This window comes from Streptomyces sp. NBC_01341 (genome assembly GCF_035946055.1).
Taxonomy (GTDB): Bacteria; Actinomycetota; Actinomycetes; order Streptomycetales; family Streptomycetaceae; genus Streptomyces.
The window spans coordinates 4,514,594-4,629,936 of sequence record NZ_CP108364.1 but is presented as its reverse complement, the minus strand read 5'-3'; the positions used below and the strand labels follow the sequence as shown (position 1 = coordinate 4,629,936).

General features: G+C 70.9%; 86 protein-coding genes, 1 tRNA gene, 1 other RNA gene and 2 pseudogenes (1 of these 90 cut by a window edge). 27 read left to right on the top strand and 63 right to left on the bottom strand.

The window, feature by feature from the left end; genetic code table 11:
* Nucleotides 1-72: 72 nt before the first annotated feature.
* The 3 genes from OG206_RS20435 to clpS all read right to left on the bottom strand — a co-directional run bounded on the left by OG206_RS20435 (nucleotide 73) and on the right by clpS (nucleotide 2,750).
* Nucleotides 73-1,503 (bottom strand): amino acid permease, encoded by a 1,431-nt coding sequence (locus tag OG206_RS20435; RefSeq protein WP_327118128.1) that lies wholly within the window; start codon nucleotides 1,501-1,503, stop codon nucleotides 73-75.
* Between the two features lie 303 nt (nucleotides 1,504-1,806).
* Nucleotides 1,807-2,394, bottom strand: coding sequence for a DUF2017 domain-containing protein (locus OG206_RS20430; protein ID WP_327118126.1), 588 nt, complete (start codon nucleotides 2,392-2,394; stop codon nucleotides 1,807-1,809).
* Nucleotides 2,395-2,441: 47 nt separating this feature from the next.
* Nucleotides 2,442-2,750: an ATP-dependent Clp protease adapter ClpS gene (gene clpS, locus OG206_RS20425; RefSeq protein ID WP_031100168.1), complete on the bottom strand. Its 309-nt coding sequence runs from the start codon at nucleotides 2,748-2,750 to the stop codon at nucleotides 2,442-2,444.
* Between the two features lie 88 nt (nucleotides 2,751-2,838).
* Between clpS and OG206_RS20420 the strand changes: the two genes are divergently transcribed.
* Together OG206_RS20420 and OG206_RS20415 are read left to right on the top strand one after the other, a co-directional pair.
* Complete coding sequence (locus tag OG206_RS20420) at nucleotides 2,839-4,167, top strand: nicotinate phosphoribosyltransferase (RefSeq protein WP_327118122.1); 1,329 nt, start codon at nucleotides 2,839-2,841, stop codon at nucleotides 4,165-4,167.
* A gap of 233 nt (nucleotides 4,168-4,400) precedes the next feature.
* Nucleotides 4,401-4,985 carry an isochorismatase family protein gene (locus OG206_RS20415; protein WP_327118120.1) on the top strand — a complete coding sequence of 195 codons (585 nt, stop codon included), beginning with the start codon at nucleotides 4,401-4,403 and terminating at the stop codon, nucleotides 4,983-4,985.
* A gap of 52 nt (nucleotides 4,986-5,037) precedes the next feature.
* Here OG206_RS20415 and OG206_RS20410 read toward each other — a convergent pair whose 3' ends face one another.
* On the bottom strand, nucleotides 5,038-5,382 hold the full coding sequence (locus OG206_RS20410) for a hypothetical protein (RefSeq protein WP_327118118.1): 345 nt from the start codon (nucleotides 5,380-5,382) through the stop codon (nucleotides 5,038-5,040).
* A gap of 122 nt (nucleotides 5,383-5,504) precedes the next feature.
* Nucleotides 5,505-7,904 (bottom strand): immune inhibitor A domain-containing protein, encoded by a 2,400-nt coding sequence (locus OG206_RS20405; protein ID WP_327118116.1) that lies wholly within the window; start codon nucleotides 7,902-7,904, stop codon nucleotides 5,505-5,507.
* A gap of 379 nt (nucleotides 7,905-8,283) precedes the next feature.
* Here OG206_RS20405 and OG206_RS20400 point away from each other — a divergent pair, with 379 nt between their 5' ends.
* Complete coding sequence (locus OG206_RS20400; protein WP_327118114.1) at nucleotides 8,284-8,583, top strand: hypothetical protein; 300 nt, start codon at nucleotides 8,284-8,286, stop codon at nucleotides 8,581-8,583.
* 10 nt (nucleotides 8,584-8,593) lie between these two features.
* On the opposite strand, the gene OG206_RS20395 is transcribed toward OG206_RS20400, so the two are convergent.
* Nucleotides 8,594-9,244 carry an RDD family protein gene (locus OG206_RS20395; RefSeq protein WP_327118112.1) on the bottom strand — a complete coding sequence of 217 codons (651 nt, stop codon included), beginning with the start codon at nucleotides 9,242-9,244 and terminating at the stop codon, nucleotides 8,594-8,596.
* Nucleotides 9,245-9,333: 89 nt separating this feature from the next.
* Nucleotides 9,334-10,845, bottom strand: coding sequence for an RDD family protein (locus OG206_RS20390; RefSeq protein ID WP_327118110.1), 1,512 nt, complete (start codon nucleotides 10,843-10,845; stop codon nucleotides 9,334-9,336).
* Between the two features lie 216 nt (nucleotides 10,846-11,061).
* On the opposite strand from OG206_RS20390, the gene OG206_RS20385 reads away from it, so the two are divergent.
* Nucleotides 11,062-11,538 carry an SsgA family sporulation/cell division regulator gene (locus OG206_RS20385; protein WP_327118108.1) on the top strand — a complete coding sequence of 159 codons (477 nt, stop codon included), beginning with the start codon at nucleotides 11,062-11,064 and terminating at the stop codon, nucleotides 11,536-11,538.
* 17 nt (nucleotides 11,539-11,555) lie between these two features.
* On the opposite strand, the gene OG206_RS20380 is transcribed toward OG206_RS20385, so the two are convergent.
* Nucleotides 11,556-12,923 (bottom strand): FAD-binding oxidoreductase, encoded by a 1,368-nt coding sequence (locus tag OG206_RS20380; RefSeq protein ID WP_327118106.1) that lies wholly within the window; start codon nucleotides 12,921-12,923, stop codon nucleotides 11,556-11,558.
* A gap of 97 nt (nucleotides 12,924-13,020) precedes the next feature.
* Here OG206_RS20380 and OG206_RS20375 point away from each other — a divergent pair, with 97 nt between their 5' ends.
* A complete protein-coding gene (locus OG206_RS20375) occupies nucleotides 13,021-14,649 on the top strand; it encodes a tetratricopeptide repeat protein (protein WP_327118104.1) in 1,629 nt (542 codons plus the stop codon).
* A gap of 108 nt (nucleotides 14,650-14,757) precedes the next feature.
* Here the strand turns inward: OG206_RS20375 and hppD are convergent, their stop codons facing one another.
* A complete protein-coding gene (gene hppD / locus OG206_RS20370; protein ID WP_327118102.1) occupies nucleotides 14,758-15,903 on the bottom strand; it encodes a 4-hydroxyphenylpyruvate dioxygenase in 1,146 nt (381 codons plus the stop codon).
* A gap of 122 nt (nucleotides 15,904-16,025) precedes the next feature.
* Here hppD and OG206_RS20365 point away from each other — a divergent pair, with 122 nt between their 5' ends.
* From OG206_RS20365 to OG206_RS20330, 8 genes are all read left to right on the top strand, one after another.
* The gene (locus OG206_RS20365) at nucleotides 16,026-16,499 is read left to right on the top strand and encodes an Lrp/AsnC family transcriptional regulator (RefSeq protein ID WP_205020046.1); all 474 of its coding nucleotides are present in this window, start codon (nucleotides 16,026-16,028) and stop codon (nucleotides 16,497-16,499) included.
* A gap of 16 nt (nucleotides 16,500-16,515) precedes the next feature.
* Nucleotides 16,516-17,163, top strand: coding sequence for an ABC transporter permease (locus OG206_RS20360; protein WP_327118098.1), 648 nt, complete (start codon nucleotides 16,516-16,518; stop codon nucleotides 17,161-17,163).
* Nucleotides 17,156-18,424 (top strand): ABC transporter ATP-binding protein, encoded by a 1,269-nt coding sequence (locus tag OG206_RS20355; protein ID WP_327118096.1) that lies wholly within the window; start codon nucleotides 17,156-17,158, stop codon nucleotides 18,422-18,424. The genes OG206_RS20360 and OG206_RS20355 overlap by 8 nt, the downstream gene beginning before the upstream one ends.
* On the top strand, nucleotides 18,421-19,275 hold the full coding sequence (locus OG206_RS20350) for an ABC transporter permease (RefSeq protein ID WP_327118094.1): 855 nt from the start codon (nucleotides 18,421-18,423) through the stop codon (nucleotides 19,273-19,275). Before OG206_RS20355 ends, OG206_RS20350 begins: the two co-directional genes overlap by 4 nt.
* Before the next feature lie 2 nt (nucleotides 19,276-19,277).
* Complete coding sequence (locus OG206_RS20345; protein ID WP_327118092.1) at nucleotides 19,278-20,243, top strand: glycine betaine ABC transporter substrate-binding protein; 966 nt, start codon at nucleotides 19,278-19,280, stop codon at nucleotides 20,241-20,243.
* A 190-nt stretch (nucleotides 20,244-20,433) separates the two neighbouring features.
* Entirely contained in the window at nucleotides 20,434-21,051 is a 618-nt protein-coding gene (locus OG206_RS20340; RefSeq protein ID WP_327118090.1) for an ArsR/SmtB family transcription factor, read from the top strand.
* Nucleotides 21,052-21,064: 13 nt separating this feature from the next.
* Complete coding sequence (locus tag OG206_RS20335) at nucleotides 21,065-21,247, top strand: hypothetical protein (protein WP_327118088.1); 183 nt, start codon at nucleotides 21,065-21,067, stop codon at nucleotides 21,245-21,247.
* A gap of 2 nt (nucleotides 21,248-21,249) precedes the next feature.
* Nucleotides 21,250-22,572 carry an MFS transporter gene (locus OG206_RS20330; protein ID WP_327118086.1) on the top strand — a complete coding sequence of 441 codons (1,323 nt, stop codon included), beginning with the start codon at nucleotides 21,250-21,252 and terminating at the stop codon, nucleotides 22,570-22,572.
* On the opposite strand, the gene OG206_RS20325 is transcribed toward OG206_RS20330, so the two are convergent.
* The 4 genes from OG206_RS20325 to OG206_RS20310 all read right to left on the bottom strand — a co-directional run bounded on the left by OG206_RS20325 (nucleotide 22,502) and on the right by OG206_RS20310 (nucleotide 27,956).
* Nucleotides 22,502-23,290: a S16 family serine protease gene (locus OG206_RS20325; protein ID WP_327118084.1), complete on the bottom strand. Its 789-nt coding sequence runs from the start codon at nucleotides 23,288-23,290 to the stop codon at nucleotides 22,502-22,504. The two genes, OG206_RS20330 and OG206_RS20325, sit on opposite strands and share 71 nt — an antisense overlap.
* A gap of 65 nt (nucleotides 23,291-23,355) precedes the next feature.
* Nucleotides 23,356-23,997 carry an IclR family transcriptional regulator gene (locus OG206_RS20320; protein WP_267075409.1) on the bottom strand — a complete coding sequence of 214 codons (642 nt, stop codon included), beginning with the start codon at nucleotides 23,995-23,997 and terminating at the stop codon, nucleotides 23,356-23,358.
* A 508-nt stretch (nucleotides 23,998-24,505) separates the two neighbouring features.
* A complete protein-coding gene (locus tag OG206_RS20315) occupies nucleotides 24,506-26,287 on the bottom strand; it encodes a DEAD/DEAH box helicase (RefSeq protein WP_327118080.1) in 1,782 nt (593 codons plus the stop codon).
* 193 nt (nucleotides 26,288-26,480) lie between these two features.
* Nucleotides 26,481-27,956, bottom strand: coding sequence for an MFS transporter (locus tag OG206_RS20310; RefSeq protein ID WP_327118078.1), 1,476 nt, complete (start codon nucleotides 27,954-27,956; stop codon nucleotides 26,481-26,483).
* Between the two features lie 229 nt (nucleotides 27,957-28,185).
* On the opposite strand from OG206_RS20310, the gene OG206_RS20305 reads away from it, so the two are divergent.
* Nucleotides 28,186-28,260: transfer RNA gene (locus tag OG206_RS20305), tRNA-Cys, on the top strand.
* 127 nt (nucleotides 28,261-28,387) lie between these two features.
* Here the strand turns inward: OG206_RS20305 and OG206_RS20300 are convergent.
* From OG206_RS20300 to OG206_RS20220, 17 genes and pseudogenes are all read right to left on the bottom strand, one after another.
* Nucleotides 28,388-28,948, bottom strand: a complete 561-nt coding sequence (locus OG206_RS20300; protein ID WP_327118076.1) for a hypothetical protein — start codon at nucleotides 28,946-28,948, stop codon at nucleotides 28,388-28,390.
* A 109-nt stretch (nucleotides 28,949-29,057) separates the two neighbouring features.
* Nucleotides 29,058-29,603, bottom strand: a pseudogene (locus OG206_RS20295) (hypothetical protein); the annotation flags it as partial.
* A 469-nt stretch (nucleotides 29,604-30,072) separates the two neighbouring features.
* Entirely contained in the window at nucleotides 30,073-30,582 is a 510-nt protein-coding gene (locus OG206_RS20290; protein ID WP_327118074.1) for a hypothetical protein, read from the bottom strand.
* Nucleotides 30,583-30,722: 140 nt separating this feature from the next.
* Nucleotides 30,723-33,053, bottom strand: a complete 2,331-nt coding sequence (locus OG206_RS20285; protein ID WP_327118072.1) for a hypothetical protein — start codon at nucleotides 33,051-33,053, stop codon at nucleotides 30,723-30,725.
* Between the two features lie 30 nt (nucleotides 33,054-33,083).
* On the bottom strand, nucleotides 33,084-33,518 hold the full coding sequence (locus OG206_RS20280) for a hypothetical protein (RefSeq protein ID WP_327118070.1): 435 nt from the start codon (nucleotides 33,516-33,518) through the stop codon (nucleotides 33,084-33,086).
* Nucleotides 33,519-33,920: 402 nt separating this feature from the next.
* Nucleotides 33,921-35,300 (bottom strand): type VII secretion-associated serine protease mycosin, encoded by a 1,380-nt coding sequence (gene mycP, locus OG206_RS20275; protein ID WP_442805874.1) that lies wholly within the window; start codon nucleotides 35,298-35,300, stop codon nucleotides 33,921-33,923.
* Between the two features lie 26 nt (nucleotides 35,301-35,326).
* Nucleotides 35,327-36,730 (bottom strand): WXG100 family type VII secretion target, encoded by a 1,404-nt coding sequence (locus OG206_RS20270; protein ID WP_327118066.1) that lies wholly within the window; start codon nucleotides 36,728-36,730, stop codon nucleotides 35,327-35,329.
* 101 nt (nucleotides 36,731-36,831) lie between these two features.
* The gene (locus OG206_RS20265) at nucleotides 36,832-37,353 is read right to left on the bottom strand and encodes a hypothetical protein (RefSeq protein ID WP_327118064.1); all 522 of its coding nucleotides are present in this window, start codon (nucleotides 37,351-37,353) and stop codon (nucleotides 36,832-36,834) included.
* A 103-nt stretch (nucleotides 37,354-37,456) separates the two neighbouring features.
* On the bottom strand, nucleotides 37,457-39,787 hold the full coding sequence (locus tag OG206_RS20260) for a xanthine dehydrogenase family protein molybdopterin-binding subunit (RefSeq protein WP_327118062.1): 2,331 nt from the start codon (nucleotides 39,785-39,787) through the stop codon (nucleotides 37,457-37,459).
* An 82-nt stretch (nucleotides 39,788-39,869) separates the two neighbouring features.
* The gene (locus OG206_RS20255) at nucleotides 39,870-41,504 is read right to left on the bottom strand and encodes a 2Fe-2S iron-sulfur cluster-binding protein (protein WP_327118060.1); all 1,635 of its coding nucleotides are present in this window, start codon (nucleotides 41,502-41,504) and stop codon (nucleotides 39,870-39,872) included.
* The gene (locus tag OG206_RS20250) at nucleotides 41,501-42,397 is read right to left on the bottom strand and encodes an FAD binding domain-containing protein (protein WP_327118058.1); all 897 of its coding nucleotides are present in this window, start codon (nucleotides 42,395-42,397) and stop codon (nucleotides 41,501-41,503) included. The genes OG206_RS20255 and OG206_RS20250 overlap by 4 nt, the downstream gene beginning before the upstream one ends.
* Nucleotides 42,398-42,644: 247 nt before the next feature.
* Nucleotides 42,645-44,285, bottom strand: coding sequence for a beta-N-acetylhexosaminidase (locus tag OG206_RS20245; RefSeq protein ID WP_327118056.1), 1,641 nt, complete (start codon nucleotides 44,283-44,285; stop codon nucleotides 42,645-42,647).
* A gap of 1 nt (nucleotide 44,286) precedes the next feature.
* Nucleotides 44,287-45,135: a carbohydrate ABC transporter permease gene (locus tag OG206_RS20240; protein ID WP_327118054.1), complete on the bottom strand. Its 849-nt coding sequence runs from the start codon at nucleotides 45,133-45,135 to the stop codon at nucleotides 44,287-44,289.
* Nucleotides 45,132-46,103, bottom strand: a complete 972-nt coding sequence (locus OG206_RS20235) for a carbohydrate ABC transporter permease (RefSeq protein WP_327118052.1) — start codon at nucleotides 46,101-46,103, stop codon at nucleotides 45,132-45,134. Before OG206_RS20235 ends, OG206_RS20240 begins: the two co-directional genes overlap by 4 nt.
* 2 nt (nucleotides 46,104-46,105) lie before the next feature.
* Entirely contained in the window at nucleotides 46,106-47,410 is a 1,305-nt protein-coding gene (locus OG206_RS20230) for an extracellular solute-binding protein (RefSeq protein ID WP_327118050.1), read from the bottom strand.
* Between the two features lie 345 nt (nucleotides 47,411-47,755).
* Nucleotides 47,756-48,058, bottom strand: a complete 303-nt coding sequence (locus OG206_RS20225; RefSeq protein WP_042837321.1) for a DUF3039 domain-containing protein — start codon at nucleotides 48,056-48,058, stop codon at nucleotides 47,756-47,758.
* A gap of 30 nt (nucleotides 48,059-48,088) precedes the next feature.
* Nucleotides 48,089-48,649 (bottom strand): YqgE/AlgH family protein, encoded by a 561-nt coding sequence (locus OG206_RS20220; protein WP_327118046.1) that lies wholly within the window; start codon nucleotides 48,647-48,649, stop codon nucleotides 48,089-48,091.
* A 296-nt stretch (nucleotides 48,650-48,945) separates the two neighbouring features.
* Here OG206_RS20220 and murA point away from each other — a divergent pair, with 296 nt between their 5' ends.
* Entirely contained in the window at nucleotides 48,946-50,286 is a 1,341-nt protein-coding gene (murA, locus tag OG206_RS20215; protein WP_327118044.1) for a UDP-N-acetylglucosamine 1-carboxyvinyltransferase, read from the top strand.
* Between the two features lie 380 nt (nucleotides 50,287-50,666).
* Here the strand turns inward: murA and OG206_RS20210 are convergent, their stop codons facing one another.
* The 6 genes and pseudogenes from OG206_RS20210 to OG206_RS20185 form a co-directional block, all read right to left on the bottom strand.
* On the bottom strand, nucleotides 50,667-50,948 hold the full coding sequence (locus OG206_RS20210; protein WP_003968811.1) for an HU family DNA-binding protein: 282 nt from the start codon (nucleotides 50,946-50,948) through the stop codon (nucleotides 50,667-50,669).
* 394 nt (nucleotides 50,949-51,342) lie between these two features.
* Nucleotides 51,343-52,776, bottom strand: coding sequence for an NAD-dependent malic enzyme (locus tag OG206_RS20205; protein WP_327118042.1), 1,434 nt, complete (start codon nucleotides 52,774-52,776; stop codon nucleotides 51,343-51,345).
* A 417-nt stretch (nucleotides 52,777-53,193) separates the two neighbouring features.
* Nucleotides 53,194-55,566 (bottom strand): HelD family protein, encoded by a 2,373-nt coding sequence (locus OG206_RS20200; protein WP_327118040.1) that lies wholly within the window; start codon nucleotides 55,564-55,566, stop codon nucleotides 53,194-53,196.
* 127 nt (nucleotides 55,567-55,693) lie between these two features.
* A complete protein-coding gene (locus OG206_RS20195) occupies nucleotides 55,694-56,566 on the bottom strand; it encodes an anti-sigma factor family protein (protein ID WP_327118038.1) in 873 nt (290 codons plus the stop codon).
* The gene (locus tag OG206_RS20190; RefSeq protein ID WP_327118036.1) at nucleotides 56,563-57,150 is read right to left on the bottom strand and encodes a sigma-70 family RNA polymerase sigma factor; all 588 of its coding nucleotides are present in this window, start codon (nucleotides 57,148-57,150) and stop codon (nucleotides 56,563-56,565) included. The genes OG206_RS20195 and OG206_RS20190 overlap by 4 nt, the downstream gene beginning before the upstream one ends.
* Before the next feature lie 164 nt (nucleotides 57,151-57,314).
* A pseudogene (locus OG206_RS20185) lies at nucleotides 57,315-57,752 on the bottom strand (ABATE domain-containing protein); the annotation flags it as partial.
* 106 nt (nucleotides 57,753-57,858) lie between these two features.
* Between OG206_RS20185 and OG206_RS20180 the strand changes: the two are divergent.
* A complete protein-coding gene (locus OG206_RS20180; protein WP_327118034.1) occupies nucleotides 57,859-58,464 on the top strand; it encodes a GNAT family N-acetyltransferase in 606 nt (201 codons plus the stop codon).
* Here the strand turns inward: OG206_RS20180 and OG206_RS20175 are convergent.
* The 7 genes from OG206_RS20175 to OG206_RS20145 all read right to left on the bottom strand — a co-directional run bounded on the left by OG206_RS20175 (nucleotide 58,397) and on the right by OG206_RS20145 (nucleotide 67,101).
* Nucleotides 58,397-58,960 carry a GNAT family N-acetyltransferase gene (locus OG206_RS20175; protein ID WP_327118032.1) on the bottom strand — a complete coding sequence of 188 codons (564 nt, stop codon included), beginning with the start codon at nucleotides 58,958-58,960 and terminating at the stop codon, nucleotides 58,397-58,399. The genes OG206_RS20180 and OG206_RS20175 overlap by 68 nt on opposite strands.
* A 21-nt stretch (nucleotides 58,961-58,981) precedes the next feature.
* A complete protein-coding gene (locus OG206_RS20170) occupies nucleotides 58,982-60,127 on the bottom strand; it encodes a uroporphyrinogen-III synthase (RefSeq protein ID WP_327118030.1) in 1,146 nt (381 codons plus the stop codon).
* 130 nt (nucleotides 60,128-60,257) lie between these two features.
* The gene (locus tag OG206_RS20165) at nucleotides 60,258-61,589 is read right to left on the bottom strand and encodes a nitrate/nitrite transporter (RefSeq protein WP_327118028.1); all 1,332 of its coding nucleotides are present in this window, start codon (nucleotides 61,587-61,589) and stop codon (nucleotides 60,258-60,260) included.
* A 158-nt stretch (nucleotides 61,590-61,747) separates the two neighbouring features.
* On the bottom strand, nucleotides 61,748-63,109 hold the full coding sequence (locus OG206_RS20160) for an acyltransferase family protein (RefSeq protein WP_327118026.1): 1,362 nt from the start codon (nucleotides 63,107-63,109) through the stop codon (nucleotides 61,748-61,750).
* Entirely contained in the window at nucleotides 63,106-65,304 is a 2,199-nt protein-coding gene (locus OG206_RS20155) for a glycosyltransferase (protein ID WP_327118024.1), read from the bottom strand. Before OG206_RS20155 ends, OG206_RS20160 begins: the two co-directional genes overlap by 4 nt.
* Nucleotides 65,305-65,976, bottom strand: coding sequence for a hypothetical protein (locus tag OG206_RS20150; protein WP_327118022.1), 672 nt, complete (start codon nucleotides 65,974-65,976; stop codon nucleotides 65,305-65,307).
* 153 nt (nucleotides 65,977-66,129) lie between these two features.
* Complete coding sequence (locus OG206_RS20145) at nucleotides 66,130-67,101, bottom strand: LysR family transcriptional regulator (RefSeq protein ID WP_327118020.1); 972 nt, start codon at nucleotides 67,099-67,101, stop codon at nucleotides 66,130-66,132.
* Between the two features lie 83 nt (nucleotides 67,102-67,184).
* Between OG206_RS20145 and OG206_RS20140 the strand changes: the two genes are divergently transcribed.
* A complete protein-coding gene (locus OG206_RS20140) occupies nucleotides 67,185-68,411 on the top strand; it encodes an MFS transporter (RefSeq protein WP_442805873.1) in 1,227 nt (408 codons plus the stop codon).
* A 61-nt stretch (nucleotides 68,412-68,472) separates the two neighbouring features.
* Here the strand turns inward: OG206_RS20140 and ssrA are convergent.
* The 5 genes from ssrA to ftsE all read right to left on the bottom strand — a co-directional run bounded on the left by ssrA (nucleotide 68,473) and on the right by ftsE (nucleotide 72,419).
* Nucleotides 68,473-68,860: a transfer-messenger RNA gene (gene ssrA, locus OG206_RS20135) on the bottom strand.
* A gap of 117 nt (nucleotides 68,861-68,977) precedes the next feature.
* A complete protein-coding gene (smpB, locus tag OG206_RS20130) occupies nucleotides 68,978-69,466 on the bottom strand; it encodes an SsrA-binding protein SmpB (RefSeq protein ID WP_327118018.1) in 489 nt (162 codons plus the stop codon).
* Between the two features lie 18 nt (nucleotides 69,467-69,484).
* On the bottom strand, nucleotides 69,485-70,672 hold the full coding sequence (locus tag OG206_RS20125) for a S41 family peptidase (RefSeq protein WP_327118016.1): 1,188 nt from the start codon (nucleotides 70,670-70,672) through the stop codon (nucleotides 69,485-69,487).
* Between the two features lie 68 nt (nucleotides 70,673-70,740).
* Nucleotides 70,741-71,661, bottom strand: a complete 921-nt coding sequence (gene ftsX, locus OG206_RS20120) for a permease-like cell division protein FtsX (RefSeq protein ID WP_327118014.1) — start codon at nucleotides 71,659-71,661, stop codon at nucleotides 70,741-70,743.
* Nucleotides 71,662-71,729: 68 nt separating this feature from the next.
* Nucleotides 71,730-72,419, bottom strand: a complete 690-nt coding sequence (ftsE, locus tag OG206_RS20115) for a cell division ATP-binding protein FtsE (RefSeq protein ID WP_327118012.1) — start codon at nucleotides 72,417-72,419, stop codon at nucleotides 71,730-71,732.
* A gap of 257 nt (nucleotides 72,420-72,676) precedes the next feature.
* On the opposite strand from ftsE, the gene OG206_RS20110 reads away from it, so the two are divergent.
* Nucleotides 72,677-72,871 (top strand): hypothetical protein, encoded by a 195-nt coding sequence (locus OG206_RS20110; RefSeq protein ID WP_327118010.1) that lies wholly within the window; start codon nucleotides 72,677-72,679, stop codon nucleotides 72,869-72,871.
* Nucleotides 72,872-73,004: 133 nt separating this feature from the next.
* On the opposite strand, the gene OG206_RS20105 is transcribed toward OG206_RS20110, so the two are convergent.
* From OG206_RS20105 to OG206_RS20090, 4 genes are all read right to left on the bottom strand, one after another.
* Nucleotides 73,005-73,895: an LPXTG cell wall anchor domain-containing protein gene (locus tag OG206_RS20105; protein WP_327118008.1), complete on the bottom strand. Its 891-nt coding sequence runs from the start codon at nucleotides 73,893-73,895 to the stop codon at nucleotides 73,005-73,007.
* A gap of 349 nt (nucleotides 73,896-74,244) precedes the next feature.
* A complete protein-coding gene (gene prfB, locus OG206_RS20100; RefSeq protein ID WP_327118006.1) occupies nucleotides 74,245-75,351 on the bottom strand; it encodes a peptide chain release factor 2 in 1,107 nt (368 codons plus the stop codon).
* Between the two features lie 70 nt (nucleotides 75,352-75,421).
* Complete coding sequence (locus OG206_RS20095) at nucleotides 75,422-76,657, bottom strand: serine/threonine-protein kinase (RefSeq protein ID WP_327118004.1); 1,236 nt, start codon at nucleotides 76,655-76,657, stop codon at nucleotides 75,422-75,424.
* A 147-nt stretch (nucleotides 76,658-76,804) separates the two neighbouring features.
* Nucleotides 76,805-78,451 carry a serine/threonine-protein kinase gene (locus OG206_RS20090; RefSeq protein ID WP_327118002.1) on the bottom strand — a complete coding sequence of 549 codons (1,647 nt, stop codon included), beginning with the start codon at nucleotides 78,449-78,451 and terminating at the stop codon, nucleotides 76,805-76,807.
* A 409-nt stretch (nucleotides 78,452-78,860) separates the two neighbouring features.
* On the opposite strand from OG206_RS20090, the gene OG206_RS20085 reads away from it, so the two are divergent.
* The 5 genes from OG206_RS20085 (at nucleotide 78,861) to OG206_RS20065 (ending at nucleotide 88,501) form a co-directional block, all read left to right on the top strand.
* Entirely contained in the window at nucleotides 78,861-82,166 is a 3,306-nt protein-coding gene (locus OG206_RS20085) for an FHA domain-containing protein (protein WP_327118000.1), read from the top strand.
* A 280-nt stretch (nucleotides 82,167-82,446) separates the two neighbouring features.
* Nucleotides 82,447-83,814 carry an ABC transporter substrate-binding protein gene (locus tag OG206_RS20080; protein WP_327117998.1) on the top strand — a complete coding sequence of 456 codons (1,368 nt, stop codon included), beginning with the start codon at nucleotides 82,447-82,449 and terminating at the stop codon, nucleotides 83,812-83,814.
* Between the two features lie 4 nt (nucleotides 83,815-83,818).
* Nucleotides 83,819-85,186 (top strand): carbohydrate ABC transporter permease, encoded by a 1,368-nt coding sequence (locus OG206_RS20075; RefSeq protein ID WP_327117996.1) that lies wholly within the window; start codon nucleotides 83,819-83,821, stop codon nucleotides 85,184-85,186.
* Nucleotides 85,183-86,097, top strand: coding sequence for a carbohydrate ABC transporter permease (locus OG206_RS20070; RefSeq protein WP_327117994.1), 915 nt, complete (start codon nucleotides 85,183-85,185; stop codon nucleotides 86,095-86,097). The genes OG206_RS20075 and OG206_RS20070 overlap by 4 nt, the downstream gene beginning before the upstream one ends.
* 169 nt (nucleotides 86,098-86,266) lie before the next feature.
* Nucleotides 86,267-88,501: a bifunctional glycosyltransferase/CDP-glycerol:glycerophosphate glycerophosphotransferase gene (locus tag OG206_RS20065; protein WP_327117992.1), complete on the top strand. Its 2,235-nt coding sequence runs from the start codon at nucleotides 86,267-86,269 to the stop codon at nucleotides 88,499-88,501.
* A gap of 90 nt (nucleotides 88,502-88,591) precedes the next feature.
* Here OG206_RS20065 and OG206_RS20060 read toward each other — a convergent pair whose 3' ends face one another.
* The 6 genes from OG206_RS20060 to OG206_RS20035 all read right to left on the bottom strand — a co-directional run bounded on the left by OG206_RS20060 (nucleotide 88,592) and on the right by OG206_RS20035 (nucleotide 99,826).
* Nucleotides 88,592-89,746 (bottom strand): glycosyltransferase, encoded by a 1,155-nt coding sequence (locus OG206_RS20060; protein ID WP_327117990.1) that lies wholly within the window; start codon nucleotides 89,744-89,746, stop codon nucleotides 88,592-88,594.
* A complete protein-coding gene (locus OG206_RS20055; protein ID WP_327117988.1) occupies nucleotides 89,746-92,589 on the bottom strand; it encodes a bifunctional glycosyltransferase/CDP-glycerol:glycerophosphate glycerophosphotransferase in 2,844 nt (947 codons plus the stop codon). The genes OG206_RS20060 and OG206_RS20055 overlap by 1 nt, the downstream gene beginning before the upstream one ends.
* The gene (locus OG206_RS20050; RefSeq protein ID WP_327117986.1) at nucleotides 92,586-96,038 is read right to left on the bottom strand and encodes a bifunctional glycosyltransferase/CDP-glycerol:glycerophosphate glycerophosphotransferase; all 3,453 of its coding nucleotides are present in this window, start codon (nucleotides 96,036-96,038) and stop codon (nucleotides 92,586-92,588) included. The genes OG206_RS20055 and OG206_RS20050 overlap by 4 nt, the downstream gene beginning before the upstream one ends.
* A gap of 116 nt (nucleotides 96,039-96,154) precedes the next feature.
* Nucleotides 96,155-97,012 carry a TylF/MycF/NovP-related O-methyltransferase gene (locus OG206_RS20045; RefSeq protein WP_327117984.1) on the bottom strand — a complete coding sequence of 286 codons (858 nt, stop codon included), beginning with the start codon at nucleotides 97,010-97,012 and terminating at the stop codon, nucleotides 96,155-96,157.
* Nucleotides 97,013-97,023: 11 nt separating this feature from the next.
* Entirely contained in the window at nucleotides 97,024-97,734 is a 711-nt protein-coding gene (locus tag OG206_RS20040; protein ID WP_327117982.1) for a methyltransferase domain-containing protein, read from the bottom strand.
* 76 nt (nucleotides 97,735-97,810) lie between these two features.
* A complete protein-coding gene (locus tag OG206_RS20035; protein ID WP_327117980.1) occupies nucleotides 97,811-99,826 on the bottom strand; it encodes a CDP-glycerol glycerophosphotransferase family protein in 2,016 nt (671 codons plus the stop codon).
* Between the two features lie 100 nt (nucleotides 99,827-99,926).
* On the opposite strand from OG206_RS20035, the gene OG206_RS20030 reads away from it, so the two are divergent.
* Nucleotides 99,927-103,355: a CDP-glycerol glycerophosphotransferase family protein gene (locus OG206_RS20030; protein WP_327117978.1), complete on the top strand. Its 3,429-nt coding sequence runs from the start codon at nucleotides 99,927-99,929 to the stop codon at nucleotides 103,353-103,355.
* On the opposite strand, the gene OG206_RS20025 is transcribed toward OG206_RS20030, so the two are convergent.
* Complete coding sequence (locus tag OG206_RS20025) at nucleotides 103,345-103,950, bottom strand: TetR/AcrR family transcriptional regulator (protein WP_327117976.1); 606 nt, start codon at nucleotides 103,948-103,950, stop codon at nucleotides 103,345-103,347. The two genes, OG206_RS20030 and OG206_RS20025, sit on opposite strands and share 11 nt — an antisense overlap.
* Before the next feature lie 141 nt (nucleotides 103,951-104,091).
* Between OG206_RS20025 and OG206_RS20020 the strand changes: the two genes are divergently transcribed.
* Both OG206_RS20020 and OG206_RS20015 read left to right on the top strand, forming a co-directional pair.
* On the top strand, nucleotides 104,092-105,033 hold the full coding sequence (locus tag OG206_RS20020; RefSeq protein WP_327117974.1) for an ABC transporter permease: 942 nt from the start codon (nucleotides 104,092-104,094) through the stop codon (nucleotides 105,031-105,033).
* Nucleotides 105,026-105,826, top strand: a complete 801-nt coding sequence (locus tag OG206_RS20015) for an ABC transporter ATP-binding protein (RefSeq protein WP_327117972.1) — start codon at nucleotides 105,026-105,028, stop codon at nucleotides 105,824-105,826. Before OG206_RS20020 ends, OG206_RS20015 begins: the two co-directional genes overlap by 8 nt.
* 72 nt (nucleotides 105,827-105,898) lie before the next feature.
* Here OG206_RS20015 and OG206_RS20010 read toward each other — a convergent pair whose 3' ends face one another.
* The 3 genes from OG206_RS20010 to OG206_RS20000 form a co-directional block, all read right to left on the bottom strand.
* Nucleotides 105,899-110,932 (bottom strand): NAD-glutamate dehydrogenase, encoded by a 5,034-nt coding sequence (locus OG206_RS20010; protein ID WP_327117970.1) that lies wholly within the window; start codon nucleotides 110,930-110,932, stop codon nucleotides 105,899-105,901.
* Between the two features lie 373 nt (nucleotides 110,933-111,305).
* On the bottom strand, nucleotides 111,306-111,977 hold the full coding sequence (locus OG206_RS20005) for an HAD family hydrolase (protein WP_327117968.1): 672 nt from the start codon (nucleotides 111,975-111,977) through the stop codon (nucleotides 111,306-111,308).
* 112 nt (nucleotides 111,978-112,089) lie between these two features.
* A complete protein-coding gene (locus tag OG206_RS20000; RefSeq protein ID WP_327117966.1) occupies nucleotides 112,090-112,605 on the bottom strand; it encodes a DUF6912 family protein in 516 nt (171 codons plus the stop codon).
* A 280-nt stretch (nucleotides 112,606-112,885) separates the two neighbouring features.
* Here OG206_RS20000 and OG206_RS19995 point away from each other — a divergent pair, with 280 nt between their 5' ends.
* Nucleotides 112,886-113,314, top strand: coding sequence for an Rv3235 family protein (locus OG206_RS19995; RefSeq protein WP_327117964.1), 429 nt, complete (start codon nucleotides 112,886-112,888; stop codon nucleotides 113,312-113,314).
* A gap of 381 nt (nucleotides 113,315-113,695) precedes the next feature.
* Here OG206_RS19995 and secA read toward each other — a convergent pair whose 3' ends face one another.
* A protein-coding gene (gene secA / locus OG206_RS19990) for a preprotein translocase subunit SecA (protein ID WP_327117962.1) crosses the window boundary here: on the bottom strand, nucleotides 113,696-115,343 show its 3' portion. 1,181 nt of this gene lie beyond the right edge of the window; only the last 1,648 of its 2,829 coding nucleotides appear in the window; its start codon lies beyond the right edge, outside the window — the gene reads right to left on this strand; the stop codon is at nucleotides 113,696-113,698.

Below are 115,343 nucleotides of genomic sequence, written 5' to 3'. Positions count from 1 at the left end.
GTGGTACGCGGGGGCCCGTATGCCGGACGTGGCCGTTGGGGCGGCGGTGTCCCGGGGCTGCCGTCGCGCCGGTCAGCGCTTGGCGAAGGCCTTGTTGTCGGGGTTGCGGGCCTTGAGCACCAGGTAGGAGACGCCCAGGATGAGGCCCCACAGCGGTGCGCAGTACAGCGAGATCCTGGCGTCCTTGTCGACGGCCATCATGATGATCACGAGGCCGATGAACGCGAGGGCGAACCAGCTGGTGATGGGCGCGCCCGGTGCCTTGAAGGTGGACTGCGGGAGCTCACCGCGGTCGGCCTTGGCGCGGTAGCGGATCTGGCAGACCAGGATCATGATCCAGGCCCACATGCCGGAGATGGTCGCGAAGGAGACGACGTAGGTGAACGCGTCGCCGGGCCACTGGTAGTTGATCCAGACGCCGACGAGCATGAGTGCGGCGGAGGCGGTGGTGCCGATCAGCGGGAGGCCGTTCTTCGTCAGCTTGGTGAAGGCCTTCGGGCCCTGGCCGTTGAGGGCGAGGTCGCGCAGCATGCGGCCGGTGGAGTACATGCCGGAGTTGCAGGAGGAGAGCGCGGCGGTGAGCACCACGAAGTTGACGATCGCGGCCCCGACGCCGAGGCCCATCTCCTGGAACGCGGCGACGAACGGGGAGACGCCCGGCTTGAAGGTGCTCCACGGGACCACGGACAGGATCATGATCAGCGCGCCGACGTAGAAGACGGCGATGCGCCACGGCACGGTGTTGATGGCCTTCGGCAGGACCGTCTTCGGGTCCTTGGACTCGCCCGCGGTGACGCCGACGAGTTCGACGGCGAGGAAGGCGAACATGACGATCTGGAGGGTCATCAGCGTGCCGCTGATGCCTTCGGGGAAGAAGCCGCCGTCGTTCCACAGGTTGGCGACGGTCGCCGTGTCACCGGCGTCGGAGAAGCCGATCGTGAGCACGCCGGCACAGATGAGGATCATGCCGAGGATCGCGGTGACCTTGACCATCGAGAACCAGAACTCGAGCTCGCCGAAGAGCTTCACCGAGATCAGGTTGGCGCCGTACAGAATGAAGGTGAACACGAGTGCCGACAGCCATTGCGGGATATCCCACCAGTACGTCATATAGGTGGCCGCGGCGGTGACTTCGGTGATACCGGTGACGACCCAGAACAGCCAGTACGTCCATCCGGTCACGAATCCGAAGAAGGGGCCGAGGAATTCGCGTGCGTACTCCGAGAAGGAGCCGGACACCGGGCGGTACATGAGGAGTTCGCCCAGGGCGCGCATGATGAAGAAGATGACCAGGCCCGCGATGGCGTACGCCAGGATGAGGCTGGGGCCGGCCCTGTCGATGGCCTTGCCCGCGCCGAGGAAGAGTCCCGTGCCGATGGCTCCGCCGATGGCGATCATCTGGATCTGGCGGGCTCCGAGGCCACGCTGGTAGCCCTCGCCCGCCGGGGCGTCGACGGCCTTCGGGCCGTCCGCCTGTCCGTTGTCGACCTGCGCCGATGTCATGGTGGTGCGCCTTTCTCCACGCCGATCCGCGCCGTCGTCGGCGTCGGATCAGGTCCTGATCCCCCCGGATATGGATGGAGTGCCGCCGGCGTTCGGCCGGCTTGTAGCGCCCCCGGGAACAGGGGTGGCGTCCCCGGGCGGTCGTGAAGATTTATCACGGTCGCCCGGCGGGGCCGACGGACATTATGTGGCGCACACCACAGGAAAAAGCGGACAAGCGTTTCCAGGCACTGCAAAGAACGCCATTCAGGTGACGGGATCGTTATTCGGATTTGAGCATCCGTTGAGCGAACCCGCAGGGCCTCAGTCGTGCATCAGGGTTTCGACGAGTGTTTCCTGGAGCGCACCGAGCCAGAGATAGGCCATCACCATCGGCTTGCGCGGGTCTTCGTCGGGCAGCCGGTAGAGCGATCCGTCCTGGCCCTCGTCCTCGTCCGAGACCTCCAGCCGGGTGCCGATGGTGAGCCGGAGGTCGTTGAGCGAGCCGAGCCAGTGGTGGCACTCGTCACCGGTGAGGGTGAGTACGGCACCGCTGTCGGCCACGGGCGCGAGCGCGTCCAGCGACCGCACGACGGCGAGGGCGTCCTCGCGCTTGCGGGTGCGCAGGTCGTTCTCGGTGAAGCGGCGGAACTCGGCGGACGCCTCGCGCAGCTCCTTGTCCGCGTCGCCGTAGGCCTCCGGGAAGAGCCGGGCGAGGGCCGGGTCCGAGGGCGGTTCACTGGGTCCCTCGGCGAAGAGGGCGGCGAGAGGGTCCTCGCCCTCGGCGGGCTCGTCGCCCGGGCCGATCAGTTCGAGCAGTTGCACGGCGAGGGAGCGCAGGATGGCGACCTCGACCTCGTCGAGCGCGACGGACGCGCCGCCGCCTGGGTTGGCCTCGAAGTGGCCGGCCATGAGTTCTCCGATGAGTGGGTCGGGCGGAGGGGGAAGGGGGCGACGGGTCAGTTCCGGTCCTGGGTCAGGGTGGCCCAGAGCCCATAGCCGTGCATGGCCTGTACGTCGCGTTCCATCTCTTCGCGGCTTCCGCTGGAGACGACCGCGCGGCCCTTCTGGTGGACGTCGAGCATCAGCTTGTGCGCCTTGTCCTTCGAGTAGCCGAAGTAGGCCTGGAAGACGTAGGTCACGTAGCTCATGAGGTTCACCGGGTCGTTGTGCACCAGCGTCACCCAGGGGACGTCGGGCTCGGGGACGGCGAAGGTCTCCTCGGCCGATTCGGGACGTTCGATCTCTACGGGGGCAGCAACGCTCACCTACCCCATGCTGCCACCAGGGAGGGGCAGGCGCACAAACGGCGCCCCCATCTCGTCACTTTGACGAATAGGGAGTAGCATCCCCGGCATGAACTCAGCGGACCTTGGGCGACGGGTCGGTGTGCCGTCGACCGCGCTCTTCACCGACCAGTACGAGCTCACCATGGTGCAGGCCGCACTGAAGGCGGGCACCGCGGACCGGCGCTCCGTCTTCGAGGCCTTCACCCGGCGCCTCCCCGAGGGCCGCCGCTACGGCGTGGTGGCGGGAACCGGACGCGTACTGGACGCGGTGGAGAACTTCCACTTCGACGAGGAGATGCTCGCCTTCCTGCGCGACCAGAAGATCGTGGACGCGGCCACCGTCGACTGGCTGGCCGACTACCGCTTCAGCGGCGACATCTGGGGCTACCCGGAGGGCGAGGTGTACTTCCCGGGCTCGCCGCTCCTGCGGGTCGAGGGCTCCTTCGCCGAGTGCGTGCTGCTGGAGACCGTGATCCTGTCGATCCTGAACCACGACTCGGCGATCGCGGCGGCCGCGTCCCGGATGTCGGCCGCGGCGAGCGGCCGGCGGCTCATCGAGATGGGCGCCCGGCGCACGCACGAGCTGTCGGCGGTGGCGGCGGCCCGCGCCGCGTACGTCGGCGGCTTCCACACCACCTCGGACCTCGCGACGGGCTTCCGCTACAACATTCCGACCGTCGGGACGAGCGCGCACGCCTTCACCCTGCTGCACGACAGTGAGCGCGACGCCTTCCAGGCACAGGTGGACTCACTGGGCCGGGGCACCTCGCTGCTGGTGGACACCTACGACGTGGCCGAGGCCGTGCGCACGGCGGTGGAGGTCGCGGGGCCGGAGCTCGGCGCCGTGCGCATCGACTCGGGCGACCTGCTGCTCGTCGCTCACCGCGTCCGGCAGCAGCTCGACGAGCTGGGGGCCACGGAGACGAAGATCGTGGTGACCTCCGACCTGGACGAGTACGCCATCGCCTCACTGGCCGCCGCGCCGGTCGACGCCTACGGCGTGGGGACGCAGCTGGTCACCGGCAGCGGCCACCCCACGTGCTCCATGGTCTACAAGCTGGTGGCGCGTGCGCGGTCGGCCGATCAGGCGGACCCTGTGCTGCCGGTGGCGAAGAAGTCGATGGGCGCGAAGTCGTCGAGAGGCGGCCGCAAGTGGGCGGCACGCCGGCTGGACGAGTACGGCGTCGCCGAGGCCGAGGTGATCGGCACGGGTGAGGTGCCGGACGAGCTCGCGGACAGGCAGCTCCTGGTGGAGCTCGTCAGGGGTGGCGAGGTGGTCGCCCGGGAGCCACTGGAGGCGGCACGGGAGCGGCACATCACGGCACGCGCGGGACTGCCGATGTCGGCGATGCAGCTGTCGCGCGGGGAGCCCGTACTGCCCACGGAGTACGTCTGAGGCGGCGGGGTACGAGAGTGACCCACGGGGCGGGCGTGAGGCCTGCCCGGGCCGCCGGAGGGGCCCGAGGGGATCGGGCCGCCGGAGCCGGTCCCGCCGGGCGGGGCGCGCCGGGGAGGGAGAGCCGACGTGTGCGCCCCCTCCCGCAGGGTGCGCCGAGTCTCTAGGCTCGATGTCATCCCCACCGTCCCAGTCCACAGCAACCGCCGGACCCCCACCGAAGGACAACCGTCATGCATCGCGCCTTGATCGTCGTTGACGTTCAGAACGACTTCTGCGAGGGCGGCAGCCTCGCGGTGGCGGGCGGCGCCGATGTCGCCGCCGCCATCACCGACCTGATCGGCGAAGCCCAGCCCGGGTACAGCCATGTGGTGGCCACCCGTGATCACCACATCGATCCGGGCGACCACTTCTCCGCGTCCCCGGACTTCGAGCGCTCCTGGCCGCCGCACTGCGTCGCCGGCACGGAGGGCGTGGGCTTCCACCCGAACTTCGCCCCGGCCGTCGCCTCCGGCGCGATCGACACCGTGTTCGACAAGGGTGCCCACGCAGCCGCCTACAGCGGCTTCGAGGGCGTCGACGAGAACGGCACCGGGCTCGCCCAGTGGCTGCGGGACCGGTCGGTGACGGCCGTCGACATCGTCGGCATCGCCACGGACCACTGCGTGCGCGCCACGGCCCTGGACGCCGCCCGGGAGGGCTTCGCCACGCACGTCCTGCTGGACCTGACCGCCGGTGTCGCCGAGGCGACGACGGAGCGGGCCCTGGGCGAGATGCGTACCGCGGGCGTGGAGCTGTCGGGCAAGCCGGTCGTCTGACCTGCCCGGACGGCCGGGGCGCCGGCCCCGCCGTCCCGGGTGGGGCCCGCGCTCAGGCGGCCGGGCGGGCCGGCCCCGCGTATCCGGAGGAGCCCAGGAGCGCCCGTATGGGGTGCCAGAGCTCCTGCCCGGCCTGCGGCGCGGTCCGCCACAGCAACCCGTCCGGGTGGTGCAGGACCGCCGTTATCTCGTCCGGGGTGGGCGGGTGGGAGTTGCCCCGGAGGTAGACGGCGCGCAGTCCGAGGTTGCGCAGCCTGGTCAGGGCGCGCGCCCGGTTCGCCGCGTGGACGAGGACCCGCACGGGTCCTCCCGGTCCGGCTCCGTCCGCCGGTCTGTTCAGCGCCAGTGCCACCACCACCGTGCCGTTGGGCAACCTGCAGAAACCTCCGCCTGCCATGCTTCGCGCTCCCCCGTAAGACTTCGCGTCAATAAGGATCCGGTAGGACGCACCTAAACACGATCGGCCGCCGCCCGCTAGAGGGCGACGGCCGATCAAGCTGTGACCTGCAGTTTTGTCGACTACTTGCCCGAGGGGCCGACCTTGACCGTCATCGTGGAGCCGTCGCGCGGCTCGCCGACGATGGAGATCCGGGTGTTGGTGTCAGAAACCTTGACACTTCCCGTCGGGTTCTCCTTGTACCAGTAGGTGCCCTTGCGGTCGTCGAAGGCCGGGACGCCCAGCGACGGCTTGATCTTCAGCGCCACGTCCGCGTTGTGCAGCGTGAAGCCCTTGTTCGGGTACCAGCTGAACGGCGCGTCGAAGGGCTGGATCTTGTTGCGCAGGAGCGAGCCGTTGGTCCACTTCAGCGGCTTGGCGTGGGAGTCCACCGGAAGGATCAGACCCTGGCCCGGGTGGACCGAGGTGTTGTTGTCCTTCTGGGAGGTGTCCCACAGCCACACCATCAGGCCGTTCTGGTACGCGTAGTGCTCGACCCAGTCCGGACGGCTGGCGGAGAAGCCGAAGTTGTACGGGCCGACCTCGAGGGTCTTGTCGTACGAGACGTACTGGCGGTTCTCGGCGAGGTAGTACTGCGGGTAGTCGTTGGTGAACGACTCACCGATCCGCGAGAAGCCCTTGGCGGTCCAGCCGTTGTCGTCGCCCTCGGCGTTGTCCGTGAAGAGCACGGCGCCGTCGGCGGTGACGGTGATGGCGTCGGCGGTGAAGCCCTTGCCGCCCGCGCCGCCGTCCGTCTGGTAGCGGAAGCGCAGGTCGATCTTCTTGCCCGCGTAGGCGTTCAGCGGGTACGAGAGCTTCTTGACCGCGCCGGAGACGTCGGTCAGGGCCGGCTTGTCGCTGGCGTCACGCGGGATGGCCATGCCGTCCGCCGTGCCGTCGAGCGCGGTCCAGGAGGAGCCGCCGTTGTCCGAGACCTCGGTGTAGAGGTAGTCGTAGTCGGCCTCGATGTCGTACCAGCCGGACAGGTCCAGCGAGGCGGACGTCTTGCCGGTCAGGTCGACCGAGCGGGTCAGGGTGTTCGACAGGTCGTCGCCCATGTCGCTCCACCACTGCTTCGAGCCCTCGGCGGGCTTCGCCACGGTGGTGGTGACTTCCTTGTCGGGAAGCTCGACGACGAGCGCCTGCTTGTCCTTGGTGTTGTACTCCGAGACACCCAGCTTGTGGGTCGACGCCGTCGCGGCCTTGGCCTTGTCGTAGTCGAGCCAGCCCAGCTGCAGCTTGTCCCAGGCGGTCATGTCGCCGGGGAGGTTGCCGATCTGGCCCTTGCCGGTGCCGAGCCAGGAGCCCGCCGACATGAGGGACCAGAAGCCGACCGAGTTCTCGCCGCCGCCGGAGGTGTCGTACAGGTCCGGGAGGCCCAGGTCGTGGGCGTACTCGTGGGCGAAGACGCCCAGGCCGCCGTTCTCGGGCTGCGCGGTGTAGTCACCGACCCAGATGCCCGTGTCACCGATCTCGGCGCCACCGGCCTTGTTGTTCGCGGGGCCCGTCGCGCCGGCGTTGGTGCCGTAGGCGTACCAGCGGTGCGCCCAGATGGCGTCGGAGCCCTGGGCTCCGCCACCCGCGGACTGGTCCTCGCCGGCGTGGACCAGCTGGAAGTGGTCGATGTAGCCGTCGGGCTCGTTGAAGTTGCCGTCGCCGTCGAAGTCGTAACGGTCCCACTCGTCGTACTGCGCCAGGTCGGCCTTGATCTGGGCCGGTGTGCGGCCCTTGGCCTTCTGGTCCGCGGCCCAGGCGTTGACGCCGTCGCGGACGGTGTCCCAGACGTTGGCGCAGTTGGTCTGGCCGCAGTAGTCCGAGCCGTAGCGGGCCTCGTTGTACGGGACCTTGACCCAGTCGGAGACCTCGCCGTCGACCGAGTAGCGCCCGGAGGACGTCTTCTCGTAGTACGTCTTGAGGGAGTCCTTGCCCGCGCCCTGACCGAAGTACAGCTCCTGGAAGTGGGCCTGGTTGTAGTCGGCCTGCCAGGCGGTGCTGTTGTCCTTCTTCGGGTCCGGCTTGGCTATCTTGTTGTGCAGGGGGCCGGGCGTGCCGGCGTACTTCTTGACGGGCGGCTTGGGGCCCTCGCCGTCCGGGTCGAACATCGTGGTGTTGTCGACCTTGTCGCCGAACTCCACGAGGATGGTGAAGATCTTGTCGGTCTTCTCCCGGCCGAGCTCGACGTACTTGCTCTTGCCGAGCTGGACGACCTTGGAGCCGCCTCGGGTGGTCACCTTCTTGTCCCCGGACAGCACCTGCTCCAGCGCGGCCTGACGCTGTGCGTCCTGCTCCTTGCTGAAGGGGCCTTCCAGGTCGTGCTCGTGCGCCTTGACCGGCGCGGGGTCGCGCCGGTCGACGCTGGAGGCGCCGGATGCCGACGCCCCGTCATACGCCTGCGCGGTGGCGAAGGCGGATGCCGTCGCGGCGGTGGCGGCCAGGGCCACGGCTACCGCGGTGGCGCGCAGCGCTCGTCTCTGAGTGGTCACTTGATGCAGTCCTCCCCGGCGTTCGCGTCCGCGGCCTGGAGTGAATCGGAGCCGCGCGCGATTAACGCGTCACAAGTGACGACATTCGATCGGAGTTATGAGAGAAAAGACAGATCTTGACTTGCGTAGGCCAAGTGCACTATATGGGAGCCCGGTTCCGCTATCCGGACGGGCATCCGGGCCGGCTGCCCGCCCGACCGGCGCGCCGAGTCCCGCCGCCGTCGACAACGTGACTCCGTGCGCCCCCCGTGCACCGGTACCGTGGGTAAGGTCACGCTTACTACCGGTCCCCCACGGGCATCCACCGTCGTAGAGTCGATTGACAGTGCGAACGTGTTGAGCGACTTCCCCATACGACGCCCCGAGGACGGATACCGCCATGCCGCATCCGACTGCCGCTCAGTTCTCCTACGGTTCGGCCACCGTCGTCTTCTCGGCGTTCGCCATGCTGCTCCTGTCCGGCACGGAGTCCGGCATCGGGGTCGCCGCCGTCTGCGCCGCCGCGCTGGCGCTGGGCATCCTGGTCGCCCTGACCGTGCCGCTGCCCACCCGCGCGAAGAGGACCCCGAAGCTCACGGCACCCTCGGCCGCCGCCGCCCGGACGCACCGCACCGTCGAGGACATCGAGCTGGCAACCGCGCGGCGCGAGCACGTCGGCGAGCACTCGCTGCACCGCTGAACAGCGCGTCTCAGCGCGTACTGACGACCACCGTCCTGCCCGCCTTGTCCTCAAGGGTCTGCCGGTAGGGCTTGCTGGTGAACATCAGTACGATGTTGATCAGCCACCACAGGCACGGACAGCACAGCAGCGCCGGGACCCACAGCACCGCGGCCCGCATCAACGAGGAACTGGTGTCCGGCACGGATCCGTCGTTGAGCATCGCCACGCGCATCTTCAGCAGCCGCTTGCCCGGCGTCCGGCCGTCCTTGTGCGTGAAGTACGTGTCGTAGGCGACGTACAGCACGAGCGCGATCAGCGACCAGACCAGCTGATGCCCGCTGTAGGCGTCCCCGACGGCGTTGCCGAAGTCGTCGTCGTCGTCCGAGACGTCGACCGCCCCGCCCCAGGGCAGCGAGATCAGGTACAGCGGGATCGAGATGATGAGGAAGTCGATCAGCCGCGCCAGGATCCGCCTGCCCGGTTCCGCGAGCGGCGGCATGCCCGCCAGCGGATCGGCGCCGCCGTAGGGACCGCCGCCGTAGGGGTCGTTCGGCGGCGGAGGCGGTGGCGGCCCTCCGCCGTAGGGCGAACCGGGCGGTGGCCCCTGCGGCGGCCGCTTGGAGAAGGGGTCGTCCCCGGGCGGCTGCCCCGGCGGCGGAGGCGGTGGTTCGTTACTCATGGGGGCAGTGCACCCCGGTCGGCCGTGCCCCGCAACGGCTGAGGTGCTTTCGGGGGACGGCCCGTCAGCACACGGGCGTACGACCGGTCTCAGCCCGCGACGAACGTGCGGGCCGCCTTGTCGTGCCAGCACTGACGCCACGGCCGGTCGACCAGGCACCAGAGCACATTGACCACGCCGACGACGACGAGAGCCAGCACTCCGTAGACCAGCCAGCGGCGCAGGGCGGCGCCCAGGGAGGGCGAACCGTGGGACTCGATGTCACGCACCTCGAGACCGCACAGCCGCTTGCCCAGCGTCCGGCCCCACTTGGCGGTGGGCAGGGCCTCCAGGACGAAGCCGAGCACCAGGAACGCGGCGAGCACCCCGCCGAACAGGCCGGCCGTGGTGGAGTCCAGCAACCAGACGGTGACCGTCTCGCCGGACTGCTCGGCCGCCTCGATCTTCCGGTCGATGTGCTCCATGGCGCGGGTGACCAGCGGAAGCGCGACCGCTCCGACGAGCGCCCCCAGGACGACCGTGTCGACGAGGCGCGCGGCCAGCCGCCTGCCGAGCCCGGCGGGCCGGGCGGATGCCTGAGCACGCGCCAGCTGCTGGAAGGGATCGTCCGCCGGCGGCTTCCAGGGCACGACGGGCTGCTGCTCGGGACGGCCGCCCTGCTGCTGGGACGGCATCGGGCTCTGGGGGCGCGGCTGCAGCGGACGGGCAGCCTGCTCCGGCCGGGCGGTCTGCTCCGGCCGCGCGAGCTGGTGTGCCTGCTGTGCCCAGGACGCGGAGCCTCCACCGGGGCCGGGTGTCAGAGGCGTGTTCAGTCCCGGCGCCTGCGGGGCGTGCGGTGTCTGCGGCGCGGAGGGCCGCGCCTGCTGCGGAGCCGGAGCCGGGGCGGAGGGCTGCGTGGTGGCGCCGGGCCGGACCGCGCGGATCGCCATCGTCCCGTCGGCGCGCACCGGGCCCTCCTCACGAGGGCCCGGGGCGCGGGCCGCCGCGCCCGGCCCCGTCGCGCCGACGGCGGCCCCGCCGCCCGAGGGGGCCTCGCCGGGCTCCTGCCGACGGCCGGCGGGACCGCCGTCACGCATGCCCGGCAGGGCGCCCCGTGTCGGATCGGGAGCGTCGGCCGGGGCGGGGCCGGCAGGCGCCCGGTCGGCCGGGGGCGCGGGCTGCGCGGAAGAGGCGGGGACCGAGGGGTCGGGCGTACGCGGATCCTGGCCGCCCCACGAGACGAGGCGGTCCCGGTCCCCGCCGAAGCCGGTCTGCCGGGAGGTGTCCGCCTGCCACGCGGACGCGGGCAGGGGCCGCCCGGGGGCGTCGGGCCCGCCGGTGGCGGTCCCCCGCACACCGTCGGCGCCGGCCGTCCCCCGCACCTCGTCGAAGTACATCGGCCCGGTCTCCTCGACCGGGGCGGCCGGACGCCGCGGAGCCGCGTCCGCCGGTGCGGCGGGCTGCGGCGCGGGGTCCGTCACGCTCTGGGCGGGTGCGGGCCGGCTCGTGCCGGGGACCCAGGAAGCGCCGTTCCAGTACCGGACGTATCCGGGAATGGACGGGTCGGGGTAGTACCCCTCGCTGGGGCGTTCGTCACCGGGTGCCGGGGTTGGGGCGCTCATCACCGTGGTCCCGTATCTCTTCGAGTCCTCAATACAAGGGTCCACATCTATCAGACCACCGAGCACCCCCGGGCCGGTCCAGTCGTTTGGACCACTTTCCAGGTCGGGGGAAGTTTTTCTGGGAAGTCGCGTCATAGACGTCCGGGAGGGCGCTCTCTCCCCGTGCGGGCCGGTCACGGGACCGGGCCCACGAGCATCGGAAGGTCGTGCACCCTCATGCAGAACGCCGTGGAACGCGAGCTGGAAGTGAAGCTGGTCCTGTCGCCCGAACGGTCCGTCCCCGTGCCCGCCCGCCTCTCCTACGTCACCGACGACCCGTACGCGGTGCACATCGTCTTCCACATCGGCTCCGACTCCCCCGTGCACTGGACTTTCGCCCGGGAACTGCTGGTGGAAGGGGTGTTCCGGCCGTGCGGGCACGGCGACGTACGGATCTGGCCGACCAAGGTCGGTGACCGGGCCGTCATCTGTTTCGCCCTCACCTCGCCCGACGGGAACGCCCTGCTGGAGGTGCCGTCCGTCGCGGTGACCGCCTGGGTGGAACGCACCCTGCGGGTGGTTCCGCCGGGCACCGAGAGCACCCTGCTCGGCCTGGACGGCGCCCTCGCCGAACTGCTCGCCCCGCTCCCGGCCGACGACCTGTGGATGAGTGATCCCTGGTCCCAGGACGAGACCCCGGACGGTGATGCCTGACGGCGGTGCGGGGGCCGTCAGAACAGCTTGCCGGGATTGAGCAGTCCCAGGGGGTCGAAGGCCGCCTTGATCCCGCGCTGCACCTCGACACCCACCTCGCCCAGTTCACGGGCGAGCCATTCCTTCTTGAGCACGCCCACGCCGTGCTCTCCGGTGATGGTCCCGCCGAGTTCGAGTCCGAGCGCCATGATCTCGTCGAAGGACTCGCGGGCCCTGCGGGACTCGTCGGCGTCGGTGTGGTCGAAGCACACGACGGGGTGGGTGTTGCCGTCGCCCGCGTGGGCGCAGACACCGATGGTGAGGCCGAACTTCTCCGCGATGGCGGCCGTGCCCTCGATCATCGCCCCCAGCCTGGAGCGCGGCACGCAGACGTCGTCGATCATCGTGGCGGACTTGACCGTCTCCAGGGCGGGCAGCGAGAGCCGGCGCGCCTGGAGCAGGAGTTCGGACTCGGCGGCGTCCTCGGCGGGCACGACCTCCGTGGCGCCGGCCGTGACGCACAGCTCTCCGACGGCGGCGAGGTCGGCGGCCGGATCGGGCGTGTCGAAGGCGCAGAGCAGCAGCGCCTCGGTCGATTCGGGGAGGCCCATGGAGGCCATCGCGTTGACGGCACGCACGGTCGTACGGTCCATCAGTTCGAGGAGTGACGGGGTGTGTCCCCGCTCCATGATCCGGCACACCGCGTCGCAGGCGGCTGCCGCGGAGGGGAACTCGGCGGCGAGCACGAGTTGCTGCGGCGGCTGGGGACGGAGCGCGAGCACGGCTTTGACGACGATGCCGAGGCTGCCCTCGGAGCCGACGAACAGCCGGGTGAGGTCGTATCCCGCGACGCCCTTCGCGGTGCGGCGGCCGGTGTTCAGCAGCCGTCCGTCGGCCAGGACGACCTCCAGGCCGAGGACGTATTCGGCGGTGACGCCGTACTTCACGCAGCACAGCCCGCCGGACGCGGTGCCGATGTTGCCGCCGATGGTGCACATCTCCCAGCTCGACGGGTCCGGCGGGTAGTACAGCCCGTGCTCGTTGACGGCCCGGGACAGTGTCGCGTTGACGACGCCGGGTTCGACCACGGCGATCCGGTCGACGGGGCTGATCTCGAGGATCCGGTCCATCTTGACCAGGGAGAGCACGATGCAGCCGTCGGAGGCGTTGGCCGCACCCGACAGGCCCGTCCGCGCACCCTGGGGCACCACGGGAACCCTGAGCGCGGTCGCGGTCCGCATGACGTGCTGGACCTCCTCGACCGTGCGCGGCAGCACCACGACCGCGGGGCTGCCCGCCTCGCAGAAGCTCGCCATGTCGTGGGCGTACGAGGCGGTGATGTCCGGGTCCGTGATCAGGGCCTCGGCCGGGAGACCCGCGCGCAGTCGTTCGAGGAGAGCGTCCATGATCCAAGCGTGACACCCAGGGCCAATGGTGTGAACCCGTCTGCGCCGACGTTCGTCCAGCGCGATGCGATCTTCGTACTGACGCACAGTGATGGCCATGGATGCCATGCCGCAGCAGAACCAGGAGCAGCCCGCCTCCACCCTGCCGCCCCAGGGTGCGACGTCCCTCCCTCCGCCTCCCGCGTCGGTGCGCACCACGCTGCGCCGCGCGGCGGTCGGCGCGATGGCCGGTGCCGTACTCGTGGCCGGTGCGGTGATCGCCGTGCCCGACGGCTCCGATGAGGCCGCGCCCCCCTTGCCCGGCCCCGTCGCGCGGGCCGAGACCGCTGCGGCGGCGGGCTCCCCGGCATCCCTGTCCGACCTGACGGCTCTCATCGGCGACCGGCAGAAGTGGGTGGAGACCCACCCGTCCGACGCGCCGTCATGGGCGGTGCTCGGCACGGCCTACGCGGAGTGGGGACGGAGGTCCGCCGACGCGGCGTACTTCACCCGGGCCGAACAGGCGCTGCAGCGCTCGCTGGCGGCCCAGCCGGGCGAACGCGGGAACACGGCGGCCTGGGTGGGGCTGGGGGCGCTGGCCAACGCCCGGCACGACTACCTGGCGGCGAAGAAGTGGGGCGAGACGGTGCGCGCACGGTCGCCGAGGACCTGGACGGCGTACCCGGTCCTGATCGACGCCTACAACGGCCTCGGCGAGTACGCCGCGGCCGCCAAGGCGACGGAGAAGTTCGCGTCCCTGCGCAAAGGCGCCCCGGCCCTGGCCAGGACGGCCCAGATGTACCGCAACCAGGGCTGGCGCGAGGACGCCCTGGCGACGGCCCAGGAGGCGGCGGACCGGGCCTCGGCGCCCGCCGAGAAAGCGGCGGCCCTGCACCGGCTCGGCGACCTGGCCGCGGAGCGCGGCGAACCGGCCGAAGCCCTGGCGCAGTACGACGCGGCGCTGCGCACGGACCCCGGACACCTGGCGTCCCGCGCGGGCCGGGCCCGCGCACTCGTGGCGCTGGGCCGCACGGACGAGGCGCAGACGGACTACCGGACGGTGACGGCGAAGCTGCCCCGCCCCGAGTACGTGCTCGAACTGGGCGAGCTGTACGAGTCGCTGGAGCTGGACGGCGACGCCCGCACCCAGTACGAGAAGCTCCGCACACTCCTCGCGCAGGCCAAGGCCGCCGGAGTCGACGAGTCGCTGACCGAGGCCCGCTTCGAGGCCGACCACGGCGACCCGGAGGCGGCGGTGGAGCTGATGCGCACCGAGTGGGCGTCGCAGCGCCGCAGCGCCGAGATCGCGGACACCCTGGCCTGGTCGCTGCACCGCGCGGGGCAGTCGGAGGAGGCGATGCAGTACGCCGATCAGGCCGTGGAGACGGGCGTGCGGGACGCCTCGTACGCCTATCACCTGGGTGCGATCGAGGCCGCCCTCGGCCAGGACGGGCCGGCCCGCGGTCATCTGGAGGAGGCCCTGCGGACGAATCCGGACTTCTCGCCGCTGGCGGCCCCCCTGGCCCAGGAGGCACTGGACTCGCTGGGTGATCCGGACGCGGGCGGCCCGGCGGACATGCGGCCGCCGCCCGAGACGGAGCCCACGCCCTCGGCTTCCGCCCCGGTGAAGCCGGAGCCCACGCCCGATCCGACGCCGGAGTCCGGGGCAGGACAGAAGCCGGAGCCGACGCCGTCGGCGGCCCCGTCGCCCCGTGCGGCGAAACCGAGCGCGTCGGCGAGCGCGTAGACGGCGCGAAGGGTGCCCTCCTCCCGTCCGGGAGGAGGGCACCCTTCGTGCAGGTCCAGGTCCGCTCGGGCCTGGGGTCCGAGCCCGGCACGATCCGAGCGAGAGACCCTAGAGGTTGCCGCGCTTCTCCTGCTCGCGCTCGATGGCCTCGAACAGCGCCTTGAAGTTGCCCTTGCCGAAGCCCATCGAGCCGTGACGCTCGATCATCTCGAAGAAGACCGTCGGCCGGTCCTGGACCGGCTTGGTGAAGATCTGCAGCAGGTAGCCGTCCTCGTCGCGGTCGACCAGGATCTTGAGCTCGCGCAACGTCTCCACGGGGACCCGGGTCTCGCCCGCCCACTCGCCCAGTGTGTCGTAGTAGGAGTCCGGGGTGTCCAGGAACTGCACGCCGGCCGCGCGCATCGCCCTCACGGACGCCACGATGTCGTTCGTGGCGAGCGCGATGTGCTGGACGCCCGCGCCGCCGTAGAACTCCAGGTACTCGTCGATCTGCGACTTCTTCTTCGCGATCGCCGGCTCGTTGATGGGGAACTTCACCTTGAGCGTGCCGTCGGCGACGACCTTCGACATCAGGGCGGAGTACTCGGTGGCGATGTCGTCGCCGACGAACTCCTTCATGTTGGTGAAGCCCATGACCTTGTTGTAGAAGGTCACCCACTCGTTCATCCGGCCGAGCTCGACGTTGCCGACGCAGTGGTCGATGGCCTGGAACGTGCGCTTGGCGGCCGGCTCCACGATCGGCTCCGCCGCGACGTAGCCGGGGAGGTAGGGGCCGTCGTAGCCCGAACGCTCCACGAGCGTGTGGCGGGTCTTGCCGTACGTGGCGATGGCGGCCAGCACGACCGTGCCGTGCTCGTCCTTGACCTCGTAGGGCTCCGTGATGCCGGTCGCGCCGTGCTCGACGGCGTAGGCGTACGCCTTGCGGGCGTCGGGGACCTCGATGGCGAGGTCGACCACACCGTCGCCGTGGGCGTGCACGTGGTCGGTGAGGAAGGTGCCCCATTCCGTGGACGCCTTGACGACGGAGGTGAGGACGAAGCGGGCGGAGCCGTTGGTCAGGACGTAACTCGCGGTCTCGCGGCTGCCGTTCTCCGGTCCGGAGTAGGCGACGAGCTTCATGCCGAAGGCGGTCGAGTAGTAGTGCGCGGCCTGCTTGGCGTTGCCCACGGCGAAGACCACCGCGTCCATTCCCTTGACCGGGAAGGGATCGGCCTGCCGGGCGGTGTCGGGGGTGGTGTGCAGAGTCTCAGTCATGTCCGAAGGTTCCCGCCGCTTCGCAAGGTGCGCAACAGTTCGCGCATCCACTGGTCAATGTGCCCAGCCTGACGCCAGGATGGGCGGACCATGTGTACAGCCTGACCATCGGGAGAAGGATCATGGCGATCGATCATCTGGACGGCCGGCTCATCCTGCTCCTGGCCCGTGAGCCCCGTATCGGTGTACTCGAGGCGTCCAGGCGGCTCGGGGTGGCGCGCGGCACCGTCCAGGCGAGGCTGGACCGGCTTCAGTCGAATGGCGTCATCCGCGGCTTCGGCCCCGACGTGGACCCCGCGGCACTCGGCTACCCCGTCACCGCCTTCGCCACTCTGGAGATCAAGCAGGGGCAAGGAGCCGACGTACGGGCCCACTTGAGTGGCGTTCCGGAGGTGCTGGAGCTGCACACGACGACCGGGCACGGGGACATGTTCTGCCGGCTGGTCGCCCGCTCGAACGCCGATCTCCAGCGGGTGATCGACCGCGTGGTCGGCTTTGATGGCATCGTCCGGGCCTCCACGGCGATCGTCATGGAAAACCCGGTACCGCTGCGTATTATCCCGCTGGTTGAGCAGGCTGCAGAGGACACCGACTGAGCCTACGGAGCAACATGTGAACTTCTGGGAGTATGTGGGCACCCGCCACCAGCAACTGCTCACCGACACGTATCAGCACGCCAGCGCCGTCTTCCAGTGCATGGTCATCGCCACTCTGCTCGGCGTCCTGATCGGTGTCGTCAGCTACCGGAGCGGCTGGGGCGGCTCCCTGGCGATCACCTCCACCTCGGCGATCCTCACGATCCCCTCGCTCGCCGCGATCGGCCTGTTGATCCCGCTGGTCGGCCTCGGGGTCCCGCCCACCGTGATCATCCTGACGCTGTACGGGCTGCTGCCCATCGTCCGCAACTGCATCGTCGGGCTGCGCGGTGTCGACCCGACCCTCGTCGACGCGGCGAAGGGCATCGGGATGTCCCGGACGCGGCGCCTGCTCAAGGTGGAACTGCCCCTCGCGTGGCCGCCCATCCTCACGGGCATCCGGGTCTCCACCCAGATGCTGATGGGGATCGCCGCCATCGCCGCCTACGCCTCGGGCCCCGGACTCGGCAACGAGATCTTCCGCGGCCTCGCCTCACTCGGAAGCGCGAACGCCATCAACCAGGTCCTCGCCGGCACCATCGGCATCGTCATCCTCGCTCTGCTCTTCGACGCCGCCTACGTCCTCCTCGGGCGGCTGACCATCCCTAGGGGGATCCGTGCCTGAGACCGCCACCGGGCCGACGGAGTCGACCCCGGAACGCACCACCGCCTCGGGTGCCACCATCCAGCTCGAGAACCTCAGCAAGTCCTATCCCGGCAGCCCCGCCCCGGCCGTGGACAACGTGTCCATGGACATCAAGGCCGGCGAGACCGTGATCCTCGTGGGGCCCTCCGGCTGCGGGAAGTCCACCACACTGAAGATGATCAACCGCCTGATCGAGCCGACGTCCGGGCGGATCAGGATCAACGACGAGGACGTCACCGACATGGACCCGGTGAAACTGCGCCGGAAGATCGGTTACGCGATCCAGTCCTCCGGTCTCTTCCCGCACATGACGGTCGCGGAGAACATCGCCCTCGTGCCGAAGATGACCGGCTGGTCGAAGTCGGGTGTGAAGGACCGGGTCGAGGAGATGCTCGACCTGGTCGGGCTCGACCCCCGGGAGTTCCACGGGCGCTATCCGCGCCAGCTCTCCGGGGGACAGCAGCAGCGCGTGGGGGTGGCGCGCGCCCTGGCCGCGGACCCGCCCGTCCTGCTGATGGACGAGCCCTTCGGGGCGGTGGACCCGATCACCCGGGACCACCTCCAGGACGAGCTGATCAGGCTCCAGCACGAACTGCACAAGACGATCGTCTTCGTCACCCACGACTTCGACGAGGCCATCAAGCTCGGCGACCGGATCGCGGTGCTGCGGGAGCGTTCGCACATCGCGCAGTTCGACACCCCCGAGGCCATCCTCACCAACCCGACGGACGACTTCGTCTCGGGATTCGTCGGTGCGGGCGCCGCCCTGAAGCGGCTCAACCTGACCCGTGTGCGGGACGTGGGCATCGCCGACTTCCCCACGGTCACCGTCGAGGACCCGCTCCAGTCGATCTTCAACAAGCTGCGGGACGGCGGGCACAACGAACTGCTGATGCTGGACCGCCGCAACCGCCCCTACAAGTGGCTGCGGCGCGGCGACCTGATGCGGGCCAAGGGGTCGCTCGCCCGGGCCGGGCAACTGGTGCACGACACGGTGACCCGGGACGCGACGCTGCACGACGCACTGGAGGCGGTGCTGACCGACAGCGGTGGCCGGGTCGCCGTGACGGGGCGGCGCGGTGAGTTCATCGGCGTCGTCGACATGCACACCCTGATGAACTCCGTCCAGGAGCTCCTGGAGGCCGACCGGCTCACCGCGATGGAGCACGAGCACGACCTGGAGGAGCTGCGCGTCCACCAGACGGAGCAGGAGCTCGAGGGAGGTGACGGCGGGCTGTGACCCCCAGTCATCAGGCACCTCCCAAGGGGGCGCGGCCACCCGGAGAACACGACGTGAAGGGCCACGCGTTCCGTGACGAGGAAGCGGAGCCGCCACCCCCGCGGTCCGCGCCCGCACGACGCATCACCTGGCAGAAGCTCGTGGTGGTACCGGCGGTGCTCGCGGTCGTCCTGGTCGCCACGTATATCTGGATCTCCAACGTCGAGCTCGACTCGGTCGCCGAGAACTCGATCGCGGGCGACATCGTCGAAGTGCGCTGGTGGCAGCACGTCAGGCTGACCGCGATCTCCACCTTCTGGGTGCTGATCATCGCGATCCCGCTCGGCATCGCCCTGACCCGGCGCGGCCTGAAGAAGGCCGCACCCGGGGTCACGGCCCTCGCGAACATCGGCCAGGCCACCCCTGCGATCGGGCTGCTGGCGCTGCTGGTGATCTGGCTGGGCATCGGGCCGTCGACCGCGATCGTCGGCATGGTGATCTACGCGGTGCTGCCGGTGCTCTCCAACACGGTGGCGGGGCTGAACTCGATCGAACCGACGCTCGTCGAGGCCTCCCGGGGCATCGGCATGTCGGCGATGGGCACGCTCACCAAGGTCGAACTGCCGCTCGCGGTCCCGCTGATCCTTGCGGGTGTGCGGACGGCGCTGGTCCTCAACGTGGGCACGGCGACCCTCGCCACCTTCGGGGGCGGCGGCGGGCTGGGCGACCTGATCACCTCCGGGATCCAGACGCAGCGCATGCCCGTGCTGGTGCTCGGTTCCGTGCTGACGGTGGTCCTCGCACTGCTGGTGGACTGGCTGGCCTCGCTGGTCGAACTGTGGCTGACGCCGCGCGGACTGGAGGAAGCGTGAGGATGCGAACGGGCCTCGCATCGGTGGCCGCGCTCGCCCTCGTGCTCACGGGGTGCGGGCTGAAGAGCGGATCGCCGCTGGTGGACGAGGTGGTACCGGGGTCGGTAGGTAAGGGGCAGCCCCTCAAGGGCGCGTCCCTCACGGTGACCTCGAAGAACTTCAGCGAGAACATCATCCTCGGCAACATCATCGGCCTGATCTTCAAGGCGGCCGGCGCCGAGGTGCTGGACCGCACGAATCTTCCGGGGTCGATCAGCGCGCGTGAGGCGGTCGTCAAGGGCGAGGCGGACGCGCTGTACGACTACACGGGCACAGCGTGGATCACCTATCTGGGTCACGCCGAACCGATCGTCGACCCGCAGAAGCAGTGGAAGGCGGTACGCGACGAGGACATCGGCAACGGGGTGACCTGGCTCCCGCCGGCGACCCTGGACAACACGTACGCCCTGGCCATCAGCAAGAAGAACAACGCGAAGTACCACCTGAAGACGCTGTCGGACGTGGCAGCGCTCGCCAAGAAGGACCCGAAGGCCGTGACGCTCTGCGTGGAGAACGAGTTCGCCTCGCGCGACGACGGGCTGCCCGGCATGCAGAAGAAGTACGGGATGAAGCTGCCGGCCGCCAACATCCAGAAGATGGACGCCGGGATCATCTACACCCAGGTCAACAAGTCCAACTCCTGCCTTCTGGGCGAGGTGTACACCACGGACGGCCGGATCAAGGCGATGAACCTGGACGTGACACAGGACGACCTGCAGTTCTTTCCGAACTACAACGCCGCGCCCGCCGTCCACACGGCGACCCTCGACAAGTATCCCGAGATCGCGGGGATGCTGGCGCCGGTGACGAGGAAGCTGACCACCGAGCTCGCACAGGAGCTCAACTCCAAGGTGGACGTGGACGGCGAGGACCCGCACGAGGTGGCCAAGGACTGGCTGCTGAAGGAAGGATTCATCAAGGAGGGCTGAGCGGGACGCACCACAGCCCTCGCCGAAGCCGGGGCCTCCACCGCAGTGCGCGGAGGGGGTTCCGGCTTCGGCGTGCGGGTCCCGTGTGGCGCCGCATGCCCGTGGTCCGCGCGGCCCCGCGACCGGCATCCAAAGAAGTCGTTGCAAAAAACCTGTTGCAAAGCAGTCTTTGCAACCTTACGGTCGCCTCATGACGCCGAACGATCCGGTGGACCGCACGTCCCCGTACTCCGACGACCCCGAGCTCCACCACGTCGACGCCCGCACCCTGCGCGGCCTCGCCCACCCGCTGCGCATCCGGCTGCTGAACGCTCTCCGGGAGTTCGGACCCGCCACCGCGTCCGGGCTCGCCGACCGTCTCGGCGAGTCCAGCGGCGCCACCAGCTACCACCTGCGGCAGCTCGCGGCGTACGGCTTCGTCGAGGATGATCCGGAGCGCGGCAAGGGGCGCGAGCGGTGGTGGAAGGCCGCCCACACGGGGACCGTGTTCGGGGCCGCCGCCGACTTCACCCACCACGCGGACCCCGAAGTGCGGGGCGCCATAGGGGTGGTGCTCCACGAGGTCGCGACCACGCACGCCCAGGAACTGAACACCTGGCTCGGGACCATGCACGAGTGGCCCGATGAGTGGCAGCGGGCGATGGACATCAGCGACTTCAAGTTCCGGCTCACCCCGGAACTCGCCCTGGAACTCGCCGGGAAGCTGCACGAAGTGATGAGCAGTTACCGGGGCCGCGTCCCCGACGACGCCGAAGGGGCGGGTGTCATCCGCACCCACCTGCACATGTTCCCGCGCTCCACCGACTGAGGGGACCACCGCCGTGCACTGCGACATCCATCATGTGCTGCACACCCTGCGCGCCGCCGAACTCCACGACGCGGCAGCCGCGTTCCGCCCGACGCGGACCGGCCTGCGCCACCGGATGGGCTGGACCATGATCGAGCTGGGCCTCAGGCTGACCCAGACCTCGCCGGCCCCGGCCCGTACCGTGCGGGCGGTCTGACGATGGGCGGGCGAGATCGGGCCCTGCGGCACCGCACGCCGCTCGCGGCCGTCCTGGCGGCCAACTCCATATCGACGGCGGGCACATCGCTCACCCTGATCGGTGTGCCGTGGTTCGTCCTGGAGACCACCGGCAGCGCGGGCCGGGCCGGTGTGGTCGCCTTCTGCGCGACCCTGCCCATCGTCGTCGCCGCCCTGGTCGGCGGGCCGGTCATCGACCGGCTGGGCCGGCGCCGCGTGGCCGTGGGATCCGACGCGGTCTGCGGCGCGGCCGTCGCCGCCGTCCCGCTGCTGCACTACGCGGGCGTGCTCGAATTCTGGATGCTGTGCGCCCTGATGGCGCTGAACGGACTGGCCCACACCCCCGGCAACACCGCGCGCTACGTCCTCGTGCCCGATCTCGCCGAACACGCGGGCACCACGCTCGCCCGTGCCGCGAGCCTCTTCGACGCGGTGTCGCGCGGCGCCCGTATGGTCGGTGCGGCACTCGCGGGCGTGCTCATCGCCGTCGTCGGCGCCGAGACCGTGCTCCTGCTGGACGCCGCCACCTTCACGCTGTCCGCCCTGCTGGTGGCGGCCGGAGTGCGCGGGGTCCGCGCGGCCGAGCCCCGCAAGGCCGCGGCCCCCGTCTCGCTGCGTACCTACGGCAGTGAACTGCGTGAGGGTTACGCCTACTTGCTGGGCAACCGGCTTCTGCTCGCCGTCGTCGTCATGGTCATGTTCATGAACGGCACGGACCAGGGCTGGAACGCCGTCCTGCTGCCCGTGCACGCCGAGGCGGAACTGGGCGGGGCCACCGATCTCGGCCTGCTCACCGCGCTGTTCGGGGCGGGCGGGCTGACGGGCGCGCTGCTCTACGGCGCGGTCGGCCACCGCTTCTCGCGGCGGACGGTGTTCACGGTGTGCGTGATGCTGTGCGGAGCGCCGAGGTTCGCGGTCGCGGCCCTGACAGGGACGACGCTGCCGCTGGCGGTCACGATGGCACTGGGCGGTGTCGCCGGGGGCATGCTGAACCCGATCCTGACGACGATGACGTACGAGCGCGTCCCGGAGGAGCTGCGGAGCCGGGTTTCCGGTGCGCTCACGGCCGGCTGCGAGCTCGCGATGCCGGTCGGCGGCCTCGCGGCGGGGCTCCTGGTGGAGAGCACGGGTACGACGGGGGCGCTGCTGGCGATGGGCGGGGTCTACTTCCTCGCGACGCTGAGCCCGCTGGTCTTCCCCGCCTGGCGCTCCATGGAGAGCCCCGGGCCGCAGGTCAGCAGCTCGGTACCTTGCCCCCCTGCTCAAGCGCCCGCAGCGAGGACACCGCGTTCTTCAGTGTCGTGACGGGGATCAGCCGCAGGCCCTCGGGGCGCTCGGACTTCGCCTGTGTGCACTCCGCCTTCGGGACGAGGAAGACGGTCGCGCCGTCCCGCCGGGCGGCCTGTGTCTTCAGGGAGACCCCGCCGACCGCGCCGACCGCGCCGCTGGGCTCGATGGTCCCCGTGCCGGCGACGGTGCGGCCGCCGGTCAGGTCGCCGCCCGAGCCGTCGCCGACCAGCTTGTCGACGATCCCCAGCGCGAAGAACAGGCCGGCGCTGGGCCCGCCGACGTCCTCCAGGTGCAGGGTGATGTCCACCGAACCGGGCGACCTGTCGAGATAGTTCAGGGCCGCGTCGACGGCGGCGTTCTGCGACTTCTCCATGTCCTGGAGGTTGTGCCGCTCGATCTCCTTCTCGGAGCCGCCGGTCGGGTAGACCGAGTCGCGCGGCATGACGGCGCGGTCCCCGCGGAACCAGCTGTCGACCACACTCGCCACCCGGACGTCGGCCGTGGGCGAGGTCGCCAGGATCGTCGTCATCCGCAGCTGACCGTCGGTGGTGCGGGTGGGCGCGCCCTTGATCGTGATGACCGGCTCGCCCTTGCTGTCCCCGAGGACGTTCGCCGTGGTACCGGGCTGCGCCACGGTGAACGGCAGCGGCGCGAAGGCTGCCGCACCGAAGAGCGCCAGAACGGGCAGCGCGCAGAGGGCGAGGGCGCGGGGGCGTGAGAGACGAATGGCCACCCGCCCAATCTAGCCGCCACGCGCCTCCGCCTCCGCCCGCCCCGGTGTGACCTGGGCGGCACCCCTCACCGAAGGGCGTCCGCGACCTCCCGGGCGGCGTCGAGCACCCTGGGCCCGACCCGTTCCGGCACGGCGTCCGCGAGCATCACGACACCCACGCTGCCCTCCACCCCGGAAACCCCCACCAGAGGCGCGGCGGCTCCGCAGGCCCCCGCTTCCAGCTCGCCCTGGGTGAGGGTGTAGCCGGGATGGTCGACGGTCTTCTGCCGGGCGGTGAGAATGGCACGGCCCGCGGCTCCCCGGTCCAGGGAGTGGCGGAATCCGGCCCGGTAGGCCACGTGGTAGTCGGTCCAGGTCGGCTCGACCACAGCGACCGCGAGGGCGTCCGCACCGTCGACCAGCGTGAGGTGGGCGGTGGCTCCTATGTCCTCGGCAAGGGAGCGCAGCGCGGGCAGCGCCGCCTCCCGGACGAGTGGGTGCACCTGCCGCCCCAGGCGGAGCACCCCGAGCCCCACTCTGGCCCGGCCGCCCAGGTCGCGCCGGACGAGGGCGTGCTGTTCCAGGGTGGCGAGCAGTCGGTAGACCACCGTGCGGTTCACGCCGAGTTTGTTCGACAACTCGGTGACGGTGAGGCCGTGGTCGGTATCGGCGAGCAGTTTGAGGACACGCAGTCCCCGGTCGAGCGTCTGAGAAGTCTCCGCGGTCACGACGCCCTCTCCCTCGTGGTGAGCGGGGCGGTTGTCTCTCCGGAGATGCCGACGCCGGTCCCGCGGCGACGCACCGAGAGGCCGCCGACTGGCCATGGCACCGGCTGCGCTCCGCGGCCACACTGCCACGGGGCGTTCATGTTTCGGGGACATTAGCGAGCGGGTCCGCTCAGCGGAAGACCTCGTCCAGAATCCGGTCTCCCTCCTGAACGCGGCGGCATAACCGCCGGTCAGCGGGAAACCGTCCGGAACGCGAACATCTACGCGCGTCCATGTCGGGTGACTTCACGGCGACGCTCCGTACAACACATGTGAACGCGTGTTAACTCACCGTGAAATATGTGCCGAGAAATTTTCCCGCATCGCGCACACACCCGGCGCCTGCCCCGCCCCGCGCGCCCCGGCGCACCACGGGTACGAGCCCGGCGCAGGCCGCGCCCGCGACACGGAGCGGGCCCGGCGCGGAGTGTCCCCGCACCGGGCCCTCAGTTCCCCGACAGCCTGCCGGTCACCGCATCCGGGTGGCCCATTCCTGGACCTTCTTGATCCGGTCCTGGATCTGCCCGGCGGTGGCCTCCGCGCTCGGCGGCCCGCCGCAGACCCGCCGCAGCTCGGTGTGGATCACACCGTGCGGCTTGCCGCTCTGGTGGGTGTACGCCGACACCATCGTGTTGAGCTGCTTGCGCAGCTCCAGCAGCTTCTTGTGCGTGACGACGGGCCGGTCCTCCGCGGCCTTCTCCAGGAGATCGGCTTCCGCGGCCGGCTTCTGGCGGCTGTGGGCGATCTGCCGGGTCTGCCGTTTCTGGAGCAGCAGTTGCACCTGGTCGGGTTCGAGGAGGCCCGGGATGCCCAGGTAGTCCTGCTCCTCCTCGCTGCCCGGGTGCGCCTGCATGCCGAACTCGGCCCCGTCGTACAGCACCCGGTCGAAGACCGCGTCGGACTCCAGCGCCTCGAAGGGCAGCTGGTCCTCGGTCTCCTCGTCCTCCAGCTTCTCCGCGTCGGCGAGGAGCTGGTCCTCCTCCGCGAAGGGGTTCTCCTCGTCGCTGCCCTTCTTCGGCTTGTCGAGCACGTGGTCGCGCTCGACCTCCATCTCGTTCGCAAAGTCGAGCAGCATGGGGATCGTCGGCAGGAACACCGAGGCGGTCTCGCCGCGCCGCCTCGACCGCACGAAACGTCCGACGGCCTGGGCGAAGAACAGCGGGGTGGAGATGGTCGTCGCGTACACGCCGACCGCGAGGCGCGGCACGTCGACGCCCTCGGACACCATCCGGACCGCGACCATCCACCGCGACCCGTCCTGGCTGAACTTGTCGATGTTCTTCGACGCGGCCTTCTCGTCGGAGAGGACCACGGTCGGCTTCTCCCCGGTGACCGACTTGAGGATCTTGGCGTAGGCGCGCGCCGACTCCTGGTCCGTCGCGATGACCAGGCCACCCGCGTCCGGAATGCCCTTGCGCACCTCGGTGAGCCGCTTGTCGGCTGCGGCCAGCACGTTGGGGATCCAGTCGCCGGTCGGCGCGAGTGCCGTACGCCAGGCCTGCCCGATGGCGTCCTTGGTCATCGGCTCGCCGAGCCGGGCCGCGATCTCGTCACCGGCCTTGGTGCGCCAGCGCATGTTGCCGCTGTAGCTGAGGAAGATCACGGGGCGCACGACACCGTCGGAGAGCGCGTTGCCGTAGCCGTACGTGTAGTCGGCCGAGGACCGCCGGATGCCGTCGTTGCCCTCCTCGTACGCCACGAACGGGATCGGGTTCGTGTCGGACCGGAAGGGCGTACCCGTCAGGGCCAGGCGCCGGGTCGCCGGGTCGAACGCCTCCTGGCACGCCTCGCCCCAGGACTTCGAGTCACCGGCGTGGTGGATCTCGTCGAGGATCACGAGCGTCTTGCGCTGCTCGCACCGGTTGCGGTGCAGCATGGGGCGCACGCCGACACCGGCGTACGTGATCGCGACCCCGTGGTACTCCTTGCTCACGGGTCCCGCGCTGTACTCGGGGTCGAGCTTGATGCCTATGCGGGCCGCGGCCTCCGCCCACTGCTTCTTCAGGTGCTCGGTGGGCGCCACGACGGTGATCTGCTGCACCACGTGGTGATGCAGCAGCCATGAGGCGAGGGTCAGCGCGAAGGTGGTCTTCCCCGCGCCCGGCGTCGCGACGGCGAGGAAGTCGCGCGGCTGGTCCTGGATGTACTTCTCCATCGCACCCTGCTGCCAGGCTCGCAGCTTCCCGGCGGTGCCCCAGGGGGCCCGGCCGGGAAAGGCGGGTGAGAGGTGGTGGGAGGCGGTAGTAGTCACGGTCTCCGGTTCGGGGCACTCGGGTACGTGGGGCGCTGTCCGCACGGACCGGGACGGGCACGTACGCGATACGACAACCGGGCCACCCTACCGGCGGGCGGGTCCGGACCTCGTATGAACAAGCCGCCGTCCGGTACCTCTGAGACCCTCTTCACAGGCGAGGCCCGAGTCACCGGCGAGCCCGGGACAGCCCTCAGGCTTCCTTCACCCGGCTCGCCACCCACACCCCCACCAGCGCCACCGCCGCCATCGGCAGGAAGACGACGGTGAAGGCGCCCGGATGCGCCGCCGCCGTACCGCCGTCCACGGCGCCGTGCGCCACCGCTCCCACCGCGCCACCGCCGAGGGCCGCGAACGCCGCGCCCCCAGCCGCGAGCAGCAGCACGTTGGCCAGACCGTCCGAGATCTGGAGCGCCGCCGAATTGGCCCCCGCCTCCTCCGGGGCCGACAGCTTCAACAACAGCACGCTGGTCGCCGCGATCACGATGCCCATGCCGAAACAGCCGACGCCCCACACCACCGCCAGGGTCCACACCGGCACCGACTCGATCAGCACGCTCGGTGCGGCGCTGATGGACAGGGCGACCAGCACCATGCCGGCCACCATCAGCCTTCCCCCGTGCGGCTCCATCCGGGGCCGGGCCAGCACGTACGAACCGAGCGCCCAGGTCAGACCACCGGCCGCCAGGGAGAGCCCAGCCAGGGTCGGGGACAGTCCGCGCTGGGTCACGAGCATCAGCGGGACGAAGGACTCGGCCACGATGAACGACCCCGCCGAGATCCCCCGCAGCAGGATCACGGCCGGCAGACCGCGCGCCGCCCGCACCGTCCCCCGGGGCAGCAGCGCGCGCACGGCCGGCACGAGAAGTGCCGCGCCGACGGCGGCGGGCAGCAGCGACGCCCAGCGGAGTTCCTGCCCGGCGAACTGCAACAGCCCCGCGCCCAGCGAGATACCGAGCGCGAGCCGGATGCGCCGCCGGTCGAACGGCTCCGCCGCTGCCCGTTCGTCGGCCGGCCCGCCGGCCATCCGCCGTATCGCGGGCAGCGCGAGGCCCAGCGGCAGGAGGATGAGCACCGGGATGCCGACGAAGACCCAGCGCCACCCGAGGTGCTCGGTCACGGTCCCCGAGGCGAGCGGCCCGACGACGGACGGGACGATCCAGGCCGCCGAGAACCCGGCCATGATGCTCGGCCGGATCCGCTCCGGGTAGGACCGCCCGATGACCACGTACAGCGCCACGATCACCAGACCGCCGCCGACACCCTGGACGGCCCTGCCCGCGATGAACATCCACATGCTCCCGGCCGTACCGGAGAGCAGCAGCCCCGCCCCGAAGGCCCCGATGCCGGTGGCGAGCGGGGCGAGCGGCCCCCGGCGGTCGGCCCACTGCCCGGAGAGGACCATCGCGAAGAGGCTGGTGGTGAAGTACGCGGAGAACGCGAACGCGTAGAATGGGATGCCGTCCAGCTCCCGGGCGGCCACCGGCATCGCCGTACCGACGGCGGTCGCCTCGAAGGCGATGAGCAGGACGACGGACACGATGCCGATGCTGAGCGCCCTGTACGTACGCCCGAGCACGCCTTCCGCCAGGGCGGGTACGCCGGACCTCGCGGTGGTCTCCACGAGGGTTGCGGTGACCTCGGCGTCACGGGGTTCCAGGGCAGTCATGAGCCCCAGAGTAAGGGGCGATAGGCCGGGTGACCCCTGTCGGAGGGCGGGTATCGAGCTGGTCCCTTCGACGTACGACCGAGGCTCCTGAGACGGGCCGGCCCGGTGTCGGCCACCGCGGCGGCCCGCCGAACGTGAACGCGGTGTGGCAGTCGCGTTGCGGCCCCCACGACACTCTTGAGGCGGCCCCGCCCGGCCCGTACGGTCGACAGCAGATCAAGAAACGCACGGCCGTGTGCCCGAGAGGTTCAGGGGCTCGACTGCAACTCGAGTTACACCGGTTCGAATCCGGTCACGGCCTCCAGTGGGAGAACCAGAAGAGAGGGAACGGCCGCCTCCAGGACTTGGGGGCGGCCGTTCCCGTTTCCGTGCGCGCATGTCCGGAGGACCACCGGACCGGCTCCAGGTGGGCCGGTCCGGCGAGAGAGGCGCTACTTCGGCGCGAGTACGGGAGACTCCGGCAGCCCGCCGTTGCTCTCACAACCCAACTCCTGCGCCATAGCGAGAGAGACGGAGTGGACGACGGTGGCGTACGCGTCCTTCAGCGCCCCGGCGTCACCCCCGGGCTCCGTGGGCATTCCGCCGAGCTCGACGTTGACGGCCACGTGCGCCGGTGATCCCTGGAAACCCGACAGCTCTCCGCTCCGGCACGCGAAGTCGACGAACGCCCCGTCCACCGCGGCGCCCGACCTCTCCCCCATGTCCAGCACGGTGTACTTCGACGCCGGCGCGGCGTCACCGGGCCCCGCACCCAACAGGTTCCAGATGATCCGGACTTCGACGTCCTTCATCCCCTCGGGCGTGTGGATCCGGCAGATGTCACCGTCGCTGCTCGTGGACCCGGTGAACGTCTTCTTCAAAGCCCGTGCGGCGTCGGCGACCGTGGCCTTCGCGCCCGACTCCTCGAATTCGGACGAGCCGGTGATGGCCTCCAGGCCCTTACCTGCCCCGGCGGAGATCGCGGCACCGCCGCAGAGCTCCTCCGGCGCCACGGACTTCGCTGCGGCGGCCGGCTCCGTGCCGCTCTCGCCGTCACCGCCGCCGGAGCCACAAGCGACCGCACCCGCTATCAGGGCAGCCGCGACGCCCAGGCCGGACAGCGACCTTGGTCTTCTCCTCCCTGGTCAGCTCCTCGACCCTCTCCTTGTGCTCGTCCACGGAGTTGTCGGAGATGTCTCCGATCACCTGCCCGATGACCTGCTCGACCGCGCCACTGGCGGTGTCCGTCGCCAGCGGGATGAGGACCGCGGCCGCGCCCACGGCCGCGGTCGCCGGGAGGAACGCGACACCGGCCGCGACACCCGCGGTTGCCCCGAACTCGATCCAGCCGGACCGCTTCGCCACAGCCTTCTCGTAGTCCTCGTGGGTCTTGAGGTTCGTGGCCTCCACCTGGTCCGCCCGCGACTGGTCGAGCATGCCCTGCACCTCGGCGCCGACGTGCACCGTGGACCTCGCGGCACCGGTGTCGATCTTCCCGTCGGGTGCCACCTGGGCCTCCAGCACACTGGTGCTGTAGACCTGCTCGGCCTTGGGCAGGGTGGCGTAGGCGTCCGGGTGCTGCCCCAGAACGCTCAGGAACCCCCGTGCGACGTCCCTGCCGTTGCGCTCCGGGGAGTGGGAGAAGTCGAGGTGGCCCGCCGGGTTCTTGCACACGCTCTGCGCCGAGTTTGCGCAACTCAGGCCCCCACTGGTCGGCGAAGACCTTGTGGTGGGAGGCGGTGGCCAGGTTGAGACCAAATGTACGTCGGCGGCCTCTTCGGAGGCATCGTGGATCTGCTTCTTGACCCTCCCAAGCTTGGTTTGCGCAGCGTTGGCCGCTTCGCCCTCCCAGTCGTAGTCCCATAAATTCTTCTGGACTGTATTCGCGCACTTCCGCTCAACCGTCCGCCAGGACTTGGGGGCGGCCGTTCCCTTGTGCGCTACGCAGGGTCCAGCGAGGGGCGCTCCCCAAGTCCTCCGTCGTAGTCGCGGGTCAACCCCATCGCCATGACCAGGGAAAAGGAGCTGACTGGACGAACCGGCGCCCGTCGACCAGTACGGGGGCGGGGAGAGGCCGGACATCGTCACCCCGCTGGTCTGGGCGGCCCAGCGTGCGCCCGAGGCGGGCACCCTGGCTTCACGAGGCCGATGGCAGTGCGGAGGGAATGACGGGGGGCGTGGTGCACGCCATCGCTTCCGTGACCGACTGAGCGAACGTCCGCAGCAACTTCCACCGCAGCTCGACTCCGAGACTCGCGCCTCTCACCTCGAACTGGAGGGGGAGACCGGTTGGCTGCGCCGCAATCGCTCCGGGTACTGGGCATGCCGCGATCAACTGCATTCTGGCCGGACCAGGGGCCGGCGCCACGTACACCGAATCGTTCATGTGCCGCCACGTCAGGCGGCTCTTGGGGTCATCCAGCAACCCAAGAGAAATTACAGACCACTTGACTGACACATCTACCGTGCCACTGATTTCATCTCCCTCGAACGCATCTATGCGGCAACCGGTGTAGGAGTTGTGCAGCAGATCCGATTTCTGCCACCGCTTGGCCTCCCGCACGAGACCGGCCGCCAGCGCATCCGCACGGCGCGTCCCGCTCACCTCGACATCGCTTGCGCCCGTCGTCGCGACGGCCGCGTCCACGTTCCCGGCGCCAAGCAACGACTTACACGCCCCCAACTCCGGTGATTCTGCGTGATCCTCACCCCCGGAACATCCCGCAAGAAGGGACCCAATGACCAGAACCCCGACGGCGGCCAGCCGGTTCGAGTTACGCGACATCACTAATTGACCCTCCCTCGATCTCCTGCAGCAGTTTTTCCGTTCCCGTAATGGGTTTCGATGTCCAGGGCGAGCCGCTGCTTTTCAATTTCAGACATACCCACATCATCCGCATAGTTGAGCAGAGGAGTGACAGCACCACGCTCCCCCACCGCCTTGAATTTTTCGATCCCCTTCAAGGCGTCGTCGTTATTGTCAAATTCGCGCTCCTTCAAGTAATCCATGGTCTCACCGGCATATCCGGTGTCAATTGCCGCAGTCGCCGTGTCCATCACGAGGGGGACCGCCGTGGCGGCCACTACACCCGCAGCGGGACCCAGAACCACCGCCGTGCCGACACCCACCACCGCACCCACCCCGGAACTCACTCCGAATTTCCTCCACTCGGCATCCTTCTCCATTTCGAGTATCTTGGCATCCTCATCGCCCTTGAACTTTTGATGTATACCTTCAATACGCGACTCGTCGAGAATTCCGTGCACCTTCGCGCCATTTGACCCGAAGATCAGGGCAGAATCTTCGTGCTCGGATCCGAACGCCTTCAAACCGCTTGCTTCATATACCTGTTGCGCCGACGACAAAGACTTCCATCCCTCCTCGTCGGCTGCTACCGCGCCCATGAAGCCGCGGCTCGCAGATTCACCGAAGTCGGTCCGCTCGGAACCGTCGCTGCTGTTCGCGAACAACGAGTTCCGTCCGAGTTCGTCGCCTGCGGAACCAAAGTTGTACGTGGAGTAATTCAGATCGTCGATGTACGCAGCCCCCATACGACCGAGATTGTCCTTCAGCGCCTCGTGTCGGTCCAGCAGGCCTGAGTCCGAACCGTAGCTATCAATTACGTTCTTCATGATTCCGGCCGTCACTTCATCACGCTTCAGCGTGGGCGAAGGATCGTCCCAAGCATGTCCGGTGGTCGCCGCTTCCAGGGCCTTTCCGAGTGCGTCAGGCGTGTACGCCATGGACTTCTTCATGTCATCCATATCGTGACCCGTGATGTCATAGAACGGGTCGTAATCCTCGTTCTGGAAGAAGTCCAGGTAGCTCGTAATCGCTTTCCCGTCCTTGTTCTTTCCGAGGTCAGCAGCGCCACCCTTCGCGGTGCCGTCCTCGTTGTACGCGGTGGGATCGGCGGAGAAGAACTCCTTCGCGGCATCCGGACTGTGCCCCAAGGCTTCCATCATGCTGGTCACCGGGTCGTATCCCGAACCGTTGACTCCCGATGGGTTCAAAGGATTTTCGGGCCCGCCCGGCATTCCCTTGGAATCGTAGAAGAAGTCATGGTCCTTCTGTCGCAACTGAACCACGTGCTCAGCGATGGGATTGAGGAACTTGGGTTCATAGTTCCCGTACCGCATGATGCCGCCGAGCAGCTGGTAGCCGAACGGCCCGCTCTCGTACTTGCCCAATGGGATACGCTCCGTGCCGAGCTTGCGCAGCTCGGGCCCCCATTGGTCGACGAAGGCCTTGTCGTGGGAGGCGGTGGCCAGGTTGAGTCCCAGGTTCTTCTGAAGCGCCTGCACGTCCTTGAGGCGTTCCTTGTCAGGCTTGGCCCCGTAGTACGTGTCCGTGGAGAGTTGGCCGAAGAACGCGAGCGACTTCTCGGGGCCGAGCTTCTCATAGAAACTCTTTGCGAACTCCGGGGACTTGCCGTTGTCGCGCAACAGTTCATTGAGCACCTGGAGTTCGGTGTGCGTGATGTCGCGGCCCTTGGCGGCCAGCGCGGCGGCGCGGGCGGCGGCGCGGGCGGCCTCCTCCTGGTCCATCTCCGTGTACTTCGGGGCGCTGAAGTCCTTGCCCTCGGTCACATTGGCTTCGAGGGTGTTCCCGAAGGAGACGTCGGTGTCCTCGCAAGCCTCCACGATGGCGTCGATCTTCTTCTGCCACGCGACGATGTTCGCCTTCTGCTGACGCGCGAGCTCCGGATAGTCGGGGTCGTGATGGCGCTGAGCGACAGGGATGTCCTCCACCGGGTGACGCGCGGTGACCTTGCCCTTGGCGTCGACGTGCATACCGGCCGCAGGTCCCTCGTGGTCCCGGATGGCGATCAGGTCGTCCTTGGCCTTCTTGATGGCCGCGTGGGCTTCCTCAAGGATCTGCTTGACGCCCTTTGCCTCGGCGGCGGCGTCCTTGAACTCCTTGGCCGTCTTGCCGATGAAGCCCCTGGTGACGCCGGCGTTGGCACCCTCCCAGTCCGCCTTGTCGGCCTTGACCTTCATGCCGTCGTTGGCATCGTCGGCCAGCCGGTCCAGCTTCGTGGCCATGTCGGCCCAGTCGTCGGCCGCCGTCTTCAGCTTGGTGACCGGCGCATCGACGATGTCCTCGTATTTCGGCATTCCTGCACTCCCCGGACGCTGCTTCAGGCTCTACTTCAGGTAATCGTTGAGCTTGGAGACGGAAATCAGATCGCCGCCGATCTGAACGTCGTCCTTCGAATGCGCGGCCTTTGTGTAATCCAGGTGGTTCGAGATCTGCGCACACGCGTCGAGCAGCGTCTTCATGTGCGTGTTCCAGCGGTCGTGCACCTTGAGCAGCGCGGAGCCGCTGGTGAAGTTGCCGTTGGTGAGCGCGATCGCCGCGTCGAAGGTAGAAGGGCGCGCGTGGTCCCCCTCCTTGGAGAGCCGGGTCCGCAGACCGTAGGCGTCATGCCCGATGGCCCCGAGGTCGTCCTGGTTCACGGCGAGGTCGGCGCTGCTCGGCCCGCCGCCGCTGCCGCCGTCCGCCGGGATGCTGTTGAGCCGCATGTCGACCCGCTGCGTCGACTCCGCGCGGAGGGCCGCCCATTCTGCGTCGAACGTCACGAAATTCCCCGTACCTGTCCGTATAGGCCACCGGAGTCACGAACTCCGGCTTCACTGACGCACTCACGCTATCGGGTTCGCTCTCACAGGCGCGGGCCGGGAGCAATGCATACTTCGCCCGCATCAACAGGTAACCGGACCAATGGGAAGGGGTGTCGCGACGCTCGGCCCCGAAGCTCGGGGGCCGAGCTCCGAGACGGACCCATTCACGCTTTCAGGGGTCAGAGCGGGACGCAGATCCCGACATTCAAGCTTCGGGATCCGAGGGCCGGGACACGAGGCCCGAGACGCGAGCGCAGTCAGTTCCCGGTAGGGAAAACCCCGAAGGAGCCACCCTCCCCACCCAACCCGCCACGGCCAGCACGTATGAATTCGACCACAAGTCGGGCATGAGGCAGGTCGTCAGACGCCAGGGCCCTGTAGCGGCGGTCCGTCATGATGCCTGTGGGGACGGGGAGCATCTGTCGGCGGACCGTAGGCCGGATACTGCGGCTGCGCAGGTCCCTGTGCGGACTGATAGCCGTAGGGCGGCACAGCGGGTGCTGCTGCCGAGGCCGCGCTGCGCTTGCGGGAGCGGACGACTGCCACAGCCACCCCTGCAGCGACGAGCGCTGCCGCCCCGACGCCGAGCCCGACCCACAGACCGGTGTTCCCGCCCTCGTCATCGGCCGCCGAGGCCGCGACAGCCGGCTCCCCACTCTCCTCGGAACCACCGGCCGCCTTGGACGGAGCGGCAGAGGGTGTCGAGGGCTCAGCTGCCGCCAGATCAGGGAGCGGGTACTCATCGGCGGGGCCGGGGTCGCCGGGGGTCTTCAGGGCGATGCGGGGACGGACGACGCCATAGCCGACGTAGTCGTTACGGTCGGCCCCGCTCGTGGGTCCCCCTGCGGTATTGAGCAGGACGCGCAGGACCTGATTGTTGGTCCATTCGGGGTACTTGGCCCAGATGAGAGCGGCGGAGGCGGAGGCGAGGGCTGTGGCGTCACTGGTGCCGTGAGACTTGCACAAACCGGTTTGACTCGGGCAAGCGTGAATCATGTCTTCCCCTGGGGCGGACAAATCCACCTGAGGGCCGAACTGCGACTCGTCGGTTTTCCGCAGGTCCTGGCCGATGGCGCCGACACCCACGGCTCCGGGAGTCGCAGCAGGATACTTTACCCCGTTGACACTCTCGGCATCGTTGCCCATGCCGGCGAATACGAGAGAACCCTTGTCCAATGCGTACTTCACGGCATCGGTCAACTGCTCCGACCCTTCACTCATGGCCAAGGAGACGTTGATGACCTTCGCCCCTTGATCAGCGGCGTATCGGATTGCGAGAGGCACATTGGTGTTGAACTGCTTGATGTCAGCCGCAAGGTTGGGAGCCTTGTCAGGGACCCTGATCGGTAGAATTTTTGCACCAGGAGCTAGCCCGAAGGCGCCGTCGCCACGGCGACTGTCACCAGTTCCGGCAATCAAGGCAGCTATACCGGTGCCATGGGTACCAAGATCAGTATGCTCGTCACCCTTTTCGCTCAACGCAAAGTCCCTGCCATCGAGGACTTGTCCCTGCAGATCCAGGTTCGAAGAATCGACACCCGTGTCGATAACAGCGACAGTTACACCCTTTCCGGTGCTTGTCTGCCACATTTCCTCAGCCTTCATGGCTGTCAGGTGCCATTGGTTCGAACGAACAGAATCCGCGTGTGCAGTCGAAGGAACGAGGCCCACCAGGAGCCCTCCGAGCAGGGCGGAAACTGCAACTCGACGACGGTCGACTCCGGTACCGCTGTTAGGCATCTGAATCCTTTGCAGGTACTGACTGATCAGTCGATGACAGGCGGAACGATGCGCCGGCCACCTTGCTGCCAGGTCTCCTCGTCCTCAACGAGGTAGTCCGGCCGCTCACTCTCGTCGCGACGCGATTCGCCAGGCCGCTGTACTGAGACGCCACGACCACCGGCACCGCCGCCACGGCCGCCCTCCGAGGATGCGGCGTTTCGCACCAAGCCCGTGCCCCCGGGTGTGAACGGGCGCCCGCTCGTACGGCCAGGCGGTTGAGGGCGCCCTCCCACCACACCGCCGGTCTCGCCAGCCAAGCGACGGCCACCGACAATGCCACTTTGGCTGCTTCCAGCGCCTCCCATCCCAGCACCATTCCCCATGGGTGCACGACCAGCGTGCGATCCCTCGCCACCGACCACCGTGCCACGGGGCAGACCTCCGGCCGGCCGTCCAGTGGCTTGCGCAACGGGACGCCCTCCGATGATCCCTCCTTCACGCGGCAGTCTGCTCGCCGGGCCTGCAGTCAGTCCGCCCTGGCCAGGCAGCGCAGGTGGGCGAAGCCCGGACACCGCTTTTCCACCCGCGACCGGGCCCTGAAGCGGAATCGGACCGCCCCCGAAGGGCCGGGGCGTGTTCATCAGGCGGGGCGGAAGGACGCCTTCGGCGTTGCCCGTCGTTGGTGGCACCGACGGCGTCACCGTATTGGTGGAAGAAGTTGGTGGCAAAGTCGCCACCCCGTCGATCTCCATATCCACGGGCGTGTCGGAGTGGACCGGCACCTTAAGACCATGAGGGATTGAAGATCCGAGAACCCCGTTGATATCAGATGTCGACGCGGAAGAACCATAAGTAGTCCTGCTTGACCCCGAATGTCCGCCGGGACCGCTTCCTGTAGAGCCCCAGGTCTCGCCATCGGAGATGGTTTCCTTGCGGTCAGGAACGAACTCCCCGGGCGGCGGCGGGAACACCGGCTTCTCCAGGCCGTCCATCTGCGAGGCCGAGAACTGGTACGACTGTGCCAGCCTCCGCATCTCCGCAGCCGCCTCCTGGCGGTTCGACTCCTTGGCGGCCAGGAGCGTCTCCAGGGACTTCTTCTCGATCGCCGAGGCGTCCGGGTCGTTGCGCGCGGCCTTCGCCGCGTCCAGGTTCGCCTGGGCCCCCGCGTCGGTGCGCGGGATGGCCACCTGGGCCGAGGCGAGTGCGTCGGAGGCCTGGGCCAGCCACTTCGACGCGCCCTCGCTGTAGTCACCGAGGCGCAGCGTCGCGTTGGCCAGGTCCGCGCCCCAGGTGCGGAAGGCCGTGGCGCCCTCGCCCTTCCACTCGACCGTCTGCGGGCGGACCTTGAGGTCCTCCGCGATCTTCCGGATCTCCGTGGCCGCGCTGAGCAGCCGGTCCGACGCACCCTGGATCGCACCGCTGTTGGCCTTGTCCAGCCAGGCCAGCATGGTCTCGTGCGTCATGCTGTCGAACGGTGTGCCCTGTCCTGCTTCCCTGTGGTCCATCCCAGCCCCCGTCTATCCCCGCGTCATGCCGGTGTTGGTCATCATCAGGTGCCCACGACGCCCGCGGTGTCCGCCGGTGCCCCAGGCGCCTCCGGCCCCGAGTCCCCGCTCTGCTTCGCCGGCTTCGTCGGGTCGTACTCGCCGCCGTAGTGCTTCTTCGCGTCGTCCGAGATCGCGAGCATGCGGCGCCGGATGTCGATGTCCAGGTTCTCGTAGCCGTTGTGCGCGGCGAGGACCGCGATGCTCATGCCCTCTATGGAGTTCGAGAGCGACTTGGACAGCGTTTCCAGCTCGGTGATCACCGTCTGGTAGGACGCGAACAGGCTTGCGGCTTCCGCCCATTGGTTGGCGCCGCCGCCGAACTGGGTCCGCACCATGGGGTCTTCGCCGAGCTGTGTGGCTCCGGCGGGAGACTTCTTGAGGTCGGCCAGTATCTCGTCGACGCGGTTGCGGAATTTGGTGAACGACGTCAGTTCCGTGGCCAGTTCGACCGCGGCGGCCGCCGTGGTGACTCCCAGGCCCGGCACCGCCATCAGTCCCGCGCTCACTCCATCACTCGGCAGCACAGCACCCTCCCCGTATCCGGCCGGCCACGACTTCAGGCATCACTGTAGTCAGCACCGGTGACAGACCGCACCCCTGGGTTGCAGGTGCAACGTGAATCACACGTCAGGACTTCGCGGCGGCCACCGCGGCCTGGGGCCGGATCGGGAGGCGGTTGACGGGGCGGCCGGTCGCGGCGCGCACCGCGGATGCCACGGCCGCCGGGGAGGTCACCACCGGTACGGCGGATGCCGCCTTGGCGCCGAAGGGGGCGACGACGTCCCGCTCTTCCACCAGTTTCACGATGCGAATGTCCGGTGCGTCCAAGGAGGTCGGAAGCGCGTATCCGGTGAGGTCCGGGTGACGGATCAGGCCGCGCGCGGTGCGGAGGTTCTCCGTGAGTGCGGCGCCGATGCCCTGGGTGATGCCCGCCTCGATGCGGACGGCGAGCTGGGACGGGTTGAGGACCCGGCCGACGTCCTGGGCGACTGCCATCTCCACCACGCGGACCGAACCGAGCTCGATGTCGACGTCGACCACCGCGCGGACCGCGCAGAAGGCCAGGCCCACGAACGCGTCGCCCTGGCCCGACTCGTCGAGGGGTTCGGTGGGGTGGGGGCGGCACTGGGCGGTGGCCCAGAGTTCCTTGCCGTCCATCGCCTCCGTCACCGTCGTGGACAGCACACCGTCGTACGAGGTGATCTTGCCGTCGGCGATCTGGAGAAGCTCCGTCGACATGCCGAACTTGTGGGCCAGCGGCTGCAACAGCTGCGTCCGGACCATCTTGGCGGCGCGCTCCACCGCACCGCCCGAGACCCAGGTATGACGTCCGTGCGTCGCCGGCCCGGCCGGGGGCTGGTCGGTGTCGACCGCCGCGACGTGGACCTCCTCGATGCCCAGGGTCTCCTGGACGATCTGCCGGGCGAGCGTGGTGAAGCCCTGGCCGGTCTCGACGGCCGCGCAGATCACCGTGGCGACACCGTCGTGGACCCGGACCGTGGCCGTGGAGACCTCGTCCGCGCCCTCGGCGCCGAGCATGTGGACCATGCCGAGCGCGTAGCCGACCCCTCGGCGTACGGCGCCGGGCTCACCGGCGCCCTCCGGGCCTCCCGGGAGGAGCCAGTCGTCCTCCGGGGCGTCCTTCGGGAGGGTCGGCAGCGGGAAGTCGCGTAGTTCGCGAAGGAGTTCGGCGACCGGCGCGGGGCACGTCACGGTCTGGCTGGTGGGCAGCATGTCGCCGGTGGAGAGGGCGTTGCGCAGGCGGAGTTCGACCGGGTCGATGCCCAGCTTCGCCGCCAGCTTGTCCATCTGGCCCTCGTACGCCGCGCAGACCTGCATGGCGCCTTCGCCGCGCACATGGCCGGAGGGCGGGTTGTTCGTGCGGACCGCCCAGCCCTCGATGAAGGCGTGCGGGACGACGTAGGGGCCGCAGGCGAAGGCAACGGCGGCGGCCAGGGATTCGGACGAGGCGTCGGCGTACGCGCCCGCGTCGAGGAGGATCTGGGCCTCGACCTTGACCAGTCGGCCCTCGTTGTCCGCGTGGTGGCGGTAGCGCAGCAGGGTCGGGTGTCGGTGGGCGTGGCCGAGGAAGGACTCCTCGCGGGTGGCGGCCAGTTTGACCGGGCAGCCGGTGCGCAGGGCGAGCAGGCCGAGCGGGATCTGGAAACCGGGGTCCTCGCGGTCGCCGGTGGCTCCGGGCACGCCGGTGACGACGACCTTGACGCGCTCGGGGTCCAGGCCGAAGCAGGCGGCGGCGAGGTCGCGGTCGGTGTGCGGGTCGGTGGACGCCGTGTACAGCTCGACGCCCCCGTCGGGCCGGGGGACGGCGAGGCCGGCCTCCGCGCCGACCGGGGCGGGGTCCTGACGCCCGATGCGGTACAGGCCCTCGACGATGACCTCGCCCACGGTGTCCGGGTCGCCGTAGCGCAGCGGGATGTGGCGGATGAGGTTGCCGTCGGGGTGCAGCGCCTCGGCGGCGAATGCCTTCTCGGGGTCGGTGACCGGTTCGAGCACCTCGTACTCGACGGCGATGGCGGCGGCTGCCAGCCGTGCGGTGTCCGGGTGGTCGGCGGCGACGGCGGCGATGGCCTCGCCGTGGTGGCGCACGAGGTCGGAGGCGAACACCGGCCGGTCGACCACGCTGCGGCCGTAAGCGCCGTCCCCGGGGATGTCCTCGTGCGTGACGACGGCGCGGACGCCGGGCATCCGGGCGGCGGCCGAGGTGTCGATCGACAGGATGCGGGCGTGCGGGTGCGGGGAGCGCAGCATCGCGGCCCAGAGCAGTCCCTCGGCCCAGAGGTCGGCCGCGTAGGGGAACGTCCCCTCGGTCTTGGCGCGGGCGTCGGCGGGCGGCAGCGACGCGCCCAGGCCGTGCGCGGGCAGCTCCTGGTCCGGTGCGGTGCCCTCGGCCTGCGGGGTGGTGTGCGTGCTGGTCGCGGTGGCTGCGTCGCTGGTCACGCCGCCTCCTTGTCGTTCGCTCCGCTGCGGCGGCTGGTGGTGGTGGTGGTGGTGAGCGGTCGTGCGGGGGACGGCACGGAGTTCACCGGACGTCTCCCTCGTGCTGGACGCCGCCCTCACCGGGGGCGGCCTGGTGCGGGATGCGCGGTTCCAGGTCGTCCAGCGTGCCCGTCGCCGCCTCCGACACCGCTTCGCGGCCCGCGACGACCTCGCGCACGGCGTCGAGCACGCCCCGGTAGCCGGAGCAGCGGCAGAGGTTGCCGCACAGGGCCTGCCGCGTCTCCAGCTCGCTGGGGGCGTGGTTGCCTTCCAGGAGGTCGTGGACGGTCATGGCCATACCCGGGATGCAGAACCCGCACTGGACGGCCCCGCACTTGGCCAGGGCCCGCTGGACGTCGGACGGTTCGCCGTCCACCGCGAGCCCTTCGACGGTGCGGACCTCGCTGCCGGCGGTCGTGGCGGCGGGAACCAGGCACGAGGCGACGAGGCGGCCGTCGACCTGGACGTTGCAGGCCCCGCACTCGCCCTGCGAGCAGCCGTCCTTGGCGCCGGCCAGGCCGAGGCGCTCCCGCAGGACGTAGAGCAGCGACTCCCCGATCCAGGCGTCGGTGACCGGGCGGTCGGCCCCGTTCACGTGGAGGACGTACGAGGCGGAGGGGTGCTGGCTCGGTGCGCCCACGGGAGCGGCGGCCGGCTCGTCGGCGGGCACGGGGGTGTGCTCGGGAGCGTGTTCGGCGTGCTCGGGAGCGTGCTCGGCGTGCTCGGCGGGCACGGGGGCGTGCTCGGCGGGCACGGGGGCGTGTTCGGCGTGCTCGGGAGCGTGCTCGGGAGCGTGCTCGGGGGCGTGTTCGGCGGCCTCGGCGTCGGGGGCGGGAGCTTCCGTCTCCGGTTCCCCGACGGCGTCGGCGGTCTCCTCCGGCTCGCCGGGGGTCTCCGCGTCCCCCGAGGGGGCCTCCGGGGCCGGGACGGCGTCCCCGGCGTCCTCGGCGGTCTCTCCTGTCGGCGCGGCCTCCTGCGGGGCCTCAGGGGCTTCCCGCGGCGCTTCGGGGACCTCCTCGGCCGCGGCGGCGGACTCCGGCACCTCGTGGACCGGTTCCTGCGTAGCCCACGGTGCGGGGGCCCCGCCCGGAAGGGTGGCGGGGGGCGTGTCCGCGTACCACTGCGAAGCCATCGCGGAGGCGGAGAACTCGCCGGACTCCTCAGGGATGTCGCCGCCCGCGACCGGGATCGTCCACTGGCCCGTGTGCCCGGCGGGCTCGGGGGACGGCTCGGGCTCGGCGGGGTGCACGGCCTCGGTGTAGTTCCAGTGGGCCGTCGTGGACGACGTCTGCGCGTACTGGGACGTGTCCGGGTACGGCTGCTGGTACTGCTCCTGCTGCTGGTTCGGGTCCGGCCACCGCACCTCGTCCGCCGTGGTCTCCTGACCCGCGGCATGCTCGGCTGCGCGGTCCTGCTGGCTCTGCGTCTGCAGGACCCAGCTGCCCGTCGCCGCGGGGTCGAGCCCGGCGGCCGGGGTCAGTGGGAGGATCATGGGCGGCACGTAGCTGTGCCCGGGAGCGGCCAGCGGGTCGCCCCCGAGGTCGGGGAAGTCCTCCGGGGGAAGGTGCACGAAGGCGGTGGCCTCCGCGTCGTACTCACCGCCCTGCGGGGTCGGCTCCCAGCCGGCGTAGGGGTCGGGCTGCCCGTGCCGCTGCCCGGGGTTTTCCTCATTGCTCACGACAGTGCCCTCCCCAGCGCGCGTCGGGCGAGCGCGGCGACCGTGCGCCGCAGGTGCAGGACGGCGGGCGACAGCGCGGGCGCTTCTCCCCCGTCGTCCGGTGGTTCATGGTCGGGAATGCAGGCCGCCGCCACGTACTCGCCGAAGGCGGCCAGCGCGTCGGGGGCCAGGCCGCGTTCGCCGTCCCAGTCGATCAGGGAGGCGATCCAGCGTTCGGCCTCCAGGGGCCGCAGCGGCATCGGGGCGATCGCGCCGACCGCGCAGCGCACGCCCCGCCGGGCGGGGTCCAGGACGATCGCGACGGAGGCCGTGGCCCGGCCGGGGCCGGTGCGGCCGGTCGCCTTGAGGAACACCTGGGGGGCGTGCAGCAGCGGCACGCGGACGAAGCCGATCAGCTCGGCGGGTTCGAGCATCTCGCGGCCCGCCAGCAGGTGCGAGACGGGGATCTCCCGGCGGGCGCCGTCGGGGCCCGCGATGACCAGCTCGGCCTCCAGGGCCGCCAGGACCGGCAGGGCGTCGCCGGTCGGGGCCGCGGTGGCGATGTTGCCGCCGAGAGTTCCGGCGTTACGGATCTGGGGCGGGCCCGCGGCGCGCGCCGAGGCGGCCAGTGCGGGGATGAGGGCGGCGAAGTCGGGCCGCCCCATACGTGCGTGGGTGAGGCCGGCCCCGAGGAGGGCGTGGCCGTCCTGGTAGTGCCAGCCGCGCAGCTCGCTGATGCGGCCCAGGCCGACGAGCCCCGAGGGTCGCAGCTGCCCCTTGTTGACGGCGGACATGAGGTCCGTGCCGCCTGCCACGGGGACGGCTGCGGGCATGGCGCCCAGAGCCGCCACGGCCTCGTCGAGCGAGGCCGGCAGCGTTACCGACCGCATCGCCTGCGGTGCGTGCGTGGTCAACCCAGCTGCCCCTTCCCGGTGTCCCGGCAGTCCCGCCTGTCCGCCGTACGGTACGTGCTCACGGCCGGGACGTGGCAACTCTGGCACATCTTCCGGGCGGTCCGACGCGAGGGTCCGCGAAGGGCGTTTCCGTACCCGACCAGGGGAAAAATCACGTTTGGCAGGTGTTCTGCCCCGTGCACGAATTGCTACTCTTCAGCAAGTTCGTACGACTTATGTGGTTCCCCTGGCCGGAGGGGGAGAGCGGTCACACGGTCGGGGGCGGTCCCTCGATCGGGCGACCCAGGACCCCGGGTCGGCGTTGCCACGGCAGGGGGCCGGCGGGCGGCCGGTAGTCGACGCCCAGGGCGTCGAGCCGGGCGTAGTGGGTGCGCATCCGGCGGTCGAAGTCGGCGAAGTCCCGTTCGGCGGGGGCCGGGAGGGGCGACCAGGCGACCTCGGCGAAGGCCGCGAGCCGGGGAAAGACCTGGTAGTCGACGCGGGCAATGTCCTGCATGACCTCGGTCCAGACGTTGGCCTGGGCGCCCAGGATGTGCCCGGCGGCCTCGTCGGAGAGGCCCGGAGGGACCGGTTCGAAGCGGTAGACGTCCTCCAGGGTCCGCACGAAGCCGATGGGCATCGGCTCGTCGGCGCCGCCGTCCTGACGGTGGTCCAGGTAGACCTGCTGTTCGGGGCACATCACGACGTCGTGGCCCGCCTCGGCGGCCGCGACGCCGCCCGCGTAGCCGCGCCACGACGACACCGCCGCACCTTCGGCGAGCCCGCCCTCCAGGATCTCGTCCCAGCCGATGAGGCGGCGGCCCCTCTCGGTGAGCCAGCGGTCGAAGTGGCGGATGAACCAGGACTGCAGTTCGTCCTCGTCCGTCAGGCCGAGTCCGGTCATGCGGGCCTGCGCGGCCGGCGACTCCTTCCACTGGTCCTTGAGGCATTCGTCGCCGCCGACATGGATGAACGGCGAGGTGTCCGCCGGGAACAGGTCGAGCAGTTCCTCGAAGACGCCCTCGAAGAAGCGCAGGGTGTTGTCGGTGGGGGCGAGTACGTTCGGGTTGATGCCCCAGGTGTCCCAGACGGAAAGGGCGGACGTGTCGACGACATCGGTGTTGCCGAGTTCCGGATACGCGCTGATGGCTGCCTGCGAGTGGCCCGGGATGTCGATTTCGGGGACGACGCGGATATGCCGCTCGGCGGCGTACGCGACGATTTCCCGGATGTCGTCCTGGGTGTAGTAACCGCCGTGCGGTGTCTCGTCCCACAGCTCGGATGCGCGGTGACCGTATTTGGTGCGGGCCCGCCACGCGCCGGCTTCCGTGAGCCGGGGGTGGCGCTTGATCTCGATCCGCCAGCCCTGGTCGTCGGTGAGGTGGAAATGGAAGACGTTGAGTTTGTGGGCGGCCAGCAGGTCGAGCATGCGCAGCACGCCGTCCTTGGGCATGAAGTGGCGGGCCACGTCGAGCATCAGGCCGCGCCATCCGAAGCGCGGGCCGTCCTCGATCTCGGTGAGGGGAATGCGCCTTTCGGCACCGGGACTCACCGGGGCCCGCCGGAATGCCTCGGGGCCGAGGAGCTGGCGCAGGGTCTGCGCGCCCCAGAAGACCCCGGCGGCGCTGCCACCGGTGATCCGTACGCCCCGGACGGCGTCCACGCCGAGCCGGTAGCCCTCGGGCTCCAGTGCGGGATCGACCTGCAGCTCGACGGTGTTCACGCTGCTCGCCGCACCCCTCGGGGCGGGGGCGAGGGGAAGACCGAAGGCGGCCCCGAGGGTGCCGCGCAGCCAGCGTTCGGTGCTCTCGGTGCCGGGTGCCGCGGTCAGCGTCGTGGTGCCGTCGAGGACGAATGCGCGGCTGTCGTCGCCGCCGGCGCGCACCGGCGCCGGAATCAGATTGTCCATGTCAGTCCTTCACCGCTCCGCCGAGTCCGGAGACGAGGCGTCGCTGTACGAGGACGAAGAAGACCAGCACGGGAATGGTCATCACCGTGGAAGCGGCCATGATCCCTCCCCAGTCGTTCTCGTCGGGTTTGAAGAAGACCAGCAGCGCCATGGGCAGCGTCGACTGGGAGGTGTCGCTGATGATGAACGATTTCGCGAACAGGAAGTCGTTCCAGGTCGAGATGAAGGAGAAGACGCTGGTCGCCACGAGGCCGGGGAAGACCAGCGGGAAGAGGATCTGCCACAGGAAGCGGGTGCGGCTCGCCCCGTCGATGCAGGCGGCCTCCTCCAGGGCGTCCGGGACGGCCTTCACGAAGCCGCGCAGCATCCAGATCGCGAAGGGCAGCGAGAAGGCGAGATGGGGCAGGATCAGCGATCCCAGCGTGTTCAGCTGGCCGAAGTCCCGCATCAGGAAGAACAGCGGAATGGTCAGCGCCTCGACCGGCACCATCTGCGCCACGAGAAACATGATCAGCAGGGTGGTGCGGAACCTGAAGCGGAACCGGGTCACCGCCGTAGCGGCGAGGAACGCGATCAGCGCGGAGAGCACGACGACCGTGCCGGCCACGAGCAGGCTGTTGATGAAGTAGCGGCCGAAATGCTGCTGTTCGAAGACCCTGCGGAACGAGTCGAGGGAGGGCGCGAGGGTCCAGGGGCGCGCCTGTGTGGACTGGATCTCTCCGGCCGGCTTGAAGGCGGACAGCACCATCCAGTACAGCGGGAAGGCGACGGCCGCGGCGATGAGCAGGGCGGCGGCCTCGGCTGCCGTCCTCCCGGGCCGGCGGACGCGCAGAAGCGTGCGTGCGCTCACAGTTCCTCCCCCTGGCGCCGCACGAGGCGCAGGTAGACGAGTGTCACGGCCAGCAGGATCACGAGCATCACGACGCCGATCGCCGATCCGAGGCTGTACTGGGAGGAGGCGAACGCCTTCTGGTAGGCGTAGACGTTGAGCACCAGGTTCTGGCCGGCGATGCCGCCTCCGTTGGTCATGACGTAGATCTGCGTGAAGACCTTGAAGTCCCAGATCACCGACTGGATGGTGACGACGACGAGGATCGGCCGGAGTATCGGCGCCATGACCGACCGCCAGATCCGCCACTGCGAGGCGCCGTCCAGCGCGGCGGCCTCCAGCACCTCGCCGGGGATGGCGCGGATGCCGGCGTACACGGTCACCATCACGAACGGGAACGAACACCAGAGGACTTCGAGGAGCACCAGGGCGAAGGCGCTGTAACGCCCGTACGTCCAGGAGAAGTCACCGAGCCCCAGCACCCTGTTGACCGGTCCGAAGTCCGGGTCGAAGAGGAAGACCCAGACGGTCGATCCGGTGATCGCGGGCGTGGCCCAGGCCCCCAGGGCGGCCATCATGAGCGCGAGCCGGGGCAGGGCGCGGACGCGTGTCAGCAGGACCGCCAGGGCGCAGCCGACGAGCAGGGTGGCGAGGACGCAGGCGGCCGCGAAGATCAGGGTCGAGAGGAGCACCTGCCGGAACTGGCTGTCCCGGAAGAGCGTCGCGTAGTTGCCGAAGCCCTGGAAGGTGGTCGGCTCGCCGCCGCTGACCTGGGCCTGGGTGTACTCGAGGAAGGAGATCAGGCCGAGCTGGTAGATCGGGTAGACGAGCAGTCCGCCGAGCAGGACGAGGGCGGGCAGCAGGTACAGCCACGGGGTCCAGCCGGGCCGCAGTGCGGGCGAGGCGGGGCGGTTCCGGGGCGCGCGGCCGGGTGCCCCGCTCGTCCCGGGCCCTCCGGTGGCCTTGCGCACCGTGGTGTTCGCGGTCATCGTCAGCCCGCTTCGGCGAACGCCGCGTCCATCTTCTTCGCCGCGGCGTCCGAGGCGGCGGCCACGTCCTTACGGCCGCTGACGATCTCCTGGAACATGGTCGGCAGGACCAGGGAGGCGTCGATCCGGCCCCAGGCCGGGGAGGCCGGGACGAACTTGGCACCCGCGTCGAGTGACTTGACGAAGGGACCGACGAAGGGCTCTTTCTGCGCGACGGTGTCCCGCACGTCCGAGTAGGTCGGGAGGAAGCCCATCGCGTCGAACATCTCGGCCTGTGTCTTCTTGCCGGTGAGCGACTTCATCAGGTCGACGGCGAGGGTGCGGTGCGAACTGCTCCTGAGCACACCGATGTTGTTGCCACCCGCGAAGGCGGGCGCGATCGAGCCCTCCTTCACGCCGGGCAGGGGCACGACGGCGTACTTGCCCTTCACGGCGCCCGCCTCGACGGCGGCGTGGCTGAAGTCGCCGCCGATCGCCATGGCAGCCTTGCCGGCCGCGAACGCGGTGACCGTGGCGTTGCCGCCCATGACCGCGCACTTGGCCGCAGGGCAGTTGTCGTCGCCGAAGAGCGAGGTGTAGGCCTCGATGCCCTTCCGGGCCTTCTCGCTGTTGATGGAGGACCGGTAGCTCACCCCCGTCTCCTCGGCCAGTTCGCCGCCCTGCGCCCAGATGAAGGGCATGGCGCCGTAGGTGTAGGCACCGCCGACCGCGAGGCCGTACAGGCCGGGCTTCTTCTTGTGGATCTTCTTTGCGGTGGCGATCAGTTCGTCCTGCGACTTCGGGGGCTCGATCCCGAGGTCGCCGAGGACGTCGGTGCGGTAGTACAGGGCGCGTACGCCGACGAAGAGGGGCGCACCGTAGACCTTGCCGTCCACCGTCACGGACTGCTTGGCGGCCGGGTCGGTGTCCTTGGCCTCGTCCCACGCCGCGAACTCGCCGCTGACGTCGGCGAGTCCGCCGTCCTTCACGTAGCCGGCGGTGTCGGTGTTGCCGTACTCGATGAGGTCGGGTGCGCTCTTCGGGTCGTTGAAGGCCGCCTTGATGCGCTGGGCCCGGGTGTCGACGGGTATGTACTCGATCTCGACCTCGGCCCCCTCGTGGGACTTCTCGAAGTCCGCCACCGCGGCGTCGACGACCTTCTCCTTGGGCTTGTTGCCGACCTCCTGGAAGAGCCAGACGCGCAGGGCCCCGGACTTCTCGTCCCCCTTGGCGCCGGTGTCGGAGGTCTGCGGCGCGCAGCCGGTGGCGGTGACCCCCGCCAGCACAAGAGCCGCGGCCGGAGCGGCAATTCGGGCAGAAAACTTCATCCGGGACCCCAACCGGTCAAGCGTTGCATTCTATGCAACGCGCGTTTCGTTCTGCACAACTGGCAGGAGACTAAGGGTGTGCCGGTACGCCGACAAGTGGTCTCAACCACTCTGTGACCACCCGGTGCGGTCCACGCGACGCGCCCCCGCGGACCGGTCCGCGGGGGCGGGGCCACCCGCTTGCGCCGGCCCCCGGACATGCGAACGGCCCCGGGGGCACGCGGCGACGCGTGCCCCCGGGGCCATGACCGGACCGGGGGCCCAGGCGGAAATCCGGAGGGAACCGGGCGGAGGCCCGGAGAGGATCCGGGCGGACGCCCGGAAGGGAGCCGGAAGAGGCAGGGACTACTTCTTGCCGCTGTTGTCCTTGCCGCCCTTGCCCTTGTCCTTGTCGCCACCGGCGCCCATGGACTCGTAGATCTCCTTGCACATGGGACAGACCGGGTACTTCTTGGGGTCGCGCCCCGGGACCCAGACCTTGCCGCACAGTGCCACCACGGGAGTGCCCTCCAGGGCGCTCGCCATGATCTTGTCCTTCTGGACGTAATGCGCGTAGCGCTCGTGGTCGCCGTCGCCGTTCGACACCTGAGGTGTCGGCTCCACGAGGGTCCCCGTACCTGCCCCGCGCTCGGGCTCAAGAGTGCTCATAACTGCCAAGCGTACTGAAAGCTCCGGACATCAGTTGAGCGAAGGGTCGTCCGGATACGTCGCGATCATGGCCAGTTCGCTTCGCTGGCGGCGCAGAACCGCCCGCCAGAGGCTCTCCGGGCGCGGCGAGGAGACGTCGCCGGGTTCCGACTCGACCACGTACCAGGCACCGTCCTTCAGCTCACGCTCCAGCTGTCCGGGCCCCCAGCCGGCGTACCCGGCGAAGATCCGCAGGGAGCCGAGCGCCGCCGCGAGCAGCTCCGGGGGCGCCTCCAGGTCCACCAGGCCGATCGCCCCGTGCACCCGCCGCCAGCCCAGCGGGCCCTCGCCCCCGGGGATCACCGCGACGCCGAGCGCGGAGTCGAGCGAGACCGGGCCCCCCTGGAAGACCACGTCCGGCTCACCGGCCAGGCCGGCCCAGGACGCGAGGATGTCGCCGACGCCGACCGGGGTCGGCCGGTTGAGGACGACGCCGAGCGAGCCCTCCTCGTCGTGGTCGAGGAGCAGCACCACCGCGCGGTCGAAATTCGGGTCCGCCAGGGCGGGAGCCGCCACGAGCAGCCGGCCTGTGAGCGAGGACACCTCCGTCATGGCACAGATGATCCCGCATCTTCGCGCTCGGCGGGGACCGCGCGGCACTCCCGCCGGCGGCGGCAGCCCGTCCGCAGCTCAGGGCGCACGGGCGCCGCACGGACGCACGGGGAGCGCACGATCGGGGGGCGTCCGCACGCGGCAGCCGGACGGTGACCCTCCGCGAGGAGCGGGCAGCGGAACGTGTTGTGGCGGATCCATGACACGGTCGAGCCCCCGGGGCCTTACTGAAGGGGGGTCTGCGGCCATTACCCTTTTGTTGGCCCCCTGCCCGACCACTCCGGAACGCGAGATACATGACCGGCACAGACGATGTCCTGCTTGTCCACGGCGGCACCCCGCTGGAGGGCGAGATCCGCGTCCGAGGCGCCAAGAACCTGGTGCCGAAGGCAATGGTCGCCGCGCTGCTCGGCAGCGGGCCCAGCCGGCTGCGCAACGTGCCCGACATCCGCGACGTGCGGGTGGTCCGAGGGCTGTTGCAGCTGCACGGCGTGACCGTCAAGCCCGGCGACGAACCGGGCGAACTCATCCTCGACCCGTCGCACGTCGAGAGCGCGAACGTCGCCGACATCGACGCGCACGCGGGCTCGTCGCGCATCCCGATCCTCTTCTGCGGCCCGCTGCTGCACCGGCTGGGGCACGCCTTCATCCCCGGCCTCGGCGGCTGCGACATCGGCGGCCGGCCGATCGACTTCCACTTCGAGGTGCTCCGCCAGTTCGGCGCGACCATCGAGAAGCGGGCCGACGGCCAGTACCTCGAAGCCCCGCAGCGGCTGCGCGGCACGAAGATCCGGCTGCCGTACCCGTCGGTGGGCTCCACCGAACAGGTGCTGCTGACCGCTGTGCTCGCCGAGGGCGTCACCGAGCTGTCCAACGCGGCCGTCGAACCGGAGATCGAGGACCTCATCTGCGTACTGCAGAAGATGGGCGCGATCATCTCCATGGACACCGACCGGACCATCCGGATCACGGGTGTCGACCGGCTCGACGGGTACACCCACCGCGCGATCCCGGACCGTCTGGAAGCGGCGTCCTGGGCGTCCGCCGCGCTCGCGACCGAGGGCAACATCTACGTGCGCGGCGCCCAGCAGCGCTCGATGATGACGTTCCTGAACACCTTCCGCCGGGTCGGCGGCGCCTTCGAGATCGACGACGAGGGCATCCGCTTCTGGCACCCCGGCGGCGCGCTGAACGCCATCGCGCTGGAGACGGACGTGCACCCGGGCTTCCAGACCGACTGGCAGCAGCCGCTCGTGGTCGCCCTCACGCAGGCCGCCGGTCTGTCCATCGTCCACGAGACGGTGTACGAGTCCCGGCTCGGCTTCACCTCGGCGCTCAACCAGATGGGTGCTCACATCCAGCTCTACCGCGAGTGCCTCGGGGGCTCCGACTGCCGCTTCGGGCAGCGGAACTTCCTCCATTCGGCGGTCGTGTCCGGCCCCACGAAACTCCAGGGCGCGGATCTGGTCATCCCCGACCTGCGCGGCGGCTTCTCGTATCTGATCGCCGCACTGGCGGCCCAGGGCACGTCCCGGGTGCACGGCATCGACCTGATCAACCGCGGCTACGAGAACTTCATGGACAAGCTGGAGAAGCTCGGCGCCAAGGTCGAACTGCCGGGCGGCTCGCTCGTCTGACGCCGTTCCGGGCGCGCTCCGGCGCGCGCACAGTGCTGCCGCACACAGCATTGCGCACCCGCGCACCACAGTCCGCCGCCCCGGCCCCCGTGAGGGACCGGGGCGGCGGACTTCTGCGTACACCCCCGGACGGCTGTCCCGTACCTCGGCGCGCACGAGGCGCTGCGCGGGCCCGGCGCCACTGGGGGCCGCCACAGGGCCGAACGAACCCGCGGGCCCTCCCCCGGGCCGTCCGGGACCGCCGGGGCGCCGCAGGAGGCCCCCAGGGCCCGCAGGGACGGTGTGTGCTCCGGCGAACCCGCGGGGGCCCCGCCCCCGGGTACGCCGAAGGGCGGCCGCCCTTGGTCGGGACGGCCGCCCTTCTTGACGCCTCGGGGGCCTTACTTGCCCTTGGCGGCTTCCTTGAGCTTGGAGCCCGCGGAGACCTTCACGCTGTAGCCGGCCGGGATGTTGATCGGGTCGCCGGTCTGCGGGTTACGAGCGGTGCGAGCGGCACGGTGGGTGCGCTCGAAGGTCAGGAAGCCGGGGATGGTGACCTTCTCGTCGCCCTTGGCGACGATCTCGCCGACGGTCTCGGCGAGCGCGGCCAGAACGGCGTCGGCGTCCTTGCGGGTCACCTCGGCACGGTCGGCCAGGGCGGCCACCAGCTCACTGCGGTTCATGTTTGTACTCCCGTGTTCTTCTTGCCTGTGAGGCGTGAGATCGAAGCCGATGCTGCCAGGGCCCTCTGACAGTCCCCGGACCCGGGTCTGATGTCAGACCCTCGCGCCCGAATACGCATCCTGCCCCCACCTGCGGCGCTAACGCCAATCCGGAACCTCTCGACGTCACACGAAAAGCACCACCGATTGCCTGTGATGACGTTCCGTCGACTTGTTGGAGCGGTCCGCAGCGGTTGCAGGGCCTGTGGGTCTCGCTGCCCGCCCACCCTAAAGGGGCGTTTGGGACGCCACGACCCGCGACGCGCCGTACGGAGGGCCCGGACGTGAGGTACGGCACCGTCGGCGGGAGCCGGGGCCGGCCCCCGCGGACGATGTGTGACAGGGCCGTACGGCCCTACGCGGGGTCGGTCGTGGCCGCGGCGACCCCGGCCGCCTTGGCGGCGTCCCTGACGGCACCGGCGACAGCGCCCGCGACCTTGTCGTTGAAGACGGACGGGATGATGTAGTTCGCGTTGACCTCGTCCTCGGCCACGACGTCGGCGAGGGCGCGCGCGGCGGCGAGCATCATGCCCGTGTCGACGGTGCGGGACTGGGCGTCCAGCAGGCCGCGGAACACGCCCGGGAAGACCAGCACGTTGTTGATCTGGTTCGGGAAGTCGGAACGCCCGGTCGCGACGACCGCCGCCGTCTCACGCGCGATCGCCGGGTCCACCTCGGGGTCCGGGTTCGCGAGCGCGAACACGATCGCGCCGTCGGCCATCGCCGCGACGTCGGTGCCGTCCAGCACGTTGGGGGCCGAGACGCCGATGAACACGTCCGAGCCGACCACGGCCTCCTTGAGCGTGCCGGTGACGCCCTCGGGGTTGGTGTTGTCGGCGATCCAGCGCAGCGGCGACTCCGGGGTGGCGTCCACCAGGTCCTCGCGGTCCGCGTGCACCACACCGTGGATGTCGGCGACGACCGTGTGCTTGACGCCCGCGGCGATGAGCAGCTTGAGGATGGCCGTGCCGGCGGCGCCCGCACCGGACATGACGACCCGTACGTCACCGATCGCCTTGCCCACCACGCGCAGCGCGTTGGTCAGCGCGGCCAGGACGACGATCGCTGTGCCGTGCTGGTCGTCGTGGAAGACGGGGATGTCGAGGGCCTCGCGCAGCCGTGCCTCGATCTCGAAGCAGCGGGGGGCGGAGATGTCCTCCAGGTTGATCCCGGCGAAGCCGGGGGCGATCGCCTTGACGATGGCGACGATCTCGTCGGTGTCCTGGGTGTCCAGGCAGATCGGCCAGGCGTCGATGCCCGCGAAGCGCTTGAAGAGGGCGGCCTTTCCCTCCATGACGGGCAGCGCCGCCATGGGGCCGATGTTGCCGAGACCGAGCACCGCGGAGCCGTCGGTGACCACGGCGACGGAGTTCCGCTTGATGGTCAGACGCCGGGCGTCCTCGGGGTTCTCGGCGATCGCCATGCAGACCCGCGCCACACCCGGGGTGTAGATCATCGAGAGGTCGTCACGGTTGCGGATGGGGTGCTTCGACGCCATCTCGATCTTGCCGCCGAGGTGCATCAGGAACGTACGGTCGGAGACCTTGCCGAGTATGACGCCTTCGATGCCGCGCAGACCCTCGACGATCTCGTCCGCGTGCGAGGTGGAGGAGGCCGCGATGGTGACGTCGATCCGCAGCTTCTCGTGGCCGGAAGCGGTCACGTCGAGGCCGGTGACCGAGCCGCCGGAGGACTCCACGGCCGTGGTCAGGTGGGAGACCGCTGTGCCGCTCGCGGGCACCTCCAGCCTGACCGTCATCGAGTACGAGACGCTGGGCGCCGTTGCCATGGCCGAGTCCTTCGCTTTCCTGAGCTTCGTTGCCGCACGCGGGCGGGGCCGGGCCCCGTACGTGCGTTCCGATGGTCGCACCTACCGACCGGTAGCCGGTAATGACTGCCACCTTTCGGAAACTTTCTTCCACCATACGAGAAGTAATCGCGGCACGTAACCCCGGCCGGCCGGGAATCGCCGCCGTAGAACGCAAACAGACCCGCGCCACCGACAGGTGACACGGGTCTGTCTTCCAGCAGTCGAACGGCACCGGCCCGCCATGCTCGCCTCGCGGCAAGTGGTCGCTCGTAGCGACGAAGGTTGGGCCCGGGGGCTTGGATCGAGCCGGTGCCGACTCCAGGCTAACAAAGACCCCGGAAAAGTGATTCCCGTACGGCGGGTCGACTCCGGAAGATGCTCCGTGCGCGGGTCGCCTCAGTCCCTCAAGAGGTCCGGCACACCGTCCTCGTCCGGCATGTCGCGCTCCCCGGAGACCACGGTCAGCTGCTGCGTCGCACGGGTGAGCGCCACGTAGAGCACCCTCAGGCCGGCCGGGGACTCGTCGGCGATCTCCGCCGGCGAGACGACCACCGTGGCGTCGTACTCCAGACCCTTGGCCTCGAGGCTGCCCAGCGCCACCACCCGCTCCCCCAGCTCCTCCAGCCAGGCACGGGCCTCCGCACGGCGGTTCATCGCCACGACCACACCGACGGTGCCGTCCACCGCCGCGAGCAGCCTGCGCGCCTCCTCACGGACGGTCGAGGCGAGGTCGCCGTCCCGCACCGTCTCGAAGCGCGGCTCGACACCCGTGGAGCGGACGGCGGCCGGGGACTCCATCCCCGGCATGGCCAGTGCCAGCACCTTCGCGGCGAGCTCGGCGATCTCCGCCGGGTTGCGGTAGTTCACGGTGAGCGTGAACTGGCGCCGCGGCCGCCTGCCGAGCGCCTCGTCGCGGGCCGCGGACGCCTCGTCGGGGTCGGACCAGGACGACTGGGCCGCGTCACCGACGATCGTCCACGTGGCGTGCCGGCCCCGTCGGCCGACCATCCGCCACTGCATCGGCGTCAGGTCCTGCGCCTCGTCGACGATGACGTGGGCGTACTCCGTGCGTTCCGCCGCCAGCCGCTCGGCACGCTCGCGCTGGGTCTCCTCACGCTGGGGCATGAGTTCCTCCAGCCCGGTGAGCTGGTCCAGCGGGTCGAGCTCACGCTTGCGCCTGGGGCGGGCCGGGGTGCCCAGCAGCGTCTGCAGTTCGTCCAGGAGTGCCACGTCGTGGACGGAGAGCGGGCCCTTCCCGTCCTCGTCCAGCCGCTTCAGCGAGCGGGCCAGGCGGCGGACCTCGCCCTGGTTGAGGATCCGGCGCGCCCACCGGCTCAGCCGCCGCTCGTCGGCCATCGCGGCCAGGACCCGGCGAGGGGTGAGTTCAGGCCACCAGGCGTTCAGGAACGCGAGGAAGGGGGTCTCGGTCGACACGTCGTCGTCGAACGTGGACCGCAGCTCCGCCGCCAGTTCCGGATCGGTGTAGCGGCCCCGGCCCGACGACTTGCTCCACAGGGCGTCCAGAAGCAGCTTGCGGGCGCGCGGGCGCAGCAGGTTGACCGGAGCGGTACCGCCGAGGACGTTGTGCCGGATGCGCCGGAGCTCTTCCGCGTCGAGCTCGACGCGGGCGCCGAAGGCGACCACCCGCAGCCGGGTCGGGGTCCCCGCCTCCGCGGGGGCGGCGTCCCCGAACTCCAGCTGCCCCTCCTGGGCGGCGGGACGGGGAGCGGGCTGCTCCAGCGCCCCGCGGGCCGCCTTGCGCAGCACGTGGAGCATCCGGGAGGAGCCCTTGATGCGGGCGACCGCGGGCTCGTCGTACGTGGTCGCGCCCTCGATTCCGGCGGCCTCGTCGGACAGTGACCCGACGGCGCGGATCGCGACCTGCCCCTCCTCACCGAGCGAGGGCAGCACCCCTTCGGTGTAGGCGACCAGGAGCGGGGTCGGCGAGACGACGAGGATGCCGCCCGAGTACCGCCGTCTGTCCTGGTAGAGCAGGTAGGCGGCCCGGTGCAGGGCCACGGCCGTCTTGCCGGTGCCGGGTCCGCCGGACACCTCGGTGACGGACGCCGCGGGAGCACGGATGACCATGTCCTGCTCGGCCTGGATCGACGAGACGATGTCCCGCATCGTGTGGCTGCGGGCCTGGCCCAGGGCGGCCATCAAGGCGCCGTCGCCGACCACGGGCAGTTCGTCGCCCCCCAGGTACGCGGTCAGCTCCGGGCGCATGAGGTCGTCCTCCACCCCCAGGACCCTGCGGCCCTTGGAGCGGATGACCCGGCGGCGTACGACCCGGCCGGGATCCTTCGGTGTCGACCGGTAGAACGGCGCGGCGGCCGGCGCGCGCCAGTCGATGACCAGCGGCGCGTAATCCGAGTCCAGGACTCCTATACGGCCGATGTGGAGGGTCTCCGCGATCTCGGCGGTGCTGTCCTCCCGTACGGCGTCGTCGGCCGCTTCCACCGAGGTGAAGGCGCCGTCCGGACCGCGTTCGCCGTCCTTGCCGCGGAGCAGATCGATGCGCCCGAACAGGAAGTCCTCGAACTCGCTGTTCAGCCGATTGAGATGGACTCCGGCGCGGAAGACCTGGGCGTCCCGTTCGGCGAGTGCCCCGGGGGTTCCGACCTGGCCCCGTTTGTTGGCGTCCCGCATGAGAAATTCCGCCTCGTCGATCTTCTCCTCGAGACGGTGGTAGACCCGGTCCAGATGTTCTTGTTCGACACCGATTTCCCGGTCCCGCAACGAATCGACAGCGGCATCCTGCGCGGCCACCGAGGCCCCCTTCTGACGTGCATCGGGCAGCCGTCAACCGTACGCGAAAGGGGGCCCCGAGCGCACCTGCCGCCCGTGTCGCGTTTTCGGTTTCATCCGGATCGGGCCTGATCCGGACGAAACGCGCTCATGCGTCGATCTCCACCAGCCGGTCCCCGTCGAAGGTCCGCACCTCGAAGTGGTCGATGTCGTCCCGGGCCATGGCGGCGCCGCCGTGCACGTACAGCGGGTGCGCGGCGCTCTCGTGGGCGGAGCCCTCGATCCCGTACCCCCACTTCGGCACGGACCAGGAGGTGACGACCTCCTCGTCGCCGTTCCTCGACACGGCGATCAGGCTGCACTTCTGCGGACCCTTGACGTTCTTCAGCTCCAGGACCGTGTGAGTGCCCCACGCCTTGGGCTCCATGCCGATGGTGGCGTCGACCTTTGTCACGGGGTCGGTCGCCGTCTTCTTCTCCGGCATGTGGTTGAAGAAGGCGTCCTCGGCGGGGCTCGTGGGATGCGGGTCCGCCGCTTCGACCCGCTTCCCGGAGTCCTCACCGGCTGTGGCGGTGACGGCGATCACCGGGCCGCCGATCACCAGGACCGCGGCCGCCGCGATCAGGTACCCGGCGCGCCGCCGCCGCTGGGAGCGCTTCCGCGCGACCTCGTCGACGAGGCCGTCCAGCAGCCGGGGCGCGGGGGGCACCGGCACGTGCGGGACGGGTCGCGCCCCCGGATCGGCCGACGGCGCCTCGGCCAGCAGGGCCAGCATGGGCTCCATCCCGGCGAACTCGTCGAGGTGCGCCGCGCACAGTGCGCAGCCGGCCAGGTGGGCCTCGAAGGCGCTCGCCTCGGCATCGTCGAGGATTCCCAGCACGTAGGCACCGGCGGCGTCATGGCCCGCGTCCTCCGCGGGGAAGCCGAAGGGGTCGGACGCGCGCGGAGGTCCGGAGGAGCCCGCCGGGCCTCGGGGACCGGCCCGAGGAGGCCCGAACGGCTGCCATCCGTCGTCGCTCATGCCGTGATCCCCCTTTCTTCGAGTGCGAGCTTCATGGAGCGGAGTGCGTAGAACACCCGGGACCGCACGGTCCCGCTGGGAATTCCCAGCACTTCGGCGGCCTCGTTGACCGTACGGCCCCTGAAGTAGGTCTCGACCAATGCTTCCCGGTGTGCCGGGGTCAAATCGTCGAGCGCGTCCGACAGCGTCATCAGCCACAACGCCTTGTCGATCTCGTCCTCCGCGGGAATGACCTCCAGCGGCGACGGATCGACCTCGCGCGGCCGGGCCTGCCGGCTGCGGTGGCCGTCGATGACGATGCGTCGGGCGACCGTCACCAGCCAGGGGCGGACTGAGCCGGTGGCCCGGTTGAGCGAACCGGCGTTCTTCCAGGCACGGATGAGCGTTTCCTGCACCACGTCCTCCGCCCGCTGGCGGTCCCCCGCCACGAGACGGAGGACGTAGGCGAGCAGAGGTCCGGCGTGCTCGCGGTACAGCGCCCGCATCAGCTCCTCGTCGGGGACCTCGGAGGAGGAGCGGGTCGGTGCACCACGATGCCGGGCCCTGCGCGGACGGTCATCGGCCACGGCCGCATCCTTGCGCACACGAACCTCCCGGTCGAGACCTTGTCGAGCTCTGTGCCCATCGATACGGGATCGGGACCGGGTTCATTCAAGCTCCGCGCAACTTTCTTTCGGCGAGGGGGAATTGGAGGTATCGGGCTGTTCACGACGACATGTCACGGAACGGCCCGTACGCGTCGTCTGTGCCGCGCCACCGGGTCGGTCAGCAGGTCCACGGCGTCGCGGGCGACCGCCGCGAGCAGTTCATCGCACGCCGGGGCTGCGGGCAGCACCCGGACGAGCGCGCCGTCCCGTCCGCGCACGGCCCGCAGCCCCGGAGGGGGCCCTGCGGCCGGCGCGTTGACCTGGTCCAGGGCCGTCTCCGCCTGGTCGCCGCCGAGTTGGGACGCCATCAGACGGTCGAGGACCGCGCGCAACTGCCGGAAGCGGGCCGCCCAGGTCTCGTCCACGGCCGCCAGCGGCGTCCCGTACGGAACGAGCCGCGAGGCCACCAGCCACTCCGCGAGGCGCGCGGGGCGGTCGAGCCGCTCGCGGCCACCGGGCCCCGCCCCTGTCGCCACCAGGTCCAGGCAGACGCGCCCGGAGTCGAACCGCCGGTCGTGGACGCCCGTACCCGCCGCCATGAGCCTGTCACCGCCTCGGGGTCACCTGCCGGGGAGAGCCGTCCCCCGGAGTGCCCCCGTCCGGCCCGGCCCGGAACCCCTCCCGGCACCGCCGTACGGTGTCCGCATGAACGACGACGCGGTCACGCTGACGGCCGGTGCCCTGCTCCTGCGGCCCTGGCATCCGGACGACATACCGCAGCTGCTCACGGCGTACGACGACCCCGCGATGCGGCGGTGGCTCAGGACCCAGGTCCCCGACGCCGCGGAGGCCGAGCGCTGGATGGCGGTCCAGCGGGACGGGTGGGCGGCCGGCACCCGGTTCAGCTTCGCAGTGACCGACACGGACCGGGACGGGCAGATCGTCGGCAACCTCGCGATGAACCGCCCCGTGCCCGGCGCGGAGACCGCGGTGGCGGGCTACTGGACGGCGGCGTCCGCACGCGGCCGGGGCGTTGCCCCCCGCGCGCTGGGGGCGCTCACCGACTGGGCGTTCACCACCTTCGCGGAGGACGGCCTCCGGCGCCTGGACCTCTTCCACGAGGTGGGCAACGAGGCGTCCTGCCGGGTCGCCGAGAAGTCCGGCTTCCCGATGGCCGAGGCCGTCCCCGCCCGGCCGCCGCGCTACCTCCGGGGCGGGCACCGGCACTCCCGCGGGGCGGCGCTCAGCCCTGCGGAGGACCGTCGTGCAGGATCCGCTGGAACATCCGGTGGTCCTGCCACGCCCCGTTGATGTGCAGATAGCGCGGCGCGGTGCCGTAGAGCTCGAATCCGCACTTGGCGAGCACACGCTGCGAGGCAACGTTGTCAAGGACCGTGCCCGCCGCGATGCGGTGCAGTCCGAGCCCGTCGCGCGCCAGCTCGCAGACCCGCGAGACGCCGGCCGTGGCCAGACCCCGTCCGGCGCGGTCGACGTCGATCCAGTAGCCGAGCCTGGCGTTGCGGAACGGCCCGCGCTCGATCGACGCGAGCGTCATCGCCCCGACGACGCGGTCGTCCCCGTCGGCCAGCACCCAGGGCATCGCGCGCCCCGCGTCCCGCTCCGCGAGCAGCCCGGTGAGCCGCTGCGCCTGGCCCTCGGGGGTGTAGAAGGAATCGGTGCGCACGGGCTCCCAGCGCCGCATGTGGGCACGGCTCCGGGTCAGGGTCTCGGCGAAGGATTCCGCGTCGCCGAGGGCCACGGGCCGCATGTGCACGTCGTCGGTCAGCGGGTGGACGTCATTGATCATGCCCGTACGCTAGTACTCCCGTCAGGAGCCGCCGTACTTGCTGTCGGCCGAGGGGTCCAGCGCCAGCCGGTAGCCGCGTTTGACGACCGTCTGGATGAGCCGCGGCACCCCGAGTGCCGAACGCAGCCGGGCCATCGCCGTCTCCACCGCGTGCTCGTCGCTGCCGCTGCCCGGCAGGGCGCGCAGCAGGTCGGCGCGCGAGACGACCCAGCCCGGCCTGCGGGCCAGGCTGTGCAGAAGAGCCATGCCGGCCGGTGGTACGGGGCGCAGGACGCCGTCGACCAGCACGGCGTGGCCCCGGATCTCGACCGTGTGCCCGGCGACGGGGAGGGTCCGGGCGCGGGCCGGCAGCCGGCCGCAGAGCACCTGGACGAGGGGCCCCAGGCGGAAGCGTTCCGGCTGGACGGTGTCGATGCCCTTCGCCTGCAGGGGCAGCGCCGTGACCGGTCCGACGCAGGCCGCCAGAACGTCGTGGCCCAGGGCGTCCAGCACCTCGGGGAGTATGCCGCGGGCCTCGGCCCTGTTCAGGTACGAGGCGGCGGCGGGGGCGCTGGTGAAGGTCAGCGCGTCCAGGCCGCGGGCGACCGTGACGTCGAGCATGCGGTCGAGCGGGGCGATGTCCTCCGGGGGCATCCAGCGGTACACGGGTACGCCGACGACCTCGGCGCCCGCCGCCCGGAGCGCCTCCACGAAGCCGGGCAGCGGTTCGCCGTGCAGTTGGAGCGCGACCCGGCGCCCGGAGACCCCCTCCTCCAGGAGCCTGTCCATGACCTCGGCCATGGACTCCGACAGCGGCGACCAGGCCTCGGTGAGCCCGGCCGCCCGGATGGCGCCCTTGACCTTGGGTCCGCGCGCGAGCAGTTCGACGCCCCGCAGCAGGTCGAGCAACTGCTCGCCGATGCCCCAGCCGTCGGCGGCCTCCACCCAGCCCCTGAAACCGATGGCGGTGGTGGCGATGACGACGTCGGGCGCGTCGTCGATCAGCTGCTCGGTGGCGGCCAGGAGTTCGCTGTCGTCGGCCAGCGGCACGATCCGCAGGGCCGGCGCGTGCAGGACCGATGCACCCCTGCGCGTGAGGAGCGTCCCGAGCTCCTCGGCGCGACGGGCTGCGGTCACCCCGACGGTGAAGCCCGCGAGGGGCCCGTGCTGTGCGTCGTCGTCCTGCATGGCGTGATACCCGGCTCTCGTCCCGCTGTTGCTCGGTCGTGCGGAGGACCGAGACTGTCAACAATGCGTGACGGTCTCGGTTCTCCCGTATTTCCCGCCCGTTACGTCGTACGACGCTTCGTGGCCATCCTCACACCTCGGCATAGCTGAGCTGGGGCTTCGCGGCCACCACCGCCGTCCGCCGAAGGTATACCGCCCACGTGAGGGTGAAGCAGGCCGCGTAGAAGACGAGGAAGGCGGTGAAGGCGGCCGTTCCGCTGCCCGAGGTCTGGAAGGACTGACGGAACGCCAGGTTGATCCCGAGGCCGCCCAGCGCCCCGACCGCGCCGATGAGCCCCATGGCGGCACCGGAGAGCCGCCGGCCGTGGGCCGCCGCCTCCTCGCCCCGCAGCCCCTTCGCGATCCCCTGGGCATGGAAGATGCCGGGGATCATCTTGAAGGTCGAGCCGTTGCCCAGCCCCGTCAGGACGAACAGCGCGATGAAGCCGACGAGGAACACCGCCAGCGACTCGATGGTGGAGGCGTAGACGACGACACCGGTCGCCGCGGCCATGGCCGCGAAGTTCCAGAGCGTGATCCGGGCGCCGCCGTACCGGTCCGCCAGCCGGCCGCCCACGGGCCGGATCAGGGAGCCGAGCAGCGGGCCGATGAAGGTGAGCGAGGCGGCCTGCAGCGGGGTCCTGCCGAACTGCGTCTGCAGGACCAGGCCGAAGGCGAAGCTGTAGCCGATGAAGGAGCCGAAGGTGCCGATGTAGAGCACCGACATGATCCAGGTGTGCCGCTCGCGCACGGCCTGGAGCGCGGCCCCGGTGTCGTTCTGCACGGGCCTGAGGTTGTCCATCCGCAGGGCGGCGCCGAGCGCGGCGACGACGATCAGCGGCACGTACACGCCGAGCACGATCCGCGGGTGCGCGGCACCGGCCGTGCCGATCACCAGCAGGCCGGTCAGCTGGACGACCGGTACGCCGATGTTGCCGCCACCCGCGTTGAGCCCGAGGGCCCAGCCCTTCTTCCGCAGCGGGAAGAAGGCGTTGATGTTCGTCATGGACGAGGCGAAGTTGCCGCCCCCGATGCCGGTGAGCGCGGCGACGAGGAGGAGGGTCGTGTAGGAGGTGCCCGGCTCCATCACCACGAGGGCGGCGAGGGTCGGGGCGAGGAGCGACAGGGCGCTGACGACGGTCCAGTTGCGGCCGCCGAAGATCGCGACCGCGAAGGTGTACGGCACCCTGACGATGGCACCGACCAGGGTCGCCGTGGAGATCAGGAAGAACTTCCCGGCCGGATCGACCCCGTACTCAGGGCCCATGAACAGGACCATGACGGACCACAGGGACCAGACCGAGAACCCGATGTGTTCCGAGAGCACGGAGAACCACAGGTTCCGGCGAGCCGTCCGCTCACCGGTCTCCCGCCAGAACGTCTCGTCCTCCGGCTCCCACTTCTCGATCCAACGACCGGCCATCACGTGCCTCCACAGGGGTCGGGGTGTTGTGCGTCCGACGCTAGGGAGTCCGCGTTTCGGGACGGTGCCGGGAGGTGACCGGTACGCAACCTTGCTCTCACTCGGGCACCGGGAGTGCGGTGAGCCCCATGGCCGGCCCACCGCACCGCCGCGGGCACTCAGGCCTTGCGGACCCGCCCCGCCCCGTTCGGCCACAGCCGGGGCCGGCGTTTCGCGGCGACGTCCTCGACCCAGCCGAACGCGACGATCGCCAGCCCGATCAGGGGCCAGACAGCGATCAGGACCAGCACCTCGTACGACTGCTCTATGTACGTGCCGAAGGTGTCGCCGAACCACGGGACGGCCCAGAGCTCGTCCACCAGGTGCGCTGCCGGGATCAGCAGCAGGTTGTGCCAGAGATAGATCGTCACGGCCCTGTTGTTGGCCAGCGTCACGAAGCCGTCCCACCCGGCGAGCCTGCCGGGGAGCTTCTGCCACGACGGTGCGTAGACGAGGAGGATCGCACAGAACCCGAGGGACCAGGTCGCCTGGGCGAGCGGGATCTCGTCGAGGTTCCAGCCCTCCTCGGTGAGGTGGCCGGAGGCCCACCACAGGCCGAAGCCCATCACGATCGCCGCGGATGACACCGCGAGGTAGCGCGGGACCTCCTTCAGCAGACCGTCGTTGTGGGCGAAGCCCAGGATCCAGCAGGAACCGAACACGGCGAAGTCGAGCAGCCCCTCGCCGAAGGTGCCGGGCACCGTCACGAGTCCGGTGCCGATCACGGCGGTGAGGGCGACCGGGGCCGGCAGCGTGACCCACGGAAGCCTGCGGAAGGCCTTGAGCAGCAGGGGCGAGGCGAGCACGAACAGAAGGTAGGCGCGGATGTACCAGAGCGGACCCGCCGCCTGGTCCGCCCAGCTCAGCTCCAGCCATCCGCCCTCAGAACCGCTCTCCTCCGGATAGGGCGGCGAGCCGAGCGGCAGGACGTAGCTGCCGAGCTTGACGAACCACCACAGCCCCTCCTCCCGGACGGGCTTCCAGCTCAGCGCGAACATCACCGGCACGACGACGAGCGAGAAGGCCCACATCGGGGGGAGCAGACGGCGCAGGCGGCCGCGGATGACTCCTGCGGCCGGGCGGGACAGGGAGCGTGCCATCAGTGATCCGGCCAGGGCGAACATCACGCCCATGGACGGGAAGAGGACGGTGAGCCAGGCCCAGCCGAAGAGGTGGAAGACCACGACACGGACGAGGGCCACGGCCCTGAGCACGTCGAGGTACCGGTCGCGGCCGGGCTTGGACCGGGCCGCCGGGGTCCCGTCCGCGATGTCCGGAACCTCCGGCGGCTGCTCCGGTGACACCGCCGGGGCGGGGACGGAGCCGGGCCAGGGAGCGGGGGGTGCGGGCAGCGGGGTGTACGGGGCACCGGCGTGCGCCGGGTGGACGCTGACCTGCTGTGACGGTGCCCACCGGTCCTCGGGGGGCGGCCAGGAGCCGCCGTCGCGAGCGTCCTGCCGAGATCGGTCCGGATCGGTCATGCCACCGGCCTCCGGTCCCTGTCGGACTCCGTGCGACGCGCCTGCGTACCCCCGGGCGCTTCCACCACACCGGTCCGGCGCAGCTTCTGCCAGCGCAGCCGGCCGCCGGTCAGAGCGGTGATCCAGGACTGGAGCAGCACGACGTACATCAGCTGCCGGTAGAGGACCTGCTGGAGGGGCAGGGAGATCAGGTGGGTCATGCGTTCCTTGTCGAGCCGGAAGGCGTAGGCGGCGCAGACGGCCTGCACCAGGAGGACTCCGAACCAGGCCGCGACCGTCTTCCCGGTGGGTCCGAAGACCAGTCCGTAGAGGAGGAAGACGTCGATCAGGGGCGCGAGCAGCGGGGCGACGACCATGAACAGGGAGACGAACGGCAGACCCACGCGTCCGAAGCGGCCCGAGGGTCCCCGCTCGATGACGGCGCGGCGGTGCTTCCAGATGGCCTGCATCGTGCCGTACGACCAGCGGTAGCGCTGCGACCACAGCTGCTGCACGGACTCCGGGGCCTCGGTCCACGCACGGGCGTTCTCGGCGTAGACGACGCGCCAGCCGTCGCGGTGCAGGGCCATGGTGACGTCGGTGTCCTCGGCGAGGGTGTCCTCGCTCATGCCGCCGATGCGGTCCAGCGCGGTCCTGCGGAAGGCCCCGACCGCGCCGGGGATGGTGGGCATGCAGCCCAGGAGGTCGTACATGCGGCGGTCGAGGTTGAAACCCATGACGTACTCGATGTGCTGCCAGGCGCCGATCAGCGAGTCACGGTTGCCGACCTTCGCGTTGCCGGCGACGGCGCCGACCCGGGTGTCCGCGAACGGCTGCACGAGCTCGCGCACCGTGGTGGGCTCGAACACCGTGTCGCCGTCCATCATCACGACGATGTCGTAACGGGCTTTCGCGATGCCGTTGTTGAGGGCAGCGGGCTTGCCGGCGTTGCGCTGCCGGACGACACGGACGTTCGGGATCCACATCGCCTCGACCAGGTCGGCCGTACCGTCCGTCGAGCCGTCGTCGATGACGATGACCTCGATCGGGTAGTCGCTGGCCACCAGCGACCTCACGGTGGCCTCGATGCACTCCCGCTCGTTGTACGCGGGGACCAGGACCGACACGGGCCGGGTGAACGGCTCACCCCAGCTGAAGTCCTTGCGGCGCACCTTCCTGGCGTGCAGGAAGGAGAGCAGCAGCATCAGCCCGAAGCGGACCATCACCAGGACACCGATGACGGCGAGCCCGACCACCAGAACACCGGTGACGTTCTCGGAGATCTCGACGGCTCCGACGAACGCCTTGCCCTTCCAGAGCGCGAGCCCGGTGACGGGGGTGTGCGCGCTGGGGGCGCCGAGCGCCGTCGTGAGGTTGGTGAAGTCGTAGCCGCGCTCCCGCATCTGCGGGAGGAACTTGCCCAGGGCGGTGACGGTCTGGGACCGGTTGCCGCCCGAGTCGTGCATGAGGATGAGGGCGCCCTTGCCGTTCTTCGGCGTGGCCCGCTCGATGATCGCCTCGACGCCGGGACGCTTCCAGTCCTCACTGTCCGTGTCGTTCACGACGGTGAGGTAGCCGCGGCTGCCGATGTACTGCGTCACCGGCCAGGACTTGTTGTCCATGGCGTCGGCGAACGAGGAGTACGGCGGCCGGAACAGGGACGTCCGGATGCCGGCGGCACCCGCGAGTACCAGTTGGTTCTGGGACAGCTCCCAGTCGATGCGGCTGGTGGACTGGAAGGAGAGGTCGGGGTGGTTGAAGGTGTGCAGCCCGACCTCGTGCCCCTCGTCGACCATCCGCTTGACCAGTCCCGGGTAGCGGGAGGCCATGGTGCCGGTGACGAAGAAGACCCCGTGCGCGTGCTGCTTCTTGAGCTCGTCCAGGACCCGCGGGGTCCAGACGGGGTCGGGGCCGTCGTCGAAGGTCAGGACGATCTTGTGATCGGGTATGCGCAGCGTCTCGGCGCGTTCGCCCTTCGCCCGGGCGTCGATGACCGGACCGCCCTCGAGCACGTCGTCGGGCACCTGGGAGGTGGGAGCCGGCGCCTGGATGCGGTGGTCGGCGAGGATCTCGCTGTGCACGTAACCGCGCAGCATGAGCATGGCGAGCAGGGCCACAAGAAGGAGCGACGGAAGCAGATAGCGCATGGGAAGCCTGCGCCGGACGGTCCGCTTCTTCTTCCGGTTGTGCCTGCCCCGCGGGGCGGGGGTTGTCATCTACTGAGCGCCTTCTTGTGGTTGCACCGGGGATTCCGTGGGATCCGGGGACGTCGGCGGGCTCTCCTCGACGGGCGGGGCGACGGTGGCCGGCGCGGACGTCTCAACGGCCGGCGGTACGGAGGCCGAGTTGCCCGGGGCGGGAGCCGAGGAGGTGTTGTTCCGAGGCGGCTTCACGGACGCGGAGGCCGAGGCACTCGCGCCGGGCACGGCCGTCACGCCGGGCCTGGAGGCGCCCGGCGACGGAGTCGCACCGGGGACACCGGAGACCGTGGCGGACGCGCCGGGCGGCGGCGTGGCCCCCGGGGCCGCCGAGACGGCCTTCTCACTGGGCGCCGGCCGGACCTCGGCCTTCTCCGCGCGCTTCTCGTCCTGCCCGGAGAGCGGCAGCCAGGGAGCGCTGGAGTTCCCCCCGAGCACGGCGGCGACCAGCGTCACCGCGTAGACGGCGCAGATCGCGGCGAGCACCCAGCCCACCCGCCGGTAGGTCTTGCTGCGGCGGCCGCTCTCGTCGACGAACACCGGGCCGTCGGAAGGCGCCGGCGGGCCGGGTTCGACGGGCAGTTCGGAGAGCTGACGTCCTAGTCCGTCAAGCTGGACGGTGACGTCGTTCGGCTCGTGGGTATGCCCGGTTCGGGTACCTTCACGCCAATTTTCCACAGGTGTTGCCACTTCCCCCACTCAATGAAGCAGGTGCGCGGGAATGACTGGAATCTTGCCAACGAACAGGGCCCCCACCCCGTCCGCGCATCACTTGTCACCGCGCACCCGAAGCACCGAATGTAGCGCACGCCGCCCTTGGAGATGCCGGATATCACCTGTTGTTCATGAACGGTGACACATGAGTGACGCATCCATTCCGGGCAACCACGACTTCGGTGGTCGGGCCATCCAGCCTTCCGTCGCAGCTAGTTCGGCCACCGCCGCGCGCAGAGCGGCCAGCCCCGGGTGGTCGATGCCCTTGCGCCACACCATCAGGAGCGGGGACAGCGGCACCGGACGCACGAGGGGGCGCAGAACCGTTCCAGGCAGGGGCGGAAAGCCGCATACGGCCAGTACGGGGTTGCCGTTCTTCGCCATGACCCGTTGAAATTCGGCCACTCCCACAGCGAGCGGCGCGGGCGGAGCAAGGACGACGTCCCACTCCGCGAAAAGCAGCGCCGCGAGGTCCGTCCACTCCAGCGTGCGCGTATTGCCCGCCCCCGCGTAGACGGTTTCGCCGGCCAGATCACTCATCGCGACCGTCTCCTGCCGGGCGAGCGGGTGATCGCGGGGCAGGAGAACGGCCATCGGCTCGTACCGCACGGGCTGTACGCGCAGCCCGGCGAGCACCGCGGGACTCAGTCCGGCGGCCCGGCCGAAGGACACGTCGAGCCGGCCGGCGAGCACTTCTCCGGCCGCCCAGGTGAGCCCGCTCTCGAAGCGCGCCATCAGCTCGCACTCCGGCGCGAGCTCCCGCGCGCGGGCCAGAACGCGGGCGGCGGTCATCCCGTCGGTGTTCAGGTCGACGAGCAGCGGCCGGTGTTCCGGGCCCGAGAAGGCCGCCGTCAGTCCGGCATGGGCACTGAGCACCCGCCGGGCGAGGGGAAGCAGACGCTCCCCGTCCTCGGTGAGCGACACCTGCCGTGTGGTGCGCACGAAGAGCTCGCGGCCCAGTTCACGCTCCAGCCGGCGGATGTCCCGGCTCAGCGCCTGCTGTGCCACGTAGAGACGGGCGGCGGCACGGGTGAAGTGCAAGTCCTCGGCCACGGCGACGAAGGCGCGCAGGAGCCGGGGGTCGGTGTCGTGGGATGGCACGCGGCAAATTTACAACAGGAGTGCGTGAATGGGACCCGTGCAGGTGTTGGACGGTCCGGAGTGCCCGCCCCGAGGCTGGAGGCGTGCCCCACGAAACCGCCGCCCCGTCCACCGGGACGCCCCCCGGCGTCCCCGCCGCCCCCTTCTCCGCCGGGGCGGGCAATCCCTACATCCGCCTGCTCACCACCCCCGGCGCGCGGGCCTTCACCGCCGGCAACCTCGTCGCCCGGCTCCCCATGGGGATGTTCAGTGTCAGCGCCGTCATCATGATCGCCGCGGCCCACGGTTCGTACGCCCTGGCCGGTGCCGTCACCGCGACCGGGCTGGCCGCGACGGCCGTCGTCGCCCCCTGGACGGCACGGCTCGTCGACAGGTACGGGCAGGCGAGGGTCGCCGTACCGGCCACCGCGTTCGCCACGCTCGGCTCCGTCGCCCTGCTGCTCTGCGTGCACTACGACGCACCGGTCTGGACGCTCTTCGCCGCGTACGCCGCCACGGCCACCACCCCCAACACCGGCGGCATGTCCCGCGCCCGCTGGGCACATCTGCACCGGGGCGATCCGGCGGCCCTGCACACCGCGAACTCCTTCGAACAGGCCGTCGACGAACTGTGCTTCATGCTCGGCCCGGTCATCGCCGCATCCCTGTGCGGGATGCTCTTCCCGGAGGCCGGCACGCTCACCGGGGCGGTCCTCCTGATGACCGGCGTCCTCGTCTTCGCGGCGCAGCGCGCGACGGAACCCCCGGTGGCACCCCGCGCCCGGGCCGCCTCTCCGCTGCGCACCCCGGGAGTCCCCGCCCTGATGGCCGTCTTCCTCGCGACGGGGGCGGTGTTCGGCGCCATGGAGGTCGTCTCCATCGCCCACGCGGGAGGCGCGATCCTCGCACTCCAGGCGGGCGGTTCCTGCGTCGCCGGACTCATGTACGGCGCGCTGCGCCCCACCGGCCCGATCCGCCGCAGGCTGCTGCTCTGTCTGGCGGGCATGACCGTACTGATGGCCCTGCCACTCGTCGTGGCGACGACCACGGACTCCCTGCTCGTCCTGGCCTGCGGTCTGCTGGCGGCCGGAGCGGCCACGGCGCCCACCATGGTCACCGGCATGACCCTGATCCAGCGGCTCACGCCCCCAGCGCAGCTCAACGAGGGCATGACGCTCGCCGTCACCGCACTGCTGGGCGGGATAGCGGCGGGCTCGGCGACGGGAGGCTGGACGGTGGAGCACGCCGGCACGACGACGGGCTACGCGGTACCGGTGTGCGCGGCGGCACTGGCGCTGGCCACGGCGGTGGCCGGCACCCGCCGAGCCTGAGCACACGAAAAAACGAGGACCCCGTCACCGAATGGCGACGGGGTCCTCGTTCACATGGGAATTGTGGAGATGGCGGGAATCGAACCCGCGTCCAACGGTGCAGAACCAGGGCTTCTCCGAGTGCAGTTCGCTGCGCTTTTCTCGGCCCCGGAGGTCACGCGAACAAGCCTCCGACAGGCCCAGTCACTGTTAGATTTCCTTCAGAGCCCCGTGACCGGGCTCAGAAGTTTAGATCCCTAGTTGATGCCAGGATCCGGGTCGGGATCACCCCCGGGCTGACACTCCGCAGAGTCTTCGCTTAGCTGCTAATTAGGCAGCGAGGGCGAAGGCGGAGGAATCGCGCTTAGAAGTGGCGATTATTGTTTGCGACATATGGTTTACGAGATCATTGTCGCTTCCTCGACTCGCTTCCCCTGCCTCGACATCCGCTGTCGAAACCGATCATCCCCATGTTTAATTTACAACAGTTCACATCGCGCACCTTCGCTGAGGTGCACGGCCCATCGTACGTGACCAACGCGCACGGATGCCACCGTATTCCCGTGGCCCCGGGGCCGGCGCCCCGGCTACCCCTGGCGCTGGCGCCGGCGGGCCGCCGCGATCGCGCGGTTCGTCTCCCGCGTGTCCTGCTTCTCACGCAGCGTCTGGCGCTTGTCGAACTCCTTCTTGCCCTTCGCGAGCGCGATCTCGACCTTGACCCTGCCGTCCTTGAAGTACAGGGCGAGCGGCACGATCGTGTGGCCGGTCTCCTGCGACTTGGACTCCAGCTTGTCGATCTCGGCCCGGTGCAGGAGCAGCTTGCGCTTGCGCTTGGCCGCGTGGTTGGTCCAGGTGCCCTGCACGTACTCGGGGACGTGGATGTTGTGGAGCCACGCCTCGTGGTTGTCGATCTGGACGAAGCCGTCGACCAGCGACGCCCTGCCCATCCGCAGCGACTTGACCTCGGTGCCCATGAGCACGAGACCGCACTCGTAGGTGTCGAGGACGTGGTAGTCGTGCCGCGCCTTCTTGTTCTGCGCGATCATCTTGCGCCCGGTGTCTTTTTCCTTGGCCATAGTGCGGTCATTTTCGCACTACGACCCACCCCCGAGGCCACTCAATACCGTCTCGCCCCGCTGCTGGGCCTCCGGGCCCGCCCCGACGTCCGGCGTGATGCCCCTTCCCTCGACGCTCCGGCCGGCGGGGGTGCGGTAGTGGCCGACGGTCAGCTCGGCCACCGAACCCCCCGGCAGCTTGCTGGGCATCTGCACGGAGCCCTTGCCGAAGGTGCGCGACCCCACGGTCACCGCCCGCCCCCGGTCCTGCAGCGCACCGGTCAGCAGCTCGGCCGCGCTCATCGTCCCGCCGTCCACCAGGACGACGACCGGCCGCTCGGTGTCCCCGCCCGGCTCGGCGTACAGCGCGCGCTGCTCCCCGTGCACGTCGTAGGTGGCGACGAGCCCCCCGTCCAGGAAGGCGGAGGAGGCGGTCACGGCCTCGGTGACCAGCCCGCCGGAATTGGCCCGGAGGTCGAGGAGGATCCCGGCGTCCCCCGGGACGTCGTCCACGGCGTCGCGGACCGCCGTGCCCGCACCCTTGGTGAAGGCCGCGACCTTGATCAGCACGGCGGCGGAGGGGCTCGCGCCGAGCCTGCGGACGCTGACCGGGTCCGTGGTGAGCCGGGCCCGGCGCAGCTCCGCGCTCCAGGCACGGCCACCGCGGCTCAGCCCGAGGGCCACCGAGGTCCCCTCGGCCGCACCGGTGCGGTCCCCGCGCAGCAACGCCACGACCTCGGCGACGGGGCGCTTCCCGACCGGGCGGCCGTCGACCGTGCGCAGCACGTCGCCCTTGCGCACGCCCGCGCGGTCCGCGGGACCGCCCGGCTGTACGCCCGTGACGGTGACGTCCCCGTGGACCGACCGGCGGGCGGAGACGCCCACCCCGGTGTAGGAACCGTCCAGGGACCGCTCGAAGTCCTCGTACTCGCGCTCGTCGTAGACGGCGCCCCAGCGGTCCCCGCTGCGGCTGACGACCTCCTCGGCCGCGTCCTTGCCCGATTTCCCGTCGGCCTCGGCGTCGGCGACCGCCTCGGCGATCTCCTCGCGGTCCACGGACCCGACGGTCGAGGAGACGGCACGGGCCTTTATCTCCGTGCCCTCCTCGCCCTCGCGGGGCAGCGACCCCGTGGCCGCCGCCGTGGCCAGCACGCTCGCGAAGACCAACGTCAGGGCCGCCCCGCGTCGGAGGCCGCGGGATTTCAGGTGGTGCGCAGGGCCCGGCATGTGGCCGAGTGTAGGACAACGCCCCGCCGGCACACGGCGCGTTGGCCGCATGCCGTACGGGGCGCTCGTCACACCTTGAGGTACTTGCGCAGAGCGAAGAGAGCCGCAACGGCGGGCATCAGCAGCCCGATCGCGATGACCAGGGGCAGCTTCGTGAGCACCGCGTCCCAGCCGATGAACTCGATCAGGTTCAGCTTCTCCTGCAGCGCGAGACCGCCGTCGATCAGGAAGTAGCGGGCCGCGAGCAGGATGACGCAGGCGAGCAGTCCGCCGATGAGACCGGCGAAGGCGGCCTCCATGATGAACGGCATCTGGATGTAGAAGCCCGAGGCCCCTACCAGCCGCATGATGCCCGTCTCACGTCTCCGGCTGAACGCCGAGACCCGGACGGTGTTCACGATGAGCATCAGCGCGATGACCAGCATCAGTGCCATCAGGAAGACGGCGGCCACGTTCATGCCGTTCATCAGTCCGAAGAGGTTGTCCAGGATGCTGCGCTGGTCCTGTACGGACTGCACCCCGTCACGGCCTGCGAAGGCCGTGGCGACCACCTTGTACTTCTGCGGGTCCTTGAGCTTGACCCGGAACGACTCCTGCATCTGGTCCGGCGTGATGTTGCCGGCCATCGGGGAGTCGCCGAACTGCTCCTGGTAGTGCTTGTACGCCTCGTCGACCGTCTCGAACTGGACCGGCTTCTCGACGACGTCCATCTTCTCGAGATCGGCCTTGATCTCGTTCTTCTGCTCCGCCGTGACGGCGCCCTTGGCGCACTTGGGCACGTCCTTGGCGTCGTTCTTGTTGCAGAGGAAGATCGAGACGTTGACCTTGTCGTACCAGTAGGTCTTCATCGAGCTGACCTGCTCGCGCATCAGCAGCGCGCCGCCGAACAGGGCGAGCGAAAGGGCGACGGAGACCACGACCGCGAAGGTCATCGTGAGGTTGCGACGAAGACCGACGCCGATCTCCGACAGGACGAACTGGGCGCGCATGGCGTCCTTTCAGTACTCGATGCTCGTGCAGATACCCGGTGGGGCCGGCAGCCGGAGGGTGCTCCCTCTCAGTGCTGGTAGCCGTAGACGCCACGCGCCTGGTCACGTACGAGGCGGCCCTGCTCGAGCTCGATGACGCGCTTGCGCATCTGGTCGACGATGTTCTGGTCGTGGGTCGCCATGATCACGGTCGTGCCGGTCCGGTTGATCCGGTCCAGCAGCTTCATGATGCCCACGGAGGTCTGCGGGTCCAGGTTGCCCGTCGGCTCGTCCGCGATCAGCAGCATGGGACGGTTGACGAAGGCCCGGGCGATCGCCACACGTTGCTGCTCACCACCGGAGAGCTCGCCGGGCATCCGGTCCTCCTTGCCCCCGAGACCGACGAGGTCGAGGACCTGGGGCACGGCTTTGCGGATCTCGCCGCGGGGCTTGCCGATGACCTCCTGCGCGAAGGCGACGTTCTCGGCGACGGTCTTGTTCGGGAGGAGCCGGAAGTCCTGGAAGACCGTGCCCAGCTGGCGGCGCATCTGCGGCACCTTCCAGTTGGACAGCCGCGCGAGGTCCTTGCCGAGCACGTGGACCATGCCCTGACTGGCGCGCTCCTCCCGGAGGATGAGGCGCATGAAGGTGGACTTGCCGGAGCCTGAGGAGCCCACCAGGAAGACGAACTCGCCCTTCTCGATGTCGAGTGAGACGTCCCGGAGAGCTGGACGGCTCTGCTTCGGGTAGGTCTTGGAGACGCTGTCGAATCGGATCACGAATGCACCACGGTCGGCCGGGGGTAGGTGAGCGTGACCATACGCGAACCAGGCTCGGGCGTGCAGTCGGCGTCCGTCAATGGGGGATTTGTGCAGGAAAGGGGCCCGGAACGAAACGGGGCGTGCCGGACCTTGTCCGGCGGGCCGCGCCGAAACCGTCCCGAGCTGGCACAGTGGTAGGGGAACAGTTGCGTTTCCCGGAGCGTTGTGCGGAAAGCACGTGAATGCGGCTCCGCCGCGCGGGAGGAGGACTGCGCATGACCTATGACCGACTGGTGTGCGCGAACTGCGCGTCGCCCGTGGCCGAGGGGCGTTGCCCGGTATGCCGGGCGAGCCGGGAGCGCATGCAGGAGCAGGATGGTCCTTTCGCGGGCCTCAATCCGGCGATGCTGATCGCTCTGATGGTGATCCTGGTGGCCGCTCTCGCACTGCTGGCGCACCAGGCCGTCTGACGTCCTGCCGCGGCCCTTGTCGGCCGGAGAGGCGCTGACGGGCGCCTGCGGCCGCTGGAGCCGGTCCCGAACGCGAAGGGGCCCGGAAGGCCGTGTCGGCTCTCCCGGGCCCTTCACCGTGCGTGTGCGGACGTCAGGCGGCCGTACGACCGCTGCCGGCGAGACGCGGCAGGAAGCGGAAGCCGATGCCACCGGCGATCATCGTCGCGGCGCCGAGCAGCAGGAAGGTGGTCTCGGCCGCACCGGTCTCGGCGAGCTCGTCCTTGCCCTTGCCCTGCTCGACCGGCTGGTTGCCGACACTGTCCGTGTCGGTGTTGTCGGCGCAGGCCGCGCCGTCGAGGTCGACGGTGCAGGTGCCAGCGCCGCTGTCGGTGCCACCGTCCTCGCCACCGGTCACGGAACCGGTGGTCCCGCCGTCCGTGCCACCGTCCGTGGTGCCACCATCGGTCGTGCCACCGTCCGTGGTGCCACCATCGGTGGTCCCGCCGTCGGTCGTCCCGCCATCGGTGGTGCCACCGTCGGTCGTCCCGCCATCGGTGGTGCCACCGTCCGTGGTCCCGCCATCGGTGGTGCCACCGTCCGTGGTGCCACCATCGGTGGTCCCGCCGTCCGTGGTCCCGCCATCGGTGGTGCCACCGTCGGTCGTCCCGCCATCGGTGGTGCCACCGTCCGTGGTGCCACCATCGGTGGTCCCGCCGTCCGTGGTCCCACCATCGGTGGTGCCGCCGTCGCTGGTGCCGCCGTTGTCGACACCGCCGGCCACAGTGCCGCCGTCGGTCGTCCCACCGTCGGTCGTGCCACCGTCCGTGGTCCCACCGTCGGCCGTCCCGCCATCGGTGGTGCCACCGTCGATCAGGCCGCCATCGGCGGCGCCGGCCTGCACGCTGACACCGGTCACGTCGGCGTCCACACCGATGTTGATTCCGACGGCCTGGGCGGCGCCCGCTGCGGTGAGCGAGGCGCCTGCTGCGATAACCGCGCCCGCGGCTATACGCGCGACGCGGATTCGCGTCTTCTTCGTCATCTGTTGCTACCCCCAGTAGCTGATCTCGTCGCTGGAACAGCACTATGCGGTCCTCGGCCCTGCGGGGTCACGCTCTCCGCGGGGCCACGCCGTACCGTGGTCATCCCGCCCTCCCCCGATCACGCCTGTCCCGGACATACGCGTGCTGTCCTAGCACCCTGTCCAGAGATAAGGACTACGTCAAGGCGGTTCCGGTGGTATTCGCGGTGTTATAGGGGGCCTTGACGGCTATTCAGGGGTGCGACTGTGACCCATTCACCACAACTTTCCCTCACTTCGCGGTGCGGCCCCCGCATACGCGAAGAGCCCGGGCATTCCCTGCCCGGGCTCAACCACCGTACGGTTACGGCTACTTCTCGCTCTGCTTGCGCCAGCGGATGCCGGCCTCCACGAAGCCGTCGATCTCGCCGTTGAAGACCGCTTCGGGGTTGCCCATCTCGAATTCCGTACGCAGGTCCTTGACCATCTGGTACGGGTGCAGGACGTACGACCGCATCTGGTTGCCCCAGGAGTTGCCGCCGTCGCCCTTGAGGGCGTTCATCTTGGCCTGCTCCTCCTGGCGGCGGCGCTCGAGGAGCTTCGCCTGGAGGACGTTCATCGCGGACGCCTTGTTCTGGATCTGCGAGCGCTCGTTCTGACAGGAGACGACGATGCCGGTCGGCAGGTGGGTCAGGCGCACCGCGGAGTCCGTGGTGTTGACGCCCTGGCCACCGGGGCCGGAGGAGCGGTAGACGTCCACGCGGAGTTCGGACTCGTCGATCTCGACGTGGTCCGTCTGTTCGACGACGGGCAGCACCTCGACACCCGCGAAGGAGGTCTGGCGGCGGCCCTGGTTGTCGAAGGGCGAGATACGGACGAGCCGGTGGGTGCCCTGCTCGACGGAGAGCGTGCCGTAGGCGTACGGGACCTCGACCGCGAAGGTGGTCGACTTGATGCCGGCCTCTTCCGCGTACGCCGTCTCGTAGACCTCGGTCTTGTAGTTGTGCCGCTCGGCCCAGCGGAGGTACATGCGCTGGAGCTTCTCCGCGAAGTCCGCGGCGTCGACGCCGCCGGCCTCGGCCCGGATGGTGACCAGTGCCTCCCGGGCGTCGTACTCGCCGGACAGGAGTGTGCGGACCTCCATCTCGTCCAGCGCCTTGCGGACCGACTGCAGCTCGGACTCCGCCTCCGCGAGGGCGTCCGCGTCGCCCTCGTCCTCGGCCAGCTCGAAGAGCACCTCGAGGTCGTCGATGCGACCGCGCAGTGCCTCGGTCTTGCGGACCTCGGCCTGGAGGTGCGAAAGCTTGCTGGTGATCTTCTGTGCCGCCTCCGGGTCGTCCCAGAGGGACGGCGCCGCCGCCTGCTCCTCGAGCGCGGCGATGTCGGTCCTCAGCGAATCGAGGTCCAGGACGGCCTCGATCGACCCCATGGTCGAGGAGAGGGACTTCAGCTCTTCGGAAATATCGACGACTGCCACGGGTCCAGCGTAACGGCTGGACGAGTGAACCCGTCCATCCCCCGGATCCGGCCCGGCACGGAGCCGGGCCTCAGGGAGTCGCCGGCGCCGAATTCCGGGTGTCCTCGGGGGGCGTCCCGGTGTCGTCGCCGCCCATGGCCAGCCAGCCCCCGACTCCCAGGGCCGCGCACAGGGCGACCACGGCGACACCGAGGGTGATCCTGCGCTTGCGGACGGCCGCCGACCTGTTCCGGGCCGAACCGGGGCGGGGGCGGCCGGGGGCACGCGGGGCACGGGCGGTACCGAGGGGGCCGCCCGCCAGTTCGTCGGGCCCGGGGACGCGCATGCTGGTGTGGGTGTCCCGGTTGGAGTCGGGGCTCGACCCGGGCACCAGCGGGACAGCACCGCGACGGCGCGGCTCCTCGGGGACCGGCGCGTACGGCTGTTCGTCGTAGGCCTGCGGTTCCTCGGTGTCCGGCTCGTCGACGTCGAGCGGCGGTATCCCCGACAGGAGCGGGAGCAGCGCGCGGAGTCCGGCGGCGAGCTCGGACGCGCGCAGGCGGGAGGCGGGGGCCTTGGCCAGGCACTGGACCAGGAGCTGCCAGAGTTCCTCGGGGATGCCCGGCAGCGGCACGACGGTCTCGGTCACGTGGCGGCGCAGGACCGCCCCGGGGTGTCCGCCTCCGAAGGGGGTGAAGCCCGCGAGGAGCTCGTAGAGCACGGTCGCGAGGGCGTAGATGTCCACGGCGGCGCGTGGCGGGAGCCCTTCGACGATCTCGGGAGCCAGGTAGTCCGGCGTGCCGATGATCTTGGTGGCCTTCGTGCGCCGAGGGGTGTCGATCAGCTTGGCGACGCCGAAGTCGGTCAGCAGGGCGGGGTGCGAGCCGCCGGGGCCCGCCGGGCCCTCCATGTCGAGCAGGATGTTCTCCGGCTTGACGTCGCGGTGCACGACTCCGGCGCGGTGCGCGGCGGCGAGGCCGTCGGCGACGTCCGCGACGATCGCCACCGCGGCCTCGGGTGCCAGGCGGCGCTCCCGGTCCAGGCGGGTGCGCAGGTCGGTGCCCCGTACGAGGTCCATCACCAGGGCCAGGTCGGTGCCGTCCACCACGAGGTCGCGGACGGCGACGACGTGCGGGTGGCCGAGTCCGAGCAGCGCGGTGCGTTCCTGCACGAAGCGGCCCACGAGCTCCTGGTCGGACGCGAGGTCCTCGCGGAGCAGCTTGATGGCGACCGGGCCCTCGGGCCCCTCACCGAGCCACACCGTGCCTGCGCTGCCACGCCCCAGGATCTGGTGCGCGGTGTACCGGCTGCCGATATTCCGTGCCAAGACTGCTCCCTCAGCGGCTGGCGTTGACCCCCCGGTCGACAAAGTTACGCGGCGATCGGGGGGTTGCGTGCCCTGGATGGCGCCAACCTTCACTTCTGCGGGCGAATTGACCCCGCGGAAGTCGACAAAGGCACAGGCAGGGGCGGCCTACTGGCCGGTGGACCCGCTGGAGCTGCCCGAGCCGCTCCCGAGGTCCTCGAACCACTTGGTGACCTTGTCGATGCCGTCTCCTATGGCGCTCCAGAAGCTCTGCCCCTGGGCGACCCAGTCCTGAAGCGGCGTCAGTTCCCAGATGAGCCAGGCGGCGACGATCAGCAGCACCACCGAGAACAGGCACCCCTTGAGGCAGCCGAGGCCCGGGATGCGCATCGGGTTGGCACTGCGCTGCCTCGGCTGGCGCGGTGCCGGCGGCTGCGGAGCGGGGCGCTGCGGCGGCGCGTACTGCTGCCGCTGGGACTGCTGCTGCGGCTGGCTGTAGCGCTGGGGCTGCTGCTGCCGCTGTTGCTGTTGCTGTTGCTGTTGCGGGTACTGCTGGTGCTGGGGGCGCTGCTGATGCTGGGGCTGCTGCTGCGCCTGCTGCTGGCGCTGGGGGCGGCGGCGCAGCGGATCCTGGCTCGGGTCGAGGTACTGGACCTGCGTCTGCTCGTTGCGGTCGCGGGCCGCCCTGAGCTGGGACTGCCACGGGTGCGGCTCGTCGGGACGCGGGGGGCCGTCCGGATGCGGCGGCACGGGCGGCATCATCGCCGTCGGGTCGGCCTGGCCGCCCGCACCCGCGGTCTGCTGCATGACGCTGGTCGGGGCGGCCGGGTCGTACGAGCCCGCGTTCCCGGGCAGCACCTGCGTGAGGTCGGCGGCGCCGGGGGTCCCGGGCACGGCGGCGGGGGCCGGGTCGGGGGCGAGCAGGGCACCGACGCCCTCGGCGGCCGCGATCTGCGCCGAGTTCGCGTGCACTCCGACGCCGGCACCGACGGCACGCAGCGCGCGGGCCAGGCTGACGGCGCTGGGCCGCTGGTCCGGGTCCTTGCGCAGGCAGCGCTCGATGACGGTCCACAGCGGCTCCGGCACGTTGCCGGGGCGTCTGGGCTCCTCGCTGAGGTGCCGGTGCAGGACTTCGAGTGCGGAGCCCCCGGCGAAGGGGGGTCGGCCGGTGACCAGCTCGTACAGCAGGATGCCCGCGCCGTAGATGTCCACGGCGGAGGTCTGCGGGCGGCCCTCGGCGGACTCCGGTGCCACGTACGCCGGGGTGCCGACGAACTCGTGGGTGCGGGTCAGCCCCGGGGAGTCCGCGAGACGGGCGATGCCGAAGTCGGTGAGCATCGGGTGCATCTCGCCGTTGCGCTCGTCGAGGAGCACGTTGGCCGGCTTGAGATCGCGGTGGACCACGCCGTCGGCGTGACTGGCGGCGAGCGCGTCCGCGATCTGCGCCGTGAGCAGCGAGGCGGCGACCGGGGTGAGCGGACCGTTCTCGCGCAGGTAACGGTGCAGGTCGGGACCGTCGACCAGGTCCATCACCAGAGCGAGGAGATCGCCCTCGACCACGAGGTCCCGGGTCCGGACGATGTTCGCGTGGGTGAGCCGCAGCAGCACGGAGCGCTCGCGCAGGAACCGCATCACGACGTCCGCGTCGTTGGCCAGCTCCTCCTTGAGCACCTTGATCGCAACGGTCTCGCCGGGCTGCCCGGCGACGGCCGCCTCGGCGCCCGCGGTCTCCCGCTGGCGGGCTCGCCAGACGGTGCCCGTGGCGCCGCGTCCCAGCGGCTCCTCGAGCAGGTACTTGCTGCCTACCGGCCGCACGTCATGCGCTCCCTGCTGATCGTTGTGCTGGCGGTCCCCCCGGGCCCGCCCGGATGTTCCGGCCCACTCTAGTGCCGCGGTACGGGGCACCGGCCGGTCGTCCTCCGGTCATGTTCGAGGGAAGACGCCGACACGGAGGAGTTGGTTGCCGAACGAGTGTGCAGCACGGCCCTGGCAGGACCAAGCAGGCACTTTTGCACCCGTACTCGGCCAATCAAGATCACTTAGCGGCCACCCCCGGGCGTGTTGTCAGTGGCAGGTGCGAGGATGCCAGCAACACGGAACCGTGTGGTCGGGGGACTCACGCTCCGTGACGACCTGTACCGGACGACGCGTCCGTGCCGGGTGGGGGGAATCACAGGGCATTCTCCCCCTGCCGGCACCCCGCGCAGAAGGGACCGCTGACGCGATGCAGATCCGGCTGACCGTCCTCGCGCCGCGCAGCGGCCAGACCCCGGCACGTGCCTGCGACGTGCTCGTCACCGCCCCCGCGGGGACGGCCCTGGCGGCCGTGGCCTCCGGGCTGGCCACCGCGGTGTCCGGCCCGGAAGGATCCCTGGGCGGCGGCGCCACCGTGCTGTACTCGGGGCGTGACCGTCTGGACCCGCAGCGCTGCGCCCTCGGCGAGCCGCCCCTGGTGGACGGCGCCGTGCTCTCGCTCCAGATGCCCGGTGAGGACGAGGCGGCCGACGACGCCGTCCCGGCACGCCTGCACGTGATCGCGGGACCCGACGCCGGCGGGGTCCACCTGCTCCACGGCGGGCAGATCCGCATCGGCCGTTCCGCCGAGGCCGACGTCCCCCTGGACGACCCGGACGTGTCGCGGCTGCACTGCGCGGTCACGGTCTCCCCGGACGGCCGGGTCACGGTGTCCGACCTGGGCTCCACCAACGGCACCTCGCTGGACGGTGCGGAGGTCGGCGGCCGCCCGGTCCCACTGCTGCCGGGCGCCCTGCTGCGGCTGGGCGAGTCCACGCTCCGGCTCACCTCCGGCACACGTACGCCCGCGCTCACGACGGCGCCGGACGGCGAGGGCCACCTCCGGGTCGCACGGCCCGCCGCCGGCGGCACCCACGGACCGGACGGCCGGCCGGGCGCCGGCACCGACGGGGAGCCGCACGGCTACAGCGCCGCGCCCTCGGGGCGGAGCACGCACGACCCGTTCGACGAAGATCCGTCCGGCCACGACGCCCACCTCGACGGCGTCCGCGTCCACGGCGCCGAACTCACCCACGGCGGAGCCGCCAGACGCGGCGGTATAGGGGCCTGGGCCCGGCGCCTCACCGGCGGCAGGACCGACTCGGCCCAGGAGGGGCCCTACGGTGCGGCGCGGGCCGACGGCGCCACCGCCGCTCCGCACACCTTCCCGGCCCCCGCGCCCTCGGCACCGGCCGGGACCTGGCCGGACCCCGCGACCGTGCTCCTCACGGCGCTCGGGCCCGGCCCGCGCCTGTGGGAGCGCGACATCGCACACCCCGAGGCCCTGGTCGTGCGGCTGGGCACGACGGAGCGTGCGGACCTGCCCGCCGTGCCGGTCACCGTGGGGCTCAGGGAAGCGGGCTCGCTCGGCCTCGCGGGCCCCCGCGACAGGCTGTCCGGGCTCGTCCGCTCGACCGTGGCGCAGCTCGCGGCGCTGCATTCGCCGTTCGACCTGGAGATCGTGCTGATCAGCTCGGACCGCGCCCGGAGCCAGGAGGAGCGGCGGCGCGAGTGGTCCTGGCTCGGCTGGCTGCCGCACCTGCGCCCCATGCACGGCCAGGACTGCCGGCTGCTCCTCGCGTACGACCGCGAGCAGGCCACCGCTCGTGCGGCAGAGCTGACACGCCGCGTGGAGGAGGGGCCCCTGGGCCCCGGCTGGGCCAGCGCGGACCGGTCAGCGGTGGCCGCGGCGGCCCGCCGGCACACCGGGCCACGCACCGTGGTGATCGTCGACGGGGACCCCGGCTCCGCGTCGCTGCGCGAGACCACGGCGGCGCTCGCCGGCTCCGGTGCGGCTGCCGGCATCCATCTGATCTGTCTGGCCGAGACACCGGCCGCCTCCCCCACCTCCCCGGTCGCCGCGACCTACGACAGCGCCTGCCGGGCCTCGATCGCCTTCCGCGAGTGCGGTGCGGTGGCCATGCTCAGTGGTGATGTGGCGACCGCGCTGCGGCTGCTGCGCACGGCGGGCGGCCAGGCCGCCGGGCACGGCACCGTCGCCGCGGTGGACGCGGTCTCGGCCGCGTGGGCCGAGCGGTTCGGGCGCGCGCTGGCCCCGCTGCGGGACGAGGGTTCCGCATCCCTGAACGGCCGGCCGATGGCCGCGGCCGCTCTGCCCCCGTCCGCCCGCCTGCTGGACGAGCTGGGTCTGGCCAGGGCCACGCCTGCCTCCCTGATGGCACGCTGGGCCTCCACCGCCGAGGCGCAGCCCGGCGCGACGGTGCAGGCGGCGGCGCCCGGCGCCGACCTGGACCCGGCGTGCTCCGGCCGCACCCTGAGCACGGGCCCTCGGGTCGGCGCACCCCGCGAATCCCCCGAGCACACCCCGTTCCGGGGCGGCGGGCCGACCAGCTCCGGCTCGGGCGGCTCCCCCTACCCGGCGGGCTCCGGCAGCGGTGGTTCCTCCCGGATCGGCACCCAGCGGCGCGACAGCGACGGCACGGGCAGTGGCGCCGCGCCCTCCTCGCACTACGCGGGACGTCCCGTGCTCGTGCTCGGGGCCGGCCCCCGGGGCCCGCTGTCCGTGGACCTGGCCGACGAAGGACCGCATCTTCTGGTCGAGGGCCCCGCCGGCAGCGGCCGTACGGAGCTGCTGCGCGCCGTCGCCGCCTCCCTGGCGTCGGCCGCCCGGCCGGACAGGCTCGGCATCCTCCTGATCGACGGAGCGGGCGGTGAGCACGGGGAGCTCGGCGAGGGGCTGCGCCCGTGCACCGAACTGCCCCACGTCTTCACCCACCTCGTGGCCTCGGACCCCGTCCGGATGCGGGAGTTCGCCCAAGCGCTCGGCGGCGAGCTGAAGCGCCGTGCGGAGCTGCTCGGGGACCTGGACTTCACCGACTGGCACGCGCGGTACGAGCAGTCGCAGGCGCCGCACCCCGGCCGGCGTCCCGCCGGTGCCGCCGAACAGCACGGCGACATCGAGACACCGGCGGGCGGCACCCTGCGGCTGCGGCCCGCCGCGGCCCGTCCCGTGGACCCGGGTCCCTCCCCGCTGCCCCGGCTGGTGGTGCTGGCCGACGACTTCGACGCCCTGGTCGCCCCGGCACTCGGCAGTCCCGGACGTCCGTCCGCCGGATCGGTCGTGCGGGTGCTGGAAGCCGTCGCCAGGGACGGCGGGCGTCTCGGCGTCCACCTGGTCGCCACGTCCGCCCGCCCCGACCGCACCGAGGACACCGAGCTGGCCCGGGGCGCCCGGCTGCGCATCGTGCTCGACCCGCCCGTCGTCCCCCCGTCCCCGGACGAGCCCGCGCCGGGCCGCGGGCGGCTGGGGCATCCGGACGGCCGGGTGACCCCGTTCCAGGGTGGCCGGGTCACCGGTCGTATCCCGCGCACGGCGACGCAGCGCCCCACCGTCGTACCGCTGGAGTGGGAGCGGATGGGGGATCCCCCCACCCGCCGGCCCGTCCGTGAGCTGGGCAACGGCCCGACGGACCTGGCTCTGCTGGCCAGTGCCCTGGAACGCGCGGCCCGTTCGGTCAACGCCGGACGGCTGCCGCCGCTGCTCCCGCACTCCTGACGCCTCCCGCCGGATCGTGCCGGGCCCATGCCGTCCGGCACCTCGCCGCGCCGTCGTGGATCGCGGCGTTCCCCGTCCGCACTGTTTCGGCATGACGTCACGAGCCCATCACGATCACCGAGTTGCGGGCGAAGACGGTATTGCGGCGCTGGTGCCCCGGGCGTAGGACTGTGCGCACGGACGACGCGGACCGGGACCGGCGGGAGGCGTGAACGACAGTGCGGCGAGCAGCAGTTCGGTGCCGGTTCGCGTACATGCGCACAGAAGAAACGGGGCAGAAATGCGCACAAACCTTCGAATGCGTAGGGCCGCAGTGGTGTTCACCGCGCTCGGAGCGCTGGCCCTCACGGGCTGCGGTGACGACGGCGGCAGCGGCAAGGACAAGACGGGCGACGGCTCCCGCAAGGGCGAGGACAGCCCGTCGAGCGTCACCCTGCCCAAGCTCGACGGCGAGAAGATCTCGGTGGCGGCGGTCTGGACGGGCCCCGAGCAGGCCAACTTCACCAAGGTGCTGGACGAGTTCGAGAAGCGCACGGGCGCCACGGTCACCTTCGTGCCGGCGCAGGACCCGATCGTCAATTTCCTCGGTACGAAGATCGCGGGCGGCCAGCCCCCGGACGTGGCCATGATCCCGCAGGTGGGCGCCATCCAGCAGGCCGTGGTGAAGAAGTGGGCCAAGCCGGTGGGAGCCGAGGCCAAGGCCCAGCTGAGCAAGAACTACGCCCAGGTCTGGCAGGACCTCGGGGCGGTCGACGGCACCCAGTACGGGGTCTACTTCAAGGCCGCCAACAAGTCCCTGGTCTGGTACAACACCAAGGCCTTCGAGAACGCGGGCGCGAGTGAGCCGAAGACCTGGAAGGACTTCCTGGCCACGGCCGAGACCGTGTCCGCCTCGGGTGTCACTCCGGTCTCGGTCGGGGGCGCCGACGGCTGGACGCTCACCGACTGGTTCGAGAACATCTACCTCTCGCAGGCCGGTCCGGAGAAGTACGACCAGCTGGCCAAGCACGAGATCAAGTGGACGGACCCCTCCGTCAAGGACGCCCTCACCACCCTCGCCGAGCTGTTCGGCAAGCCGAGCCTGATCTCCGGGGGCGCCGACGGCGCGCTCCAGACCGAGTTCCCCGTCTCGGTCACCCAGACGTTCACCGGCGGCGACCAGCCCAAGGGCGCGATGGTGTTCGAGGGCGACTTCGTGTCCATCAACATCGCGCAGACCAAGGCGAAGATCGGCACGGACGCCAAGGTGTTCCCGTTCCCCGCGGTGGGTGCGGACTCCCCCGTGGTGACGGGCGGCGACGCGGCCGTGGCACTGAAGGACGGCAAGGGCGCGCAGGCGCTGCTGACCTGGCTCGCGTCCACCGACGCGGCGAAGATCTGGGCCGGGGCCGGAGGGTTCATCTCGCCCAACAGGGGCCTGGACGCGGCTGCTTACCCGAACGACGTACAGCGCAAGATCGCCGAGGCGCTGATCGCGGCCGGGGACGACGTCAGGTTCGACATGTCCGACCAGGCCCCGCAGTCGTTCGGCGGGACACCCGGGAAGGGCGAGTGGAAGACGCTCCAGGACTTCCTCAAGAACCCGAAGGACATCGCGGGGACCCAGGCGAAACTGGAGTCCGACGCCGCCAAGGCGTACACGAGCTGACGGGATGGCCACTGCGACAGCGGGGGGCGCGCAGGCGGCGCCCCCCGCCGACAAGCGTCCCGGCACGAAGACACGGACGCGCCGCAGCGTGACCGGCACGCGCAGGGCCGTCGCCGCGGCCTTCCTGCTGCCGGCCCTGGTGCTGCTCGGCGCCCTCGTCGTCTATCCGATCGTCTATTCCGTCTACCGCTCGTTCCTGGACCAGGCGGGCACGGGGTTCGCGGGCCTCGACAACTACAGGGCGCTGTTCACGGACGACACCATCCGCACGGCGGTCAGGAACAACGCGGTCTGGGTCGTCCTCGCCCCGACCGTCTCCACCGCCCTGGGGCTGATCTTCGCGGTGCTCACCGAACGGATCAGGTGGGGCACGGCATTCAAGCTGATCGTCTTCATGCCGATGGCGATCTCGATGCTGGCCGCCGGGATCATCTTCCGGCTGGTGTACGAACAGGCGCCGGAGCGCGGGGTCGCCAACGCCGTCGTGGTGGGCGTGCACGACTCGTTCGCCGAGTCGTCCGGCTTCCCGAAGGCGCATCCCCTGCCCGTGCACCCGCTGAAGGCGGGTGGCGGCGGTTCCTTCGTCACGAAGGAACCCGTGCGGGCCGGTGAGCCGGCCGGCCTGCCGCTCGTCGGCGTGGTGCCGTCCAAGATGCCCGGCGACGCGGCACCCGCGAAGGCGGCGGCCTCCTCCGGCGACGGGGTCACCGGGACGGCCTGGCTCGACTTCACCAAGGGCGGCGGCGGCAAGCCCAATGTCGTCGACCCCGCGGAGCTGGGCCTCAAGGGCATCAGCGTGGAGGCGGTCAAGGACGGCAAGGTCGTCGCGAGGACCACTGCGGGCGCGGACGGTGTGTTCGCGCTGCCCGCCTCGGCGGACGGAGCCGTACTCCGACTCCCGGCGGACAACTTCCGCGAGCCCTACAACGGGGTCGACTGGCTCGGGCCGTCCCTGGTGACGCCGGGGATCATCGGCAGCTACGTCTGGATGTGGGCGGGCTTCGCGATGGTGCTGATCGCGGCGGGGCTGGCCGGCCTGCCGCGCGAACTCCTGGAAGCGGCCCGGGTGGACGGCGCGAACGAGTGGCAGGTGTTCCGCAGGATCACCGTCCCGATGCTCGCGCCCGTGCTCGCGGTGGTGCTGGTCACGCTGATGATCAACGTGCTGAAGATCTTCGACCTGGTCTTCATCATCGCGCCGGGATCATCCCAGGACGACGCGAACGTCCTGGCCCTGCAGCTGTACCGCTCGTCGTTCGGCACGGACGCGGATCTGGGCGTCGGCAGCGCCATCGCCGTACTCCTGCTGCTGCTGGTGATCCCCGTGATGCTGTTCAACGTGCGCCGGATACGGAAGGAGGGGCGCCGATGACGACGACCGAGGTCGCGAAGGCCGAACCCGGACCCCGGGCCGAGGCCGTGCCCCGTGCCGGAAGGTCCCTCGGGGCGCGGATCGCCGCCCGGGCCGGCGGCGGGGGCATGCGGGTCCTCCTCGTCCTGGTGGGCCTGTTCTGGCTGATGCCGACCATCGGGCTGCTGCTGTCGTCCCTGCGCGGGGCGGACGACATCGCGGCGACCGGCTGGTGGAAGGTCTTCACCGCACCGTCCGAGCTGACCTTCGACAACTACCAGCGGCTGCTCGACAATTCCACCATCACGGGCTCCCTCGTCAGCACGGTCCTGATCACCGTCCCGGCCACCTTCCTCGTGGTCGTGATCGGTTCGTTCGCCGGATACGCCTTCGCCTGGATGGAGTTCCCCGGACGGGACTGGTGGTTCCTGGTGGTCGTGGGGCTGCTGGTGGTTCCGGTCCAGGTCGCCCTGATCCCGGTGTCCGAACTCTTCGGCACGATCGGGATCTTCGAGACGACGTTCGGCGTGATCATGTTCCACACGGCCTTCGGCCTGCCGTTCGCCATCTTCCTGCTGCGGAACTTCTTCGCGGAGATCCCCCGCGAGCTCCTGGAGGCCGCTCGGCTGGACGGGGCGGGCGAGATCAGGCTGTTCACCAGGGTCGTGATGCCGCTCGGCGGGCCCGCGATCGCGTCGCTCGGGATCTTCCAGTTCCTCTGGGTGTGGAACGACATGCTGGTCGCCCTGATCTTCGCGGACTCGGAGTCCCCGCCGATCACGGTCGCGCTGCAGCAGCAGGTCCGGCAGTTCGGCAACAACATCGACGTACTGGCGCCCGGCGCGTTCGTGTCGATGGTGATCCCGCTGGCGGTGTTCTTCGCCTTCCAGCGGCAGTTCGTCTCCGGCGTGATGGCGGGCGCGGTCAAGTAGAAGAGGCCGGTACAGCACAGACGTTCGTCAACATCAGGGCGGCCCGTTCACCCTCGTTCGGGCCGCCCTACCTCGTACTTCCCCCGAATGCCACGTCCGGCGTAACCAAGTCACTCCATCGGCCGTTTGCGGGCCACCTGCCCGCCCGCGAGCGCCCCCTGGATGTGTTGTGCCCCGGTTCAGTGTCATCGTGCCCGCGTACCGGGTCCAGGCGTACTTGCACGCGTGTCTCGACTCCGTGCTGGAGCAGTCCTTCAAGGACTACGAGATCATCGTGGTCGACGACTGCTCACCGGACGCCTGCGGCCCGATCGCCGACGAGTACGCCGTCCGTGACCCCCGTGTCACCGTCGTGCACCTGCCGCACAACTCCGGCCTCGGGCCGGCCCGCAACGCCGGGGTCGCCCGGGCCGCCGGCGACTACCTCCTCTTCCTCGACGGCGACGACACCTTCGCCCCCGAGGCACTGGCGGCCGTCGCCGACCGGCTGGCGGCCACCGGCGACCCCGACGTCCTGGTCTACGACTACGCCCGCACCTACTGGTCGGGCGAGAGCGTGCGGAACACCTTCTCCGAGCACCTCGCCGAGACCGGCCCGGCCTCCTTCCGCCTCGCGGACCGCCCCGAACTGCTCAAGGTCCTGATGGTCGTCTGGAACAAGGCGTACCGGCGCGAGTTCGTCGAGGCGGAGGGCTTCACGTTCCCGCCGGGCTACTACGAGGACACCCCGTGGACCTACCCGGTGCTCATGGCCGCCGGGTCGATCGCCGTCCTGGACACCGTCTGCGTCGGCTACCGCCAGCGACGCCGGGGCAACATCCTCTCCACCACCACCCGCCGGCACTTCGACGTGTTCGACCAGTACGACCGCGTCTTCGCCTTCATCGACTCCCGGCCCGCACTCGCCCACTGGCGCCCGGTGATATTCCGCAGGATGCTCGACCACTTCTCGACGCTCTTCACCTCCCGGGGGCGTCTTCCGCGCGGCACCCGGGGGGAGTTCTTCCGCCGGGCCCGCGCCCACTGCCGCCGTTACCGCACTCCCGGCGCCCCGGTGCCGCGCCGCGCCCGCCTGCGGCACGCCCTGTTCCGGCTCGGCGCCCACCGCACCTACCGCGCGCTCTGGGCCGCCCAGCGGCTGCGCACCCGGCTCGGGCGCGCCGGGTCGACGGTGCGCCGGGCGGCACGCGGGGCGGCCCTGCAGCTCCACTACCGCGTGCAGCTGCGCCTCCCCGTCAGGGCGGGGGACGCGGTGTTCGCGGCGTACTGGCACCGCGGCTACACCTGCAGTCCCGCGGCGCTGGAGGCCACAGCCAGGGCGCTCGTGCCGGGGATCCGCACCTCCTGGATCTGCCGGCCCGAGGACGCGCACACGGTTCCGGAGGCGACCCGGGCGCTGCATCCGGGCACGGCCGCCTACTGGACCGCCCTGGCCCGCTCCAAGTACCTCGTCAACAACGTCAACTTCGACCGCAGACTGGTGAAGAGACGCGGGCAGGTACTGCTGCAGACCCATCACGGCACACCCCTGAAGACCATGGGCACCGACCTCGTGCACCGCCCCGCTGCCGCCGGGTCCATGGACTTCGCGCAGCTGCTGCGCAACGTCGACAAGTGGGACTTCTCCCTCTCGGCCAACCAGCACTCCACCCTGGTGTGGGAGCGCACCTATCCGTCCGGCTACACCACACTGGAGTACGGCAGCCCCCGCAACGACGTCTTCCACCGCACCGGCCCCGACGAGACCGCCCGGCTGCGCGAGCGCTTCGGCGTTCCCCCGGGCAGCACGGCCCTGCTGTACGCACCGACGCACCGCGACTACCGGCGGGAGCAGCAGCACTCCCTGGACCTGGAGCGGCTCGTCCGCGTCCTGGGCCCCCGCTTCGTGATCCTGGCCCGCTCCCACTACCTGGACGCGACGGCCCGGGCGACCGCCGGACACACCCGGCATCCGCGGATCATCGACGTCAGCGCACACCCGTCCGTCGAGGAACTCTGCCTCGCGTCGGACGGGCTGATCACGGACTACTCGTCACTGATGTTCGACTACGTCAACCTGGACCGCCCGGTGGTCCTGCACCTCGAGGACGCGCAGGCGTACGAGGCTGCGCGGGGTACGTATTTCGATCCTGCGGCCTTCCCGCCCGGAGCGGTGGCGCGGGACCAGGAGGAGCTGCACGAGATCTTCGCGACGGACCACTGGCGCGGCCCGCGCTCGGCGCAGCGCCGGGCGGCCTTCCGGGCCCGGTTCTGTCCGTACGACGACGGATACGCCGCCGAGCGCGTCGTGCGCCGGGTCTTCCTCGGGGACACCTCCGGACTGCCGGTCCCCGCGCCGCTGACGGGGCGGGGACCCACGGGGGTGCCCAGGCAGGTGCCCGTGCGGGAGTACACCAACGGCTGAGGCGGCGGGGCGCGGCGGCTCGCCGCGCCCCCAGGTGTTCCGGACCGGGCAGCGTGGTCCGGAGGGGCCCGCGCCCGGACTCGGGTGGAGTCAGCGCTCCAGGAACGCGAACAGTTCCTCCCAGCGGCACATGATCTCCGCCTCGGAGAAGCGCTGGACGTTGATCCGCGCACGGTCGCCCATGGCATCGCGCATGCGGGGGTTGCCGGTGAGCCGCAGCAGCCGGTCGGCGAGCGCGCCGATGTCACCGGCGGGTGCGAGCAGACCGTCCTCGCCGTCGCGGACGATCTCGCGCACCCCCGGGGCGCAGTCGAAGGCCGCGCACGGCAGCCCGTTCGCCATCGCCTCCATCAGGGCCAGCGGGAAACCCTCGCCCCGGGAGGACTGGACGAAGACGGAGGAGCCCGCGAGGGACGCGGGGACGTCGTCGGTGCGTCCCCGCCAGACGACCGAGTCGTCCAGCCCCAGCGCGGTGCACTGCTGCTTGAGAGCCTGCTCGTCCTCGCCCGTCCCGTAGACGTCCAGCCGCCACTCCGGGCGCTGCGGGGCCACCAGTGCCCAGGCGTCCAGGAGCATGTCGATGCCCTTCTGGTCCGTGAGCCTGCCGATGCTCGCCACCGACTTCTCCCGGCGCGGCGAGGGCACCTCGGGCAGGGAGGCCAGGGCGTTGGGCATGAAGCCCACGTTGTTCATCCCGTCGCCCGCCCAGCTGTCGGCGTCCTGTGCCGTGAGGACGAGCCAGCGGTCGAGCGCCGTGTAGTGGTTCTTGATCCAGCGGTAGCGGTGGCTCGCCCGCGAGTAGTCGTACGACTCGTGACTCATCCCGATGACGCGCAGGCCCGACGTGTCCGCCTCGCCGACCCACTCCATCGCCCACACCTGGCTGACGATCACCACCCCGCCGGGCCGGGCCCCCCGGAAGATCTCCGAGAGCCGGCCGACGGCGCGCCGCTTCTCCGCGACGCGGGCGGCCTCGGCGCGCCGGGCCGCGATCCGGAAACGGTCCCGCAGCCCCTGGGGGGCCCAGGGTGTCGGCGGGTGCGCCGGGTACAGGGCGGTGACGGGGTGGCCGCGCGCCTCGGGCAGGGCCATCTTCCGCTCCGAGGCGTGGACTCCGACGGTGTGCACCCGGTGGCCCGCCTCCTGGAAGAGCTGGGCCATGCGGTGCGTCCAGCCGGTCACACCGCCGAGTTCGTCGGTGCTGTTGGCGACGATGAAGACATCGCGGTCACGGCTGCCGCTCATCAGCGGTCCTCCCCGGTACGGGTCGTGCGGGACGGAGTGAGGTGCCGGGCGAACACGGTGTCGACGACCGCGCGGGCGGCGTCCCCCCGGTCGTAGGCACCGAACTCCGTGGCGAAGGCGGCGCGCCGGTCCTGGAACCCGGTGTCCGCGCTCTTCAGGCGGGCGAGCACGGCGAACAGCTCCTCCTCGGTCGCGGTCACGGGCCCCGGCGCCTTCTCCCGCAGGTCGAAGTAGCTGCCCCGCTCGGCGGCGTAGGCGTCGAGGTCCGGTGCGAACAGGACGATCGGGCGGTCCAGGAGTGCGAAGTCGAACATGATCGACGAGTAGTCCGTGACCAGCACGTCGGAGAGCGCGAGGAGTTCGCTGACGTCATGGTGGCCCGAGACGTCCACGACCGTCCCGGGCGGGCAGGGCGGCAGGGTCGCAGCCTCCAGGTAGTGGGCCCGCACCAGCAGCGTGTACGTGTCGCCGAAGCGCTCCGCGAAGCGCGCCGCGTCCAGCAGGAGCCGCTGCCGCCTGCGCCGGCCGGGGCCGCCCCGGAACGTGGGGGCGTACAGCACGACCTTGCGGTGGTCGGGGAGGCCCAGCTCGGCCGCGAGCGCCGGGCGCGGCAGCCGCCCCTCCGCCTCGTCCCGGGCGCGTGCCGCGAGGAGGACGTCGTTGCGCGGGTATCCCGTGCGCAGCAGGGTCTCCTCGGGCAGCCGGTAGGCGCGCGCCAGGGTGCGCTCGTCGTGCGGGGAGCGGACGAGGAAGTGGTCGAAGCGGCCCACCGCCTGCTGGAGCCGCTCGCGCTGCGGGGCGTTCTGCATCCGCACCCGCGTCTCGTCGAAGCCCATGCGCTTGTACGCGGACCCGTGCCAGGTCTGCAGGTAGGTGGCGCCCCGGGGCTTGTCGAGGTTCTGCGGGAACCCCTGGTTGTCGACCCAGTACTCCGCCCTGGCCAGGGCCCACAGATACCTCCAGGACCAGCGGCGCACCAGCCGGGCGTCCGCGGGGAATCCCTCCGGGGAGTCGGCGTACGCCCACACGCAGCGCAGGCGCAGCCCCCGGGCGCGCACCTCCTCGTGGACGGCGCGGGGGCTGTCGCCGTAACAACTGCCCATGTGGCTCTCGAACACCACGCTGCCCCGGCGCACGGGGAGCCGCAGGAGCCAGGAGCGGTACACGGAGACCTTGAGGCCGCGGGCGTGCAGCCGGTCCCTGCGCCTGCCGAGGGCCCGCGCCAGGAGCCTGACCCGGCGCGCGGGACGGAAGTGCGTGGCGTAGTGGACCAGCCGGCGGGCCGTGCGTGCGGGCCTCCGGCAGGCTGCCAGGCGGAGCGCCAGATGGTCCCGGGTGGTGACGTAGGGCTGCCAGGTGTCGCCGGTCAGTCTCCCCAGCCGGGGCCGGGCCGGCGACCGGTCGCCCGGGCCGACGAGGTCATGGGCGGCGAAGAGGTCGCTGACCGAACGGGTCCGGCCGTCCTCCATCACCATCCGGGCGTCCCAGACCGTGTCCCGCGGGCCCAGCGGGCGGACGGCGCCGGTGAGGTCGAAGCGGGCCGACCAGTCGATGCCGGTGGCGTCGGCCCGGAGGTCGTCCACCGGGACGCGGAAGGCACGGGAACCGTCCCGTACGCGGAACTCCAGGTGCGCGTCGAGGGTGCCGTCCGGGTCGGGGCCGGTGTGGCCGGGCAGGACGATCCGCCCCCGGAGCAGAACTCCGCGGCCGTCGGCCTGGTAGCGGGTGAGCCGGTTCATCAGCTTCAGCTCGCCGAACACACGGTACTGGTGGCCGAGTTCGGTGACGTCGAGCGCGGGGTCGGTCCCGTCGCCCCAGTGGACGCGTCCGTCCTCGCCCGTCGAGAGGGGCGCGGCCACGGTGCCCCGCCGGCGCAGGGCGTACGCCGCGCCGAGCACCCCGTCCGCGTCGCCGTGCTGCAGCAGCCGTACGCCGACGCGTTCGACGGGCGGCAGGGTGAGGAGGGCGGCGTCCGGGACACAGTCGGGCAGCACCCGGGAGGCCGTGGCGGCGATCCTGGCCCGCTGGGCGGCGGGCCGCTGGGGGAACGTCCGCACAAGCGGGACCAGCCGGTCCCGCAGGAAGGCGCGGTCCCGCTCCTCGCGCAGCTCGGACAGCCCCTGCGCCACCAGGACGTGGCACACCCTCCGGTGTGCCTCCACGAGCCCGGCGAGGTCCCGCCCGTCGTCGGGCAGGGCCCTCCCCGAGACGATCCGGCGGCGTACGAGCGCGATCCGGCCGACCACGGACGCCGCCAGCGGACCGAAGAGGATCCCGCTGCGCGTGAGGTCCCCGGCGTAGCGCAGGGCGTGCCGCTCGAGTGCGTCCCGCCGCACGCAGAACCCCGACACCAGAGCGTCGTGCACGGCCAGTTCGGGAGCGTCGGTGAAGCGGCGGACGGTTCTGGATCCGCCGAACAGCCGCTGCTGCCATGAGGGTTCGCGCTCCTTGACCCCGTCCTCGGTCAGCCGGCTCCACCGCCCGGCGACCAGGTCGGCCCCGGTGCGCGTCCCGGCCTCCAGGAGGTTGCGGCAGGCGTGCTGCTGGAGGCACTCGCCGGCGTCGAGGACGAGGACGTACGTACCCCGTGCCCCGTCCAGGCCCGCGTTGCGCAGGGCGGCGACGGAATCCGCCCCGGCCTCCACGACGCGCACGCGGTCGGGGGCCCGCCCGGCGAGCGAGCCGGCCGCCTTCCGCACCTCGCCGGACGCGGCGGGGGCGAGGACCACGAGGACCTCGACGGCACGCAGGCTCTGGCCGAGGACGGACTCCACGGACGCCCGCAGCGCCTCCTGTCCGCACTCCGCGGCGGTGACGACACAACTGAAGTCGGGGGCGCTCATGCCCGGCCCCCCTTCAGCATGCGGTCCACTACCCGGGCCGACGCCGTCCCGTCGTCGAGATCGCAGAACGACTCACGGAAGCGCGCGTACGCCTCGCGGTGGCCGGCGGTCGCGGCGTCCGGGTCGCGCAGCGCCTCGACCACGTCGGCCGACGCGGTGATCAGGGGACCGGGCGCCAGCTTCTCGAAGTCGAGGCAGAAGCCGCGCAGGGTGTCGCGGTAGTGCTCCAGGTCGTAGGTGTGGAAGAGCATCGGGCGTCCCGTCTGCGCGAAGTCGAACATCAGGGACGAGTAGTCCGTGACCAGCACATCGCTGATCAGCATCAGTTCCGCCACGTCCGGGTACCGCGACACGTCCCGGACGAAGTCGTCCCCGGGGATGCTGCCGCCGACCAGGTAGTGGCGGCGCACCAGCAGGACGTGATCGTCACCGAGGGCCTTCCGGGCCTGTTCCAGGTCCAGCTGGAGATCCAGTCCGTACAGCCCGCTCCGCCTGGGCCGGTCCTCGCGCCACGTCGGTGCGTACAGGACGACCCGCTTGTCGTCGGGCACGTCGAGCGACTGGCGGACGGCGGCGGCCGTCTTCGCCCGGTCGGGGGCGTACAGCAGGTCGTTGCGCGGGTAGCCGCACTCCATCACCTCGCCCGTGTGCCCGAACGCGCGGCGCAGGACCGGGGTGGAGAAGCGGTTGGGCGAGACGAGGACGCTCCACTGGGCGGCACGCCGGGGCATGGACTCCATGTACGCGGCGTCCGCGAAGGCCGTGCCCGCGAGGTCACGGCCGATCCGCTTGAGCGGGGTGCCGTGCCAGGTCTGGACGACGAACTGCCCCTCCGCCCGCTCGAACCACTCCGGCAGCTGGGTGTTGGTCACGATCCACCTGCTGCGGGCCAGCACCTCGTGCCACTCGGCACTGTGCAGGGCGACCGCCCGGACCCCGGCGGGCACGGCGGCCTGCTGGTCGCGCACCACCCAGAGGTGCTCGACGCCGGTGTCACGGCGGGCCAGTTCCTCCTGGACGGCACGGGGCGAGTCCGAGAACTGACGCCCGTCGAAACTGGAGTACAGGACGGTGTCCCGCAGTCCCGCGCCGCGCGCCTCCGCGTACCGGGCACGCAGCCGGCGCTGCCCGAACGCGCCCCGGTCACGCACCGGCAGGGCGCTGCCCGACGACAGGCAGAGCCGGTCGTGGAAGCGCCGCTCCAGGGTGAAGCGGCGGCCGCGCGCGTCACGGTGGAGCGGCAGGCCGGCATGCAGCTGAGGGACCACCCGCAGCGGCGAATAGCAGTCCGGATCGGTCTCGCCCCGCTCCCGGAGGAAGGGGTACCACCGGCCTTCGGCGAGCGGCAGCGTGCCACCGGGACCCTCGACGGCCGCGGGAAGGAGCGACGTGCGGAAGGCCGCTCCCTCGTGCTCCACGGCGAAGGTGTTCTCCTCGTGGTGGCCGCTGTGGCGCAGGACCAGCTCCACCCCGCGCTCCGGCACGGCCGGGAAGGTGCCCTCGAGGACCAGAGCGCCGTCCTCGGTCCAGGACACGCCCCCGACGACGGGCGGGACGGCCCGGTCGGTGAGGACCAGGTCGCCGGAGGGGTTGGCCGCCGCGTACACCTCGCGGCCGCCGGCCAGTGCGTAGCGTCCCGCCTCCGTCTCGGGGCGGGCGGCGACCGTCAGCCGGCGCGCCCCGCCGACCAGCTGGACGCCCCAGTCCCCGTCGGTGCCGGGAAAGGCGTCCAGCGGGACCTCGGCGACGAAGCCGCGGCCGTCCGCGCCCTCGCCCGGCGCCAGGGGGAACTCCCGGGTCTGCTTCGTGCGCCACTCCTGGATGCGCAGGGCCGTCGCCGTGTCCCGGCCGAGCATCCGCACCGCGATCCGGACCGCGTCGCCCGCCTCCGTCGCCCGGTGCCCGGCGAGCACGGCGTCGATCCGCTCGGCGCGCAGTTCCAGCTTGTTGCCGGACAGCAGGGGGACGACCCGGGTGCGCTCGTCGACGTACCGCACGGCGGGCGCAGCCGGATTGCCCAGCAGGCGCATGGGGCCCCTGCGTGGCCGTCCGGCGCCCACGACGACGGACTCCAGCTTCCAGAGGGTGCGGGCCCCCCGGGCCGTACGCCTGCCCGCCAGGCGCCGCGGGTCGACGACGGTCTCGAAGCCGGAGCGCTCGTAGCCGTGCAGCGACCGGCCGGAGCCGGCCGCCGCCTCGTCCGTCGCGGTCCGGCGCAGCCGCAGCGGGATCACCCTGCGGCCCGACCTCAGCCAGCCGGTCCCCGCCGACCTGCCGGGGGCGTTGCGCACGTACGCGTAGCCCTTGAGGTGCAGCAGGCCCTCCCGCCACACGGCCTCGGTGAGGTGCGCGTGCACGGGCAGGTCCGCGGCGGACAGGGCGGTGACGCTGTGCGGGAGCGGGGCCTCGACGCCCGGATAGGCGGCCCTCGGCCGCAGCGCGCCCCGGACGTGGAAGGTGTCGCGGTCGGTGGACTCGTGGGCCAGGAGGGCGAGCAGTTCCGCCGTCCTGCGCTGCCGGATGAGGCGCCACTTGACCCGCAGGTGCAGCGGGAGCGAGTCGAAGACCGCCGGGTCGACCGTGTCGGCGAAGGCGTTCGCGTGGGTGAGGAAGGCTTCGTGGAAGCTCTCGTCGCCGTCCGGCAGGGCCTCGATGAACAGCCACAGGTCTCCGGAGAGCGCGTGCTCGTCGTAGCGCCGCTTCGCCTCGGCCATGCCGCGGCCGGCGAGGAACCGGCTGACGGTGGAGACCGCGGTGACCCGGTCGCGGATGCCCCGGGCGACCGCGCGCCGGGTGGTGATCGAGCCGTCCCGGTCCCGCCAGTGGTAGACCGGCGTGGCGACGACGTCGACGCTCCGGGCCAGGAAGTACGCCGGCAGGACGACGGCGATGTCCTCGTAGAGCACCCCCGTCGGGAAGGCGAAGGCGTGCTGGTCCCAGAACGTCCTGCGGAACACCTTGTTGCACGCGATGCGGTCGCCGAGCAGGACCCAGTCCCGGGTGATGTGCGTGGCCCGGCGGGACGTCTCCATGGGCTTGCGGAACATCGGGGACTGTTCGAGCGCGCCGTTGGCGCGCAGCCTGAGCACGTTGCCGGTGGCGAAGTCCGAACCGGAGGAGTCGAGTTCTCCCAGCAGCCGGGCGAAGGCGTCCGGCGGGACGACGTCGTCGCTGTCGACGAAGGCCAGGAACTCGGCGTCCCGGTGCGCGTGTCCGGCCCCGGCGTTGCGGGCGGCGCCGAGTCCGGCGTTCTTCTGGCTGACGAGTCGGAAGCGCGGATCCCTGCCGGCGAACTCCCTGGCCACGCCGGCGCTGCCGTCCGTCGAACCGTCGTCCACCATGACGACTTCCAGGTCGGCCATGGTCTGCCCGGCGAGTGAGCCGAGGCAGGCGCCGAGGTACTCCTCGACGTTGTAGAGCGGGACGACGACGGTGAGACGGGGTGCCATGGCGCTGCGCACGATCCTTCCGGGAGGACGGGAGGACGTCCTCTGCGACGGACGTCCTCTGTATGGAACGAGCCCCGTGCCGGTGAGGCACGGGGCTCGCAACGGGGCCTGCGCGTTCAGGGTTTGACGGCGATCCGGCCCTCGTCCATGCGCAGCAGGAGCAGCTGCTCGCCGGTCTCCTCCAGGAACTCGTCCACGGCCTGGCGCGACCCCTGCCAGTAGCCGTAGTCGTCGATCAGCAGGACTCCGCCGCTCACCAGCCGCCCGTACAGGTGCTTCAGCTCGTGCTTGGTCGAGGCGTACCAGTCGGTGTCGAGCCGCAGGACGGAGATCCGCTCGGGCGCCTGCTCCGGGACGGTGTCCTCGACCTTGCCCCGCACGTAGTGGACGCGGTCCTTCGGGTACGGCACCTGCTCGAACCCGGCCCGCACGTCCTCCAGCGACGCCACCGCCCAGATGGGCCGGTCCTTGCCCTGGGCGTCCAGCAGCTCCTGAGCTGGCCTGCCGTCCCGGCGCAGGTCCTCCGCGGTGGGCGGGGTCATGCCCTCGTACGTGTCGAAGAGGTAGAGGTCGCGGCCGGTGTCACCCAGCGACAGCAGTGTCTTCGCGCAGGCCTGCATGGAACCGCCGCGCCACACCCCGCACTCGACGATGTCACCGGGGATGCCGTGCTTGACGACGTGCCGTGTCGCGAGGACGAAGGCGTTGAGCCGCTCCGGCGAGGTCATCGTGTACGGCTTGACCGCGCGGATGATGTCCTTCGCCTCGTCGTCGTAGTCCGCCGGGAACTGCGGCTTCTTCACGGCGGCGGTCTTCGCGGGGACCGGCTTCGCCGCGGCGGGGGCCGCGGGGGCGGACCGGGGAGCGGGTACGGTCGCACGCCTGAGCTGGTATCCGGTGAGTTGCTGAAGGACGCCGTTGACGGCGTTGCGCCAAGCCATGGGGCGGGACAGTACGCGCGTTTTGCGGCTCATGTCATCTTTCGTCAACCTGTAGTTGATGGGACCGTACGCGTGTCCGGGCGCCCGCAGAGCTCGCGGCCGTCCAGCGGACGCGGCAGCGGGACCCGGTCCACCCCGCCGACCCGGTTCGCCCACCACACCGCCGCCTCCCGCACGGCGAACATGGTCAGCCCGCGGTAGCGCAGGGGCCTGCGGAAGACGCCGACGGAGTCCCCCCAGTAGGCGGCCTTCGCGTCGATGGACCCGTAGTCGTGCCAGATGCCCCTGGTGGGCGGGAAGTCCGTGTACGCCTCGCGGAGTTCGAGCCCTGAGTACGCCGCCATCGCCCGGAAGCCGTCCGGGTAGTAGCGCCAGCAGTCCTGGGCGTCGTGGGCGTGGCCGCGCGAGGGCGCGGTGATGAAGGCGTGGCCGCCGGGCTTGAGGACCCGGGCGATCTCCATCATCGACACCCAGAAGAACGGGATGTGCTCGAACGCCTGCCCGGACAGGACGACGTCGGCGCTGCGGGAGCGGGCGGGGATGCGGTAGGGGCGCTTCATGACCGCGTCCACGTTGGGTCCGTCGAGGACGTCGACCCCGAAGTAGTCGATGTCGTGGTCCGCGAGCAGCCCGCGGTGCGTGCGGGACTGCTTCCCCGAGATCCGCGAGCCGAGGTCCACGACGCGGTGCCTGCGGTCCCTGGGCAGGTACTCCTCGATGCAGATCCGCATCTGCTCGTAGGCGGACCGGTGCATGTGCCTCTCCCAACGTTGCCGTGCGCGCGCACTGTTGAACACAACGACGGCGCGGTACGGAGGACACCCCGGAGTCTCAGCCCGGGCCGGGCGGGAAGATCCGCCGCACCACGCGCTCCGCCGCCCTCCCGTCGTCGTACGGGCAGAAGCGGCTCCGGAAGGCGGCGCGCAGCGCTGCGGCCTCCTCCGAACGCCAGGCGCCGGTGCGCAGGACCTCGAACAGCTCGTCCTGGGTGGTGGCCACCGCCCCGGGCGTGTCACCCGGGCGCCCGGACAGCAGGTCGACGTAGGTTCCGCGCGACGCCCGGTACGCCTCCCAGTCGGGGGCGTAGGTGATGATCGGCCGGTCCAGGCACGCGTAGTCGAACATCAGCGACGAGTAGTCGGTGATCAACGCGTCGGCGGCGAGGCAGAGTTCCTCGACGCCCGGATGCCCGGTGACGTCGACGACCCGCTCCGTCGACCCGGTCCCGGCCGAGCGCCCGTAGAAGTAGTGCGCCCGGACCAGCAGCACCCCCCCGGGACCGAGTTCGCGGGCGAGGGCCTCCACGTCCACCAGGGGGACGAACCCCTTGCGGTAGTCCCGGTGGGTGGGCGCGTACAGCAGGACGGTCGCGCCGGACGCGATGCCGAGCTCCGCCCGGATCTTCGCCGTACGTTCCGCCGTGGCGGTGCACAGGACGTCGTTGCGCGGATAGCCGTAGGGCAGCTGCTCGTACGTCGAGGGGTACACCCGGTCCCAGACCTCGGAGCTGTGCGGGTTGGCCGAGAGGCTGAAGTCCCACTGGTCGGTGTGGGCCACGATCCGCTCGAAGTCGACACCCCCGGTGAGGGCCGGATACGGGTACTGGTCGAGGCCCATGGTCTTCAGCGGGGTCCCGTGGTGCGTCTGCAGGTAGACCTGGCCAGGGCGTTTCGTGAAGCCCCCGGGGAAGCTGGAGTTGTTGACGAGGTAGGTCGCGGTGGCCATGGTCCGCCAGTAGGCGCGGGAGCCCTCGATGACGTACGGGACGCCCGGCGGCATCCGGTCCCGGTGGCGGGAGGAGACGACCCAGACGCCCCTGATGTGCGGGACCAGTTCGCGGGCCTTGGTGTAGACGGCGGCGGGATTGCACGCGACGCCCCTGTTCCAGTAGGCGCCGTAGACGGCGAGGCGGGGATCCAGCGGGCGGTGCAGGTCGGCCCGGTAGAGGACCCGCATCACGCGGGCGCGCACCGACTTGTGCACCGCGCGCAGGACCGCGCGGGCCCGGGTGCGCCAGGCGCCGACGGCTTCCCTGAACCGGTGCGCGGCATACGTGCCGGGGAGACCGGCGGCGCGGAAGAAGGCCGCGCGGTCGGCCGGGGCGATGCGGCCCCGGTCGCCGAGCACGGCCGTCAGGTGCGCGGTGCGCGCGGCGGCAGCCCTCGGGTCACCGCCGGTCCCGCCGGCCAGCCGGGCATGGGCGTCGATCACCGCGAAGTGCGCGCGGCCCGGCGTCGTGGCGGGTGTGCCCCTGCGGCGCGGCCGGTGGCGTACGCAGACCCGGTCGAGCACGGCCAGGGTGCCCGCGTCGGAGGCGAGGAACAGGGCGCGGTGGACGGGCACGACATCGCCGTACAGGCCCTCGGTGAAGTGGAGCCCGGCGTCGTCCCAGAAGCCCCGGCGGAACAACTGGCCCCGGGCGGCCGGAAACGCAGGTCCCGGTTGCGGCGCGCCTCGCCAGTCGACACGGTCGTGCCCCACGCGCAGCACATCCGGCCGGTCCGCCGACAGCCGCGCGGCGATCGCCGCGCCCGCGCCCGGGAGCAGCAGGTCGTCACCGTCCAGGAAGAGCAGGTACGTCCCCCGGGCCGCCGCCGCACCGGCGTTGCGGGCGGCGCCCGCATCCCAGGAGCCGTCGAGGAGCAGCACGCTCAGCCGGGGGTCGCGCGCCGCGCACTCGCGTGCGACGGCGAGTTCCGGCGCACCGTCCGGGTCGCCGGAGCCCACGGCGATCAGCTCCAGTTCCACCGGCCCGCCCCCGGGAGCCGCCTGCCCTGTCACGGAGTCCAGAGCGGCCCTCAGATACCCATGGGCATGGCGGGCGGACACGACGACACTGAGGAGCATGGCAGCCGAGCGTAGTGCGGCCCGCACCGCACGCCCTACGGATCTTCACCCGTTCGGGTCAACGGCGTGACCCCCGGCGCTCCCCCGGGTTGAGCCGTACATGAAGCCACTCCTCAGCGTCGTCGTCCCCGTGCACAACGTCGAGGACTATCTGCGGGAGTGCCTCACGTCGCTGGCCGGCCAGACCCTGAAGGACATCGAGGTGGTGCTGGTCGACGACGGCTCGACGGACGGGAGCCGCCTCGTCGCGGAGGACTTCGCGTCGCGGGACGGGCGCTTCCGCTGCGTCCACCAGCCCAACGCCGGGCTGAGTGCCGCCCGCAACACGGGAGTCGCCCACACCACCCCGGGGGTGCCGTACCTGGCATTCGCCGACAGCGACGACGTACTCGTCCACGACGCCTACGAACGGATGCTGGCGTCCCTGGAGTCGACGGGATCCGACCTGGTCACGGGCAACGTGTGGCGGCTGACCGAGCAGGGCAGGCAGCAGGCCTGGCAGTACCGCTGGCTCACCGGCGACCGCCCGCGCACCCACATCACCCGCGACCCGCGGCTGCTGGCCGACCGGGTCGCGTGGAACAAGGTGTTCCGGCGCGCGTTCTGGGACCGGCACGCCTTCTCCTTCCCGGTGGGGAAGCTGTACGAGGACACACCGGTGATGATCCCCGCGCACTACCTCGCCGCGTCGGTGGACGTCCTGCACGAACACGTCTACCTCTGGCGGGTGCGGGAGGGCTCGATCACCCGGCGGCGCACGGACGTCCGGGGCGTCCGGGACCGCATCGCGGCCTGCGAGCGGGTCAGCGCGTTCCTCGCGGACCGCGGCCCCGGGCAGCGGCTGCGCTACGACGCCTCGTGCCTGCGCGACGACTTCGTGTACTTCCTGGAAGGGCTGCCGATGGGCGGCCCCGAGTACCGCGCGGCCTTCATGGAGGACGCGGGCGCCTTCCTCGACCGCGCGGGCGACGCGGCCCTGACCGGTCTGCCCGCCGAGGCCCGGATCCGGTGGCAGCTGGTCCGGGAGCGCCGGCTCGGCGAACTTCTGGCCGTCCTGGCCTTCGAACGGGCCAACGGGAGCGGCACGTTCACCGTCGTGGGACCGCCGGGGAGGCGGCGCGCCGCACATCCCGGGGTGGCGGGTTCCGGCGGTGTGTCGGCGCGGCTCGGCAGCGGTGATCTGCCCGTGGTGGCACGGCTGGTGGAGTCCTCCTGGGGCGCCGACGGCCGGCTGCGGCTGCGCGGCTACGCGTACGTCCGCAACCTCCCGGCGGCCGCGGCCCGGCAGTCGCTGAAGGCGGGGCTGGTCAGGAAGGCGGGCGGCAGACGGCTACGGGCGGTGCGGGTCCGCACGGTGCGGACCGACCTGGCCACGGCCGACTCCGGACAGGAGCTGCACCGCTACGACCACGCGGGCTTCGAGATGGTCCTGGATCCGGGGCGGCTCGGGCCCGGCACCTGGCAGGTGGGCGTGGTCGTGGCCGGGCACGGCGTCGTACGCCGGGCCGCCCTGCGCGCCGTGGAGGCGGCGGCCGCGCAGCCGCTGGTCCACGACCTGGGCGGCGGGCTGCGCGCGGTGCTCGGCTATCGGGACGGCAGGCTGGAACTGGCCGTGGCGCGGCTGCCGGCTCTGGCCCTCGCCCATGACGGCGGACCGGAGACCGCGGAACTCACCGGCCGGCTGTACGGGAGCGTGCGCCCGGCCTCCCTCGTGCTCACCCGCGACGGATCGGCCGAGCACGTCTGCCCGGTGCGGATCCCGGACACGGGCCCCGGCGACGGACCGGGCGGGGTGCGCTTCGCCGTCCGCATCCCGCTTACCGCACTCGCGGCGGCCGAGTCCGGTCCGCCCCCCGTCGCGTCCCCCGGAGGAGCCCCTTCGCCCGGTGCGCGGTGGCGGGCCGTGTTCCTGACCGACGACGACGGCGGGCGGGTGCCCCTCGCCGCGGCGCCGGACCTGCCGCCGCCCCTCTTCGCCGACGCGGCGGGCCACCTGGTGGTGGAGGTGGCGGGCGAACCTCTGGCGGACGATGCCTCGACCGGCCCGGACGGAGGACTGCGGATCGAAGGGCACGGGGCCGGAGTCCTCGTACTGCGCCACACCGCCCTCGGCGAGACGGTGACCGTCCCCGTGGAGGAGCGGGACGGACGCTTCCGTGCCGTGGTCGGCGAGCCGCCCCGCGAGGGGGACTGGGAGGTGTCCCTCGACGGCCGGCCCGTACGCGTGACGGGTCTGCTCGCCGCCCGGCTGCCGGTGAGCGCCGCCGGCGCCCGCTTCCGGCTCGACCGGCGGCACGGCGACCGGCTGACCGTGCGCTGCGCGCCGGCGCTCGGGGACGCGGAGCGCAGCGCCCACCGCCGCGCCCGGCTGCGCTCGGCGTACTACCCGGCGCAGCGCGGGCTGCCCCTCCGGGACGTGGTGCTCTACGCGGGGAACGGCGCACCGCGCGCCGTGCACGCCGAGCTCGTGCGCCGGAGCACGGATGCGGAGCACCTCTGGGTCACCGACGGATCGGCGGGCGACGCCGCCCGTGTCCCGGCCACCGCGGTCCCCGTGGTGGCGGGCAGCGCCGCCTGGCACGAGGCGCTGGCCCGCGCGCGCCGCGTCGTGGCGGCGGGCCCGCTGCCCGCGTGGTTCGAGCGCCGCGCGGGCCAGACGGTCGTGCAGACCTGGCACGGCACCCCTCTCGGCCGGTTCGGCCTGGATCTCGCGGGCACCCTGTACGCCGACCACCAGCACCTGGACACGCTGGCCGGCGGTTCGGCCCAGTGGTCGGTCCTGGTCTCCCCAAGCGGCTTCGCCACCCCGCACCTGCGCCGGGCGCTGGCCTACGGGGGCGAGGTCCTGGAAGCGGGCTCCCCGGCCGGTGACCTGCTGTCCGCACCGGACCGGGACAAGACGGCCGCGCGCGTGCGCGCGTCGCTGGGCATCCCGGACGGCCACCGTGTGGTGCTCCACGCGCCGACGTACCGCGACCATCTCGCGCACGCCCCGGGCAGCCTCCCCGCCGGATCCCCGCCGCTGTACCGCTGGGACCCGGCACTCGATCACGCGGAGCTGGCGCGGTCGCTCGACGGGCGCACCACGGTACTGGTCCGCAGGCACCCGCGAGTGACGGGCAGCGTGCCGGCGCACCCCGCGCTGCGGGACGTGTCCGGCCATCCGGACGTCGCCGAGCTGCTGCTGATCGCCGACGTACTGGTCACCGACTATGCGGGACTGGCCTTCGACTTCGCGCACACCGGCCGCCCGATGCTCTTCCACACCTACGACCTGGAGCACTACCGGGACACCGTGCGCGGTTTCTGTCTCGACTTCGAGACCCGTGCCCCCGGGCCCCTCCTCGTCAGCACCCAGGAAGTGGCGGAAGCCCTGCGCGCCACTCCGGCGTCCGCGGCACTGCACGCGGACGCCTACGAGAGCTTCCGGCGGGATTTCTGCGGTCCGGCCGACGGCGGTGCCGCCGGCCGCGTCGTGGACCGGCTGCTCGGCGGGGAGCCGGCTGGGGACCGGCCGGTCAGCCCTTGAGCGCGCGGACCGCCGAGGCGGCCAGGTCGTCCAGGTAGCCCTTGGGCAGAGTGCCGCGGACGACGGCGAGACGCCAGTAGAGCGGTCCGACGATGAGGTCGAGTGCCCGGTCGGGGTCGCTGCCCTCGGGCAGCTCGCCGCGTGCGACCGCCTCGCGCACGACCACGGCGGCCACGCCCTGCTGCTGGTCGAGCAGGGCCGCCTTGATGGCGTCGGAGATCTCCGGGTTGCGGGCCGCCTCGACCAGCAGGTCCGGGATCACCTGTGACGCGACGGGGTGTCCGAGGGCGTACGAGGCCAGTTCGAGCACGGCCCGGACGTCCCCGTACAGCGAACCGGTGGCGGGCGCCGGCATGCCCTGTGCCGCGACGGCCGCCACCAGGTCCAGGACGAGGTGGAGCTTGGACTTCCAGCGCCGGTAGACGGCGGTCTTGCCCACACCCGCGCGGCGGGCGATGCCCTCGATCGACATCCGGGCGAATCCGACGGCGGCCAGCTCCTCGAAGACGGCGACGCGGATCGCGTCGGTCACGTCCTCACGCAGCACCGCGGCGCCCGCCGGGGTGCGGCGCCCGGTCCGCCGTTCGGTGTTCATGTCCCGAATGATAGACCGTAACGACGAAACGGTTGCGTTGCGACGCACAAACGTCCTACTGTCAGCGTTACGACGATACGGTGCCGTCCCAACCGCCCGAATCGTCCGCCCCTCCCCCCAAGCCCCCCGTCGAAAGCGATCGTGGTGAGCCAGACAGCAGCCCCGCCGGCCCCGGTGGACACCGCATCTCCCACCCTCCTCCCCGCGTACGAGCCCGGTGAGCTGGCCGCGCTCGCCGCCCGGCACGGACTCACCGTCAGCGGGGCCCGGCCGACCCTCGGGGAGTACGTCCGGCAGCTCTGGGGGCGCAGGCACTTCATCACCGCCTTCGCCACCGCCAAGCTGACCGCGCAGTACAGCCAGGCGAAGCTCGGCCAGATCTGGCAGATCATGACCCCGCTGCTCAACGCGACGGTCTACTACTTCATCTTCGGCGTCCTGATGAACACCAAGCACGGAGTCCCCGACTACGTGCCCTTCCTCGTCACCGGCGTCTTCATCTGGACCTTCACCTCCAGCTCGATCACGGCCGGCACCCGCGCCATCAGCGGCAACACCGGGCTTGTACGGGCGCTGCACTTCCCCCGGGCGTCCCTCCCCATCGCGCTGGCCCTCCAGCAGCTGCAGCAACTGCTGTTCTCCCTGGGCGCACTGCTCCTGATCCTGCTCGTCTTCGGTCAGTACCCGCAGCCCTCCTGGCTGCTGGCGGTCCCGGCGCTCGCCCTCCAGGCGGTGTTCAACACCGGCGTCTCCATGGTCATGGCACGCCTCGCCGCCAAGACCCCGGACATCGCACAGCTCACCCCCTTCATCCTGCGCACCTGGATGTACGCCTCCGGCGTCATGTGGAGCCTCGACACGCTGCTCACCGCGGACCGGGTGCCCCGGCTCGTCCTGCTCGCGCTCGAATGCAATCCGGCCGCCGTCTACATCGACCTGATGCGCTACGCCCTGATCGACAGCTTCACCGGCGCTCAGCTGCCCCCGCACGTCTGGGCCGTCGCGGCGGGCTGGGCGCTCGTCGCCGGCATCGGCGGCTTCGTCTACTTCTGGAAGGCCGAGGAGAGGTACGGACGTGGCTGACACCCCCGACACCCGTGTGCCCACCGTCGTCGTCGACGACGTCCACATCACCTACACCGTGAACGGCGCCCGCACCGGCCGGGGCAGCGCCACCTCCGCGCTGAACCGGATCGTGTCGCGCAAGCAGCCCAGGGGAGCACGCGAGGTGCACGCCGTGAAGGGCGTCAGCTTCGCCGCGTACAAGGGCGAGGCGATCGGGCTGATCGGTTCCAACGGTTCCGGGAAATCGACCCTGCTCAAGGCCATCGCGGGCCTCCTGCCGCCGTCGAAGGGACAGGTCCACACCCAGGGCCAGCCCTCACTCCTCGGCGTCAACGCCGCCCTGATGAGCGACCTGACCGGGGAGCGCAACGTCGTGCTCGGCGGACTGGCCATGGGGATGACACGCGAACAGATCCGCGAGCGCTACCAGTCCATCGTCGACTTCTCCGGCATCAACGAGAAGGGCGACTTCATCACCCTGCCGATGCGCACCTACTCCTCCGGCATGGGCGCCCGGCTTCGCTTCTCCATCGCCGCCGCCAAGAGCCACGACGTCCTGCTGATCGACGAGGCGCTCTCCACCGGCGACGCGAAGTTCCAGCGGCGCAGCAGGGACCGCATCATGGAGCTCCGCGAGGAGGCCGGCACGGTGTTCCTGGTCAGCCACAGCAACAGGTCGATCACCGACACCTGCGACCGGGCGATCTGGCTGGAAGCGGGAACACTCCGGATGGACGGCCCGGCCAAGGAGGTCGTGGCGGCGTACGAGGAGTTCACCGGCCCCGTCAGGCCCCGGAAACCCAAGAAGTGACACGTCCGCCGGGCGGGCCGTGAAGGCCCGCCCGGCGGACGTGCGTGACGCGGCCCCGCGGGCCGCGCGGGGTCAGGAGTGCGTACGGAGCAGGGTGCGCATCGTCCGCATCGCCACCGACAGATTCGCCAGGTCGAAGGCCTCCGAGCTGCGGATCTCCTCCAGAGTGGCGCGCGAACGCGCCAGGATCGCCGCGTTCTTCTCCTCCCAGGCCTTGAACCGCTGCTCGGGCGACGACGCGCCGTTGCCGACGGACAGCACGTCCGAGGTGAGCGCGGCGTGGGCGGCGTACAGGTCCTCGCGGATGGAGGCGCGGGCCATCGACTGCCAGCGGTCGCCCCGCGGCAGCTCGATGATCCGGTCCATCAGCTGCGTGATGCCCAGCCGGTCGGCGAGGTCGTAGTACACCTCGGCGACGGCCAGCGGGTCCTTGCCCGTGCGGTCCGCGATCGCCACGATGTCGAGCGCCGGGAAGGCCGACGAGAATCCGGCCACCCGCACCGCCAGCTCGTCCGGCACACCCACCGAGGTGAGTTCGTCGAGGATCGACTGGTACCACTCGACGTCCGCGCCCCTGAGCAGCTTGGGCAGCTCGTTCCAGACGCGCTCCACGCCCTCGCGGAAGAACTCGATGGTCTCCGCGATCTCGACCGGCTGCGGCCGGTTGCCGAGGAGCCAGCGCGAACCGCGCTCGACGAGCCGGCGCGAGTGCAGCCGGATCCGGGTCAGCACATCGGCGGCGACCGTGTTGTCGAGCGCCTCGACGGCGTCCCACACCCCGGAGAGACCGAAGATCTCCCGGGCCGCGAACTGGGCCCGCACGATCTCCTCGAGCGACGCCCCCGTCTCCTCCCGCAGCCGGTGCAGGAAGGTCGAGCCACCGGTGTTGACCGTGTCGTTGACCAGCACCGTCGTGATGATCTCGCGACGCAGCGCATGCCCGTCGACCGCCTCCGGGAAGCGCTCGCTGAGCTGCTTCGGGAAGTAGGCGTGCACGAGCTTCTGCAGGTGCGCGTCGTCCGGCAGGCTGGTGGAGATCAGCTCGTCGGCGGCCGTGATCTTCGTGTACGCGATCAGCACGGCGAGCTCGGGCTGGCTGAGCCCCTTGCCGTGGTTGAGCAGTTCACGGATCTGACGGTCGTTCGGCAGGAACTCCAGCGCCCGGTCGAGGTGCCCGTCCCGTCCCAGCTTGCGCATGAAGCGCTGATGCGCGTGCAGGAGCGACGGTGCCTGGGCGCAGGCGTTGGCGAGCGCCGTGTTCTGCGCGTAGTTGTTGCGCAGCACGAGCTGTCCGACCTCGTCGGTCATCTCCGCGAGCAGCTTGTTGCGCTGCTTCACGGTCATGTCGCCGTCCCGGACGAGACCGTTGAGCAGGATCTTGATGTTCACCTCGTGGTCCGAGGTGTCCACACCGGCGCTGTTGTCGATCGCGTCGGTGTTGATGCGGCCACCGGACCGGGCGAACTCGATGCGGCCGAGCTGCGTCGCACCCAGGTTGCCGCCCTCACCGACGACACGGGCGCGCAGGTCCGCGCCGTCGACGCGGATCGAGTCGTTGGCCTTGTCGCCGACATCCGCGTTCGACTCGGCCGACGACTTGATGTACGTGCCGATGCCGCCGTTCCACAGCAGGTCGACCGACGCCTTGAGGATGTTCTGCATCAGCTCGGCGGGGGTCATCTTGGCGACCTTCTCGTCGATGCCCAGCGCCGCGCGCATGTGCGCGTTGACCGGGATCGACTTCGCGGAGCGCGGGTGGATGCCACCGCCCGCGGACAGCAGGTCCGTGTCGTAGTCCGCCCAGGAGCTGCGGGGCAGGTCGAACAGCCTGCGCCGCTCGGCGTACGAGGTCGCGGCGTCCGGGTTCGGGTCGATGAAGATGTGCCGGTGGTCGAAGGCCGCGACCAGCCGGATGTGCTCCGAGAGGAGCATCCCGTTGCCGAACACGTCACCCGACATGTCGCCGACACCGACGACCGTGAAGTCCTCGGTCTGCGTGTCGTGGCCCAGTTCGCGGAAGTGCCGCTTGACGGACTCCCACGCGCCGCGGGCCGTGATGCCCATGCCCTTGTGGTCGTATCCCGCCGAACCGCCGGAAGCGAACGCGTCGCCGAGCCAGAAGCCGTACGAGACGGCCACGTCGTTGGCGATGTCCGAGAAGCTCGCGGTCCCCTTGTCGGCGGCGACGACGAGATAGGTGTCGTCCTCGTCGTGACGGACGACCTCGGAAGGCGGCACGACCTCGCCGGTCACCATGTTGTCGGTGATGTCGAGCAGCGCCGAGATGAAGATCTTGTAGCAGGCGATGCCCTCGGCGAGCCAGGCGTCACGGTCGACGGCCGGGTCCGGGAGCTGCTTGGCGACGAATCCGCCCTTGGCGCCCACCGGCACGATCACCGTGTTCTTGACCATCTGCGCCTTGACCAGGCCGAGGATCTCCGTACGGAAGTCCTCCCGCCGGTCCGACCAGCGCAGACCGCCCCGGGCGACCTTGCCGAAGCGCAGGTGGACGCCCTCGACGCGCGGCGAGTAGACCCAGATCTCGTACGCCGGACGGGGCGCCGGAAGGTCCGGGATGGCCTGCGGGTCGAACTTCATGGAGACGTAGCCGTGCGGCTCGTGGTCGTCGGCAAGCTGGAAGTAGTTGGTCCGCAGCGTGGCCTTGATGACCGTGAGGAAGGACCTCAGGATCCGGTCCTCGTCCAGCGAGGCGACCTGATCGAGTGCCCCGTCCAGCTCCTCGAGCAGCCCGTCGGTCAGCTCCGTGCCCGCCTTCTGACGGACCGGGGACATCCGGGCCTCGAAGAGCGAGACCAGCAGCCGGGTCGTGTGGACGTTGTTGCGGAGGGTGTCCTCCATGTAGTCCTGGCTGAACGTCGAACCCGCCTGGCGCAGGTACTTCGCGTAGGCGCGCAGCACCATCGCCTGACGCCAGTCCAGTCCGGCACCCAGGACCAGGGAGTTGAAGCCGTCGTTCTCCGCGTCGCCGGTCCAGATGGCGGCGAACGCCTCCTGGAAGCGGTCGCGGGCGTCGTCGGCGAGGTGGTCACCCTTGCCCGTGGACTTCGGCATCCGCAGCCCGAAGTCGTAGATCCAGGCGTGCGTACGGTCGGAGCAGCGCAGCTCGTACGGCCGCTCGTCGACCACCTCGACGCCGAGACGCTGGAGGGCGGGGAGAACGGCGGAGAGCGAGACCTGCTCACCGGTCCGGTAGATCTTGAAGCGCCGCTCGCCGGGGCCGGCGCCGACGGGCTCGTACAGGCTGAGCGCGAAGTCCTCGCGTTCGCTCTTGAGGTCCTCCAGGTGCACCAGGTCGGCGACCGCGGCACGGGGCGAGTGGTCGGCCTTGTAGCCCTCGGGGAACGACTGGCCGTAGCGCCGCATCAGCTCGGCGGCACGCTCCTCGCCGCACTCCGCGTTCAGCGCCTCCTGGAAGCCGTCCGCCCAGGAGCGGGCGGCCTCGACGAGCCGCGCCTCGATGCGGTCCGCGTCGGCGTCCGTGAGGTGGGGCAGTTCGGTGCCCGGCGGGACGCGGACGACGAAGTGGAGCCGCGAGAGGATCGACTCGGTGTTCCAGGCGGTGAAGTCGACGCTGGTGCCGCCGAGTTCCTCCTTGAGGATGTCGATCAGCCGGAGCCGTACGCCCGTGGTGTAACGGTCGCGCGGGAGGTAGACGAGGGCGGAGTAGTAGCGCCCGTACTCGTCCTGGCGCAGGTACAGCCGCAGCCGGCGGCGCTCCTGGAGGTAGAGCACGGAGGTGACGATGGAGCGCAGCTGGTCGACGGGCGTCTGGAAGAGCTCGTCGCGCGGGTACGTCTCCAGGATCTGCATGAGGTCACGGCCGTCGTGGCTGTTGGGCGTGAAGCCCGCGCCCTCCAGCACCTCGGCGACCTTGCGGCGCACCACGGGAACCCGGCGCACCGACTCGGTGTACGCGGCCGAGGAGAACAGCCCGAGGAAACGTCGCTCGCCGATGACGTTGCCGTCGGCGTCGAACTTCTTCACGCCGACGTAGTCCAGGTAGCTGGGGCGGTGCACGGTCGCCCTGCTGTTGGCCTTCGTCAGGACGAGGAGCTTGTGCTCCCGGGCCTTCGCCCGGGCATCGGCCGGCAGCCGGTCGAAGGACGGGCTCACCGGGTGGGCCTCGTCCTCGCTGTGCTTCGGGTCGGAACGCAGGATGCCGAGCCCGGTGCCGGGGACGGCCGTCAGCGCGTCGGAGTCGCGGAGCTCGTACTCCCGGTAGCCGAGGAAGGTGAAGTGGTCGGCGGCGAGCCAGCGCAGCAGCTCGCGGGCCTCCTCGACCTCCTCGTCGGCCAGCTCGTCGAGCGGCTCGGACGGCAGGTCGTCGGCCATCCGCAGAGCGGCGTCGCGCATCTTGTCCCAGTCCTCGACGGTCTCCCGCACGTCGGACAGGACACGGAGCAGATCGGCGGTGATCTGCTTCAGGTCGGCGCGGTCGGTCTCCCGGTCGATCTCGACATGGATCCAGGACTCGACGACCGCGTCGTGCGGCAGCTCGGGACCGGGCTTCCGGCCCTTGGACCGCGTCCCGCCGTTGCCCCGGGGCCGGTCGTCGGCGAGCACCTCGATCAGCTTGCCCGCGACGTCACGGCGGACGATCACCTGCGGGTGGATCACGAGGTGGATGCCACGGCCCTGCCGCGACAGCTCGTTGGTCACCGAGTCGACCAGGAAGGGCATGTCGTCCGTGACGACCTCCACGACCGAGTGACTGCTCGTCCAGCCGTTCTCGTCGACCGTCGGGGTGTGCACCCGGACGTTCGCGGTGCCCTGGGGACGGTTCTCGGCGAGACGGTAGTGGGAAGAAGCGGCACCGAAGATGTCGACCGGGTCGCGGTCGCTCACGTCCTCGAGAGCGGTGTGCAGGTAGTAGCGCTGGAGATAGGCGAGCAGCGTGTCCCGGCCTGGCCGGTCACCTGGGCCGGCCTCGGTGCCCTCGTCCGCTCCGGTGCCGGTCGCCACGTCGGCAAGGTGCACCCGGAGGCCACCACCCGGGCCGCCGACACCACCGCCCGGACTGTTGTCAGCTACCCGGGCCGCCCGTGCGAGCAGCTCGGCCTTGGCTTCGTCCAGCTTGGTCTGCATGTCCTCTGGCTCCTGTCGCGCGCCGTTGCGTGACGTAGGTGAAGAAGGCGGCGTCACGCCACGACGCGAGGATTCCGGTCTGGGTCGACGCTATGCCGCCTGGGGAGATACCCGGGACCATATCGGCCATTTTCGGCCGGGGGTCGGGGGCGCGGAGATCACGGATCGCCCGGGTGCTGTGGCACTCCGGGCCCATGCCGGGGGCTTCGCTGCCCCCGAGACGTATCGCGCTGATCACCGCACCAGGCTATCCCTCTCGCACCCACAACCGTCATGAGCCGCATATGTACAAAAGAAGCCCCTGAACTTTGACACTCTGGACATCGCACGCGGTCCTTCCGGCCCGTATAGGCATACACATGGGCAGATGCGATCAGTCCGCCATCAGCTCGGCCAGCGCGACCGCCTCGGCCAGGGTGTCCACCACCGGCACACCCGCCGCCTCCAAACTGCTGCGGCTGTGCGAACCGCCGGTGTAGAGCACGGCGCGCGCACCCACGTGAGCGGCGGCCACGGCGTCGTCCACCGCGTCACCGATGACCACGGCACTCTCGGGAGAGATGTCCCCGAGCACCTCGAAGTGACGCTCCATGTGCTGCGCCTTGCTGCCGCCGGAGGGCCCCGTACGGCCGTCGACCCGCACGAAGTGACGCTCGATGCCGTACCCCCGCACCACGGGCACCAGGTGCTCGTGGCCGTACATGCTCAGCAGGGACTGGCTGCGCCCGCCGAGGCTCCACCGGTCCAGCAGCTCCTCGACACCGGCGGTCAGGCCGCACGCGACCCGCTGCTCGGTGTAGTGGCGGTGGAAGAGATCGTCCATCCGCTCCCACTCCGCAGGGGTGGGCAGCCGCCCCATGAGCCGCTCGTAGAACTTGGGTATCGGGACGCAGTACGTCTCGCGGTACTGCTCGAGGGTGAGCGGCGCGAGGTCGACCTCGGCGAACGCGGCGTTCGTCGCCCCGAGGACGGCGTCGATGTCGTCCAGCAGTGTGCCGTTCCAGTCCCAGACCAGATGGGTGCGGTGCTTCCCCGTCGTCTCCATGAGGAAAAAAATACCTGCCACCTGCGACAGCGACCCCGGCGAGCGTCCGCTGCCGCGCCGCACCGGGCGGTGCGCGGCGGCGGAGAGCGCGCGGGACGGGCCGGAGGCCCGGTCAGGCGATCAGACCGGGGATCTCCTGGATCCCGAACCACAGAAGTTCGTGGTCCTCGGCGCCGTCCACGGTGAACTGGGCGTCGTCGTCCCCGAGATCCGCGGCTCCGAGAGCGGCAGCCGCCGCGGCGACGTCCTTCTCGGCGTCGTCGGCGTCCACATGGACCGCCGCCGCCTTCGACAGGGGCACCGCGTCCGCGAGACGTACCTCACCGAGCGAGGACGCGTCCAGGATGTGGTCGGGGTCGGCGGCCACCGACCCGTCCGGCACGTCCGGCACGTCCAGGGCGACGACGACACGTCGCCGGAGTTCGTCCGGCTTTCCGGCGATCAGCCGCAGCGAGGCGGAGGCGGCACGGTTGAGCGCGGCGTACTCCAGCTCCTCGATGTCGTCGGAGACGTACCACTCACGCAGCCCGGGGGTCACCGCGTACGCGGTCAGCGGCCCCGGACCGATCTCGCCGGTCCCGTGCACCGAGGCAAGACCGGAGAGGGTCAGGGGGACGTACACACGCATGGCTGACCGCTTTCGTAGTCGATGACGCCCTCAGGATACGTGCGAGGTCCCCCTTCGGGGTTGCCGATCAGCCCCCCGGCGTCCACCCCACGACGGCCGTCACTCTCCTCGATCCCTTGTGCCGCACGGCACATCACCCTGATAGGTGATCCCGGAGGCTGCCCGATCGGCCCCAACCGCCGCTTGCGGGGCCGCAGACCGGCCCCGTAGAAGAGCCCCAGCAGAAGTTACCGCCCGGTACTCGCCCGGGCTCCGGACAGCAGCCACGGGGGCTATGAGCATGAGCACGGACAGGACCAGGCCGGCCGGACGACGCGACCGCACCAGGCCGGGCACGGTACCGCCGCAACGGACACCACTGCGGCCGCGGCGGCCACTGCGCCCGCACCAGTGGTTCGCGGAGCGCCTTCTCGCGGTCCTCAGCGGCCAGCGACCGGTGCACTGGATGCTCGGCCACACGATCGGCGAGGCCTACGACCAGCTGGCCGAACTCGCCCCGGACGCCCCGCTCGGCGCGGGGTGCAGGCGCCCCGTCGTGCGCGCCTGCCACGGCACCCAGCCCGCGACCGGCGTGGTCGAGGCCTTCGCCAGCATCGCCACGGGCGAACAGGTCCGCGCCATGGCCTTCCGCCTGGAACAGGGCCCCGACCAGCGCTGGCGCTGCGCCGCCATCGACCTGGGCGGCGAACGCCTCCCGGCGGTCCGCTGAGCCCGGGCGGCGAACGCCTCCGGCGGTCTGCTGAACGCCCGGCACGCGTCGGGCGGGCGGGCGGCTGCCCCGCTCGGCATACGGCGGGCACAGTGCCCCCCTGAGGACCGCGAAGGCCCCGCCCGGCACCATCCGGGCCCCCACAGCAGCCGTCGGGGCTCGCGGCGTCTCCAGGGCCCCCTGGAGGGCTCCTCGTGCCGCCGGGCGCTCGGCGGCACGGCGGGTTCCCTGCCCAGAAGGGAGCGGACCGGCGGGCTCCCTGTCCGGACGGTCAGCCAACTGGTGGTCTCCCTGGGCCCGGAAAGCCGGGAAAGCCGGGAAAACGGCCTGGGCCGGACACCGTGCGGTGTCCGGCCCAGGCCGTCTCGAAAGGCGCTCGCGCTACTTCTTGCGGCGGCGCCCGCCGCCGCCACCGCTCTTCTGCGCCTTGCGGCGCTCCGCACGCGTCATCCCGTCGCCCTCGGATGCCGCACTGTCGCCGTTGGAGAAGTCACCCTCCACGACGCCACCCTCTCCGTCCACCGTGGGAGCGGAGAAGTGCAGCCGGTCGGGGCGCTGGGGTGCGTCCAGACCCTTGGCGCGGATCTCGGGCCGGCCGGCCGGGGCCGGAACCGGGGCGTCCTGCTTGTCGAGCGAGGTCTGCCCGCCCCCCGCCTGCACCGGAACCTCCTCGACCTGCTGCTCGACCTGGACCTCCAGGTTGAACAGGTAGCCGACGGACTCCTCCTTGATGCCCTCCATCATGGCGTTGAACATGTCGAAGCCCTCGCGCTGGTACTCGACCAGCGGGTCCTTCTGCGCCATGGCCCGGAGGCCGATGCCCTCCTGGAGGTAGTCCATCTCGTAGAGGTGCTCGCGCCACTTGCGGTCGAGCACGGACAGCACCACGCGCCGCTCGAGCTCACGCATGATGTCCGAGCCGAGGGTCTTCTCGCGCTCCGCGTACTGCTCGTGGATGTCGTCCTTCACCGACTCGGCGATGAAGTCGGCCGTGACCCCCGCCAGGTCGCCCGCGGCGTCCTCGAGCTCGGCGACGGTGACCTTCACCGGATAGAGCTGCTTGAAAGCGCCCCACAGGCGGTCGAGGTCCCACTCCTCGGCGAAGCCCTCCGCCGTCTCCTGGCGGATGTAGTCGTCGATCGTGTCGTCCATGAAGTGGCGGATCTGGTCCTGCAGGTCCTCGCCCTCCAGGACGCGGCGGCGCTCGCCGTAGATGACCTCGCGCTGCCGGTTGAGCACCTCGTCGTACTTCAGGACGTTCTTGCGCGTCTCGAAGTTCTGCTGCTCGACCTGCGACTGCGCGGAGGCGATCGCCCGGGTGACCATCTTGTTCTCGATCGGGACGTCGTCGGGCACGTTCGCCATCGACATGACGCGCTCGACCATCTGCGCCTTGAACAGACGCATCAGGTCATCACCCAGCGAGAGGTAGAAACGGGACTCGCCCGGGTCGCCCTGACGGCCGGAACGACCGCGCAACTGGTTGTCGATACGGCGCGACTCGTGCCGCTCCGTGCCCAGGACGTACAGCCCGCCGAGTTCCTTGACCTCTTCGAACTCCGCCTTGACGGCCTGCTCGGCCTTCTCCAGCGCGGCGGGCAGGGCCGCCGCCCACTCCTCGACGTGCTCCACGGGGTCCAGGCCGCGCTGACGCAGCTCCGCCTCCGCGAGGTCGTCCGGGTTTCCGCCGAGCTTGATGTCCGTGCCTCGGCCCGCCATGTTCGTGGCGACCGTGACCGCGCCCTTGCGGCCGGCCTGGGCGACGATCGTCGCCTCACGGTCGTGCTGCTTGGCGTTGAGGACCTCGTGCTGCACCCCGCGCTTGGAGAGCTGCTGCGAGAGGTACTCGGACTTCTCCACGGAGGTCGTGCCGACCAGGATCGGCTGGCCCTTCTCGTGCTTCTCCGCGATGTCGTCGACCACCGCGGCGAACTTCGCGACCTCCGTGCGGTAGATCAGGTCGGACTGGTCGGCGCGGACCATCGGCCGGTTCGTCGGGATGGGCACGACACCGAGCTTGTAGATCTGG

What these genes read in the sequence shown, in the direction of transcription:
- OG206_RS20220 (WP_327118046.1), bottom strand. Translation starts at nt 48,649, where the DNA reads ATGACGGAGGTGTCCTCGCTCACAGGCCGGCTGCTCGTGGCGGCTCCC.
- OG206_RS20385 (WP_327118108.1), top strand. Translation starts at nt 11,062, where the DNA reads ATGCAGAACGCCGTGGAACGCGAGCTGGAAGTGAAGCTGGTCCTGTCG.
- OG206_RS20400 (WP_327118114.1), top strand. Translation starts at nt 8,284, where the DNA reads ATGCCGCATCCGACTGCCGCTCAGTTCTCCTACGGTTCGGCCACCGTC.
- OG206_RS20230 (WP_327118050.1), bottom strand. Translation starts at nt 47,410, where the DNA reads ATGAAGTTTTCTGCCCGAATTGCCGCTCCGGCCGCGGCTCTTGTGCTG.
- OG206_RS20380 (WP_327118106.1), bottom strand. Translation starts at nt 12,923, where the DNA reads ATGGACGCTCTCCTCGAACGACTGCGCGCGGGTCTCCCGGCCGAGGCC.
- OG206_RS20010 (WP_327117970.1), bottom strand. Translation starts at nt 110,932, where the DNA reads ATGCAGACCAAGCTGGACGAAGCCAAGGCCGAGCTGCTCGCACGGGCG.
- OG206_RS19995 (WP_327117964.1), top strand. Translation starts at nt 112,886, where the DNA reads ATGAGCACGGACAGGACCAGGCCGGCCGGACGACGCGACCGCACCAGG.
- OG206_RS20000 (WP_327117966.1), bottom strand. Translation starts at nt 112,605, where the DNA reads ATGCGTGTGTACGTCCCCCTGACCCTCTCCGGTCTTGCCTCGGTGCAC.
- OG206_RS20035 (WP_327117980.1), bottom strand. Translation starts at nt 99,826, where the DNA reads ATGCTCCTCAGTGTCGTCGTGTCCGCCCGCCATGCCCATGGGTATCTG.
- OG206_RS20410 (WP_327118118.1), bottom strand. Translation starts at nt 5,382, where the DNA reads ATGGCAGGCGGAGGTTTCTGCAGGTTGCCCAACGGCACGGTGGTGGTG.
- mycP (WP_442805874.1), bottom strand. Translation starts at nt 35,300, where the DNA reads ATGCCTAACAGCGGTACCGGAGTCGACCGTCGTCGAGTTGCAGTTTCC.
- OG206_RS20110 (WP_327118010.1), top strand. Translation starts at nt 72,677, where the DNA reads ATGACCTATGACCGACTGGTGTGCGCGAACTGCGCGTCGCCCGTGGCC.
- OG206_RS20225 (WP_042837321.1), bottom strand. Translation starts at nt 48,058, where the DNA reads ATGAGCACTCTTGAGCCCGAGCGCGGGGCAGGTACGGGGACCCTCGTG.
- OG206_RS20270 (WP_327118066.1), bottom strand. Translation starts at nt 36,730, where the DNA reads ATGCTGGCCTGGCTGGACAAGGCCAACAGCGGTGCGATCCAGGGTGCG.
- OG206_RS20045 (WP_327117984.1), bottom strand. Translation starts at nt 97,012, where the DNA reads ATGAGCCGCAAAACGCGCGTACTGTCCCGCCCCATGGCTTGGCGCAAC.
- OG206_RS20180 (WP_327118034.1), top strand. Translation starts at nt 57,859, where the DNA reads ATGAACGACGACGCGGTCACGCTGACGGCCGGTGCCCTGCTCCTGCGG.
- OG206_RS20055 (WP_327117988.1), bottom strand. Translation starts at nt 92,589, where the DNA reads ATGAGCGCCCCCGACTTCAGTTGTGTCGTCACCGCCGCGGAGTGCGGA.
- OG206_RS20040 (WP_327117982.1), bottom strand. Translation starts at nt 97,734, where the DNA reads ATGCACCGGTCCGCCTACGAGCAGATGCGGATCTGCATCGAGGAGTAC.
- OG206_RS20310 (WP_327118078.1), bottom strand. Translation starts at nt 27,956, where the DNA reads ATGACTGCCCTGGAACCCCGTGACGCCGAGGTCACCGCAACCCTCGTG.
- OG206_RS20345 (WP_327118092.1), top strand. Translation starts at nt 19,278, where the DNA reads ATGCGAACGGGCCTCGCATCGGTGGCCGCGCTCGCCCTCGTGCTCACG.
- OG206_RS20050 (WP_327117986.1), bottom strand. Translation starts at nt 96,038, where the DNA reads ATGGCACCCCGTCTCACCGTCGTCGTCCCGCTCTACAACGTCGAGGAG.
- OG206_RS20075 (WP_327117996.1), top strand. Translation starts at nt 83,819, where the DNA reads ATGGCCACTGCGACAGCGGGGGGCGCGCAGGCGGCGCCCCCCGCCGAC.
- smpB (WP_327118018.1), bottom strand. Translation starts at nt 69,466, where the DNA reads ATGGCCAAGGAAAAAGACACCGGGCGCAAGATGATCGCGCAGAACAAG.
- OG206_RS20390 (WP_327118110.1), bottom strand. Translation starts at nt 10,845, where the DNA reads ATGAGCGCCCCAACCCCGGCACCCGGTGACGAACGCCCCAGCGAGGGG.
- ftsX (WP_327118014.1), bottom strand. Translation starts at nt 71,661, where the DNA reads ATGCGCGCCCAGTTCGTCCTGTCGGAGATCGGCGTCGGTCTTCGTCGC.
- OG206_RS20070 (WP_327117994.1), top strand. Translation starts at nt 85,183, where the DNA reads ATGACGACGACCGAGGTCGCGAAGGCCGAACCCGGACCCCGGGCCGAG.
- OG206_RS20125 (WP_327118016.1), bottom strand. Translation starts at nt 70,672, where the DNA reads ATGCCGGGCCCTGCGCACCACCTGAAATCCCGCGGCCTCCGACGCGGG.
- OG206_RS20175 (WP_327118032.1), bottom strand. Translation starts at nt 58,960, where the DNA reads ATGATCAATGACGTCCACCCGCTGACCGACGACGTGCACATGCGGCCC.
- OG206_RS20285 (WP_327118072.1), bottom strand. Translation starts at nt 33,053, where the DNA reads ATGCCGAAATACGAGGACATCGTCGATGCGCCGGTCACCAAGCTGAAG.
- OG206_RS20375 (WP_327118104.1), top strand. Translation starts at nt 13,021, where the DNA reads ATGGATGCCATGCCGCAGCAGAACCAGGAGCAGCCCGCCTCCACCCTG.
- OG206_RS20165 (WP_327118028.1), bottom strand. Translation starts at nt 61,589, where the DNA reads ATGGCCGGTCGTTGGATCGAGAAGTGGGAGCCGGAGGACGAGACGTTC.
- OG206_RS20085 (WP_327118000.1), top strand. Translation starts at nt 78,861, where the DNA reads ATGCAGATCCGGCTGACCGTCCTCGCGCCGCGCAGCGGCCAGACCCCG.
- OG206_RS20430 (WP_327118126.1), bottom strand. Translation starts at nt 2,394, where the DNA reads ATGGCCGGCCACTTCGAGGCCAACCCAGGCGGCGGCGCGTCCGTCGCG.
- OG206_RS20435 (WP_327118128.1), bottom strand. Translation starts at nt 1,503, where the DNA reads ATGACATCGGCGCAGGTCGACAACGGACAGGCGGACGGCCCGAAGGCC.
- OG206_RS20365 (WP_205020046.1), top strand. Translation starts at nt 16,026, where the DNA reads ATGGCGATCGATCATCTGGACGGCCGGCTCATCCTGCTCCTGGCCCGT.
- OG206_RS20160 (WP_327118026.1), bottom strand. Translation starts at nt 63,109, where the DNA reads ATGACCGATCCGGACCGATCTCGGCAGGACGCTCGCGACGGCGGCTCC.
- OG206_RS20060 (WP_327117990.1), bottom strand. Translation starts at nt 89,746, where the DNA reads ATGAGCGGCAGCCGTGACCGCGATGTCTTCATCGTCGCCAACAGCACC.
- OG206_RS20025 (WP_327117976.1), bottom strand. Translation starts at nt 103,950, where the DNA reads ATGAACACCGAACGGCGGACCGGGCGCCGCACCCCGGCGGGCGCCGCG.
- OG206_RS20030 (WP_327117978.1), top strand. Translation starts at nt 99,927, where the DNA reads ATGAAGCCACTCCTCAGCGTCGTCGTCCCCGTGCACAACGTCGAGGAC.
- hppD (WP_327118102.1), bottom strand. Translation starts at nt 15,903, where the DNA reads ATGACTGAGACTCTGCACACCACCCCCGACACCGCCCGGCAGGCCGAT.
- OG206_RS20245 (WP_327118056.1), bottom strand. Translation starts at nt 44,285, where the DNA reads ATGGACAATCTGATTCCGGCGCCGGTGCGCGCCGGCGGCGACGACAGC.
- OG206_RS20080 (WP_327117998.1), top strand. Translation starts at nt 82,447, where the DNA reads ATGCGCACAAACCTTCGAATGCGTAGGGCCGCAGTGGTGTTCACCGCG.
- OG206_RS20210 (WP_003968811.1), bottom strand. Translation starts at nt 50,948, where the DNA reads ATGAACCGCAGTGAGCTGGTGGCCGCCCTGGCCGACCGTGCCGAGGTG.
- OG206_RS20330 (WP_327118086.1), top strand. Translation starts at nt 21,250, where the DNA reads ATGGGCGGGCGAGATCGGGCCCTGCGGCACCGCACGCCGCTCGCGGCC.
- OG206_RS20170 (WP_327118030.1), bottom strand. Translation starts at nt 60,127, where the DNA reads ATGCAGGACGACGACGCACAGCACGGGCCCCTCGCGGGCTTCACCGTC.
- OG206_RS20235 (WP_327118052.1), bottom strand. Translation starts at nt 46,103, where the DNA reads ATGACCGCGAACACCACGGTGCGCAAGGCCACCGGAGGGCCCGGGACG.
- OG206_RS20105 (WP_327118008.1), bottom strand. Translation starts at nt 73,895, where the DNA reads ATGACGAAGAAGACGCGAATCCGCGTCGCGCGTATAGCCGCGGGCGCG.
- OG206_RS20395 (WP_327118112.1), bottom strand. Translation starts at nt 9,244, where the DNA reads ATGAGTAACGAACCACCGCCTCCGCCGCCGGGGCAGCCGCCCGGGGAC.
- OG206_RS20195 (WP_327118038.1), bottom strand. Translation starts at nt 56,566, where the DNA reads ATGAGCGACGACGGATGGCAGCCGTTCGGGCCTCCTCGGGCCGGTCCC.
- murA (WP_327118044.1), top strand. Translation starts at nt 48,946, where the DNA reads ATGACCGGCACAGACGATGTCCTGCTTGTCCACGGCGGCACCCCGCTG.
- OG206_RS20415 (WP_327118120.1), top strand. Translation starts at nt 4,401, where the DNA reads ATGCATCGCGCCTTGATCGTCGTTGACGTTCAGAACGACTTCTGCGAG.
- OG206_RS20340 (WP_327118090.1), top strand. Translation starts at nt 20,434, where the DNA reads ATGACGCCGAACGATCCGGTGGACCGCACGTCCCCGTACTCCGACGAC.
- OG206_RS20420 (WP_327118122.1), top strand. Translation starts at nt 2,839, where the DNA reads ATGAACTCAGCGGACCTTGGGCGACGGGTCGGTGTGCCGTCGACCGCG.
- OG206_RS20205 (WP_327118042.1), bottom strand. Translation starts at nt 52,776, where the DNA reads ATGGCAACGGCGCCCAGCGTCTCGTACTCGATGACGGTCAGGCTGGAG.
- OG206_RS20155 (WP_327118024.1), bottom strand. Translation starts at nt 65,304, where the DNA reads ATGACAACCCCCGCCCCGCGGGGCAGGCACAACCGGAAGAAGAAGCGG.
- OG206_RS20005 (WP_327117968.1), bottom strand. Translation starts at nt 111,977, where the DNA reads ATGGAGACGACGGGGAAGCACCGCACCCATCTGGTCTGGGACTGGAAC.